A 94,652-nucleotide genomic window follows, 5' to 3' on the forward strand; every position below is an offset into this window, starting at 1 on the left:
CCAGGCCTATGTGAATGAGAACGCCCGCAACCTGCAGGGCACGACGCTGTCGATGGCCTACGACCTCGACCAACAGCGCCAGCTCTTCGATCTCGATCGCGGCGGCTTTCAGGACCTGATGACCGAGCAGGCGCGGGGCCGCTCCCTGCTCGGTGCGCAGATCCTGCGCCTCGACGGCACGCCGATCCTCAAGGCCGACGTCGACGAGGAGAAGCCGCTGCCTGTGCCGCCGAACGACGCGCTGCAGCAGGCGGCGGCCGGCAATCTGGTCTTCATTCCGCCGGGCATCACCAATCTCGTCGGCGCGATCATCCGTCTCAGGCAGATTTCCAACGCCTATCTCTATACCGTGCGCGCCGTCGACCCCCAGGTGATCACGGCGCTGCGGCAGATGGAGGAGCGCTCGGCGGAATATTCGAGCCTTTCGGAGAACCGCTTCGGGCTGCAGGTCGCCTTCGCGCTGCTCTATCTCGGCATCACGCTGATCGTGCTTCTGTCGGCGATCTGGACCGGCATCGGCGTCGCCGACCGGCTGGTGCGGCCGATCCGCCTTCTGATCGGTGCCGCCGACGAGGTGTCGGAGGGCAATCTCTCCGTGACGGTGCCGGTGAGGGTCTCCGACGGCGACGTCGGATCGCTCTCCAACACCTTCAACAACATGATCCTGCAGCTGCGGAGCCAGCGCTCCGAACTGGTCAACGCCAAGGACGTCATCGACGAGCGCCGCCGCTTCATCGAGGCGGTGCTCTCCGGCGTCACCGTCGGCGTCATCGGCATCGAGCGCGACGGCACCATCTCGATGCTGAACCCTTCGGCCGAGCGGATCCTCGACGTCGATGCCGAAGCGGTGACGGGCCGGAAGGTCGACGGAGTGTTCCCCGAGATCGGGCGTATCCGGCAGGCCGCGGCGGCCTCCTGGCGGCCGGAATATCAGGAAGAGGCCAAGCTGAAGATCCGCGAGCGCGAGCGCACCCTGGCGATCCGGATCACTTCCTTCGAGGAGAGCGAGGGCGAACATTCCCTCGTCGTCACCATCGACGACATCACCGATCTCGTCGATGCCCAGCGCACCTCGGCCTGGGCCGACGTCGCGCGGCGCATCGCCCACGAGATCAAGAACCCGCTGACGCCGATCCAGCTTTCCGCCGAGCGCATCCGCCGGCGCTACGGCAAGCGGATCGAGGACGACCGCGAGGTCTTCGACCGCTGCATCGAAACGATCGTGCGACAAGTCTCCGACATCGGCCGGATGGTCGACGAGTTCTCCACCTTCGCCCGCATGCCGAAGCCGACGATGGAGCGCATCGACCTGCGCGACGCGCTGCGCGAGGCGGTGTTCATGCGCGAGATGGGCGATCACGGCATTGCGTTCTCCGCCGAGATTCCCGACACGCCGATGTACGGATCCTATGATACCCGGCTGCTTTCCCAGGCCTTCGGCAATCTGGTGAAGAACGCGGTGGAATCCCTCGAGGCGACCGAGGGCATCGAAGGCCGGATCAAGGTCCGGGCGCGGGCCGATGGCGACGTCTACCGCATCGATATCGTCGACAACGGCCGCGGTTTTCCGAAAGACAATCGCGATCGGCTGCTCGAGCCCTACATGACGACGCGCGAGAAGGGCACGGGCCTCGGCCTCGCCATCGTCCGCAAGATCATCGAAGACCATGGTGGCGTGATTTCGCTGGAGGATGCTCCCGATCAGCCCCAGGGCGCGATGGTGCGGATCGTTCTGCCCGCAGGCAGTGGGCCGGACGGCGCGAGCGCACCGAAAGATCGAGACCAACACAAGGAGTGGTGAGCCATGGCATCGGACATCCTCATCGTCGATGACGAAGCCGACATTCGCGAGCTCGTCGCAGGCATTCTCGAGGACGAGGGGCACGAGACCCGCACGGCCGGCAATTCCGACGCGGCGTTGCAGGCGCTGACCGATCGTGTCCCGCGGCTGGTCTTCCTCGACATCTGGCTGCAGGGGAGCCGGCTCGACGGCCTCGATCTTCTCGACGCCATCAAGGCGCAGCATCCGGAGGTGCCGGTGGTGATGATCTCAGGCCACGGCAACATCGAGACCGCCGTCTCGGCGATCAAGCGCGGCGCCTACGACTATATCGAGAAGCCGTTCAAGGCCGACCGGCTGATCCTCGTCGCCGAGCGGGCGCTGGAGACCTCGAAGCTCAAACGCGAGGTCTCCGAGCTCAGGCGCCGCTCCAGCGACTTCGCCGAACTGATCGGCAAGTCGCAGCCGATGAACCATCTGCGCAGCGTCATTGAGCGGGTGTCGCCGACCAACAGCCGGGTGATGATCCTCGGCGCCTCCGGCTCCGGCAAGGAGATGGTGGCGCGGGCAATCCACGCTGCTTCGCCGCGAGCGTCAGGCCCCTTCGTCGCGCTCAACGCAGCGGCGATCACCCCCGACCGGATGGAACTCGAACTCTTCGGCAACGAGACGCCGCCGGGCGTCGAGCGCAAGATCGGGGCGCTGGAGGAGGCCCATCGCGGCGTCCTCTATCTCGACGAGGTCGCCGACATGCCGCGCGAGACCCAGAACAAGATCCTGCGGGTTCTCACCGAACAGACCTTCGAACGCGTCGGCGGCTCGAAGCGGGTGAAGGTCGATGTCAGGATCATCTCCTCGACCTCGCAGAATCTCGATTCGCTGATTGCCGAGGGGCTGTTCCGCGAGGACCTGTTCCATCGCCTCGCCGTCGTGCCGATCTCGGTGCCGCCGCTCGCCGATCGGCGCCAGGACGTCCCGCTTTTGATCGAGGCCTTCATGAACCAGATCGCCGAGCAGACCGGCATCAAGGCCAAGCCGATCAGCGACGAGGCGATGGCCGTGCTTCAGGCGAGCGACTGGCCGGGCAATGTCCGCCAGCTGCGCAACAATGTCGAGCGGCTGATGATCCTCGCCCGCGACGGCGACGCCGAAAGCCCGATCACCGCCGACATGCTGCCGAACGAGGTCGGCGACATGCTGCCGCGAACGCCGAGCCAGGCCAATGGCCAGATCCTGGCCTTACCACTGCGCGACGCCCGCGAGGTGTTCGAGAAGGAATATCTCGTCGCCCAGATCAACCGCTTCGGCGGCAACATCTCGCGCACCGCCGAATTCGTCGGCATGGAGCGCTCGGCGCTGCACCGGAAACTGAAATCGCTCGGCATCTGATGGCGCGATACGGTATGGCTGCGCGGCGAAACCTATTGGCGAGCACGGAGCGGCCGGAATGAAAGTGGTGATCTGCGGGGCAGGGCAGGTGGGCTACGGCATTGCCGAGCGGCTGGCCTCCGAACGCAACGACGTTTCGGTGATCGATACCTCGCGCAGTCTCGTCCAGGCGATCCGCGACAATCTCGATGCCCGGGGCTTCGTCGGCCACGGCGCCCAGCCCGACGTTCTTGCCGAGGCCGGCGCCGAACAGGCCGACATGATCATTGCCGTCACCCTGCACGACGAGGTGAACATGATCGCCTGCCAGGTCGCGCACTCGCTGTTCAACGTGCCGACCAAGATCGCCCGCATCCGCTCCCAGAGCTATCTGCGGCCGCACTGGCAGGACCTCTTCTCGACCGACAACCTGCCGATCGACGTCATCATCTCGCCGGAAGTCGAGGTCGGCGAGATGGTGCTGCGGCGCATCGCCCTGCCGGGCGCGATGGATGCGGTGCGGTTTGCCGACGATCACATCGCCATGGTGGCGATCGAATGTTCGGAGGACTGCCCGGTCGTCAACACGCCGCTCGACCAGCTGACCGACCTCTTCCCGGATCTTAACGCGACCGTCGTCGGCATCTGGCGCGGCGACCGGCTGTTCATCCCCGGCTCCAACGATCACATGGTGCCCGGCGACGTCGCCTATGTCGTCGCCGAGAAGACCCATGTGCGCCGCGCCCTCGGCCTGTTCGGCCATGAGGAGCCGGAGGCCGGGCGGATCGTCATCGTCGGCGGCGGCAATATCGGCTATTTCGTCGCCAGGCAGATCGAAAAGCGCAATTTCGGTGCCAAGATCCGGGTGATCGAGGACAATCACGATCGCGCGGTCACCATCGCCGACGGGCTGAAGCGGACAATCGTCCTGCACGGCAACGGCCTCGACCAGTCGATCCTCAAGGAAGCCGACGTCGGCTCCAGCGACCTGCTCGTCGCGCTCACCAACGACGACAAGGTGAACATCCTGTCGAGCGTCATGGCCAAGCGCCACGGCTGCAAGGGCAATCTCGCGCTGCTCAACAATGCCGACTACCAGGGTTTCACCCGGATGCTCGGCATCGACGCCTTCATCAATCCGCGGTCGGTGACGATCTCGCGTGTCCTGCAGCATGTCCGGCGTGGCCGCATCCGGGCGGTGCACTCGATCCAGAACGGCGTCGCCGAGGTCATCGAGGCCGAGGCGCTGGAAACCTCGCCGCTGGTCGGAGAGCCGCTGCGCGATCTCGACCTGCCGGACAATCTCAGGATCGGCGCGATCTTCAGGAACGGCGCCTACGTCAAGCCGACCGGCCAGACCAAGATTCGCGCCAAGGACAGGGTGGTGATCTTTGCGGCGGCGGCGGCGGTTCGCCATGTCGAACAGATGTTCAGGGTGTCGCTGGAATTCTTCTGACCCCCGTGACTTTCCCCGCCAGCACGATCACCCTGTTCGCAGACGCAAAAATTGTGTCATGATTCGGCAAGGTCAGGCTTTCGAACTCGCCCGGCCGTGCGGTATCAATGGCTAAGCGTTCGATGCATGGGCGGGCGCGATCGGATTCAACCAGGCTGCAGCACAAATCAAAAAAGGACATCTCTGCATGCCAGAACGGACACAACACCTTCAGGACCTGTTTCTCAATACGGTCCGCAAGCAGAAGATTTCCTTGACGATTTTCCTCGTCAACGGCGTCAAGCTGACCGGGGTCGTCACCTCCTTCGACAATTTCTGCGTTCTCTTGCGCCGGGACGGTCATTCGCAGCTAGTCTACAAGCATGCGATTTCGACCATCATGCCTTCGCAGCCCGTGCAGATGTATGAGGGCGTCGACGAGAGCGGGAAGGCCTGATTGGCTGAATTTCAGGAAAAGGGGCCGCGCGGACCCGTCGAGCATCGGCGGGAGCCGACGCGTGCGGCCGTGCTGGTGCCGGTGTTCCGGCAGCGCAGCGAGGCGGAGAACCGCGCGACGCCGGGGCTCGAGCCGGCGCGCCGCAGCGACGACGCGCGCCTTGCCGAAGCGGTCGGGCTCGCCGCGGCGATCGATCTCGACATCGTCGCGAGCTCGATCGTCACTGGCCAGAAGCCGCAGCCCGCGACGCTGATCGGCAGCGGCAAGGTGGAGGAGCTGAAGGGACTGGTCGCGGCGGAAGCCGTCGGTCTCGTCATCGTCGACCATCCGCTGACGCCGGTGCAGCAGCGCAATCTCGAAAAGGAGCTGGAGACCAAGGTCCTCGACCGCACCGGGCTGATCCTCGAGATCTTCGGCCGGCGAGCGCGCACCAAGGAGGGCCGGCTGCAGGTCGAACTCGCGCATCTGAACTATCAGCGCGGGCGGCTGGTCCGCTCATGGACCCACCTCGAGCGCCAGCGCGGCGGCGCCGGCTTCATGGGCGGTCCGGGCGAGACCCAGATCGAGGCCGACCGCCGGCAGCTGCAGGAAAAGATCAAGCGGCTGGAAAAGGAGCTCGAGCAGGTGCGTCGCACCCGCCAGCTTCACCGCGCCAAGCGGCGCAAGCGCCCGCATCCGATCGTCGCGCTGGTCGGCTATACCAATGCCGGCAAGTCGACGCTGTTCAACCTTCTGACCGGCGCCGACGTGATGGCCCGCGACCTCCTCTTCGCGACCCTCGATCCGACGCTGCGCAAGACCGTCCTGCCGCATGGCACGGAGATCCTGTTTTCCGACACCGTCGGCTTCGTCTCGGATCTGCCGACGCATCTCGTCGCTGCCTTCCGTGCGACGCTGGAGGAGGTCATCGAGGCCGATCTCATCCTCCATGTCCGCGATATCGCCGACCCGGACACGCTGGCCCAGGCGGAGGACGTGCGGCGGATCCTGCGCGATCTCGACGTCGATACGGAGGACACCGATCACGTCGTCGAAGTCTGGAACAAGATCGACCGGCTGGATGAGGACGCGCTGCACCTCGTGGCGGCGTCGCGGGCCTCGCTCGCCCATCCCGACGCGGCGTTTCTCGTCTCGGCGGTGACGGGCGAGGGGACGGAGGCGCTGCTTGCCGACATCGAGCGCCGGATTGCTGGCAACATGACCGACGTCAGCCTCGACGTCAGGCCCGAGGCGATGAGCTTCATCCCCTGGCTCTACGACAACGCCACGGTCCTCGCACGCGAAGACGGCGAGGATGGTGTGGTGCATCTGAAGGCGGAGATGACGGCAAGCGCCCGCGCCGAGCTTCGTCGGCTCGGCGCATCGTCCGACGGGATCACCATCGCAGGCTGAGCCAAGCGGGCGTCAGAGGCGCCCGCCGCGAGGCGTCAGGTGCCGGTGTTGATCAGCATGAAGGCCGGGATGTCGTCGCCGAAGCCGACCGGCTGCTTGCCGTCGTCGTCGCGGCGGCGACCGCCGCCGTGCCCACCATTGCCGTGCCCGCCATCTTGGCTGCGCTGCGAACGCCCGCCCCGGCTGGCGCCGTTGCCGCGCGGATAGCTGGCTGCAGCCGGACGCGAGGTGTTCTCGTTCGCCACCGGCAGGTCGGCGATCTCCTCGACCGGAACGGCGAGCTCTCCCGCCTCGGCCCGCTCGAGCACGGCGCTGTCCGCCGCAATCTCGGTGACATCAGCCTCGGCGCGCGGCTCCGACTTCGCCCGGCGGCTGCGGCGTTCCGGCTTGTCGCCGGAAGTCTTGCCACCTCGGCCGCGGCCCCGCTTCGGACGCTCGTCCTCCTCGGTGTCGGCCGGCAGTTCGGCGACCGTCGGCCCGTGCCACTCGATGGAATTGGCGATCATCTTCTCGATAGCGTCGAGATATTTCCGGTCGGACTTGGTGACCAGCGTGAAGGCCTTGCCGGAGCGGCCGGCGCGGCCGGTACGGCCGATTCGGTGGACATAGTCCTCGGCATGGATCGGCACGTCGAAATTGAAGACGTGGCTGACCTTCGGGATGTCGAGGCCGCGGGCGGCGACGTCGGAGGCGACGAGGAGCTGGATCTTGTCCTCGCGGAAATTGTGCAGCATCGTCATGCGTGCCCGCTGGTCCATGTCACCATGCAGCGCACCGGCCGAGAAGCCGTGCTTTTCCAGCGACCGGAACAGCGTCGAGACGTCCCGCTTGCGGTTGCAGAAGATGATCGCGTTGGTGAGATCTGCCTCTTCTCGCAGCACGCGGCGAAGGGTCTCGCGCTTGTCCCATTCCTTGCCGCCCGTCGCGACGAGCCGCTGGGTGACGGTGAGGGCGGCGGATGCCTGCTTGGCGACTTCGACCCGCACCGGGTTCTGCAGGAACTGCTCGGTCAGCCGGGTGATCTCCGGCGGCATGGTCGCTGAGAAGAACAGCGTCTGCCGGGTGAAGGGCAGCAGCTTGCAGATCCGCTCGATGTCCGGAATGAAGCCCATGTCGAGCATCCGGTCGGCCTCGTCGATGACCAGGATCTCGACGCCTGTCAGCAGCAGCTTGCCGCGCTCGAAATGGTCGAGCAGGCGGCCCGGCGTCGCGATCAGGACGTCGGCGCCGCGATCAATCTTGCGGTCCTGCTCATCGAAGGACATGCCGCCGATGAGCAGCGCGACGTTGATCTTCTGGTCCTTGCCGTATCGGGTAAAGGACTCTTCCACCTGCGCGGCGAGCTCGCGGGTCGGCTCGATGATCAGCGTACGCGGCATGCGCGCCCTGGCGCGGCCTTTTTCCAGAAGCGTCAGCATCGGCAGCACGAAGGACGCAGTCTTGCCGGTGCCGGTCTGGGCGATGCCGAGCACGTCCCGCCGCTCCAAGGCGTGCGGAATCGCCTCCGCCTGGATCGGGGTCGGTTCGGTGTAGCCGGAGGCTTCGACAGCCGCCAGCACCTTGGCGCTGAGACCGAGTTCGGAAAAAAGTGTCAAGCTGGCGTGTCTCTTCGGATCGAGATGTCGGCGCAGGTCGCGCCCTTGGGAGCCCGTCGTGCTCGGGCGATAGGTCGACTGGTCGTCCAAGTCAACCGTTTCTGCGCATATGGGCAGGATTCCGGGGATTTTGAAGAGGTTTTCATCGGAATGTCGTAAATGTCACCCTTCGGCGGCCGACGAGGGTGCGCGCGGGCCGGCAGGGCGGCCACCACGGTCCGGACCTGGTGACCCGAGATGGGCAGACCTGCTCTCGCGGGCGCGTCGGGCACGCCGAGGCGCCCGCCCGCGACTGCCGCAGGGCGAGAGGCTCGGCAGGCGGAACCGGCTCAGTTGGAGGCGGGGCCGAAGAGGTAGGGCTGGCCCGGGGTGAAATGCAGCTCGTAGGTCTCGCTGATCTCGCCGTCCGACGGCACCACCTCGAAGAACAGGCCGAGGCTGTTCGGCTCGGTTTCGCTGGGGTCGTCCGCCCGATAGCCGACGACCTGGCCGTCGATCTTGGCGATCTCGGGGATTTCCGTCGTCGAGCGCAAGGACAATCCGTTGTGCCCGGAGGCATCGAGCTGCTGGATGAAGAAATGCGCCCCTGCGTTATCGCCGGCGGGCTGGACCATCACCGTGCGCCAGACGCCGTGCTCGTCGCCGTCCGACCAGGGCCCGACCACCTGGACGTCCTGGATCAGCGGCGACAGCGCCTCGACGGCCGCCGAGAATTCGCCGGATGCATCCTTGCCTTGAGCCGGCGCTGCCGCGGCGCCCGCCTCCGGCGCGGCGGGGGCTGCTGCATCCTGAGCAGAAGCCGGGGCGGCCAGCAGCAGCGCGGCGGCGACGATGCCGGCGGAACGCAATGGGGTCAGGCTGGGCATGATGATCACCTCGGTTGGGGCGAGACCGGTCCGCGGGGGCCGTCGCCTCGGGATGGATTTTGGTGTGGCGCAAGCGCCACTTGCTGAAAACTCTCGCGGCCCCGGCAATCCGTTTTCAAGCAACGCGATCGCTTGGAAACCGCTTGCGCATCGCTTCGGGCCGATCGCGGACGCACGGAACACTCAAACTCCCGCGGCGACAATTGCTTCAGCGCGCGAATTTGTCGAGAGCCGGCTGTATAGGCGTTTGACCCCGCCTTGCGGCATCCGGTCAAGAGATACCGTTGCGGTATAGATGCGGCCGAAGCTGGTGCGAGACTTGTAAGTAGTGGCGCATCGCAACGGTCATATGAATGAATGATTGCTGTTTGTGAATGAACGTATTGGATTACGGTTATCTAGTGTTGCAAAAGTGTTGTAGCCGACTCGTAGTGACGGTGCGACAAATTGCTCCGTCGACTGATAAACGGGGGATCCCAAAATGATTCGTGCAGTACTTCTGGCGTCCGCAGGCATGTTCGTTGTTGCGACGTCTTCCATGGCAGCCGATGTCATGTACGAAACCGCAGCACCGTCGGGCTATGACTGGAGTGGCTTCTACATCGGTATCAACGGCGGGTACGGCTGGGGCAACAGCGACACCAGCACGTCTGTCCCTACTGGCAGCAATATCAATGCTGTCGCATCGGCACTCGCCGTCGGAACCGGCGACGGAAGCTTCGACAGCGATGGCGGCCTCGCCGGCGTCCAGTTCGGCTACAACTACCAGAGCGGGCCTTACGTCGTCGGCGTCGAGGCGGATATCGACTGGTCGGGCATGGACGGCTCGCGTGACTCCGGCATCTTCTCGCTCGGCGGCTTCAACGCCCGCACGACGGACGATCTGGACATGAACGTGCTGGCCACCCTTCGCGGCCGCCTCGGCTACGCAGCAGACAGGCTGCTGATCTACGGTACGGGCGGCGTCGCCTGGTCGGACGCCGAGATCAGCCGCAATCTCGACTGGAGCTTCGCGGATGGTTGCCCGCCCGTCGGTGGCGGCCTTCAGCGTTGCCATGTCGGCAGCGAGGACTTCGACTTCGGCTACACGATCGGCGCCGGTCTGGAATATGCCTTCCTGGACAACCTCACGGCCAAGGTCGAATACCAGTACACCGACTTCGGCACCGAGAGCTTCCGGACGATCAACGCCAACATTCCGAACCAGCCGCTCGATCACGAGGTCGATCTCGACATGCACACGGTCCGGGTCGGCCTGAACTACAAGTTCAACTGATCAGGAATCCGCGTGGCGGTGACAGTCCGCGCGGCAGACAAAGCCGGCCCGGGTTTTTCCGGGCCGGCTTTTCACTTTGAGTGGGAGACGATGCTCGACGTCGTGCCGATTTTTTGCCGGCATGTGAAACGCAAGGATTTGGAAGCTACGCCACGAATACGCGATACGTTGTGTGTGGTCATCGACGAGGTGGCCAGCGGCGCGTGGCACTCCGTCGTCGCGGATTTCAGGGCTTTCAAGGCGACGCTCTAACGAAGGCCCTCCGGACGACGATCGACGGACCCTGCCGATCCTCAGATGTCAAGGTCGGAGACAAAAGCGGCGCGCTCCTGGATGAAGCGGAAGCGCGATTCCGGCTTGTTGCCCATCAGCGCGTCGACGGCGCCCGAGGTGCCGGCTTCCGGCGTCTCGTCGACGATGACGCGCAGAAGCGTGCGCTTCTTCGGGTCCATCGTCGTTTCCTTCAATTGGGCAGGGAGCATCTCGCCGAGGCCCTTGAAGCGCCCGACCTCGACCTTGCGACCCTTGAACTCGCGCTGGGTGATCTCCTCGCGGTGCCGATCGTCACGGGCATAGAAGGTCTTGCCGCCGCCGGACAGCTTGTAGAGCGGCGGCACGGCGAGGAAGAGATGGCCGCCGCGGATCAGCTCCGGCATCTCGCGATAGAAGAAGGTGATCAGCAGCGAGGCGATGTGGGCACCGTCGACATCGGCGTCGGTCATGATGATCACACGCTCGTAGCGCAGATCCTCCTGCCGGTATTTCGAACGGGTGCCGCAGCCGAGTGCCAAAGTCAGGTCGGCGAGCTGCTGGTTGGCGCCGAGCTTGTCCCGTCCGGCGCTCGCGACATTGAGGATCTTGCCTCTGAGCGGCAGGATGGCCTGGACCTTGCGGTCGCGGGCCTGCTTGGCCGAGCCGCCGGCGGAGTCGCCCTCGACGATGAAGATCTCCGCGCCGGCAGAGCCGGTCTGCGAGCAGTCTGCCAGCTTGCCGGGAAGCCGGAGCTTGCGGGTCGCCGACTTGCGGCTGACCTCCTTTTCCTGGCGGCGGCGCAGCCGCTCGTCGGCGCGCTCGACCACCCAGTCGATCAGACGCGCGGCGTCCTGCGGCGAAGAGGCAAGCCAGATGTCGAAACTGTCGCGCATCGACTGCTCGACGATGCGCTGTGCCTCGGCGGTGGCGAGACGGTCCTTGGTCTGGCCGACGAATTCCGGCTCGCGGATGAAAACCGACAACATCGCCGAGGCGGTCTGCATGATGTCGTCGCCGGTGATGATAGCGGCGCGCTTGTTACCGGAGACTTCCGCGAAAGCCTTGAGGCCGCGGAGCAAGACCGAGCGCAGCCCGGCCTCGTGGGTGCCGCCCTCCGGCGTCGGGATGGTGTTGCAGTAGGAACGGACGAAGCCGTCGTCGGCGGTCCAGCTCACCGCCCATTCGACGGCGCCGTGGCCGGAGATCTTCTCGGTGCGGCCGGCAAAGATCTGCGAGGTCACGCGGTGCTCGGTGCCGAGCGTCGTGTCGAGATAGTCCTTGAGGCCGCCGGGGAAGTGGAAGGTCTCGCGGGTCGGCACGCCGGAATCGGCGCCGATCAGCGAGGGATCGCAGGCCCAGCGGATCTCGACGCCGCCGAAGAGATAGGCCTTCGAACGGGCCATCGCCATCAGCCGCTCGGGACGGAAGCGGCAATTGGTGCCGAAAATCTCCGGGTCGGGGCGGAAGCGCACTTTGGTGCCGCGCCGGTTGTGGACCTCGCCGACCTCCTCAAGCCGCGAGGTGGCGAGACCCCGCGCATAGGTCTGGCGGTAGAGCTTGCGGTTGCGGGCGACCTCGACCTCGAGCTGCTCCGACAAGGCGTTCACCACGGAGACGCCGACGCCGTGGAGGCCGCCAGAGGTCTCGTAGACCTTGGAGTCGAACTTGCCGCCGGCATGCAGCGTCGTCATGATCACTTCGAGGGCGGAGCGGTCCTTGTATTTCGGATGCGGGTCGATCGGAATGCCGCGGCCGTTGTCGGAGACTGCGAGCGAGCCGTCGGCCTCGAGCGAGACCTCGATGAAATTGGCGTGGCCGGCCGTCGCCTCGTCCATCGAGTTGTCGATCACCTCGGCAAAGAGGTGATGGACGGCCTTCTCGTCGGTGCCGCCGATATACATGCCGGGCCGTCGCCGGACGGGCTCCAGCCCTTCCAGCACCTCGATGTCAGCGGCGGTATAGTCGGCGCCGGGGACGAATTCCTGGGCCGGCTGGCGGCGGGGCGCCGCCGGCTTTGGCGGAGAGGGCTTGCGAGCGGCGTTGCCCGAGAACAGGTCGTCGCTCATCGGCCGGGATTTCCTCGCTCGATCCAGGAAGTGTCATGCTGCGCCGCAATCATAGGGCCCTGCCTACACTTTCACGAAATGTTCTTCAAGGTGCGGGTTGGGCGGATTGCCGGTTTCGCGGCCGCTTGCGGCGTTTTCCACGGAAAAATCGGCGGCTGCGAAGGATTTTCGGAGCGGGCGCCCTATGCCCCGACGCGAGGGCGTCCGGCCCGTATCCCGGCACCGACGGTGGCGGACATGAAAAGGGCGCCCGTTGCCGGGCGCCCTTCGTCTCATTCCGCCGATGGCAGATCTCTCGATCAGACCGAGTAGTACATGTCGAACTCGATCGGATGCGGCGTCATTTCGTAGCGCAGCACCTCGGCCATCTTCAGGTCGATGAAGGCGTCGATCTGGTCGTCGTCGAAGACGCCGCCGGCCTTCAGGAAGTCGCGGTCGGCGTCGAGGCTCTCCATGGCTTCGCGCAGCGAGCGGCAGACGGTCGGGATCTCCTTCAGCTCCTCGGCCGGCAGGTCGTAGAGATCCTTGTCCATGGCGGCGCCCGGATGGATCTTGTTCTTGATGCCGTCGAGGCCGGCCATCAGCATGGCGGCGAAGGCGAGATAGGGGTTTGCCGTCGGATCGGGGAAGCGGACCTCGACGCGCTTCGACTTCGGCGACTGGCCGAAGGGGATGCGGCAGGAGGCCGAGCGGTTGCGGGCTGAATAGGCGAGCAGCACCGGAGCCTCGAAGCCCGGGACCAGGCGCTTGTAGGAGTTGGTCGAGGGATTGGTGAAGGCGTTGATCGCCTTGGCGTGCTTGATGATGCCGCCGATGTAGAACAGCGCGCTCTCCGACAGTCCGGCATATTCGTTGCCCGCGAAAGCAGGCTTGTCGCCCTTCCAGATCGACTGGTGGACGTGCATGCCCGAGCCGTTGTCACCATAGACCGGCTTCGGCATGAAGGTTGCCGTCTTACCGTAGGCGTTCGCCACCTGATGGATCACGTATTTGTAGATCTGCATCTTGTCGGCGTTGCGGGTGAGGGTGTCGAACTTGATGCCGAGCTCGTGCTGGGCGGCCGCCACCTCGTGGTGATGCTTCTCGACCGAGACGCCCATCTCGGCCATTACCGTCAGCATCTCCGAGCGCATGTCCTGGCAGCTGTCGACCGGCGGGACGGGGAAGTAGCCGCCCTTGGTGCGCGGCCGGTGGCCGAGATTGCCGGTCTCGTATTCGGTGTCGTCGTTGGACGGCAGCTCGGTCGAATCGAGCTTGAAACCGGTGTTGTACGGGTCGGCCTTGTAGCGAACGTCGTCGAAGACGAAGAACTCGGCCTCGGGGCCGAAATAGCAGCTGTCGCCGATGCCCGACTGGGAAAGATAGGCCTCGGCCTTGCGGGCGGTCGAGCGCGGGTCGCGGTTGTAGCCTTCGCCGGAGATCGGATCGAGGATGTCGCAGGTCACCGCCATCGTCGCCTGGGCGAAGAACGGATCCATATAGGCGGTCTCGGGATCCGGCATCAGCACCATGTCGGACTCGTTGATGGCCTTCCAGCCCTGGATCGACGAACCGTCGAACATCGAGCCTTCCGAGAACATGTCTTCATCGACGATGGAGGCATCCATCGTCACATGCTGCATCTTGCCCTTTGGATCGGTGAAGCGCAGGTCGACGAACTTGATGTCGTTGTCCTTGATCTGCTTCAGAATCTCGTTGGCACTCGTCATGGCCGTCCTTCCCGTTGCGTGTGTTTTGTCCGATCGTGTGCCGGATCGGCGCTTGGCTACCTGAAATCGGCGCGCCGATCCATCCTCGGTTCAGCCGGCTGCGGACGGCATTCTGCGATGTCCTTGATCCACAGGGCTTGATGGGCAGAAATCCGTCAGATCGCGTCGGTGCCGGATTCGCCGGTGCGGATGCGGATGGCCTCCTCGATCGGCGAGACGAAGATCTTGCCGTCGCCTATGCGGCCGGTCTGCGCCGCCTTGCGGATGGCCTCGACCGCCGCCTCGACCGTCTCGTCCGAGAGAACGATCTCGACCTTCACCTTGGGGAGGAAGTCGACGACATATTCGGCGCCGCGATAGAGCTCGGTATGTCCCTTCTGGCGGCCGAATCCCTTTGCCTCGGTCACGGTGATGCCCTGGAGGCCGACTTCCTGAAGCGCCTCTTTCACCTCATCCAGCTTGAACGGCTTGATGATCGCCTCGACCTTTTTCATCGACTGCCCTTTTTCAATCTTTATCGTTGCACCGGGCCTTCTGCCCGTCGGCGCCGACGATGCAGGTGTCATGCCAACAGGCCGGCTGTGCAGGCCAAACGGAAATAGCTTGATTCCGCAAGCCGGCAATGGAGCGATGACGCTACGGCGCCAAGGACCGAGATTTTTTTCCCGAGGCCGCCGGCCAGGCTCGTCGATCCATCGGCGCCGGATGGCCGATCGCGTTAGATTGCATAATTGATAGGCACAAAGATGAAGAAGTCGGCAGTTAGAATGGCGCAAAATCAGGCAATGGATGCTGCGCTACTCACCCTCGCCGAAATGGGTGAGGCAGACCGGCTGACGATCGCTGCGGGGACGCCGGGCATCGTTCTGATGGAGCGGGCGGCCGAGGCGATCGCCGAAACCGTCCTCGCGCGTTATCCTGGCGCCGAACGCGTCGCCTGCCTCGCCGGGCCGGGCAACAATGGCGGCGATGCCTATGCCGCAGCCGCGATCCTGCTGCGCGCCGGGCGCGAGGTGCGGCTGTTCCATCTGGTTCCTCCCGAGAAGCTGCAGGGCGACGCGGCGAATGCGGCGGCGGCCTATGACGGACCGGCCGAGCCCCTCGCGGCGTTCGATGCTCAGAGCTTCGACCTCGTCATCGACGGGCTCTTCGGGGCAGGGCTTGCCCGGCCGCTCGAGGGCGAAGTTGCGGAACTGGTCGAGCGGCTCAACGCGGCGGCAACGCCGGTCGTCGCGATCGACCTGCCGTCCGGCATCTCCGGGGCGAGCGGCGCGGTGCTCGGCACGGCGGTCGAAGCGGAGGCGACGGTGACGTTCTTCCGTCGGAAGCCCGGCCATCTCCTCGAACCCGGTCGGTCCCACTGCGGCGCTGTCGCCGTCAGCGACATCGGAGTCCTGTCGACGGCACTGGAGACGATCGCGCCCAAATGCTTCGAGAACCGGCCGGCGCTCTGGCGCCATCGTCTCGCTGTGCCAAGCGACGCCGGCCACAAATACGACCGCGGCCATGCCGTCGTGTTCTCCGGGCCGGCGAGCCGCACGGGCGCCGCGCGGCTGGCGGCGACGGCGGCGCTGCGGGCGGGCGCCGGGCTGGTGACGATGTTTTCTCCGGCCGGTGCGGTGCTGGTCAATGCCGCCCATCTGACCGCGGTCATGCTGAAGCGTTGCGAGGATACGGACGAACTCGCATCCCATCTCGGCGACACTCGGCTGAACGCCTTCGTCCTCGGGCCGGGTTTCGGCGCCGGCGAGACAGCCCGTGCCTATGCCGAGGCGGTGCTCGCGGCCGGGGGGCGGCTGGTGCTCGACGCCGACGGGATCTCCTCGTTCAAGGACGATCCCGAGGCGCTGTTCGCCGCTGCGAGGGCGGCATCGGAAGCGCGCGGAGATAGCGAGCCGGCGCTGGTGCTGACCCCCCATTCAGGCGAATTCAAGCGGCTGTTTCCCGATATCGCCTCGGCCGAGGGTCTCTCGAAGCTCGACCAGGCCCGGCTGGCCGCGGAGCGCGCCTGTGCCGTCGTGGTGTTGAAGGGACGCGACACGGTGATCGCGGCGCCGGACGGCCGCGCCGCGATCAATGCCACCGGCACGCCGTGGCTTGCCACCGCCGGTTCCGGCGACGTCCTGTCGGGCATCGTCGCGGCACAGCTCGCTCAGGGGACGCCCAGCTTCGAGGCGGCGGCGGCCGCCGTCTGGATGCATGGCAAAGCGGCCGAGGCCTTCGGGGCCGGCCTGATCGCCGAGGATCTCCCGGGCATGCTGCCGAAGGTCTTCGCCGGGTTGGAGGCCACCGGTCCGTAACCTCAGCGGGCGAGCGGCGTCTCGGCCCTCAGCCGCACGAGGCCGAGCACCGTGTCGATCGTCGGGGTCGCAATGCCGGTCAGCCGGCCGAGCTCCTGCACCGAGGCGACGAGCGCGTCGATCTCCATCGGCCGGCCGAGTTCGAGATCCTGCAGCATCGACGTCTTGTGCTCGCCGATCTCGGCGGCGCCTGCGATGCGCTTGTCGACGTCGATCGGGAAGCGGATGCCGAGGGCCTCGGCGATCGCTTCGGCCTCCTCCATCATCTCCCGGGCGACGGCGCGGGTGCCGTCATGGCCGCAGATCGCCGCCAGCGTCGCGCCGGTCAGCGCCGAGATCGGGTTGAAGGAGACGTTGCCCCAGAGCTTCACCCAGATCTCCGAGCGGATATGCGGCCGCACCGGCGCGCGGAAGCCGCCGGCGACCAGGAGCCGCGACAGCGCCTGCGAGCGTTCGGTCTTCTCGCCGGAAGGCTCGCCGAGCGGCAGCCGCTCGCCCTCGGTGTGACGGATCACGCCGGGCGCCTCGATGTCGGCGGCCGGATGGACGACGCAGCCGATGGCGCGCTCGGGGCCGATCGTGTCCCAGATCGCGCCGCCGGGATCGACGGCTTCGATGCGCCGGCCCTCATGCTCGCCGCCGCTCTTGTAGAAATACCACCAGGGCAGGCCGTTCTGGGCGGTGACGACCGCGGTCTCCTCGCCGAGCAGCGGCTTGAGCCCCGGCAGGATCGCCGGCACCGAGTGGGCCTTCAGCGCGATCAGTACGTAGTCCTGCGGGCCGAGCGTCGCCGGGTCGTCGGTGGCGCGGACCTTGACGGTGAATTCGCCCTCCGCGGTGCGCAGGGTCAGGCCCTTCTCCTGCATGGCCGCAAGATGCGGCCCGCGGGCGACGAGGCTGACCTCGGCATCGGTGCGTTCGGCAAGCCGCGCCCCGATCAGTCCACCGATCGCGCCGGCGCCATAGATGCAGATCTTCATGCTCCCCCCTCCTTGCCGAGGCCCAGCTTCTCGGCGAGGCCGATCCGCTGCAGCTTGCCGGTCGCGCCCTTCGGGATCTCGTCGAGAAAGACGAGACGCCGCGGCACCTTGAAATCGGCGAGATGCTCCGCCGCGAAATCGCGGAGCTCCCGCTCGTTCGCCTGCATGCCGTCGCGAAGCACGACCGCCGCGGCGACGTCCTCGCCGAGCTTGTCGTGGGGCATGGCGAAACAGACCACCTGCTGCACGGCCGGATGGTCCATCAGCACCTCGTCGACCTCGCGGGGCGAGATCTTCTCGCCGCCACGATTGATGATCTCCTTCAGCCGACCGGTCAGGAACAGGAAACCGTCCTCGTCGAGCCGGCCCTGGTCGCCGGTATGGAACCAGCCATGGGCGAAGGCCTCGGCGGTGGCCGCCTCGTTGTTCTCGTAGCCGGCGGTGACATTGGGGCCGCGGATGCAGACCTCGCCGATGGCGCCGGTCGGCAGGATCTCGCCGTCATCGGAAAGGATCGCCACCTCGGGGCCGGCGGAAGGGCCGACGCTGCCGGCCTTGCGGGCTCCGGGGGGCAGAAGGTTGCAGGTCATCTGGTGCGCCGCCTCGGTCATGCCGTAGGCCTCGATCACCGGGCAGTCGAAGGTCTCCTCCAGCTGGGTCATCACCTGCGGCGGCAGCGACGAGGAGGAGGAGCGGATGAAGCGCAGCTTCGCCCGCGCGACGCTGTCCTTGTTGCGCGGCGCCCTGGCGAGGATCGCCTGATGCATCGTCGGCACCGCCGTGTACCAGCTGGGGGCGGCGTCATCCATCCAGTGATAGACCTTCAGGCCGTTGAAGCCCGGGGTGCAGATGACCGAGGCGCCGGCCGAAAGCGAAGACAGCACCGCCGCGATCAGCCCGTGGATGTGGAAAAGCGGCATGATGTTGAGGCAGCGGTCTTCGGGCGTCAGCTCCAGCGAGGTGCGGATGTGACGCGCCGAGGCCTTGAGATTGCCGAGGGTGAGGGGCACGATCTTCGGCCGTGAGGTGGTGCCGGATGTGTGGAGGACGAGCGCTTCCTCATTTTCCGCGGAAAGTCCCGGCCGCGCTGCCGTCCCGCGCGCCTCGCCGCTCAGCGAAAAGGCACCGGCGGGGGCGACGGCATCGACGGAAAGCCGCAGCACCGGGATGCCGAGCTTCGCCGCGATACCCTCGGCCGCCTCGTGTCCGGCCTCATCGAGGACGATCGCCTTGGCCCTGAGGTCCGTCAGGTAGAATTCCATCTCCTCGGCCCGGTAGGCCGGGTTGAGCGGCGCCGCGACGGCGCCGGCGGCGATCGAGACGAAGGCCGCGGCCATTTCAGGGCCGTTGGGCAGCACGATCGCCACCCTGTCGCCCCGACCGATGCCGAAGCCGTTCAGCGCCGCGACGGTCTTGTCGACGAGGGCGGAAAGATCCCGATAGGTGAGGGCGGGCCGATCCGGTGCTCCGATCGCCGGATTGTCCGGTCGTCCCGCGCCAAGCAAATCGAGCATCAATCTTTCCCTCATCGTCGGCCAGGCGCCCGCCGCGGACCCACGCGCATGAAAATAGGCGGGAGCCGACGGTCCGCTACGTCAATCCAGTCGGTCCTTGCGCTCTTATCGCGAGGCCCGGGCGTTGTCGATGTCATGCCGGATAGGACAAACCCGCCGATGGTGGCCACCGGCGGGTTCGAACGTCTGCGATCGGGTCGCCCCGGATGAGCGATCGGGTCACCGAGGATGACCGATCGGGTCGCCGGCGAGGAGCGATCGGGTCGATCAGGCGGCCTGCGGCCGCGTCAGCATGTCGGCGATCCCGATCGGAAAGCGGCGGGCGCGAATTCCGGTGGCGTGCCAGACGGCATTGGCGATGGCCCCGACGGTGCCGGTGATGCCGATCTCGCCGACACCCTTGATGCCGAGCGGATTGACGTATGGATCGTCCTCGGGGACGAGGATCACGTCCATCTCCGGCACGTCGGCATTCACCGGCACATGGTACTCGGCGATGTTGGCATTCATGATCCGCCCCGACCGCCGGTCGTGGACCGCCTGTTCCTCGAGGGCGAAGCCGAGGCCCCAGATCATCCCGCCATAGAGCTGGCTCGATGCCAGCCTCGGGTTGATGATGCGGCCAGCCGCGAAGGCGCCGACCAGCCGGCTGACCTTGATCTGGCCGAGATCGGGATCGACCTTCACCTCGGCGAACACCGCGCCGTGGGAGAACATCGCCCGTTCCTCGGCGCTCGCCGGATCGCGGGCGCCCTGGCCGGCGCCGCCGATCTCCGAGAGGCCGGCTCGCGCGAGGATCTCGGCATAGCTTTCCGACCGTTCCGGATCGTCGGCGCGGTAGAGCCTGCCGTCGCGCGCCTCGACACCGACATTGCCGGCGCCGAAGAGCGGCGAGCGCTCGTCGCCCACCGCGAGTTCGGAGAGCTTGGCGATCGCATCGGTCCCGGCGGCGTGCAGCGCGCTGCCTGCCGTCGCGGTGTGGCCCGAGCCGCCGGCGATGCCACCGTCGGGCAGCCCCGAATGGCCGGAGTGGAACTCGACCATCGAGATGGCGAGGCCGAGGCCGTCCGCCGCGATCTGGTGCAGCGCCGTCCAGGCACCCTGGCCCATGTCGGCGCCGGCGGTCTCGACCAGCGCGGTGCCGTCGGCCCGCAGGGTGGCTTTCGCCTCGGCCTGGAACATCGGCGCATGAAACAGCGCCGTCCCCATGCCCCAGCCGACGAGACGCCCGGTCTCGTCGCGCATCTGCCCCGGCGCGAGCGGCCTGCCGGCCCAGCCGAAGCGCTTGGCACCGTCGGCGTAGCATTCGCGCAGCGCCTTGGCGGAGAACCGCTTGCCGGAGGCCGGATCGGTCTCGGCATAGTTGCGCAGCCGGAACTCCAGCGGATCGAGCCCGGCGGCGAAGGCCGCCTCGTCCATCGCCGATTCGAGCACCGCCGAGCCGGAGGCTTCGCCCGGCGCGCGCATCGGACCCGGCGTGCCGATGTCCCACCGCACCGCCTTGTGCCGCGCCAGCAGCGCCGGCGTCGCATAGGTGTTCAGCGAGGCGTTGGAGGCCGGCTCGAGGAACTCCTCGAAGCTCGACGTCGCCGACGTCGTCAGGTGATCGAGGGCGGTGAGCCGTCCCTCGTCGTCGATGCCGAGCCGCATCTCCTGCCGCGTCGCGCCGCGATGGCCGACCGGGCCGTACATCTGGTCCCGCCTGAGGGCGAGCTTGACCGGCCGCTGAAGCATTCTGGCAGCGAGGATGGCGAGGACCTGGCCGCCGAAGATGATCGCCTTCGACCCGAAGCCGCCGCCGAGGAAGGGGCTGCGGATCGTGACGTTCTCGGCCGGGATGCCGAACCATGCGGCGAAGGCGCCGGTCGACATCACGAGCGCCTGGTTCGGCGTGTCGAGGGTGACGCGGTCGCCATCCCATTCGGCGACGATGGCATGGGGCTCCATCGCGTTGTGATACTGCCCCGGCGTCTCGTAGCGGACCTCGACCCGCCGGGTGGCGGCTGCAAGCCCCGCCTCGACGTCGCCCTTGCCGACCTTCGCAGGGGCGCCGACGCCGACGGCCTCGGGCTCGTAGGTGTCGACGGCGTCGAAGCCGTGCCGAGCCGGTTCCTCCTCGTAGCGCGGCGAGAGCAGCCGCGCTCCCTCGGTGGCCGCCTCCAGCGTCTCGGCGACGACGAGGGCGATCGGCTGGCCGGCATAGCGGACCGTGTCGTCCTGCAGCACCTCGGTGCGGAAGGAGAAACGCGTCGGCTTCTCGTCCGGATCCATCGCCAGCGGCGGCCGATTTTCCGGCGTGATCACCGCAACGACGCCGGGATGCGCCTTCGCAGCCTCAACGTCGAGGAAGGTCACCCGGCCGCGCGAGACGGTGGCGCCGGCGGTCACGGCGTGGAGCAGCCGGTCGGGATGGTTGTCGGCGGCGAAGGTGGCGGCGCCCGTCACCTTCAGGACGCCGTCGCGGCGGGTCAAAGGCTGGCCGCTGTTGGAGCCGAAGCGGTTGCGCCCGCCCGGCATGGGGATCGCATCAGACATGACGCTAGACTCCTTTGTCGGAGACGTCGGGCGTGCCGCCGAGAAGATCGGCGAGCCCGATCGGAAAGCGCCGGACGCGGACGCCCGTCGCGTGCCAGATAGCATTGGCGATGGCGCCGACCGTGCCGGTGATGCCGATCTCGCCGACGCCCTTGACCCCGAGCGCGTTGACGTGGGGGTCGTCCTCATGGACGAGGATTGCCTCGAGAGACGGGACGTCGGCATTCACCGGCACCCTGTATTCGGCGAGGTTGGCATTCATAATCCGGCCGGTGCGCTTGTCGTGCACCGCTTCCTCGTGGAGGGCGAAGGAGAGACCCCAGATCATCCCGCCGTAATACTGGCTCTCGACCATCCGCGGATTGATGACCCGGCCGGCGGCAAAGGCGCCGACGAGCCGCGTCACCCGGATCTGGCCGAGATTCGGATCGACCGCCACCTCGGCGAAGACCGCGCCATGGGCGTCCATGGCGTAGCGCTCCTGCGCGGCCGGGTCGGCGGCGCTCTGGCCGCGGCCCTCGATCTCGGCAAGGCCGGCCCGCTTCAGGATGGCGGCATAGGGCTCGCCGCGGCTCTCGTCGTCCTGGCGAACCAGCCGGCCGTTCCTGGCGACGACACCGACATTGCCGGCGCCATAGAGCGGCGACGCCTCGTCATTCACGGCGAGTTCGGTGAGCCTGGCGATGACGTCCTCGCCGGCGCCATGCAGCGCCGTGCCCGCCGTCGCCGTGTGGCCGGAGCCGCCGGCGATGCCGGCATTCGGCAGGTCGGACGAGCCGGAACGGAACTCGACCTCGTCCATCGACAGGCCCAGGCCGTCGGCGGCGATCTGGTGCAGCGCCGTCCAGGCACCCTGGCCCATGTCATGGGCGCCGATCTCCATCAGCCCGCTGCCATCGGCCCGGATCACCGCCCGGGCCTCGGCCTGGAACATGATCGCCGGGAAGGTGGCGGTGCCGACACCCCAGCCGAGGAGCCGGCCTTCGCCGTCGCGCATCGAGCGCGGGGCTTGGGGGCGCTTCGACCAGCCGAACCGCGCGGCGCCCCGCTCGTAGCATTCGCGCAAAGCTTTCGAGGAGAAGGGCTTGCCGGAGATCGGCTCGACCTCGGCATAGTTGAGGAGCCGGAAGTCCAGCGGGTCCATTCCCGCTGCAAAGGCCGCCTCGTCGATGGCGCTCTCAAGCGCCGCCGAGCCTGGCGCCTCGCCCGGCGCCCGCATGAACATCGGCGTGCCGATGTCGATGCGCGAACCGGCGTGGGTGGTGCGGATGGCGGGCGCCGCATAGAGCGAATGGGTGACATTGGAGGCCGGCTCGAGAAAGTCGTCGAAGCGGCTCGTCGAGGTGAGCGTGTGATGCTCGATGGCGGCAAGCCGGCCGTCCTCGCCCATGCCGAGCTTCACCGTCTGCCGCGTCTGACCACGATGACCGACCGGGCCGTACATCTGCTGGCGGGTGAGGACGAGCTTGACCGGCGCGCCGACGAGCTTCGCCGCAAGGATGCCGAGCACCTGCGGTCCCGCCGCGAGGCCCTTGGAGCCGAAGCCACCGCCGAGGAACGGGCTGCGGATGTGGATCTTCTCGGGCGAGATGCCGAAGAGCTCCGCCGTGCGGCCGACCGCCATGGCAAGACCTTGGGTCGGCATGTCGATCGACAGGCTGTCGCCTTCCCATCGCACGACGATGGAATGCGGTTCCATGGCGTTGTGATATTGCGGCGGGGTGTCGTAGGTCGCCTCGATGTGCTTCGCCGCGCTGGCGAAAGCCGCGTCGAAGTCGCCGCTTGCGGCGCGGCCCGGCGCACCGGGCCCGACGATCTCGGCAACGAAGCTCTCGCCTTCGAGATCGACGCGCGCCGCCTCGGTTTCGTAGCTCGGCCGCAAGAGCGCCGCGCCCTCGACGGCGGCCTCGAGCGTCTTTGCGACGACCACCGCGATCGGCTGCCCGGCATAGCGCACGCCGTCGTTCTGCAGGGCATCGAGCCGGAAGGCGAAGGGATTGGTCTTCTCGTCCGGGTCGGTGGCGAGAGGCGGCCGGTTCTCCGGCGTCATCACCTCGACGACGCCGGGATGCGCCCGCGCAGCCTCGACGTCGAGGCGGGTGACCTTGCCGCGGGCGATCGTCGCCGTGGCGAGCACCGCATGCATGAGGCCCTCGGGGTTGTTGTCGGCCGCATAGGTGGCGCTGCCGGTGACTTTCAGGATCCCGTCGCGCCGGGTCATCGGCTGGCCGATGTTCGATCCCTGGCGCTGCCGCGATCCCGTCGGGAGCGAGGCGATATCAGACATTGACGACACCTTCCGGAAGGGGGGCGAAGGCCGAGGCGGGAAGCGCCGGCATGCGCTCCGGGGTGCCGGCCGCGGCCATCGCCAGAACGCGGGCGACGACGCGCTTGCCGAGCTCGATCTTGTAGGCGTTGTCGCCGGAGGGCTTCGCCTCGGCGAAGGCCGCTTCGGCGGCAGCCGCAAAGGCCTCCTTGCCCGGCGCCTTGCCGACGAGGGCGGCTTCCGCCTCGCTCGCCCGCCAGGGCTTCGGTGCGACGCCGCCGAGGGCGAGCCGCGCTTCGGTGATGGCACCGTTCTCGATCGTCAACGCCGCTGCCGCCGAGGCGAGGGCGAAGGCATAGGAGGTGCGCTCGCGGACCTTCAGATAGCGCTGGTTGGCGGCGAGCTTGGCCGCTTCCGCAGGCAGTCTGACGGCGACGATCATCTCGCCGGCCTCAAGCACCGTCTCCTTCTCGGGCGTGTCGCCGGGCAGGAGGAAGAACTCGGTGATCGGCACCTCGCGCCGGCCGGTCGTTCCCTCGATCTCGACGATCGCGCCGAGCGCCGTCAGCGCCACGCAGAAATCCGACGGGTGGACGGCGATGCAGTTTTCGCTCCAGCCGAGAACGGCGTGGGAGCGGTTCTCGCCGCCGATCGCGTCGCAGCCGGAGCCGGGCTGGCGCTTGTTGCAGGCGCTGGCGGTGTCGGTGAAGTACGGGCAGCGGGTGCGCTGCATCAGGTTGCCGCCCACCGTCGCGGCGTTGCGCAGCTGCGCAGAGGCACCCGAAAGGAGCGCCTCGGCCACCACCGGAAACCGCTTCGCGAAGTCGGTGTCATGGGCGAGGGCGGCGTTCTTCACCAGGGCACCGATCCGCGTCGATCCGTCCGGCAGGGTCTCGATGCTGCCGAGATCAGGCAGGTGGGTGAGGTCGACGAGCCGGGCCGGGGTGAGGGCGCCGCCCTTCATCAGGTCGAGGAGGTTGGTGCCGGCGCCGAGATAGGCCGAGTTCGGCTCGCCGGCGGCGGCGATGGCCTCGGCGACGGAGGCCGGGCGAACATATTCGAAGAGGTTCATGCCGCGTCCCTTTCCTTGCCGGCCGAAAGCTTGCCGCTCGCGTCGATCACCGCCTCGGTGATGCCCTTGTAGGCGCCGCAGCGGCAGATGTTGCCGCTCATCGCCTCGCGCACCCGCTCCGGATCGTCGCAGGCCTGGCCCTCGGCGATCAGACCGACGGCGCTCATGATCTGGCCCGGCGTGCAGAAGCCGCATTGGAAGCCGTCATGCTCGATGAAGGCCTGCTGCACCGGATGCAGCTTGTCGCCCTCGGCGAGGCCCTCGATGGTGGTGATCGCCGCGCCGTCGTAGCTGATCGCCAGAGCGAGACAGGAATTGATCCGCTCGCCGTCGACGAGGATCGTGCAGGCGCCGCACTGGCCGCGGTCGCAGCCCTTCTTGGCGCCGGTGAGGTGCAGACGCTCGCGCAGAAGGTCGAGCAGCGTCACGCGAGGATCGTCGAGAACGATTTCGCGTCGCTCCCCGTTGATCGTGAGTGTCAGGGAAAGGTTCATCGGGTTACCTTTCGAGGAATGGGAATGTCGGAACAGGCGATCGTCCAGCCGTCGCGTATCCTTCGGGACAGGGTGTCCAGGCGAGGTGCGAGGGTTTTCCTTGCGATCCGGAGCTGATTGAGGAAGACGATGGGATACGGAGGGGACCGCCTGCCCGCCATATTTATACGGAGGGCTCCTCCGCTTTCAAGAGTGGAAGGATTATAATTTCCGAGATGGAGAGAGAATTGACTACGGCAATCCGCCGCCCCCGCGCCGATTCGTTACGAAACCGTGAGAAGCTGCTCGCCGCGGCGGCCGCGGTGTTTCGCGAGACCGGCGGCCAGGGAACGCTGGAAGCCGTGGCTCGCACTGCCGGCGTCGGCATCGGAACGCTCTACCGGCACTTTCCCACTCGTGAGGCGCTGTTCGAGGCGGTCTATCGCCGCGAGATAGACCAGCTCGACGATTTGTCACGCGAACTCGCCGAGGATGACGATCCGGTTGCGGCGCTGCGCCGCTTCCTGCATGGGATGGTCGGCATGGTCGCGACGAAGAAGGGCATGGTCGCGGCTCTCGCCATCGCCATCGACGGTTCCTGCGACATCGCGGTCTATTCCTTCACGACGCTTTCTGCGGCCATGCAGCGGCTGCACGAGCCGGCAGTGGCGAGCGGCCGGCTGCGCCCCGACGTCTCCGCCGACGACATCCTGCAGACGGTGATCGGCATGTGCCTCGCCCGCCGCGAGGATCGTTGGGAGGGAGCGGTCACCCGGCTTGCGGACGTCTTTCTCGACGGGCTGCTGGTACCCGAGGCGCCGGCCATGGCGCTGCGGCGGGAAAGCGCGAGAGGCTGAGGCGGACGACCGCCGCAGCGTCGCAGGCCGCCGGACGCGTGGCCGGCGATGACTATGTCCTACCGGTCCATAACCCAGTTCAGCTGCCGGTGGACTCGCCGGGCGCCGCTTCGCCGTTTCCCGGCTCGCGGCCGAAATTCGGCTTGGCGGTGTCCTGTCCGGCCTCGATGACGTTGCGCCGGATCGCCCGGGTGCGGGTGAAGAGATCGAACAGCGTGTCGCCGTCGCCCCAGCGGATTGCTCGCTGCAGCGAGGCGAGATCCTCCGAGAAGCGCGCGAGCATCTCCAGCACCGCGTCGCGGTTGGTGAGGAACACGTCGCGCCACATGGTCGGATCGGAGGCGGCGATGCGGGTGAAGTCGCGAAAGCCAGAGGCAGAGAACTTCACCACTTCCGACTGGGTCACCGTCTCGAGGTCAGCGGCGGTCCCGACGATGTTGTAGGCGATGAGATGCGGGACGTGGGAGACGATGGCGAGGACCAGATCATGGTGCTCGGCGGTCATCGTCTCGACATTCGAGCCGCAGCCCCGCCAGAACGCTTCGACCTTTTCGATGGCCGCAGGGTCAGTGCCCTCGGGCGGCGTCAGGATGCACCAGCGGTTGCGGAAGAGTTCGAGAAAGCCGGATTCCGGGCCGGACTGTTCGGTGCCGGCGAGCGGATGGGCCGGCACGAAATCCACCCCTTCCGGCAGGTGCGGGCGCATCTGGTCGATCACCGCGCCCTTCACCGAGCCGACGTCGGAGACGATCGCGCCCTTTTTCAGATGTGGCGCGATCTCGCTCGTGATCGCTCCGCAGACGCCGACCGGCACGCAGAGGATGACGAAGTCGGCATCGGCGACGGCCTCCGTCGCTTCCAGATGATAGCTGTCGCCGAGCCCGAGCGCCTCGGCCTTTTCCAGCGTCTCGCGCCGCCGGGTGGTGACGGCGATATGCCGGGCAAGACCGTTCGCCCTGATGTTGAGGGCGAGGGAGGAGCCGATCAGGCCGATGCCGATCAGGGCGACGCGGTCGAAGAGCGGTTCCGTCATGGGGACGGGCTCTTCAGAAACTCGGCAAGTGCCGCGACGACGCCGCGATTGGCCTCTTCCGATCCGATCGACATCCGCAGCCCGTTCGGGAAGCCGTAGCCGGCGACGCGCCGCAGGATGTAGCCGCGGGCCGTGAGATAGGCGTCCGCCTCGGCGGCGCCCTTGCCGGGCTCGTCCGGGAAGTGGATGAGAATGAAGTTGCAGACGCTCGGCGTCACCGTCAGCCCGAGGGCCTCGATCTCGCGTGTCGTCCATTCGAGCCATTCGGCGTTGAAGCTCGCCGCTTCCTCGACGAAGGCGCGGTCACGGATCGCCGCGGCGCCCGCGGCGATCGCCGCGGCGTTGAGGTTGAACGGACCGCGCACCCGGTCGATCGCCTGGACGATCGCCTCGGGGCCGAACAGCCAGCCGATCCTCAGCCCGGCGAGACCGTAGATCTTCGAGAAAGTGCGGGTCATCACGACGTTTTCGGCCGAGGAGACGAGCTCGATGCCGGCGCCGTAGTCGTTGCGCCGGACATACTCGGCATAGGCCGCGTCGAGGACGAGGATGACGTTGCCCGGCAGCCCCGCCTGCAGCCGCCGGATCTCGTCGAAGGGAAGATAGGTGCCGGTCGGATTGTTCGGATTGGCGAGGAAGACCAGCTTCGTCTTCTCGGTGACGCGCGCGAGGATGGCGTCGACGTCGGCGGTGCGGTCCGTCTCGGGCGCGACCACTGGCGTCGCGCCGGCGGCCTTGATCTGGATCTCGTAGACGAGGAAGCCGTGCTCGGTGTGGATCGCCTCGTCGCCCGGCGCGAGATAGCACTGGCAAAGCAGCCCGAGGAGTTCATCAGAGCCGTTGCCGCAGAGGATGTTCGCCGTGTTGAGGCCGTGCACCTCGGCGATCGCCGCCTTCAGGTCGTTCGCCTGGCCGTCCGGATAGGAGGCGAGGTCGAACAGCGTCCGGCTCGCCGCCTCCAGAGCCGCAGGCGGAGGCCCGAGCGGCGTTTCGTTGGACGACAGCTTGTAGAGCTTGATCCCGTCCGGTGCGCGGCTCTTGCCGGGGACGTAGATCTCGATATCGAGCACGCCGTTCTTGGGCACGGGTTTCATCGTCGAAGAACCTTGATTGAGAGCCTGGCCGGCACGCTCAGGCGGCCGGGAACGCCAAGGGAGCCGCATAGCCGCCAATCCGGCGGATGTCGAGGCCGCCGCCGAGGCGGGCGGAGACTTCTTCCTCGGCAAGCGGCGCTGCGACAAGGGCGCTGGCGCCGGTGGCGGAGCTGACGGAGGCGAGGACGTCGATGCCGTCGCCCGGCGCAGGCAGGGGATTGGCGCCGGCGACCGCATAGCAGGCGATTTCCGGCGGCACCGGGTCCGACAGCGGCGGCGCGATGACGAGGCTCGGCGTTGCCGCGGGGCGAGCGTCGATCGCGTAGAAAGGCAGCCGTGCGACGACATGAGCATTGGAGAGCCGTTCCCACCAAGCCCCACCGTCGCCCTCGATGGCGACGACGCCGAGCCGGTCGTCGCCGCCGGTCTCGATCGCCTCGATCACCGCCGCCGCGGAATCGAGCAGGGTCAGCGGCACGGTGAAGCCGAAATAGAACCGCGCCGTGTCGATGATCGCGGCCGGGTCACCGGAGGCGAAGACGCCGAACGGCGCCTGCAGCGCGGTGAAGGTCGAGATGATCTCCCGCCACAGATGCTCGATCGCCGTCAGCGGCAGATGGCCGGAATGGCGCTCGGCAAGGCGATGCATCATGTCGGCCTCACGGCCCGGACGGAAGGCCGCGCCGTTTCTCGCCGTCCCCTTCACCGCGATCAGCTCGTCGATCACCACGGCGCGCTGCATCAGCAGGCGGTGCACCGACTCGTCGATCGCGTCGATCTTCGCCCGCAGCTCCACAAGCCGCGACGGATCGGACTTTCGAGGCTCGTTCATTGCCCCCTCCGGCCATTGTTGCGGGACGCTTCTAGACCCTCGCATGGCGCTTGGCAAAGCCGGGAGGACCATCGCGGATACTCTGAAAGAAGGGCTGCAGGGTCAGTTGAGGGTGCGGTGGTCGCCGGGCAGATCGAGCGAGAAGGCAGGGATCTCCACCTCGAAGGTTTCGCCGATGTCGTTGCGCATGTGGTAGCTGCCGCGCATGATGCCGGATGGGGTCGGCAGCGGGCATCCGGAAGTGTAGGAGAAGCTGTCGCCCGGCAGGATCACCGGCTGTTCGCCGACGACGCCGGGTCCGCGGACCTCCTCCACGTGACCGGCCGCGTCGGTGATCTGCCAGTAGCGCGACTGCAGCTGCACGGCGACGTCGCCGGCATTCTCGATCTCGACCTGATAGGCCCAGACCCAGCGGCCGCCCGGGGGATCGGACTGCTCCTCCAGATAGGCCGGCTTCACGGTCACGACGATCTGCCGTGTCGTCGCCTGGTACATCACACTTGCAACCTTTTCGTCATGATGACAGTCGCATGCATGGCTATAGCGCGGATCGCGGCGGAATTCATCGGTCCGCGCCTCATAATGACAGGGCAGCCGGCGATCTGCCCGGAAAGCGTGACCAATCGCTGGTTCCGGCAGTGGGAAGCGTCGCCGATGCGTGTCGACGACGGGAAGAGGCGGTCTTCACCAAGGAAGTGATGAGTCCGGCTTTACAAGCACGCTCGCCGAGCCCTGCATGCGGTTTGCAAAGCGGCGCGCGCCCGGCGATCCAGCCCCGTCTCCGCACGGCACCTTGCGGCACCAACCGGAATTTGACCGGCAAACCCCTTGTGACGCTAGGTCATTTCATGGACATTCCGGGAGCGTACGAACTCCGCGCCACGGGATTGATCATGACGCTAAATCGGATCTTCATGGCCGCGCTGGCTGCGATGCTCATGGTGGTTGCCGGTGAGAGTGTCGCCGACGAACGCCGCTTCGGCGCATTCGTGGTGAGCAGCGATCGGCCAGGCGTCATCCGTCTCACCGGGCCGATCGGGGTCCGCGACAGCCTGCAGTTCCGCCGGGCGCTCAGGGCCATTCCGGAGGCGCGGACCCTGTTGCTCGACAGTGAGGGCGGCTCGCTGATCATCGCTCTCGATCTTGCCGAGGACGTGCTGGAGCGGGGGCTGACGACCGAGGTCGCGGAGGGATCCCGATGCCTCTCGGCCTGCGCGCTGGTCTTCTTCGCCGGCAGGGAACGTGTGGTGAAGGGCCGCCTCGGCGTCCACCAGGTGGCCTCGACCAGTTCCGGGGACGTCGGCTTCACCCAGTCGACGCTGTCGGACGTGCTCGATCTTTTCCGCCGCGCCGGGGTCGATCTCGAGATCGCGCAGATCATGCTGGCGACACCGGCCGACCAGATGCACGTCTTCAACGCCGAGGAAATCGAGCGGCTGGCGATCAACCAGGCGGGCGGATCGAGCGGCCGCTCTGCCTCGCCGCCGGACAGTGGCGCCGGGGCGCCGGTCGAGGCACGGCTCTCTGCCGAGGCCCGCGAGGCCATCCGCCTGTGCGACGAACTCGCGGCCTATCCCGCGGACCGCAACCGGCCGGCGGGAATCGTCGGCGTCTCCTTCGACGATCTGAATGCCGATCGTGCCGTGCCCGCCTGCCGGTCGGCTGCGGCAGTACAGCCGGATTCGCCGCGCCTGCAATTTCAGCTCGGCCGGAGCCTCGACAAGCTGAAGCGCTATGACGAGGCGCTCTACTGGTACGAGAAGGCGCTCGCCGCCAACTACGCGCCGGCGCAGTCGAATATCGGCTTCATGTATCAATACGGCCTCGGCGTAACGAAAGACCCGAGCGAAGCGATCAAGCACTACAGGAGCGCCGCCGAGCGCGGATATGCTCCGGCGCAGTTCAACCTTGCCGAGATTTATGCGGAGGGAGAGGGCGTTCCGCGCGACGATGCCGAAGCCTTCCGCCTGTACGGCCTGGCCGCTGCCCAGGGCGATGCCGATGGCCAGCGCAAGCTCGGCTGGATGTACGATCACGGTCTGGGCACGGCCGAAGATGATGCTGCGGCGGTGCGGCTCTACCGGCAGGCGGCCGACCAGGGCGATGCATCCGCGCAACGACTTCTCGGCTGGATGTATGCCAACGGGCAAGGCGTCGAGAGAAACGATGGGGAGGCGCTGAAATGGTATCGCAAGGCGGCGGACCAGAATGAACCGGCGGCGGTGCGCCTGATAGGTTGGATGCACGAGAACGGCTACGGCGTTGCCGAGAGCGCGACGGAGGCCGTGGCGTGGTACCGCAAGGCTGCCGATCTGGGTGACGCCGATGCGCAGCGGGAAGTCGGCTGGGCCTATGCCAACGGCACCGGCGTCAGCAAGAACGAATCCGAAGCGGTCAGGTGGTACCGCAAGGCGGCCGACCAGAACGACGCCGCGGCGGAGCGGCTGCTCGGCTGGATGTATGCCAATGGTCTCGGCCTGCGAAAGAACGAAACCGAGGCGGTCAAATGGTACCGCAAGGCCGCCGAAAAGAACGAAGCCGCTGCCCAGAGGCTGCTAGGCTGGATGTATGCGACAGGGCGGGGCATTCGCGAAGACGATGCCGAGGCGATCAAATGGTACCGGAAGGCGGCCGAACAGGACGAGCCCCAGGCTCTCTACAATCTCGGCGCCATGTATCAGTCGGGTCAAGGTGTTCGGAAGGATCTCGCCGAGGCGGCGAGATGGTATAGCAGGGCCGCAGCCGTCGGCCATGAGGACGCCCGCAAGGCGCTTCAGAGGTTGAAGAAGTCCTGACGATGCGGATGGCGCCCGCAGGGCTGGCGACGAGGCGAGTGGAGTTGCAGTGCTCGACGCGATACTGAGGCGGAGGATCGATCCGCCGGTCGAGAGACTGGCAGCCCGGCTGGTGTCATACGGGCTCGGGGCGAATGCCGTCACGGTGGCAGGCCTTGCCATCGGCATCGGCGCGGCAGCGGCGATCGCGCTCGGCAGCCCGCTTGCCGGGCTCGTCCTCATCCTCGTCTCGCGGCTTTGCGACGGGCTCGACGGGGCGATCGCCAAACAGACCCGGCCGACCGATCTCGGCGGTTATCTCGACATCACGTTCGACTTCGTCTTCTACGGTGCAATCCCGCTCGGCTTTGCGGCGCTCGACCCGGCTGAGAACGCCCTGCCGGCCGCCGTCCTGCTGCTGACCTTCTATGCCAATGGCGCGAGTTTCCTCGCCTACGCGGTCCTCGCCGAAAAGCGGCAGATCACCACCGATGTGAGGGGGAAGAAGTCGTTCTTCTTCTCGACGGGACTGGCAGAGGCCAGCGAGACGATCATCGCCTTCTGCCTTTTCTGCCTGTTTCCGGCGTGGTTTCCGGTGATCGCCTATGTGTTCGCGGCGATGACGGCGTGGACCTTTGTCACCCGCGTCTGGCTGGCGGTGAAGACGTTCGGGTGAGGCCGCAAGCTGCTCGCCACGAGAACGCGACGTTTCCTCCGCGCGCCTGGGTCTTGGCAGTTTCACGCAGCGGCCCGCACCCTCGCCCTTCGAGGCTCGCCCGATCGGAGATCGGTCTCGCACCTCAGGATGAGGGCGCTCGGGCTTCGCCGATGAGTGCGGGCGCTTTTCGCCAGACGAGAGGGCTCGGTTTTCGCAACCGAGAGCGCCGAGTTTTACCTAGCCCCTCATCCTGAAGTGCCGCCGCAGGCGGCCTCGAAGGGCGAGGGGCGCCGGGCGCGAACGGGTCGGATCCCCTCGTGGTTTGACAGGCTCACCATGAGGGAGTGGGAGCACGGATCAGACAGCCGCCAGTGCGCCCTCGATGTCGTCCCACAGATCCTCGACGTCCTCAAGGCCCAGCGACAGCCGCACCAGGCCGTCGTCGATGCCGAGTTCGGCCCGGGCCTCGGGCGTCAGGTTCTTGTGGGTGGTCGTTGCCGGATGGGTGACGAGGCTCTTGGCGTCGCCGAGATTGTTGGAAATCAGGATGATCTCCAGCGCGTTGAGGAAGCGGAAGGCTGCCTCCTTGCCGCCGGCAATATCGAAGGCGACGAGGGTCGAGCCGGCCGCCATCTGCCGCTTGGCGATCGCATGGTCCGGATGGTCCTCGCGATGCGGGTAGAGCACCCGCGAGACTTCCGGCCGCTCGGCCAGCCGGTCGGCAACGGTCGCTGCGGCGGCGGTCTGGTGGGCGACACGCAAAGGCAGGGTCTCGAGACCCTTCAGAAGCGTCCAGGCGTTGAAGGGCGACAGCGCCGGGCCGGTATGGCGGTAGAAGTCGTGGAGGTTCTCGTCGATCCAGTCCTTCGAGGACAGCACGATGCCGCCGAGGCAGCGACCCTGGCCGTCGATGTGCTTGGTCGCCGAATAGACGACCACGTCGGCGCCGAGCGCCAAAGGCTTCTGGTGGATCGGCGTCGCAAAGACGTTGTCGACCACCAGCGTTGCCCCGGCGGCGTGGGCAATTTCGGCGACGGCGGCGATGTCGATCACCTCGAGCGTCGGATTGGTGGGCGTCTCCATGAAGAACACGCGGGTGTTCGGCCGCACCGCCTTCTGCCACTGATCGAGGTCGCGGCCGTCGATCAGCGTGCAGTCGACGCCGCAGCGCGCCATCACCGTCTCGACCACGTAGCGGCAGGAGCCGAACAGCGCCCGCGCCGCGACGACGTGGTCCCCGGCCTTCACCTGGCACTGGATGGCGGATGCGACCGCCGCCATGCCCGAGGCGGTGCCGCGGGCGTCCTCGGCGCCTTCGAGCGCCATCATCCGCTCTTCGAACATCCGGGTGGTGGGATTGGCGTAGCGCGAATAGATGAATCCCGGCTCTTCGCCCTTGAAGCGCGCCTCCGCGGCTTCCGCCGTGTCGTAGACGAAGCCCTGGGTCAGGAACATCGCCTCGGAGGTCTCGCCGAAGCCTGAGCGCGTTGTCCCGCCATGGACCATCATGGTCGCCGGCCTGAGGGGTTTCTTTTCGTCGCTTCGCTTCAGCATCGTCATCTCCGAACAGCAAAAAACCGGCCACTGCGATCCCGCAACGCCGGTCCTCCAGAACGTCCTCGTCTTCGGATCGGCCCTTTAGCGAGTTGTTTTACGTGGCTGCAAGCCGGCCGGCCAAATCACCACGATGGCTTTGCAAATAGCTCCGATGCGGTTAGGCGTCAATCCGCGAAAACTTGGGACATGGCCCGGCAGGCGGGCCGAGAGACGAGAGGACGGCGCGAGGTGAGCGCGAGGCTGGAAGGGATTTTGCCGGATCGGGACATCGCGGCGCTGTTCGATGCGGGCGGGCTCGTCGCCGAGCGCGAGCGCGACGGCGACCAGATCCAGCCGGCCTCGCTGGACCTCAGGCTCGGGCCCGTCGCCTACCGGGTGCGGGCAAGCTTCCTGCCGGGCGGCGCCCATTCGGTCGCCGACAAGCTCACGCGCTTTGCCCTTCACGAATTCAGCCTTGAAGGCGGAGCAGTGCTGGAGACCGGCTGTGTCTACGTCGTGCCGCTGATCGAGCGTCTCGCTCTGCCGGCCGACGTGCGGGCGACGGCGAACCCGAAATCCTCGACCGGCCGTCTCGACATCTTCACCAGGGTGCTTGCCGACAATGCCCAGGAGTTCGACAAGCTGCCGGCGGGCTATCAGGGGCCGCTTTATCTGGAAATCTCGCCGCGCACCTTCCCGATCCTCGTCCGCGAGGGCTCGCGCCTGTCGCAGATCCGCTTCCGCCGCGGCGAGCCGACCCTGTCGGCAGCGGACCTCGCGGCGCTCCATGCCGAGGCGCGGCTGACGTCGGCCGAGACGGTCAACATCTCCGATGCGGGCATAGCCTTGTCGATCGACCTTGCCGGCGAGCCGGGCAGCCTCGTCGGCTATCGCGGCAAGCGCCACACCGGCCTCGTCGACGTCGATAAGCGCGCCGCCTATCCGATCGCCGACTACTGGGAGCCGATCCTTCGGCGCGGCAGCGGCGAGATCGTCCTCGATCCGGACGAATTCTACATCCTCGTCTCGAAGGAAGCTGTGCATGTGCCGCCGGACCACGCGGCCGAGATGACGCCCTTCGATCCGCTGGTCGGCGAGTTCCGCGTCCATTATGCCGGCTTCTTCGATCCGGGTTTCGGCCATTCGGCGGCGGGCGGCACCGGCAGCCGGGCGGTGCTCGAGGTGCGCAGCCACGACGTGCCGTTCATCCTCGAGGACGGCCAGATCGTCGGCCGGTTGATCTACGAGAAGATGGCGGCGATCCCCGAGCGGCTCTATGGCGCCGACCTCGCCTCGAACTACCAGGCCCAGGGCCTGAAGCTGTCGAAGCATTTCGTCTGATCAGCCTGCCACACCGGCGGCCGGCGGGTGGCGGTCCGTGACAGTCCTGCCGCGGAGACGGCGCGATGGCTATCCGGTCGCAGACTCTGCTTGACTGGCCCGTCAAAGGGCCTATCGCCTCGGCACGACTATCAGTGTGGGAACGGTATCGTGCAGGCAGAAACCATCTGTGTCGTCGGGGTCGGCTATGTCGGCCTGATCCAGGCGGTCGGACTCGCAAGCTTCGGGCTGAAGGTGAAGTGCGTCGACCTCGACGCATGCAAGATCGAGATGCTGAAGAAGGGCGTCCCGCCGATCTTCGAGGAGGGGCTCGACGAGGCGCTGAAAGAGACCATTGCCCGCGGCCTCATCACCTTCACCACCGACATTGCCGCGGCGGCCGACGCCGATCTGTTCTTCGTCGCCGTCGGAACCCCGACCAGCGAGCGCACCGGCAATGCCCGGCTCGACTATCTCGACGCGGCGGTATCCGACATTGCGGCGGTTGCGCCGCAAGATGCCGTCATCGTCGTCAAGTCGACCGTGCCGATCGGTACCTGCGCCGGGCTGCAGGCGCGGCTCGACCGCGACCATCCGGCCAAGCGCCTGCAGATCGTCTCCAACCCGGAATTCCTCCGCGAGGGGACGGCGCTCAAGGACTTCTTCAATCCCGAGCGCATCGTCATCGGCGGCGCTGGCGAAAGCGCGCGCGAAAGGGTTCGCCGCAGCTACGCCGCCTTCGAGGAACGCGGCGTGCCGATGATCCTCACCGACACCTCGACCAGCGAGACCATCAAATACGCCGCGAATGCCTTTCTCGCGACGAAGGTCACCTTCATCAACGAGATCTCCGACCTCGTCGAGACCGTCGGCGGCGACATCGACCAGGTCGCCCGCGGCATCGGCCTCGACAGCCGCATCGGCCCGCAGTTCCTGAAGGCCGGCCCCGGTTATGGCGGCTCCTGCTTTCCGAAGGATACGCTGGCGCTCGCGACCATCGGCCGGCGCCATGGCGTCCAGCAACAGATCGTCGAGACGGTCATCAGAATCAATGATTCGCGCCGGTTTCACATCCTCAAGCGGATCGAATCGGCGGTCGGCGACAAGCTCGCCGGCAAGCGGATCGCCGTGCTCGGCCTCGCCTTCAAGGCCAATACCGACGACGTGCGCGACAGCCCGGCGGTCGATCTCGTCCATGCGCTGCTGGAGGAGGGGGCGGACGTCAGGAGTTTTGACCCGGTCGCGAGGCTCGCCGTCGATCACCGCAGCTATCGCCAGTGCGACAGCATCGCGGCGGCCTGCGAAGGCGCCAGCGCCGTCCTCGTCGCGACGGAATGGGCGGAGTTCAAAAGCTTCGACTTTGCCGCCGTCGAGGCGCTGGTCGCGCGCCGCTACATCTTCGACATGCGACGAATCGTCGATGTCACCGCGGACTGGGTGCCGCGCTGGGACATCGAGCGGATCGGCTCGCCGCTGATGCGCGCCAGCCTGTGATGCGATGATCCCGTACCTGCGATGACCCCGTACCGGAGACATGGGTGACAGCATGTCGACACCCCGAACGGTTTGCTCAGGCACCTGAGCCGTCGGGGTCCGAAACCCGATGGACGAGTGCAAGCATATCGGCAGGGGCGCAGGGCCGCTCGTCCCCGTTCCGTCGCCGGCCGCGAGGCCGCCGAAACATCTTGCGTCGACCGCGCCCATTGGATAGGCAGTCTTTCGTCGGAGCGTAGCGCAGCCTGGTAGCGCACCTGAATGGGGTGCTGATGCGCCCGAATCCAAATCGGCAGCATTCTCAATTATTTGTTGGCGGCTTGCGCGGCCTGCGTGGTGGATTGCGTGGGAGTCCCGGTCGCCGGGGTGCTCGCGGCTTCCATAGCGTGGCGCAGGTCACTCTGCGTGACGTGGGCGTATTTCGTCGTCGTCGCTATGTCGGAGTGGCCGAGCAGGATCTGGGCGAGCTTGATGTTGCCGGAGGCGCGGACGAGCCGTGAGGCGGCGGTGTGGCGGGTGTCGTGGAAGCGGAAGTTGGTGACGCCGGTCTTGTCGATCGCGCGGCGCCAGGCTGTCTTGAAGCCCTCAGCCGTCAACGGATAGCGGTGGCCGCGAATTCGGGCGCCGCCGGTCTGGCTCGCTTTCTTTGCCCGGCGCGCCTCATAGGTGAAAACGGCCTCCGGATGATGGTCCTTCAGCGTCCAGAGCAGATCGAAGACGGCGGCCGTCATCGGGATCGCCCGAATGCGGTCTCCCTTCCCGGTGACGGTGAGGGTGCGGTTGAAGAAGTCTACGCGGGACCAGCTGAGGCCGATAATCTCGGCGCGGCGGCAGCCTGTGAGAATGGCGAAGACGACGGCCGGGAGATAGTCCTCGCGCAAGGCAGCGGAGATCTCGCTCTCTTCCTCGCGTGTCGCCTCGCGTACCCTCTCACGCGGCTCCTTCAGCTTGTGGCGGCGCCAGTCGATCGTTTTGACGCATTGCCCCCAGACGGCGCTTGCGCGGCGCAGGATCGCATCGAGCGGCTGAGTGACCGTACGATTGACGGTGGCGGGGCTGATCAGCACGTCGGTCAATTCGCCGTCGCGGCGGCGTGCCACGGTCTCGCCGCGGCGCCGGGCAACGAGACGGGCGACGAGGGCATCGTCGATGTCTGCGATCGGCGTCCTGGCGCCGACATTGGTCTGCAGCCAGGCGAGGGTTCGCTCGGTATCATCGGAATTTCTGTGATGCTGGCCGACTTCCGTCCAATAGAGCGTCGCAGCCTCTCCAAAGGAGAGGGGACGGGCAGTGTTAATCGTCGACTCCCTCAGCTTCGCCTTGAGTTGGCGGAGGTATTCTTCCGCGTCGCGACGACGCGTGCATCCCGTCTGGCCTGAAAATCGATGACCGCGATGGTGGAAGTCGTAGGAATAGGTGTCGGAACCGCGACGCTTGTAGACCGACATTTCCGCGCCTCCTTATAGGCCTCGACGTCGGCCGGATCGTAACGCCGGTGCTCGCGCTTCCGGCCGCGGCCGACATTGACGTAGGGTATCAAGCCGTCATTGGTCAGCTCGCGCAAGTGGTCCTCGCAGATCGCCAGGCGCCGCGCCGCTTCCGACGGCTTGAGAAGATCGCAGTGCGCGTCAGCCATGGCGCTTCATCGTTGTCTCGACGCTTCCATTCGTGGCGAGGGTCAGGAAGGCGAAGCCAAGCAGCGACCACCATCCCCAGTCAGCGAACGCGAGGCCAAGGACAGTCCCTGCGGCGGCGAAGATGGCGGCGATGTTCTGGAGCTTCTGCCAGCGCCAGCAGCTCGCCAGCATGGCGTGGTGATCAGCCATGGTGCGAGACCTCCGTCAGCGAGTGGTCGGGCCCGGTCAGCCGGGAGCCGCCGGAGGCCTGACAGACGGATGGCGCGTAGCCGGCAGTCGTAAGGGCCTCGTCGACGATGCGGGCGATGTCGTCGACCACCGTCTGGTCGTCGCGGTCATCCTCGACCACGATGGCGGCAGCGATCTGAAACAGCTTCACCGGACGCTCCTTTCGCGCGCCGTCGCCTCGCCGACGGCCTTGCGGAACGTCGCCAGATCGACCGGCGGCGTCGTCACCTTTTCGCCATCGGCGCTAGTGAATGAGACCGACACGGTCGCCTCGTCTTCACGGCGGCGCCGTCCGGCTCCTGGCTTCGGTTCGCGACCCTTGCGCTGGATCGGCAACTCGTCGTCGCCGAAGGGAAGGTCGGGGTTCATGCCGAGGGCGGACAGGTAGAGGTCGAGAATCGCCTCCTGCTCCTGGCGCTCGTCGGCGTCCTGCTTGCGCAGCGAGATCACGCGGCGCAGGATCTTGGTGTCGAAGCCGTTGCCCTTGGCCTCGGCGTAGACGTCCTTGATGTCGTCGCCGATGGTCTTCTTCTCTTCCTCGAGCCGTTCGATCCGCTCGACGAAAGAGCGCAGCTGATCCTGCGCAACACCGTTCACATCACTCATGCGGCGTCTCCTTCTGTGAGCCGGTTCGCTCGCGCTGCGGCGTCTGGGCAAAGGCGGGCAAGGGCGGTGGCGAAGCGCTCAGAGGCAATGCCGGGCCCGCGCCACGGGCGGATCATGCCGTCGCGCAGCGGTAGCGGCTTGACGTCCCTTGGGAGGTCCGGCCAGGCGGGTGAGAGCGAGTGGAGGTCGCGCTTCTCGGTGGCGAGCGCGCGCATGTCATAGAGCTTGACGAGAGCCCGCCCGCGATCGTCGATCGGCGGCAGCTGCGCCGCACGGTGGATCTCGGCGTCCAGCCGGTCCTCGATGCAGAGGCGAAGGGCTCGCCATCTTGCGATCTGCGCCTCGACGATGACGTCGGGCGTGCCGTTGGCCTCGGCCCGGCGGATCATCTCCGCCTCGACGGCCCGCCGCGCCGGCGTCGGGGTGTCGCCGAGATAGGCCTCATGCGCATCATGGAGCAGGCAATAGGCGGCGAGCGTCGGGTCGCCGGTCTCGCTCTCGGCAGCCTCGGCCATCAGCACCGAGTGCTGTGCGACGGAATAGGGGGTGGCGGTCTGCCCGGCAAAGCGGGCGAGATGCGACAGGCCGTGCGCGATCTCGGATAGGAGATGCGCCGGCTCGATGCGCGGTGCCATCAGGTCGACGAGACGGCCGATGGCCGTGGGTGCAAAGGGGCCTGTCACGAAGCTCCTCCGTCGCCTGCGGAAGGCGCGTCGTTCATTGCCTCGGCGAGTTCGGCGGCGATCGCCCGACGATCGCCCTCGAGGATGTTGAGAGCCCGTGCGATCTGCGGTGCCCAGTCGGCGCGCGCCGTCAGGCAGACGGTCTCGGTGACGCGGCCGTTCTCGATCAGGGCGACGCCGGGCGTCGCGTGGGGTGGGTGTGCTTCGAATCGGCGGGTCACTGCAGCGGACCTTTCTGCGAAGCCTCGCCGCCCTCGGCGATGGCGCCGGCGATCGCCTTGCGAAGGATGGCAAGCTCGGCGGCTGGCATGCCGGCCTCGGCAAGTCGGAAGAGCACGAGTTCGGTGATCGTGGCGCATCCAGCGACCATGATCGCCGCCCGCTCGCCCGCCGTTTCGCCGGCTTTCGCGCCGGCCAGGACGCTTTCTGCCGCGATGCTCAGGGCGCCCGAAGAGGTCTCGAGGAAACGATCGGCGAGGTCTTCCCGCGAAAGCGTCATGATGCGCCTCCAGCCCTGTCGCGCTTGACCTTGGAAATGACGGAGCCCTTGGGAGCAGCCTTCGCGGCGACCTTGCGGGCGGCCCCCGCCGTGGCGGCGGTGACGGTCTCGACGAGGCCGCCGATGAAATGGACGCGGAAGGTGCCGCCCTTGGTGCTGCGCCGGCTAGAACGGGCGGTCATCGTCGACCTCCTCGTCCTCGCTGGTGATGGCCGGGCGATAGTCGACAGGCCGGACCGGTCGCGGATCAGCGCCGTAGCGCTCGCGGGCCGACCGTCGGGCGATTTCCTCGGTGGTCGGGCGCAGGCTGTAGACCGCGCCACCGCCGTAATATTCGGTGACGTATTCCTCGCCGGCTTCGCCGACAGGAATGTCGACGCGCAGCATCTTTGATGCTGCTATCTCGACTTCCTTGACGAAGCCCGGGCGGACGCGATGGCCCATCAACTCGAGAATGGCCCAGCCCTCGAAGGCCGATGCGGTCGTTTCGGTGGTCATGACGCGGTCCCCCGATAGGCGACGAAGGCCTCCTGGCTGGCGCGGTCGATGGCGCCGGCCCGATCGGCGCCGGCCATGCAGCCGACGGCGAAGAGGCAGGCGGCGGCAAGCAGCGCCGCAGCCTCGGTAAGCTGCCGGGTGCTCATGCGACCCGCCGTTCCGACACGCCATAGGCGAGCTGCCGGGCGATGCGGCCGTCGCGGGTGAGATCGTCGGGCGTGAAGCCGGCCTCGATCAGATCGGCGTCGGTGCAGGCGCCGGTCAGCGCTGCAATGTCGATCATCCTCGCGGCCATGCGCTCGGCGGATTCGGAGACGTCTGGAAAGGCTTTGTCTGCCCCGGCCTTAAGCTTCGCGGCGAGGCCGCTCGCTGGCGGGGACCCCGCATCTGTCGGCAGATTGGAGCGGCGGGCGCGGGCGATCTCGGCCGGTGTGAGAGTACGAAACGCGATCATCGCCTCAGCCTCCGATCACGGGAAGGCTGAGGATGCCGGCGGCAAAGCCGAAGCCGATCAGCACCGCAGCGACGAGCGAGGCAGCGAAGAAGACCGCCATGAGAAATGCGTCGAGACGCCTGCGGGCCTCGCCGGCAGCAATCAGCTCGGTGCGGAGTGCCGCGTCGCCCTCGTCGAAGAAGCCGAAATGACGGCGGCTCACGGCCTGGGGATCGAAGTAGACGCCGCCCGACGCCGCGCGGGGAGGACGCCCGGCGTCGGACGGCGCAGGCGCCGCCGTCTGGGAGGAGGAGGCGACGGCGGGTCTGAAGAGGGTAGTTCGCACGAAAATGCTCCTATCGGAGGTTGATGGGAGGCAAAGCTAATGCGGTCTTTTGTCCGCGTCAAGCTGAAATGCGGTCAAACGTCCGCTTGTCGTCTCCGTTGCTTCGCGCGAGCCTTGCGAGTGCAGATTGTGGAGGCGGCGCATGGATGTGGCGAAGCGGCTTGAGGATGCAATGGGGACGGGGGAGCTCGTCTCCATCCGGTATCATGGCGGTAGTCAGCCGGGCGCGATCCGGGACATTGCTCCGCTGGCCATTGAGGGGACGAAGCTCCGGGCCCGATGTTACGCGTCCCACACCGTCAAGACGTTTTCGCTCGACAAGATCGAGCCGCTGCCGACACCGGCCCGCACGGCCGATCCCGCGCGCTGGCAGGCGGGATGGTTTCCAGACGTCGAGGGCGAGCCGGATGCGGTTGAGGACATTTGCCCGGGTTCTCGCGAGCGATGGGCCGCACTCGGCTGGTCGGTGCGCGAGACGGCTGACGGATCGGGTTTCGCACTCCGCCTTCATCGCCCGAAAAAGCGAGGATCCGGCTTTCTCGCCGCGCCGTGCGTCGAATTGTGTTTCACGCCGATGCGCCGGCGCGTTGTCATGACCGGGGATGTCACCGCGTCCGGGGCCGCCGTCCTCGTCGAGGTCGAGGATGGAGAAAGCGCGCGGCCGTGGCGGCTAAGGACGCGCAGCGACACGCGGACATGGAAGCATTACGATAAGGCTGCGGCGGCTTTTCGAGAGGCGGCCGATCGCGGACCTGGCGCCTGATCAGACGCCGAACAGCTCGTTCAGCGTCAGAACGCGATGCACCGCTTTGAGGTGGCGCGCGGAAAACTCGACCGTTGCGTCGGGGTTGAGCTTGCGGATGAACAGCTTGTCAGAGGTCGCGTGGTCATAGATGCCGACGAACGCCTCTACGCCACTGTGCTCGGCATATTGCGCCTGGACGACGACGGTGTCGCCCTGGCGGGGCGGCTTGTAGGGATGAACGAATCGGAGGTCGCCGGGCATGTGCGCCGGCACCATGGAGTTGCCGGCGACGTAGAAGGCGTAGGCCTCCGGCACCTGCATCAGGGCCGGCGGCCGCCGAACAAACTCGACGACGCGGCTCTCCATCTCGAAAGCGCCCTCGTGACGGACGGCAAGGGACGCAGCGGCAGTGCCATAGACCGGCATGTTCGGCGGCATGGCCTCTCGCATCTGGTCGAGATTAACCGAAGCGATCGGCAAAACCTCTGAGAGCGGGCGTCCGGCTTCAGCCTGTGATCCCCTATCTTCCGACTTCTCAGATGCTTGAACACCAGGCGTCTTCTCGCCGCGACCCCATCGCAGCCATTCGAACGTCGTCTCCAGTCCGTTCGCAAGTTTCTGCAAGTTGTCTGTGTGCGGTACTTGGCCGGGTCGGCGCAGCGTGTTGCGCACAAAGTCCCGCGAGAGTCCGCTCCGAATTGCGGCGGCGTTGGCGCTCAGGCCAAGGTCGGCCAAGCGCTCGCTGATCCGCGCATGCAGCGCCTCGGCGGTGTGATTGTTTGTCGCATCAGCCATGTCGCGGACAATAATCCGCGCGAGCGCCGAAGTCATGCGGACGATCGCCCGTTGACTATGCGGTCAAATGTCCGCATATTGCCCGCATGATGACCCTCCGCGAACAACTCATTCATGTGGCTGACCGCTACTGCCAGGCTGTTGGCCTGTCGCGAGCCCGCGTCTCGACCATTGTCCTTGGCCGAGGTTCGAAGCTCGACGACCTCGCGCGGGGCGGAGATGTGACCACTCGCATTTTCGAGCAGGCGGTCAGCTGGTTCTCCGCCAATTGGCCCGACGGCACCGACTGGCCGAATGGCATCGCACGACCTGCGCCGCAGCCTCAGGCCAGCGCGGGTGTCGTTGGCAGGGATGAGGCGGGCGCGGGTTCTCTGCCAGCGAAGAGCGACGCGAGTGAGCTTAAGGGCGGGGCAGACAACGATCATGGCGGCGAAAATGCGGCAGATCGGCTGACGGCGCATCGGCAATGTGCCGGCGGTTTTGCCGACGAGGCGACACGATGAGGCCGCAGAAGCCTCGTCGTGGTGCGCATGCGGCGCTCGCCGCAGCTGTCGCGGAGATCGGCGAAAGCGCGCGGGGCGAGCCGCAGCTCGGCATGGCGGAGGTTGCCGCCTTCCTGTCCGTCTCCGAGGGCACGCTCTACAAGGCGCTCGATCCCGACCAGGCAGGTGAATTCTCCTATGTGCGCGCGCGGCAGATCACCGAGCGCTACGGCTGCACGGCTCTTGCCGAAGACATGGCCATGGCCGCGGGCGGCATCTTCGTCCGGCTGACCGGCGAGAAGGTCGGGAGTGCCCGCTACATGAAGACGATCGCCGAGATCGGCGAAAGCATCCACGCCGTCGTCCGGAACATCGCCACCGCCGCCGAAGACGGGCGCATCGAAGCGGTTGAGGTGAGGGCGCTGCGCATGCGGGAAAGCATCGCGGCGGCGCTCGTCGTCCTCGTCACCCACGACCTGCACCTCAAGCAGATCCTGGAGGCGGGCGAATGAGCGGCCAAGCTCGTCAGGTTCGGGCTGCGCGGCGTCATGAGCGCTTCGCAACGCTCCAAATGGAGCCGACTTGTCTATCGAGACGGCTCCTGAATAATGAGCAAAGTTTCGTCGCCGTTTGCAGCGAAGTCGATCCAATAGAGGTCGTCAGTATCGCGAAAATCAAAGCGAAGGGTATTTGGAAACTCTCCTGCTACGAATTTCTCTCTGAATGCATTGGATATTGCGGGCATGCTCTCATATCTTGTCGTGGGAATGTCTGTCATGACCTCTATGCAACTGGACCGCAAAGCAAGGGTAGGGAGGCTTTTGCACGCAAGAAAGGATTGAGGGAACGTAACTATCCCCCCTTCAAAAGTTATATGCCAAACCCCGGCGATTGGATGCCATCTAGCATCTGGGTGTGTAGTCCCGAAAGCAAGACTCTTCATGGACGTTCTCCCAATTTTCGCGCCGCTCTCCATAGCCGAATACATGTATTTCATTGCATAAGTATTATCACTGATACCTATCGACTGCATCTTGTCTGCAAGGAGATCCATCGCGATCTGCCAGTATCGAGTTTCGGGGGCTACTATTATTCGCTGCAGAACTCGAATGGCGATTTCGATATCGGTCTTGCTTTCGGAATTGAGAAGATTCGCGCTGATTCGGAGATCTTCAAGATTCTGCTTCTCTTCAGATGCAAGTCTCTGAAGGCGTGTCTCCTTAATCTGGTCGGTCTGCCGATCGATTGCGTCACGCTGAGAATCGGCATGGCGACTAGCAATCGTGCCGCGCCACAAGACGGAGAAGGCGGTCACCAGGGCGCCAAGAAAGACCGAGACACGCCAAACGACGTCAAGGCGAAACCGCTCGTCCCCGTTCACAAGCTTCGGCGAGTCGAAGAGCGGCAGGCCCAGCCACGCCACGACGTAGACCGCGAAACAAAGCGTCACCAACGTAGCCAGCAAGAAGACGCGTTCGAGCGCGCGGCGCCAACGGAGGGACCACAACCAGTCCTTCACGCGCCGAAAAGCACTCCGGTCCTCCCGGTCGAGTCTGTCAGGCATTCCCCACCTCCGCGCGCGATCGTAGCGGCCGCCCTCCGCAACGCAAGGGCGAGGGCGGCATGAGCCCGCGACAGAACACCTCCACACGACGCGATATCACTCGTCGTTCGGCTGTCCTCGACGGCTGCGCCCGCTCAGCGGTCCGGTCCAACCTCCCGACGGACTGGACGGGCCGGGAGATCGCCGAGGCGGCGCGGCTTTGGAGCGAGGGCGTCGGCGCGACGCAGATCGGCGTGGCGCTGGGCCGCTCGAAAGGCTCCGTCCTCGGGATGATGCATCGCAATCGCGCCCGCTTCCCGCTCCGCAAGGGCGGTGGCGTGTCGCTGGCGAAGACGCGTCCGATCTCCCCCCTTGAGGGGGGTCGGGAGCGAGACGCGCGGCTCGCATCCGACCCTGGCAAGGCAGAGGGGGGTGCCTCGACCCCGTCACTACCCCCCTCTGAGCTGCCGCCCATCTCCCCCTCAAGGGGGGAGATCACCGAGCGTCGGGGCCACCGCCCTTCGAAGCCGCCTCTAGCGGCACCGCGGGATGATAACGGCCAGACACCGAGCCAGGTCACGCATCAGCCCGAAGCGCCATCGCTCGCCGCACGCGCTGCGGCCTTCGCGCCGCTTCCCGGCACCAGGCCGGTGCCGCACCTGACGCTCGAGGCAACGACCTTGCGCACCGGCTGCACCTGGCCGGTCGAGGTCGAGGGCCACTCCGGCCCGCAGCTCTTCTGCGACGCGCCGGTCTCTCTCGCCCGCCGCGAAAGCGGCCAGCGCTGCTGGTGCGACACGCACGCCGCCCTCGGCCGCGGCGAATGGACGGGGAGGTCGGCGTGATCGCCCGCAAGCTTCTGGTCTCCGCGTTTGACATCGAAGCCGTCACCTTTTTTAGGCCGCTGGCCGCCTGGCAGGCGACGGCTGCAGTGCGAGTATCAGACAGCGTTGACGAGATGCTCGAAGGCGCGATCACAAAACTCGCTGCAAAAAGCAATCCTGCGTCTGCTGTGGCGGCTCAGTATCTTCTAAGCTACGCCCTTAACTTTGCGGAATATATTGCCCCAGTGAGGCTGATCCTCGCTGACTTTGCCGCCAGGGCAAAGCACAGGTGGCTTATTATCCCGATAAAAATTCCGTCCTGCTCGCAAGTCGATAGAATTAATCTCGTCCAAACCACCGACAATAGCGCACCAAGAAAAATTGCAATCTCCAAATTCGTTTTCGGAAAGCAAATTCGCGGGAATTGCGCGAAAATGACAATTAAGAAATTTGCACCTAATAAACTTATTTCTCATGCCTATAATCACCATATCCGCTTCAGCGAAAATAAAATCGTTATAGAAAGTTGTCTTTTCAAAGATATAATACGTCGCGAGTTCGTGCCTATAGCTGTTTGCGCCTATCTTTCCTCCAGAGTACTCACACTGGAAAACTCCAGATACAAGTGTCCAGACGCATTTTTCATCGTCACTCTGGAAACTGATCGTTCGACCGCTTTTGCGGCTCAACTTCGCACCGGCCGCCAAAGCGGCAATTGCGGATCGGACACTGATCCCCTCGTGCCCACTACGCCCATTGCGCTGAACGAAGTCCGCCAAGAGATCCATTGCTTCGACGGCGTATTTTTCGCTTGGATCAACGACGATCGCCTTCAGAGTGGCGATTGCGGCTTCGACTTTTGCAGGCTCCTCAGCTCCAAGCATCTCGCCGCCTTTCTGCAGCATCAAGGCCAGATTGTTCTCCTGTGTCGCCTGGATCTGACGGGTCATCCGATCAACCTGCTGCCGGCTGGTTTCTGTCTGGCGCACCGAAATCATGCCGCGCCAGAGGACCGTGATTGCAGTCAGAAGACCGCCGAGAATGATCGAGAGGCGCCAGAGGAACTCCATGCCGGCATTGATCTTGCCCGGAGGCATGCTCATGACATTCCAGCCCACCATGGCAATGACACCGACGACAAAGGCGAAGGTCATCATCGTCCAATGGGCGAGTTTGTATTCTCGCCGACGCAGAGCCGCTCCGGCTTCCTGATGCTCGCCGAGCCGGTTTCGCCGAAAGAGCAGACGCATCCAGCGCTGCCACTTGGAAAAGCGTGGTGGTTCGTTTTCCCAGGGGTTGCCTTTCCCGCCCGTCTTGTGCCGCCACCATTCGGGCATGCGTCTTCTGACAGCGTTGCGCATCAGGTGGCGCGGCGAACGCAGCCCCTTGTGTTCCGTCATGTCCCACCTCCAGCTGTCACCGTAGCGCCCGCTTTTCGCAACGCAAGCGGGAGGTTGGCATGATCGACCTGCAGCTCTTCGCCTTCGATGTCGTGGTCGTCGACTTTCCCTGGCCGTGGGCGACGTGGTCGCCGAAGGGCGAGGAAAAGTCGCCGCAGGCGCAATATCAGACCATGACGATGGAGGAGATCGCCGCCACGCGGATCGGCGACCTTCTGGCGCCCTCCGGGCTTCTCGTCATGTGGTGCACCTGGCCGCTGATCGACCGGCAGGCGGCGATCATGCGCGGCTTCGGTATCGAGCCGGTGACCGGCGGCGCCTGGGCCAAGCGAACACCTTCGGGAAAGCTGCGCTGGGGCACCGGCTACGTGCTGCGCTCGGTCTGCGAGCCGTTCCTCGTCGGGCGGCTGAAGGGCGCGGCGATCGCCAAGGGCAAGTGCAAGAACCTCGTCGAGACGCTGGAGGATGCCGCGATCGACGGCGTCGCCCGCGAGCACAGCCGCAAGCCGGACGAGTTCTACGCCCTGATCGAAGCGCTGGTGCCGGACGGGCGGCGGGCGGACATCTTCGCCCGTCAGCGGCGGCCCGGCTGGACCCCTTGGGGCAACGAGATCGAAAAGTTTCCGGAGGCCGCGAAATGACCATTCGGCCCGACTTCCCGACCTTCGATCCGGCGATTGTCGCCTTCACGCGGGCGCGGATCAAGGCCGACCCGGCAGGGCGGCTGGATCTTTCACGCACCTATCGCGACTTTATCGCCTTTGAAGAGAACCGCGGCCGGGCCGCCGTGGCGCCCAGCGACTTTGCCGAGGCGCTCGCCGTGATGGCCGCCTCGGTCGGGGGCGGGCGGTTCGGCGACGCTGTCACCGGGCTCGCCCCGATCTTCCCGAACCCGCTTGCCGACTTCTTCGAAGCGACCTTCGCTGCCCGAATGGGCGCGATGCTGGCGGTCGAGATGGTCAAACAGGCGGCCGACGACGCCGGCTTCACCCATCGCGAGGTCTTGAGCTTTGCCCGGGCGCGCGGCCACGAGCTGCGCCGCAACCCGGCCGGGCCTGATTTCCTCACCGACCTGACGCTGGCGGTGCGGCCATGAACGCGGCGCAGAAGATCCTGCAGCTCGAGGCGGACGTCGCCGAGCGGGATGCGGTGATCCGCAACCTGCGGGCCGAGTTGGCCGGCGGTGTCGCGCTGGTGCCGCCGGCCTGGGGACTGACGCGGGCCGAGACGATCATCGTCCAGGTGCTCGCCCGCAGCGGCTTCGCCGCGCCGGAAACGCTGTTTGCCGCGCTCTGGGGCGCCGAGTGGCGGGCCTCCGACCCACACAACATGCTGCGGGCGCATCTCTCGCGCCTCAGGCCGAAGATCCGCCCCCACGGGCTTTCGATCCGGGCCACCCGCGGCCTCGGCTACCGGCTGACCGGCCGCGAACACCTCAAGGAGGCGCTGTCATGCTGACCGCGATGCAATCGGCGGCGATTGTCGCTCTCTGGCGCACCTCTCATTTCGACACGCTGGACATTGCCCGGCTGCTCGCCGTTCCGGAGCCGGACGTCGTGGTGCTGCTCGATGCGGTGCGCGATGCCGAACGGGGCGAGGCGATCTTCGCCCTCGTCGAGGGAGGCCTGGCGTGAACAGGCCAGACAGAGCCCTGATCGACGCCTTCGTGGAGGAGGCGCGGCAGGTGAGCGTCGGCGAGGCGGCGGACCGGCTCGGCGTTGCCGGCCTCAAGCGGGTTTCGACCGGCGAGGAGGCGGGCCCTTGTTCCGTCTGCGGCGGTACCGACCGGTTTTCGATCAATCGCGGCCGCAACGCCTGGAACTGCCGTGGCGCCGACGGCGGCCATGACGGGATCTCGCTCGCAGCCCATCTTTCCGGTCTCGATGTCTCGCAGCGCGAGGGATTCCTCGCCGCCTGTGCGGCAGCCCTCGGCCGGGACGCGCCCGGGGACGAGGCGGAGAGCGCCGAGGAGCGCGCTCAGCGAGAGGCAAGGCTTGCTAAGCGGCGGCGCGAGGCGGAGGCGAAACGGGCCGAGGCCGAGCGGATGCAGAACGTCTATCGCGAGAAGGAGATCGCCAAGGCGCGCGGCAAGTGGGCCCATGCGGCCCCGATCGCCGGCAGGGCGGGCGCGCCGGTCATCGCCTATCTGACCGCCCGGCTCGGCGGTTTCGCGCCGCCGGCGCTACCCTTCGCCCGGGTGATCGCCGACGAAAACTATTGGCTGCAGCCGCAGAAGGGCAAGGCGATGGCGGTCTGCGTTTCGGCGGATCGGCCAGGGCCTGATGCCGTCTGGCGGCCGGTCTGCGGACGTGGCGAAGTCGAGGCGATCTTTTCCTCCCCGGCGATGGTGCTGCCCTTCGTGATGCCTGATGGCGCCATTGTCGGCTGCCATCTGACATGGATTGCCCGTGCGGGCATGGCGTCACACAAGGGCCGGCCCTCGGTCTGGCTGCGGGAAGAGGCGCTGGACGGCCCTGACGCCGGCTCGGTGACGATCGCGCGGTTGCCGATGAAGAAGATGCGCGGCGTGAAAAAGGGCGGTCTCCTGCCGCTGGTGGGTTCCGTGGCAATCGATGGCCGCATCCTGCCTGACCCGGCGCGGACGCGCTTCGTCTGCGGCGAGGGGAGCGAGAACGTCCTCGCCGTCGCGATCGCCGAGGGGGGCGCAACCGACACCATCTATGTCGCCGCCGGCGACCTCGGCAATCTGGCGGGCCGGGCGGCCGCCCGGTTTCCGCATCCGACCCTGAAGAACAAGGGTGGCAAGGCGCCGCTCCAGGTGGCGGGGCCGATTCCGAAGCCGGACGAACCGGCGGATGCGAGCGCCCAAGTGCCGGATCATGTGACCGAGGTCCTGCTCGTCGCCGACGGCGATTCCGAACTAATCGCGACGGGCGCGGCGATGATGCGCGCCGAAGCGCGGCTGTCTCGGCCCGACCGGTCGATGGTGACGGCCTGGCCGCCGGCGGGGATGGATTTCTGCGACCTGCTCTCGGCACGCGAGGAGGCGGCGTGATGCGACAGCCCACTCTCTTCTCTGGCGAAGCACGACTTGCCTATGACGACGCGATCGAGCTGACGATCCAATCGATGCGGGCTTATGGGCCGGAGCACCCGCATTGGTGCATCGCCTGGTCAGGAGGCAAAGATTCCTCGGCCGTTCTGACGCTGATCGTTCATCTGATCGATGTTGGTCGAATTGCGCCACCAAAATCTCTGACGGTCTTCTACGCTGATACGCGGCAGGAACTGCCGCCGTTGCAGGCATCAGCCTTCGCGCTCATGGAGCAACTTCGCATGCGAGGCGTCCCGTGCGAGGTGGTTCGCGCTCCGCTCGACAAGCGGTTCCTCGTCTACATGCTTGGTCGCGGTGTGCCGCCTCCAAACAACAACACGCTCCGCTGGTGTACGCGGCAGATCAAGGTCGATCCGATGGCGGCGGCAATCTCCGCTCGGCTCGACGCTCTGGACGGCAACGTCCTGATGATCACCGGCGTCAGGCAGGGCGAAAGCGCTATCCGAGATCAGCGCATCGCTATGTCCTGCGGCAAGGACGGCGCCGAATGCGGGCAGGGCTGGTATCAGCAGGTCCTGCCGCAGTCTAAGGGGGTGCGTGGCCGGATCGCGACGCTGGCGCCAATCCTGCACTGGCGTGTCTGCAATGTCTGGGACTGGCTGCGAATCTATGCGCCGATGAAGGACTATGGCGGCTGGGCGACAGCCGCGATCGCCGATGCCTATGGGGGCGACGAGGCGGCCGAGATCGCCGCCAGGACTGGCTGCATCGGCTGTCCTCTCGCGAGCCAGGAACTGGCGCTTGAGACTGTACTGACCAACCCCGATTGGGCTCACCTGGCGCCGCTTCGGAGGCTGAAGCCTCTTTACCGTGAGCTGCGTGAGCCGCGTCATCGCCTGCGGAAGGCGGGAGCCGAGGTTTTGAAAGACGGGTCGACCGCGGCCAATCCTCAGCGCATGGGACCATTGACTTTTGACGCCCGGCTGATGGCGCTGGAGCGGATCGAGGAGATCCAAGCCGAATGCAACGAGGCCGCAGCGAAACGCGATGGGCCCGGCGTCGATATCCTCAATTCCGAAGAAACAACGCGGATCCGCGAATTGGTTGCTGCGGAGACCTGGCCACAGGGATGGGACGGCAACGAGCCACGGGCTGATACACCTCTCGACCTCGTATTTCGGGACGGCTCGGTGCAGCCGCTGATGCTTTAACCGATGGCTTCCAACATCGACCAGCGCGAGATCGTTCTCGCCTATCTGAAGCGGGCGGGGCTGTCGGCCGAAGGCTCGGCGCCATCGCCGAACACGCCGGCGCGCCGAGCCCCATCCCCCTTTGACGGTTTCGGCGCGGCGCCTCACTCTGGCGACCCTGACGAGCCGGCGGGCAGCGGTCCAGTCCTCTCGCCGGAGGAGATGCTCGAGGAATGCCGGCTCGAGCCGGAGACGGACATCGGCAATGCCCGGCGCCTGCTCATCCGCTATGGCGACCGGATCCTGTTCGTCGCCCGGGTCGGCTGGCACGGCTATGACGGGAAGCGCTGGAAGGAAGACGAGGACGGATCGATCGTCCGCCCGCTGGCCCAGAAGACCGCCGAGCTGATCGTTGACGAAGCCTATGGCCTCGACGGTTCTGAAGAGGAGATCGCGGCGATCGTCGCGGGCAAGGCCGCGCGCGAGGATCTGAAGGCGCTCGGCCTTGCGGTCGACAAGCGCCAGGCCAAGGCCGCCCGGCCGGACGAGGAAGAGCGGGCGGCGCTCGATCGCCTCGCCATCGTCGCGGCCCAAGGCGAGGCGGCAAAGACGACGCTGAAGCGGCTGAACCTCGAACGCCGGGCGCGCGGCGCCAAGACATTTGGCGACGACGATGCCGCCGCACAGGCGGGGCTTGCCGACCATGTCGATGCGGGCGCCGCGGCGGCCCGTGAACGCAAGACGATCGATGACGCGATCAAGGCGCGGGGGCGCGGCGGGTGGACAGCTGAGGAAACGGCGAAGGCGGAAGCGTTGAAGGATCGTATCGCCGCGATGGAGGAGGCCAAGGAGGCGATCGCGGGCCGGATGTCCTCGCGCTTCCGCCATGCCAAGTCGGCCGCCGGGACCACCAAGATCAACAACATGCTGACCGAGGCGGCACCGCACTGCTCACGCCTCGTCGAAGGGCTCAATGCCGATCGGCTGGCGCTGAACTGCCTCGGCGGGACGCTGCGCTTCGTGCAGAGAGAGGACGAGGAGAGCGATCCCGACGATCCGCGATATGTCTGGACGCTCGCCTGCGGCCCGCACCGACAGGACGACTACATCACCAAGCTGGTGCCGTTCGAGGCGCCTGGCATCGGCCACAATGGCGGCCCGCCTCTCGACGCCGAGGCGCCGCCGGACTGGCAAGAGATGGCGCCGAATTTCGACCGCTTCCTGAAGACGGTCCAGCCGGATCCTGAGATCCGGGCCTTCCTCAAGCGCTTCTTCGGCTATTGCCTGACCGGCCTGACGAGCGAGCAGTGCCTGGTCTTCTTCTACGGCATCGGGCGCAACGGCAAATCGACGCTGACCGACCTGATGAGCCACGTCTTCGCCGACTATGCGGTGACGCTCTCGATCGACAGCTTCGCCGGCGATTCCCGCCGCGGCGGCGCCGAGGCAACGCCCGACCTTGCGCGGCTTCCCGGCGCCCGCGTCGTCTTCGCGGCAGAGCCGGAAATGGGCGTGAAGCTCAAGGATGCTCTGATCAAGCAGCTGACCGGGGGCGAGAAGATGCCGGTTCGCCGGCTGCATCAGGATTTCTTCGAGGTCGATCCGCAGTTCAAGATCGTCCTGTCGGGCAACCACAAGCCCCGTATCGACGACACGTCGGACGGCATCTGGCGGCGCGTCCACTTCGTGCCCTTCGAGGAGCAGATTCCGAAGGACCAGGTGGATCGGTCCCTGCCGATGAAGCTGAAGCGCGAGGCGCCGGGCGTCTTCCGCTGGCTGATCGAGGGCGCACTCGAGTTTCTCAATTACGGCCTCGCGCCGCCGGCGAAGATCGTCGAGGCGACCCAGGCCTATCGCGAGGAGTCGGACCCGATCGGCGGCTTCATCCGCGCGGCCGTGATCGTCACGGGGCTCGAGGGCGACATGCTGACACCGGCCGAGCTGTTCGACGCCTACGGCCTCTGGGCGCGGCGCGAGGGCGCGGCGGAATTCAAGCAGGCGACCTTCTCCAGGCGGCTGCCGGACTATGCGCTGAAGAGCTGGGAAGGGCCGGACGGCAAGATGAAGAGCTTCTGGAAGGCGAAGGTCGGGACCACTGTCTACAAGGGCCTGGCGCTGCGCGACGCGTTCCGCGCCGGCGGTGGCGACTATCCGCCAGGCTACGGGGGCGACCGGTGATTGTCCGCGAGCATACCCACCCGCCCTCGTTCGAGAATGAGAAAGCTGGCGAGACCGGTGTTTGGCACGCTTATTTGAAAGGAGCAGCGTGATGGCGCGCAAGGGAAATCCAAGCAGCAACGCCGACCAATTCCAGGTCCGTTTGCCCGACGGTCTCCGCGGTCGTCTGAAGGCCGCGGCCGCGGGCAATCACCGCAGCATGAACTCTCACATCGTGGCGGTTCTTCAAGCTTCGATCGAAGGCGCACCAGCGCTTCCGATCGACCTGGCCAAGATCATCGAAAAGCACATCGAAGCCGAAGTCGAGCGCCGCATCAGGCTGGCTCGGGATACACCGGAGGCGCGGTCATGATGCGAAAAGCCTATCCAAGCGAAAACGCTGATGTTTTCACCATCCGCTTTCCAAAATCACACCCCGACGATCCGCAGGCTGAACAAGCGAAATTCATGACGCGGATGCCTGGCGGCCTGCGCGATCGCCTCAAAGACGCGGCCGCCGCCAATCACCGCAGCATGAACAGCGAGATTATCGCTCGCCTTCTGGCGAGCTTCGGCGAGGTTGTGAGCGAACCGGAGGATTTTCAAATGAAACGCGTCGCTACGCAGCGGGGCGACCCGCAGACCAGATTCCGCTTTCCGGCCTGGATGTATGAGGCGGTGAAAGAACGGGCTGACACGAACGGCCGATCGATGAACGCCGAAGTGTCCGCGATCGTCGCGGCGGCGCTGAACGGCGAGGCCGACCGCCTTGCCCGTATCGAGGCAAAACTCGATCGGCTTCTCGGAGATGCCTCATGAGCGCCTTCCCACTCACAGCCAACCGCCGGACACAGGAGTTTGCGGCATGAGGGAAGACGAGACATGCCGAGGCTGCAGGTTCTGGGACCGGCGGCCGGTCGGCAGCGAGGAAACCGCGATCGAGCATTGCGTCTCCGCCGCGGAGGAGACGCTCGTTGTCGGGATCGAATTCGGGATGGGCCATGCCGGTCTCTGTCGACGCGGGCCGCCCATGCCCGTGCCTGAGCGATGGCCGGTGACCTTCGCCGCCGACTGGTGTGGCGAGTTCCGGAACAAGGCTGTGCCGAGATGAGCCGCCCGGCCCGCACCCTTTGTCATCATGGCGTGCCCACGCCCGTCTTGCGCCCTTCCGGCGGCGGGAACAGGGCCGCGAGGGACGCAAGAAGGCCTGCCGTTTCGCTTGCGCCCCTGAAAAAGGGTGTGGGGTTTCAACGGCTTGCGACGCTAGGGACGCTAGGGACGGTAAATTCCGGGTTTGGCGTGCACATGGGTGTGGGCGCGGGCGCGCGATCACTCATGCGCGCCTGAACAAGCGAAAAGAACGATCGCTGCCAGCTCTACACGTAACGCGAAATCTTGCGTCCCTAGCGCCCCTCGCGTCCCTATCATTTTCAACCGTCTTCGAAACCACCAAGGAAAACAGATGGATAGGAAAAGGCGACGGTTTTGATCTGAGGGACGCAAGGCGAAAAATCAGGGACGCAACGGCGGAATTGAGGGACGCAAGGTCGTTCCGGGTTGGAGAGACGACGATGAAACGGATCGATATCGAGATGCTGCTGACCTGGGCTTATCGGCAGGAACTGCCAAAGGCTGGGTCGGGCACGGTTTCGAGCCTGGTGACGCAATCGGGTTGGGGGAAGATGAACGACTTCACCGAGCTTCTGACGCTGGTCGACAGCTGCAATCACTATGGCTGCGTGCCGGACTATTCGGCCGAGAGCGAGCCGCATCCCGACGCCGTGATCGTCGGCCGGGCGGTAAAGGCGATGGCCGACATCTCCTTCGACGCCGGCGAGGACTGGGACGTGCTCGGCGGCGTGATCGTCGACGGCGAGCCCTTGAGCGATGCCGAGCGGACGGACTGCCATCGCCGGGGCGCGGTGCTGGCACTCGATACCCGGCTTGGCCGCATGCCGGGGCTGATCGTGCGCTCGGCGATGCTCGGGCGGGCGCCGGGCTGGGGCGATCATGGCGAGGTGGCGCGGCGGACGGTGACCGGACCGAAGGGAAAGCCGCGCTGGTTCCGCGCTGCGCCGCAATCTGCCGGAGAAGGCCGCGCGGCGCTGGTCGTCGAGATCGACGGTTTCGACCGGGTCAAGCGCCGACCCTTTCCGGGCGCCTATCAGAAGACCGTGCTGTCGCCTGATCCGGCGCGCCTCGTTGCCGACCGGCTGGATTACCAGGCCTATGTCTACGGGCTAGCCGACCTGACGGCGCGGCTGCAGTCGGGCGAGCACGGGGCGCTGGCGGCCCATGAGGTCGAAGGCTCCAGCCTGCCGTTGTTCCCCTGGGAGGCGGCCCAGAGCGCCGGGCTCGAATTCGGCGAAACCGCCCAAGACGCCGGTCTGCGGCGCGCTGCGGGCTGAGGCGCGCAACTGTTTTTCGTGAGCCCACTTGACCTGCGACTGAAATTTGGCGGATACAGAGCACGCAGAAAAAGATCAGAACGCCTCGGGGTCCATGACGGACCGGCCGGGGCGTTTTTTGTTGGAGTGATCGCTGTGGCGCCGACAGCCTTTCTCCGGATTGAAGGCGATGGGCTGCTGCGCTTCTCGAACGTCCTCTCGGCGTTGTCGGAAGGTGAAGTTCAGGTGATCGCCAAGCGGGCGCTGAACCACACCGGCGGCAAGGGCCGGACGCAGGTCAAGCGGATGCTGGCGAAACAGACCGGCCTCAAGCAGAAGCGGGTGGTTCGGGCGCTGAAGGTCTCGAAGGCGACCGGCGGCAATCCGAAGGCCGGCGGTTTCGGCGGGCGCCTTGAATACGTCATCACCGGGACGGGCGGCGATATCCCGCTGAAGGAGTTCTCGCCGGTCGAGGGCGATGGCGGCGTTGTCGCCAAGCCGTGGAACACGCGGACGGTCTATGCAGGCGCCTTCCTGCGCGGCGGCCGCTGGCCCGATGGCCGCTCCGGCTTCGTCGCCGGCGGGCATGTCATGCACCGCGTCGGCGCCTCGCGCAAACCACTGGCGCTCTCGAAGTCCGGTGTCGTCATCCCGAACGAGATGGTTAAGGGCGCCACGGCGCAGGCCTTTCAAAAGATGGGGCCGGTGCTCTCTGAGCGCCTGTCTCACGAGGCGGCGCGGTCCCGCAAGCTGCAGGATCTGACCGGCGGCACCAGCTTCTGACCCCCCGGGGTTAGGGACCGTATCGGCTGTCCGAAGCCGCGCGGGCAGCCCTGCTCCCGGGATTTGGCCAGTAGGTCTGCCGGAAAGCGGTACACGGGTGCACGTGCGATGCACGCAAGCGCACGAACGGATGCACGAACGCGGAATTGGCCGGCGAAGCCGGCGCATCGAAAGGATCAGGCGGCAGCCCTGACGGGCCCGGCGAGAACGGCCATGAGCGAGCGCTGGATGTCGATCACCGAGGCAGCCCGCAGGCTGAGCGAAGCGGGCGACAGCCTCGATCGCTCGACGCTGTCGCGGTATTTGAAGCAACATGGCGAGGCGCTGCCGACCCGGCGCGAAGGCCGCTCGACACTGGTCGAGTATGAGGCGCTCGAGGCGCATCGCGGCGAGAACATCCGGCTGCGGCCGGTGGAGCGTGTCGCTTCTCTCAGTGCCGCGCCGGTGGGACCTGATGGAGCGGCCACCCGCTCGTCGTCGAACGGCAGACGGCGCTTCACCGGGACGCAGTCGGACGGCGCGGCGCGCAAGGCGATGGCCGATGCCGAGCTTCGGGAGATGGAGCTTGCCGAGCGGCGCCGCCTCCTGACGCCGACGGCGGAGGTGCTCGAAGCCGGTCAGGAGGCGATCTCGAAGATGCAGCTGGCCTTCGACCGGGCGGTGGAAGCCGAGGCGGCGCAGGTGTCGGTCAAATACGGCTGGGACGAGCGCCAGGCTCGGCAGGCCTTCAAGGCATTCACCCGCAAGGGCTTCGAGGCCTTCCACGAGGAGATGCTGTCGCGCCTCGACGAGTTGCGCCGGGCAAAGGACGCCCGCGACCTCGATGGCGACGAGGCGGCCGCGGCAAGCTCACAGCTCCAGTAGGACCCGGCCGAATGGACGCGCGCGCTCACTTCGAGAGCTTGCCCGACGGCGGCGCGGTGCTCTTCGGGGCACTTGCCGCTGCCGCCCGGCCGGTCGACGAGCTGACGATCTCGGAATGGGCCGATCGCTACCGCATCGTGTCGGGCGAGAGCGGCTCGCCCTGGCCGGGCCCGTTCCGCACCGACCGGGTGCCGTATCTGAGAGAGCCGCAGGACTGCCTGCATCCCGACCATCCGGCGCGGCGGGTGACGGCACGATGGGCGGCGCAGCTCGGCAAGTCGACGGCGATCGAGAACTGGTTCGGCTACATCGTCGACAAGGCACCGGGCTCGATGATGATCGTGCTGCCGACCCTCGAGGAGGCGACGAAGTTTAACCGGGTCAAGCTGCAGCCGACGATCGATGCGAGCCCGCGCATCAATCATAAGGTCAAGCCGGTGTCCTCGCGCGACGAGCGAGGCTCGACGACGAGCTACAAGCGGTTCGCCGGCGGCTATGCCCAGGTGGTCAATGCAGGCTCGTCGAAGGGGCTGCAGATGGTCTCGATCAAGTATCTCGCAATGGACGAGGTGACGGGCTATCCGGCCGATGTCGATGGCCGCGGCAGTCCGCGCGACCAGGCGCGGGCGCGCCAGAAGATGTATGGCGATCTTGCCAAGGAATGGCAGGGCTCGACCCCGGGCTATGCCGGCGAATGCGCGATCACCGCCGACTTCGAGGCCGGCGACCAGCGCTTCTACTATGTGCCATGTCCGCACTGCCGGACGTTCCAGGTGCTGACCTTCGCGCAGATGCGGGGCGAGAGCGAGGCGGGCCCGGCGCACATCGTCTGCCTTCAATGCGAAGGGAAGATCCTCGACGGTCACAAGGCCGATCTCCTTGCCGGCGGCGTCTGGATTGCCTGCCGTGTCGAGGAGGGCGAAGAAAGCGTTCCCGAGGCGATGAGTGCCGAGGCGATCGAGCGCTGGCGGTGCGACCCCTGCGAAGGGCGGTGCCGCAACTGGCAGCCGAGCTACCATCTCTGGGCGGCCTATGCGCCGCGGGAGAAGTTCGCGGACATCATGGCGCGGCACGCCGACGCTTTGAACGACGCGGCGAAGATGCGGGTGTTCTCGCAGCAGGATCTTGCCGAGCCTTATGACCCGGGCGGGCTGCTGCTCGACTGGGAGAAGGTGGTCGAGGCGGCGACAGCCCGGCCCTTCGAGGCACGGATGGTCCCGCAGGAGGCGGGGCTGCTGGTCGCGGCCGCCGACGTCCAGGGCTATGCGATCAAGATGATCGTCATGGCGATCGGGCCGCGCGGTCAGCGCTGGATCATCGACGCGAAGGTCTTCGAGGGTGAACCGGACCGCAGCGACGAGCCATGGATTGCGCTCGCCGATGCCCTGCAGGAGCGCTATCCGACCTGCGGCGAGGAGACACTCGGCATCGAGTTTGCTGGCGTCGACTCCGGCTTTGCGACAGACCGCGTCTACCGGTTCTGCGCGGGGCGGGCGAATGTCGTGCCGCTCGACGGGCGCCATAAGCCGGGCCTTGCCTGGCTCGGCACGCCGGTGAAGCGCGAGGTCAAGGATCGCTTCGATCGCAAGATCGCCGACGTGATGCTCTATCCGGTCGGCAATTACGACGTGAAGACCGAGGTGGTCGGCGGCATTGCCAATCGGATCGCCGGCCCGTCGGAGGAGACCGGGACCTGGCCGCGCAACACGCTGCATGTGGCGCCCTCGATCTGCAACGAGGACTTCGCCCGGGAGCTGACGGCCGAGCGGCTCGTCGATCCCGAAGAGAGCATCCAGACATCGGTTGGGCGGAAGGCCCGGCTGATCAGCCCGCAGAAGGCACGGGAGTGGAAGAAGCTGCCGGGCCGCAAGAATGACTGGTTCGACTGCGCCGTCTACGCCACCGCCATCGGCTGGCATCTCGAGCGGCGCAAGCGACTGACGCTTGAGCGCTGGGGCGATCTTCTGATCACGGTGCACGGTCGCCTGCCTGGCGCCGAGGATCTGTTCTCGGTGGCCGAGGAAAGCCCGTTCGAGAGAAGCCGGGCTCGCGTCGCCGCTCAATCCGGCGACGCCACGCCATCGCGGTCGGAGCGACCCTCGCGCCGCGGGCGCTGGAACACGTACCAATAGGCAAATGGATGTCTGATTTGAAACCGCGCATTCGCGTGAAGGCGGGGTCGGCTGCTCGCGCTGATACGCCGCCGGTTTCGAAGGCGCCGACGGTGAGCGCGCGCTATCTGCGCGACACCCGCACCGGACTGCTCGGCACGAAGCGGGCGATCACCCGGGACGCAAAGATCGACGTCTATGAATCGGCGATGCGAGCCGCGGCGCTGGCGACCGACTTCATCCACAATTCCGGCTGGCTCGCCGGCGCCGTCAACCAGGTGCTTGCCGACACGATCGGCGTCGAGCTGAAGCTCAACTGCCGGGCTCAGCTGCAGGGCCTCGGTTACTCGCAAGAGGACGAAGACCGCTGGTGCCGCAATGTCGAGGTGATGTGGCGGCAATATGCCTATGCGCCGAAGGAATGCGACCTCGCCGGGCTGATGAGCGTGCCGGAGATGACCGATGCGGTGCTCCGCTCGGACCTTGCGACGGGCGAGGCCTTCGCCATCTTCGACAGCCTTTCCACCGGCCAGCGGCAGCGAGCCGGATGCCGCAGCGGGCTGAAGGTGACGCTCGTCGCCTCGCACCGCTGCCCGCGGGTGACCCGCGAGTTCGAAGGTCTCGATGGCGGCATCTTCCATGACGCCCATGGGCGGCCGACGGTCTATCGCTTCCGGCGCCGCGAGGGTGGGCTCGAGGTCGATTATGACGTTGCTGCCGCCTCGGTGATCCACGTCATGGATCGCGGCCGGTTCCCGGGAACGCCGCGGGGCATCTCGCCGATGGCGCCGATGCTGCGAGCCGCGGCGCAGAGCGACCAGCTCGCTGATGCGACACTTGCCGTGGCGCTGATGCAGTCGGCCTTTGCCGCGGTGATCAACTCGCCGGAGCCGAGCGATACCGCCTTCCAGGCACTGCAGGTGCTGGAGGGCCTGGTTGAAGTCCCGCCGCCGGGTGAGAAGGCGGAGGAGTGGGAAACGTTCATCGGTGGATTGCGGGCGGACTTCGTCGAGGTCTGGAGCCAGCGGATCGAGGCGCTGAAGAACGGATCGCTGGCGCTGAACGACCCGGCGCGGATCGCCCATCTCGGCCCCGGCGAAGACCTGAAGATGGTCACGGCCGACCAGCGGTCGGACAACTATGTCGCGCTTTGGAAGCATCTCGCGCAGGAGATGGCACGGGCGATCGGGATCACCTTCGAGGCGTTCACCGGCGATCATTCGAGCGCGACCTATTCGAGCGTGCGGATGGCCTGGGCGTCGATCTGGCCGATCGTGATGCGGCGGCGCGAGCGGATCGCGGTTCCCTTCGTCCAGGGCATCTATGAGCGCTGGCTCCAGGAGAGCATCCGCGAAGGCAGGATCGCCTTCAAGGGCGGCTACCGCGCCTTTGCGGCAAACCGCGAGGCGGTGTTCCAAGCGGAGTTCCAAGGCCCGGCGCAGCCGACGGCCGACGACTACAAGGCGGCGATGGCGGTCAAGGTGCGGCTCGAGACCTATCAGTCGTCGATCACCGACGAGCTGGCGGCCGCCGGCAAGAACCCGTCCGAGACGCTGGCGCAGATCGAGCGCGAGAAGGACCGGCTCGAAAAGGCCGGACTGCCGACGCCGTTCGGCCGCTCCGTTGGCGGGTCTGGCGGCCCGCAGGGCGGAGCGCTGGATGGCAATCGCGATCCAGCGAAAGACCCGCAGGCCGCCGCTCTGGACGAGCAAGTTGCAAATAGCCTCGACGACACGGAAGTGGAAGCCGCTTGATGGCCGACGAGATCGACTGGTGCGCCCGCGTCAGCCAGCTGCGCGAGATCGAGTTCGCCCGGGTCTCCGGCGGGCAGGTGTCCGAGACCCGGTTCGGGCCGGACATGGTCCGCTTCCTCGAAGTGAGCGACGCCGAGCTGCAGCGGGCGATCCGCTATGCCGAGACGCAATGCACGGCGGCAAAGGGCAAACGCTCGCGATACGCCATGGCGGCGCGGTCGCGGGCCTGGTGACGAGAGCGACATGCGAGCACTGACGGCAGCCCTTGGAACGCCATGGGCCATTCTTCCGCATGCGCTCGAAGAGATCCTGACGATCGCGGCGCGCGAGAACGACATTACGCCGGAGGCTCTCGAGGCCTACCGGTCCGAAGCGGTCAATCGGTCGGAAACGCTGGAGAAGCGTGGCCAGGTCGCGATCCTGAACATCGAAGGACCGCTCTTTCGCCGCGCGAACCTCTTCACCGAGTTCTCCGGCGCAACGTCATACGACATCGCCCGCCGCGATCTTCAAGTCGCCCTCGACGACCGGGACATTGCGGCGATCCTGTTGAATGTGGATTCGCCTGGCGGCGCCGTTGCCGGATGCGGGGAGCTTGCAAGCGCCATCGCCGCTGCGACGAAACCGGTCGCGGCCTATGTCGGCGGCACGGCAGCATCGGCGGCCTATTGGCTTGCAAGCGCGGCCAACGAGATCGTCGTCGATCCGTCGGCCAACCTCGGATCGATCGGCGTCATCGTCGGCCTTTCGGATCATTCCGAGCAGGACAAGGCGATGGGGATCCGCCGGTTCGAGTTCGTCTCCTCGCAGTCGCCGAAGAAGCGGTCCGATCCGGCCACGGAAGAGGGCGCCTCGGAATATCAGCGGGTGGCCGACGATCTGGCCGCCGTCTTTGTCGCCGCAGTCGCAAAGAATCGCGGCGTTGCGGAAGAGACGGTCGTCGCAGAGTTCGGCGGCGGGTCCGTGCTGATCGGTGCAAAGGCGGTTGCCGCGGGCATGGCCGACAGCCTCGGCTCTTTCGAAGAGACCCTTGCAAAGCTCGCCAAGGGCGACGTTCGCCCGCGCGCCATCCCTTCCGGTCCGCGCAGGACAGCGCCTCACAAGCCGAAGGCGCCCGCCTCGGCGCAAACCAGCCCAAAGGAGACCACCATGGCTGACAACGAGCCGGCGGACGCTCTCGCCGCCGAGAATGCCGAGCTGAAGCGTCAGATCAAGGCGCTGGAAGAGGCGCAGACCAGCGCGTCGGCGAAGGCCAATGCCGAGGAGCTGGAGCAGCTTCGCAAGGACAAGGCCGACCGCGAGCGCACCGACGCGATCCTGGCGCTCGACGAAGCCAAGGGCCGTGAGAGTCTGGCAAAGGCTCTCGCTTCCGGCGGTATGGCCGTCGAGGCTGCGAAGTCGGCCCTCGCTGCCGCGCCGAACGGTGTGGCCGACGATGACGACAAGCCGATCCTGGGAGCCGGCATGGGCTTCAACAGCAGGGCCGGGAGTGGCGGCATGAAGAAGGGCGACAGGTCCGTCCTTGCCGCCGCGGTCGACCGCACCAACGCCCGCATGGGCAAGCGCCGCTAAAGGAGGTCTGATCCATGGCGATCCTCACCGAAGACCGCTTCATCGGAGCGGGCCACTACATCGTGTCCGAAGCCCATGGCATGTACCGCTCGCGCGAGCAGGGGGTGATCGCCAGCGGCGCCGGAGTGCTGAAGGCCGGCGCCGTTCTCGGCCAGGTCACGGCGACGGACAAATACGTCCCCTTCGATCCGGATGGGGCCGACGGCTCGGAGAATGCCGCCGCGATCCTCTTCGAGGGCTGCGACGCCACCGACGCCGACGTCCGCCGGACTTTGACGGTCCGCGACACCGAGGTCCATGCCGACGTCCTCGTCTTTGCCGAGGGCACCACGGACGCAGAGAAAACCACAGCGATGGCGTCTCTCGCCTCGGCTGGCATCATCGGCCGATAAGGAGGGCTCAGGAGCCATGGCACTCGTCACCGACATCTTCACCCAGAACGGCTGGGGCGCCGTCGACTTCCACGAGGAGATCGTGGAGCGCGTCGAATTCCGGCCGCAGCTTCTGGGCTCGCTCGGCATCTTCGAGCCGATCTATTCGCGCTCGCGCACTATCGCGATCGCCGACCGGGATCGGACGCTGACGCTGATCCCGACCTCCGAACTCGGCGCGCCGCCGGAAGAGCTGATCCCGGAAGGGGCGCGGCTGCGCACGTTCAACACGGCCCGTCTCGCCAAGGGGTCGACGGTCTATGCGGCGGAACTGGCTGGGGTCCTGGCGCTGCCCTTCGACCTGCAGACGCGGGACGTCACCCAGGAAATTAGCGACCGGACGGCCGAGATCATGAACGATCTCGAATTGACCTGGGAGCACATGCGCTTCGGCGCCATTCAGGGCAAGGTGCTCGATTCCGACGGCTCGACGCTGGTCGACTGGCATTCCGAATGGGGGATCGCCGAGCCCGCCGAGATCAACTTTGCGCTGACGACGGACACCACCGACGTCCGCAAGAAGTGTCGTGACGTGAAGCGGCAGATGGCAGTGAAGTCGAAGGGCCTGTGGTCGCCGAGCACCCGTGTCGGGGCGCTCGTCGGCGACACCTTCTTCGATCTCCTCGTCAACCACCCGCAGATCAAGGAGACCAAGCTCGGCACCGAACGGGCGGCATCTCTCGAGAACCTGGAAGGGTTCTCGACGATCGAGATCGAGGGCATCACCTTCATCAACTACCGGGGCACCGACGATGGCTCGACGATCGCCATCGGCACTGACAAGGCGCGGTTTTTCCCGATCGGGATGCGCGGCGCCTTCAAGGTGGGCTATGCGCCGGCGCAGGAGTTCAAGCCGTATCTCAACCAGCGCGGCCGGGAATATTACGGCCTGATGCTGGAAGACAAGTCGGGCCGCGACGCCTGGGACCGTGTCGAGATCTACAGCTATCCGCTGTTCATCGCGACCCGCCCCGAGATGCTCCTCCGGGCGAAGGCGGCCTGACCATGGGGATGGTGACCAAGCCCGGCTTTTACGCCGGCAAGTTCCGCAAGGCCGGCCAGTTCGATGGCTCCGGCGAAGGCTCGCAGACCGTGACCGGCGACACTCCCCCGGACGTTGCCGGATCGGGAGACGGCGGCGCCGATCTCGACGCGATGACGAAGGACGAGCTGATCGCCGAGGCCGAGCGCCGCGGCGTCACGGTGAAGGCCTCCGACACCAAGGCCGAGATCCTCGCGGCTCTCAAGGCCTGACATGGCTGCCCTCGATGCCCGTTATCGCGCGCTCGCAAGGCGCGGGCGCGCGATGGTCTGGAACGAGGCACTGCGGCTCTTCCCACTGAAGGATGGCCGCGTCGATCTGGAGCGACCACAGCATCCCTTCGCCGGCGCGGTGCGGCACGGCACCGAGAAGGCCAGCAATGCGTCCGGTGGCGGCGCCGAGGCCTGGGCAACGCGGGTGTCCGCCAGCGAGGCGGAAGCCCGCATCACCCGGGCCACCTATACCGGGCCACAGATCCGGGAGGGCGACAAGATCCGCTGCATGGATCGGACGGGGCAGCCCTTCTACGAGGTGGCCGCAGTCAATGATCGCGACGCCGGCGATCTCATTCTCAGGCTCGTGGAGGCGTAAGTGTCGCTTTGCCGTTTTGCCCTTCGCGTCTGTGCGGTCGAGGCGCTGAAGGGTGGCACGATCGCTGGCGAAAATGTCCGCAACTCGCGCATCGGCGCCATCGACATCGCGGCGGACGGAACGCTGCGCATCGACGAGAACCGCGTCTTCCTCGACATCTTCACCGACGACAGCGTCGAGACCGGTGCCGACACCCGCGATCTTCGCCGCAACGGCGAGCTTGCGATCAACTTCGAGAGCGGCATCACATCGGCGATGACCGAGACCAACGAGAACGGCGAAAGCAGCATTGTCGGCGTCGGCATTCCGGCGACCGACGACGCCTTCGAGGCAACCCTCGACGTCCTCGATACGCAGATCCAGCGGCGGCTGTCCGATCCAACTTCCGAATGGGCCGAGTGCTGGCGCAAGCTGATCGACGGCGTCGCAAGGGTCGAGCGCCGGCGGATCGCCTCGCAGGACGACGGCGTCCGACGGGCGGCGCGGCAGCTTCGCCTGATCGTCAAGGCCAGGCCCGATCCGGTCTTTGCGGAAGAGCTGGCCGAGACGTCTGCCTTCGTCCGGTTCCGGCGGCTGGTCGACGCGCAGCTGCCGGACCTCTCTCCCGTTGTCGCCCTGATGATGGGCGAGGCGGCCGAGCAGGTTCCGGCGGATCTCATGCGCGCCGCCTTCGGCCAGACCGAAGCCGAGGCAAGGGCGCTCGGCTATGCCAGGCGCTTTGCCGCTCCGATCGCAGCCTACACCGTCAGGGACGATCGCGATGGCTCTGTCACCTGACGACGTCCTGTCGATGATCCCCTGGCTCGTCCAGGAAAAGGCCGAGCAGGATCGGCGCAACCGCAACCGGCGGCGAAAGGGCAAGATCTTCGACGAGAAGCCGGAGGAGGGCCTTTACCGGGTGCGCTTCCGGGAGAAGGCCGGGGACGAACCGGCCTTCGACAGCCCGTGGCTGCCGACCAAGGCGCTGTCTGCCGGCGGCGTGCGCATCCAGTGCGAGCCGACGATCGGGCAGTGGGTGGAGGTCGTCTCGGAATCCGGTGACATCACCGACGGGTGGATCGAGATGAGCGACTTCCATGAGGGGCGGCCGCGGCCTCACAACGTCAATGGGGAGCTTGCGACCGACATCTCGGACGGACTCTTCAGGTCGGTCCTCGACAAGGGCGGCAACGAGACGGTGAGCCAGCAGTCGCGGCGCGTCACCATCGCCAATCAGGAAAAGACCAGCGCCGGCTCGCGCGAGCACGACACCGACGGCGACGTGATCTTCAACACCGGCGGCGTGGTTCGCTTCAACTGATGCCGACACCGGCCGCAACGCTCGGGGATGGCGCGACCCATCCCGGCAGCATCACGACGTCCTGCGAGCGCCACTACGCCAACAACGGGCGGCTGATCGCACGCAAGGGCGACATGTTCTCCTGCCTTTGGCACGGGCCGAACCCGATCGTCGGGAATGTCTCGCCCAAAGTTCACTTCGAGGGGCCAGAGGCCGCTCGGGACGGTTCGGTCTGCGCATGCGGCGCCGTCATCATCGCATCGGCAACATCACCGGAGGTCTGAAGTCATGGACGCGAAGCAGAGCTATGAGGTCACCGAGGCAGGCTTCCTGTTCGGCGACTATTACAGGAAGGGCGGCTCGATCGAGCTGAACCCCAAGCAGGCGCGCCGCTTCATCGACGAAGGGCGCATTGCCGACCCGACCGCGGCCAGGACGAGCAAGGCTGCTCCGAAGACCGATCCCAAGGCCGGCGGCAAGCAGGGCGCCGAGAGCTGATCCGATGCCGGCATCGACAGGCCTCAGCCGGACGACGGAAGCGATCTCGACCGGCTGGGATCACGTTGTCCAGTCGATCGGCGTCATCCTGACGACGCCGATCGGCTCACGGCTGATGCGCCGGGAGTTCGGCTCCGAGATCCCGGAGCTGATCGACCGGCCGATGACCGATGCCACGATCCTTGCGGTCTATGCGGCGGCGGTGAATGCGCTCCGCCGCTGGGAGCCGCGCTTCCGTCTGACCCGCTGCCAGATCCAGCTGGCCACCGCCACCGGTGAGCTGTCTCTGGAGATCGTCGGCGCCTACATGTCGCGCGGCCATCTCGGCGACTACACCGTCACCAATGACAACGCCGTCGGCATCGTCCAGCTCGGAAACCTTGCCGCATGACCCGCTTCGTCTCGCCCGACCTCTCGGCGCTCGGCGACCTGCCGCTCGTCGCCGTCAGCTACGAGACAACGGAGGCCACCCGCGTCGACTTCTACACCGCGGCGCTGCGTGCTCACGACATCGCCTATGACGTCCAGGGCCTCGAAAGTGATCCCTATCGCATCGCCTATTCGGAGGGCGGCGCCTATCCCGAGATCCTGATCGACCAGCGCATCAACGAGGCGATGCGATCGCTGTCACTCGCCACCGCGCGCGGTGATGCGCTCGATCATATCGGCGCCACCTATTACGGCATCTCTCGCGCCGTCGATGTGGCCGAGGACGGCAGCACGGTCACCGAGGCCGACGACCGCTTCCGCCAGCGGATCGCGCTTGCCCCGGAGGCCTTCTCCACCGCCGGGCCGGAGGGCGGCTACCTCTTTCATGTGCTCGAGCTCGACGGCGAGCCCGATATCGCCGATGCGGCGGTCTATTCCGAAGAGGATGCCGTCACCTATTCCGCCACGCTTCACGCCGACGCCTGGTCCGAGGGCGAGCGGCAGACGGCCTTTGCCGGGCGCAATGACGGCGACCCGGTGCTGGCGCCGGAGGTGCTGATCGCCATCCTCCCCACCGAAGCCTATGGCGCGGCGGATGCTCCGCTCCTGTCGCGGGCCTACAAGGCGGCCACCGCCCGGGACGTCCGCCCGATCGGCGACAATGTCCGGATCGAGGCCGCCGAGGTCGTCGACTATGCGGTCGAGATGGTGGTGACCTATCGCGCCGGCGCCGATCCGACGCCGCTGATTGCCGAGGCAAGGGCCCGGATCGAGCGGTATGTCGCCGCGCGTCGCCGGGTCGGCCTCAAGGCCGAACGCCTTGGCATTGGCGGTGCCGGCTATGTCTCGGGCGTCGAGTCCGTCGCGCTCGCTTCGCCGGTGAGCGATGTCGGCGGGGGCTCCAAACAGGCGCCGAATTGCACCTCGATCACCGTCAGGGCGGTGCAATCGGAGGGCTCATGGCAGAGCTGACGATCGACGCACTGGTCGCGCTGCAAAAGCCGATCGCCGCGCAACTCCTGCCGCCGAATGCGACGCCGATCGAGCGGGCGGTCCTGACGGCGGAACTCGCAAGGCTGGCAAAGTCCGAGCCGGAGATCGTCGCGACGGTCTGGCATCCTCAGACCTGCCCGGCAGCGCTGTTGCCGTGGCTCGCCTGGGCGCTCTCCGTCGACACCTGGGACGATCGCTGGCCGGAGGCCGTCAAGCGCGACGTGATCGCCGCCTCACCTCAGGTTCATCGCCTGAAGGGAACGCGGGCGGCTGTCGAGGAGGCGCTGACCGCCATGCGCCTCGCGATTAAGATCGAGGAATGGTGGGAAGATACGACCGTCGGGCGCCGCGGCACCTTCCGCATCACGGTCTATGTCAACGAGCATATCTATGACGACGAGCTGTCGGTGCTCAATGCGAAGGTCCAGCGTCATGCGATCGCCGCGACGCGGGGCGCCAAGCCCAAGTCCCGGGTCTTCGACTTCCGGCTCGGCGTCAAGATCGACGGCGGCTTCGGCGCTGCGACCGTCGGTGAGGCGGTCGAGGTCCAGCGGCACGACGCAACGCATGAGCATCAGCGGATCCGCGAGGCGGCGCCAGGCGCATTGACGGCCGGGGCTGGCGTCCAGGTGTCGCGTTTGCCGGCAACCGCCGATGCCGAACGCGTCCTAGCCGACGCTCATTCGGCGGCAGTCGCGGGCGCTCCGATCACCGCCAGCCGGCGTTCCGCCGAAACTCAGATCAACCGGATCATCCTGGCGCTGGCGGGTCTATCCGCCCGCGGCGAGAGCGTCGTCGCGCATCGTGGAAACTGGAGCCTTCGATAATGCCCCTCGCTCTCAAATACGAAGTCACCAATGGCGGGCTGGCGGCAGCCGCCGCCCTTGTCGAGGCCGACAAGCCGATCCGCTTTACCAAGCTTGCCATCGGCAAAGGCGCCTCCAACGCCGGCTATACGCCGGTCGGCAACGAGACCGCGCTCGCCGACGAGTTCGCCCGCTTCGGGATCTCCAATCTCTCGCGCGAGGGCAGGGTGCTCTTCCTCGAGGCGATGTATGACGGCAACGCGCAAGGCTGGGTGCGCGAGGTCGGGCTGTTCATCGAAAGCACCAACGGCTCGGAGGTCCTCTTCGCGCTCTGGTCGGATCCGGCCTTCAACATCGGCTACAAGGCAATCGGCGTACCGTTCATCTTCATGGAGACGGTCGAGCTGTCACGCATACCGACCAGTTCGATCAGCGTCACGGCGCAGGCACCCAGCCTGCAGCTCCTCTTCGTCACCCCGATCATCGACCAGAGCGCGGAGATCATCCGCCTGCAGCGCCGCGCCGTCGAGACGGAGGTGATCCGCCTGACGCCGACCATCGAATCCCACTTCTTCTACTGACGGAGCGAACCTCATGGCCCTCGAAGACAGCGTCACCGCACTCACGTCGCAGGCCGGACTGTTGCTCGATCTGCCGCAGCAGATCGCCAACACCGCCAACGCCAAGATGACGGCGTTGCACGGAACCTATGCCGATCTCATCTCGAAGCTCACCTCGACCTGGTATGTCGACCAGGCGAACGGCAACGACGAGAATGCCGGCACGCAGGCGAGCCCCTTCGCCACGATCGCCAAGGCGCTCGCCGTCGCGCCATCTGCCGGGCGCACGACCGTCAGGCTGCTCGGTCCCTATGAGGTGCGCCAGCTGACCAATGTCGACCGGCCGCTCAGGATCGAGAGCGAGGGCTCGCATCTCTATCCGCTGACCTTCCTCGCCGACGGCACCTTCTCAAGCGACAATTCGGTTCGCTACACCCACGGCTTCCGCATCGGCTCGCAGCCCCTTGTCTTCAATCAGGTGGACTTCCAGCTTCCCGCCGTCGGGACGCAGGGCGCCCGCTCGATCGGCTCCGCCGCCCATGTCATCCGCGTCAATCCGAGCGTCGAGGCGGGGCTCGTCAGTGTGGCGATCATCAACTCGCAGATCTACCGGCCCGCTTCGCCGCTGGGCCGGCTGATCTCCCATACCGGGCGGCCGCTGATCCTTGCCACGTCCGGCAACACCCTCGGCGGCGCGGCCATGGAAGGCTACTGGAGCGACCGCCAGACGAACACCGCCGGCGTCGCGCCGTCGAGCCTGCCGTGGCTCCTCACCGGCGACAACGTCACCACCATCTGACCCAAAGAGGCGAGAGACCATGACCGACACCTATACGGGCGGCCGCCTGCAGGACATCTCGATCGACCGGGCGCGTGCCCATGGATTGACCGAGACCGATATTGCGGACGGCGTTCGCATCCACCGCACGCGGGCAGCCAAGGAAGAGTGCTCCCGGCGCATCTACGACGTCGCGTCGACGGAGGCGCAGACCAATGTCGCCATGGAGGCGGCGGCCGCCGCGGCGAAGACCAGTGCTTCGCGAACCGACGACGAGAAGGACCTTCTCGCCAGCCTGCAGAGCTGGGTCGACTGGGTGAATGCGATGCGCGACACCGTCGCGACGATCGCGGCCGAGTTCGAACTCCTCGGCGCAGCGCCGTTCATCTCGGCGACCGATATCGAGGCCGACGCCTCCTGGCCGGACTGCCCGGCCGAGATGGCCGATCTCTTCGACCGGCACTGACCGACCCGCATCGATCGCAACCCCAGACCCTGATGCCACGACGCCCGCCTCGAGCGGGCTTTTTGATGTCCGCAAACCGAGACGCAAAGGAGGGCCGGCATGGCCTCTGTTGAATTCCACCACGGCAGCCGTGTCTTCCAGAGCGGAGACGAGGCGACGGTCGTTCGCCTGCGCAGCACGTCGGTCGGCGGGCTCGTCATTCCGATCGCGACCGGGGACCTTCCCACCGGCTACGCCTTCGACCGGCCCTTCCTCGTCGCCAAGCCCTCCGACGCGGCGGGGCTGCCCGACGCGGTGAAGGAAGAGATCGACTCCTTCTACGACCAGACGATCAATCAGATCGTGGTCGTGATGGTCGACAAGGGCGCGACCGCCGCGACGACAACCGCGAACATGGTCGGCGACTTCGCCACCCGGACCGGCATCCATGCCCTGCTCAAGGCGACCTCGATGGGGCTGCCGCGGCCGAAGCTCATCGCCATGGCCGGCTATGCCACGTCTGGCGCCGCCGACGGCATCGCCTCGGTCGCGGTGACGACGGAAGGCGCGAACTATTCGGCCGACACGACGATCACCGTCTCCGGCACGACCGGGCAGGGCGCCGAGTTCGAGCCGATCATCGGCACCGGCGGCGCCATCACCGGTGTCGTGGTGACGAAGCCCGGCTGGGGCTACACCGGCGCGCTGACCTTCCAGATCGTCGACCCGAATGGCTCCGGTGCCGGCGCGGTGCTTGCCGGCACCATCGGCTCGGTGCTGAACCCGGTGCTCGCCGAAGCGATCGGCGTTGCCGACAAGCTGAGGGCGATGATCTACACCGACGGTCCCGACGGGACCAACCAGCAGGCGGTGCAGGCGCGGCTCCTGATCGGCTCCAAGCGCGTCGCCTTCTGCGACCCGCGGGTGCTGAAGTCGATCGACGGCGTTCCCTATCCCCGCGCGCTCTCGACCATCTATGCCGGCCTGCAGGCGAAGATGGACAAGGAGAAGGGCGCGGTCTTCGCCGGATCCAACGTCATCATCAGCGGCATCCAGGGCGTCAACCGGCCCGTCGAGTATGGCGAGGAGGCGAACTACCTCAACCAGAACCGAGTCAACACGGTGATCAACCGCGGCAATATCGACGGCGCCGGCGGCTTCCGGGCGTGGGGCGTGTGGACCTGCGCCGACGATCCGATCTGGCAGTTCATCCCGGTGGTGCGCGTCACCGACCTCGTCAACGAGTCGATCGAGGAGGCCTTCCTGCAGTTCGTCGGGCGGCCGCAGACGCTGGCGCAGCTCGACAACATGGTGATGACCGGCCGCAACGCGCTGCGGGGTCTCGAATCCGAGCAGTTCCTACTGCCCGGCAGCGACTTCTGGCTGCTCAACGGGCAGTCGGCGAGCGACGGCGTCCAGGGCATCGTCAAGTTCGGCATGAAGTTCGAGGTGCCGGCGCCGATCGTCGACATCCGCATCACCGCCTACCGCAACTTCACCGTCGCCTACGAGCTCCTCTACTCGCAGGTCTCCGGCGAGGTGGAGGTCGGCGCGACCCTCTGACCACCGCAACCCTGATCGAAACACTTGAGGGTGGCCAGGCACGGCCGCCCCGCCACAGAGCGCAAGGAGACAGGCCATGGCCTCCCGCAAGCCCGCATTCATCATGAAGAACTGCTCGCTCTCCATCGAAGGGGACGTGCGCATCGGCCAGTGCAAGCAGATCACCATCCCCGTCCTCGAGCGGAAGATGGAGGAGTTCCGCAACAACGGCATGATCAAGCCGCGCGAGGTGACGATGGGCTACGAAGTGACCCGCACCACCTTCACTGAGACGGCCTTCGATCCCGACGTGATCTCGCTCTTCGGGCTGATCAACGGCCACAACCGCAACATCGTCGCCTATGGCTATCTGGAAAGCGAGGACGGTCGCGAGCACGGCGCCCAGTACGAGATGGTCGCCGACTTCATCAAGCAGGACTTCGGCGACTGGGAGGCCGGCGAACAGGCCGAAGCCGAATATGAGCTGACGGTCCATTCCGGCCGCCTGGTCGTCGATGGCCGCGAACTCTACGCCTATGACGATCTCGACGTCACCATCGGCGGTGTCCGCCAGCAGCCGTTCAAGGCAACCGCGCTGCGCTACGTCTAAGGGACCAAAGACATGAACCAGAAGACCGCCAGCGCGACGACCGTCACCGTGCCGATCGGCGAGCCGTTCGATCATGACGGCAAGACCTATTCCCAGCTGACCTTCCGCAAGATGAAGGTCAAGGACATGATCAAGGCGGATGCCGTGACCGGCGAGTTCCGCAAGTCCTGCGCCATGTATGCCTCGATGGCAGACGTGCCGATCCAGGTGATCGAGAACCTCGACACCGACAACTTCACCGAGATCGCGCTCAAGGTGGCGCCCCTCATGGGGAAGTCTGGGAAGAAGGCGGTCGCAGAAGCGATCGCCGGGCTTCAGGACGGAGCGGACGATCCGGCTTCCGCGTGATGGTGCTGTCGTTCTGCGTGAACGGCCATCAGAGGATCGACGACGTCGAGGAATGGGAGGCCGACCGGTTCTTCGCCTACTTTGACGCGTTGGTGGAACTCAGTCGGAGCGAAGAGGGGTGAGATAACGTTTTCAGAAGATCGTTGCTGAAGATGAAGTCGGAGGATAGTTCCGACGCACGTCGTTGCGATTTAACCAGAAAACTCAACCGTAGATGGGGCGCTTTCCTTATGTGCACTAGATGCATTGGGTATCAACGCAAACGAAACTAGAAGCAGAATTATGAGAAAGGCGTAGGTCATAACTACATTTCGAATGAAGGCGGACTTTAGCACGTCGGCAATGCGATTCCAGAAAGTTCCCTTACCAAAGCTTGTTGCTAATTCTGGAATGCGAAAACGAGGTGCTGTTCGCTGTTCGAAATCAAATTGAAATTGCTCAGAGGCCAAATAGTTTTCAATTTTACGGCTTCGCTGAACAAAAGTTCGTTGAAATGACTTGAACAAAGCATCCATATACCAAAGAAATATAATTGGTACGATTGCCAACAGGCAAGGATATGAATCATTTCCTTGATACGCATAAGCTACTACCGCTGATGCCGTGACGACGGACCAGCCTCTTATAATAAATATTAGCGTATCGAACCGACCGATATTGTCGGAAGCCATCTGCCATTCTTTTAGAAGAATATTGTATTTCTCAGAAAAGAAATCTTCCACAGTGACCTCTGCCGGTTTTAACGGTGAACGTGGTTTACACCACGCGTCATCAGGAGGACGGGTTAAGCACGCGGGCTTAGATCGTCTTTTACGGTGCAAACAATATAAATAGTCGCAGCGTCCTACGTCTACCCGCCGTCAGTCGCAGCTCTCACCAGAGAAATTGATTCCATGGCAACTCTATCCTCCAGGCTAATCCTTTCGTTGGTCGAAAGGGTAACGGCCCCCGCAAGGGGTGTCACGGCCGCGATGAACTCGATGCGCGCATCGATCGAGGCGAACAATGCCAAGATGGCCGCGATGCAGAGCCAGATGGTCGGGGCTGCCGCGGTCGGATACGGGCTCTACAGGGCGATCAAGGCACCGGTGGCCGCGGCGATCGAGTTCGAAAGCGCGATGGCCGATGTAAAGAAGGTCGTCGACTTCCCGACGCCGGATGCTTTCAGCGAGATGTCGGCAGAAATCCGCGAGATGTCGACCCGGATCCCGATCGCCGCGACCGGCATCGCCGACATCGTTGCGGCGGCGGGGCAGGCGAACATCGCGCGCGAGGATCTTCTCGGCTTCACCGAGATCGCTGCCAAGGTGGCCGTCGCCTTCGACATGACGGCGGGTGACGTCGGCGAGGCGCTGGCCAAGATCAAGACGCAGCTCAATATCAGCGTCGCTGATACGGGCGAGCTGGCCGATGCGATCAACCAGCTGTCGAACACCTCGGCATCATCGGCGCCCGATCTCGTCAACTTCATGAAGCGGGTCGCAGCCGCCGGCGAACAGTACGGGTTCACCGCGCAACAGACGGCAGCGATCGGCTCGGCGATGATTGCCTCCGGCGCCGAGGCGGAGGTTGCGGCAACCAGCTTCCGGAATGTCGGGCGCGCGCTCGCCAAGGGCGGGACGGCGACCGAGAACCAGCAGGCGGCATTCCACAGTCTCGGCCTCAGCGCCAGCCAGGTGGCGAAGGATCTGCAGAAGGATGCCGTCGGCACCCTCCGCGACGTGCTGCAGAGGGTGAAGCGGCTCCCCGAACACCTCCAGGCGAACACGATCTCGACCATCTTCGGCGACGAAGCCCGGGCAATCGCGCCGGTGGTCAACAATATCGAGCTTTACGACAAGGCTCTCGCCAGCGTTGCCGATCGGGCAAGCTATCTCGGTTCGGCCCAGAAGGAATACGAGGCGCGAGCCGCCACGACGGCGAACAACCTGCAGCTCTTCGCCAACAAGGTCGAAGCCCTCGGCATCGCCGTCGGTTCGGCGCTTCTGCCTGCGCTCAACGCGACGATGGACGCGATCGGGCCTGTCGTCATGGCGATGGCGCGATTTGCCGACGCTAACCCCGTGGTTACCCGCAGCGTCATCGGCCTGACCGCCGCGCTGATCGGCCTTCGCGTCGCGAGCATTGCCGCCCGCTACAGCTTCCTCTGGCTGAAGGGCGGGCTGCTTTCCGCCGGGCTCCTCGGACTGCAGGGTCTGCAGGCTGTGATGACGGCCGTAAAGGCCGGCGCCCTGGCGCTGGTCAATCCGCTGAAGCTGGTGCGCGGCGCGCTGATCGCCCTGCGCGCGGTGGCGCTCGCTTCCGGCATCGGGCTTGCCATCGGCGCAATCGCGCTGTCCGGTGCCTGGCTCTACAACAACTGGAAGAACGTCGCCGCCGCATTCGATGCCTTCAAGGCGTCGTTCCTCGAGGCGATCAAGCCGATCCGCAAGGTGCTCGCGCCGGCGATCGACCTCTTCGACGAACTCTCGGCCTTCATCACCGGCCTTGTCGCGCCGGTCGAGGATGCCGAAGACGCCTTCGAGCGCTTCGGCGACAATCTCGGCGGCCGGGTGGGCCGAGCAGTCCGGCGGGTCGTCGAGACCTTCCGTGATCTGCCACGCATCCTCAGCGATGCCTTCACCTTCGACAATCTTTCCGGCCTTCCTGCCCGTATCGTCTCCGGTCTCAGAGCTGGCTTCGCGGCTGCGTGGCGGGGACTGACCTTCGCCTTCGACTGGGCGGCCAAACTCGTCGGGCCGATCGACTGGCAGAGTGTCAGTCGTACGATCCTCGACGGGCTGCGCACCGGTCTCGATGCTGGGTGGTCGGCGCTCACCATCGCCTGGGATTGGGCCGGCAAGGTCGCAGCCTCGATCGACTGGGCACGCGTCGCCGGCTCTGTCGCGAGCGGCGTGTCACAGGCCTTGTCGCTGGCATGGGCGGGCGTGACCGTCACCTGGGACTGGACGAGGAAGCTGCTGGCGGGCGTGGACTGGTCGGCCGCCGGCTCCGCCATAGCAGCCGGCATCGGCAGGGCAGTCAGTGCAGCCTGGCAGGGCGTCACCCTCGCGCTCGACTGGGCAAGGGCACTGGTCGACGAGACCAACTGGGGTGCGCTCGGCAAAGCGGCCGCCGCAAGCCTCCACAATGCGGCAAGCGCGGCCCTCTCGGGTCTGCGGCTGTCGGCAAAGTGGGTGGCCGATCTCGCCGTGTCCTTCTCCGAGAGCGATCTCGCCCAGTCCGTGCGCGAGCGGATCGCCGCGATCGACTGGGGCGCGGCGCTGGCAGGGGCGGGCACCGCACTCGGCAATGCCTTCAAGGCGTCGGTCGCAGCGGCTCTCGGTGCGGTGAGCCTGACAGGCGAGCTTCTCGGCTGGATTGCCCGGCAGGTGCAGTCGATCGACGCCGTCCCGCTCGGATCGAGCCTGGCGAGCGTTGTCGCCAAGGGCTTTTCTGCCGGTCTCGAGATGGTCGGCTCGGCGATGGCCGCTCTGACCGACGGTGGTGGTGGCGCGAAGATTGGCGAGAGTCTTCTTGCCGGATTGCGGGGCGTGCTCTCGGCCGGACGCGGCGTCGTTGAATCGCTCATCCGCAGCTGGTTCAAATTCGGGGCGGGCTTCTGGCGCGAACTCCTGCAGCCCTCGGGCGCGGCGATCGCAAAGGGCCTCGGCGATGGCGTGACGGGAGCGGCGGTCGCTGACAGTCTTCGCGCCAAGTTCGCGGCGATCGACTGGGGGGCAACGCTGGCAGGCGCGGGCGCCGCCATCGGCAAGGCCATCATGGCCGGCTGGCAGACCTATTTCCGCACGCTCAATATGGCCGGAGAGCTGTTCTCCTGGCTGTCGACGCAGATTGCCTCGATCGATGCGGCGTCGCTCGGCAAGTCCATCGCCGAGGTGCTCGTGAAGGGCGTCAGTGGCGGTATCCGGCTGATCGGCTCGGCCATCGCGTCGCTCGGCGGAGAGGGCGGCGCCGGCGGCGAGGGTCTCGCTTCCGGCCTCGTCAACGCCATGCGCGGAGCGCTCTCGGGCGGCGGCGAACTCGTCGCCTCGATCGTGCGCAAATGGTTCGAGTTCGGCGCCGGCTTCTGGAGCGAGGCCCTCTCGTCCTCGGTCGAGGAGATCAAGACCGTCTTTGCCAATGTCGACCTGGCACAGGCTGGCCGTGACGCCATCCAGTCGCTGCTCGACGGCATGAAAGCAAAGCTCGAGGAGCTGATCGCGTGGGCCAAGGCGCTACCCGGCAGGATCCGGGATGCGATCGGCAATATCGACCTGTCGAACATCGTCAGTATGCCGTCTTTGCCGACCTGGCTCGGTGGCGGCGAGGCGGAGGAGAGCGCCAGGGCGGCTGCCGAGCCGGCACGTCAGGTGCGAGCCGTGGCGATGGGCGAGCCGGTCGTCCCGCCAGCCGGCTTCGAGCGCATCCTCGAAGTGGCGCGCGAGGTTGCCGCACTTCAGTCGGAAGTCGTCAAGCAGGCCTTCGTCAGCCATGACGACACGGCCGCCACGCAGCTTGCGGCAAGCGCCGAGAAGCTGAAGACGCTGGCGGCCGATCTGCCGGCGTCCGCCAGGGAATCGATCGACGCCTATGTCGCGGCGATCGCGCAAGGGGGCGGGCAGGTCAGCGCCGAAGCCGATGTCATCGCCGCGACGCTGAAGGAACGGCTGAACGTCACCGTCCAGCCAAAGGTCGATCTCTCCTCGATCAAGGCTGCGACGCAGGCGGCAAACGAGGCGGCGGCAGCGGTGAATCGTCTCAATGCCGGCGCGACAGGTGCGGCGAATGCCGCCAGGGCGTCGATGCCGAAGATCCCTGGCCGCGCCTCAGGCGGGCCGGTCGCGGCGGGATCTCTGTATGAGGTCGGCGAGCGCGGCCGCGAGTTGTTCGTCCCGCCGGTGAACGGTCATATCGTCAATGCCCGTGACACGGCGGCGCTGATGAAGGCGCTGACGAGGCCGGCAATGGCGATGTCCTCGATCGTGCCGCCGGCGGTGCCGCAGCCGCGGGCAATCCCGGCATCCTTCCGCGGCGGGGCAGGGGGCGGCGATCGCTCTGCGCCGCCGCCTGCCGCGGCACCGGCGGCCAGTGGTCCGGTCTCCGTTACCTTCGGCGACATCCATGTCCATGGCGGCTCGAATGCCTCGGCGGCCGACCTTCGTGCCGAGTTCGGCCGAGAGGCCTCGGCGCTGATGCGCTCGCGCTTTACCGACGGAGCCTATTGATGGCCGGCCCCTCGATCATGGCGCTCGGGCCGTTTCGCTTCGTCACCCACGGTTTCGGCTTCGACAGGCGACGCAAGTCGCAGTCGACCAGGTGGGCGGAGATCCAGGTCGGCGGATCGCTCAACGCCATCCAGTGGACCGGTGGCGACGACTATACCGAGAAGATCTCCGGCGTACTGTTCCCGGCGGCCTTCGGCGGCGAGGCGACTTTGAACGGGCTTTATGCCGCGGCGGCCAGTGGCGTGATCCTGCCACTCGTCTCGCTGAATGGCTCGGTCTACGACCTGTTCGTCGTCGAGGAGGTCGAGGACGAGCCGGAGTTCATCGACCGCTACGGCAACGTTCACAAGAACGTCTATTCGCTGAAGCTACGGGCCTATCCGAGCGCCGGGCCGATCTCGTTCAACCCGCTCTCCGTCATCAGCTTCTTCTGACCGGGATCCGACCGATGGCCGATGTGACCCGCACCGGACAGCGCGAGGTGCTCGATGTCGTCTGCCGGCGAAGCTATGGCGACGAGAGCGGCTATGTCGAGGCCGTGCTCGAGGCCAATCCCGGCCTGGCCAGGCTCGGGCCTGTGCTGCCCTTCGGAACGCCGATCGTTCTGCCGGCGATCGAGACGGTGTCGGAGCAGCCGGTCGTGACGCTCTGGGACTGACTTCATGACACCCTCATGCCGCATCACCGTCGACGGCCAGCCCGTCAGCGGCGTCTTCCAGTCGCGCATCATCTCCTGTGAGGTGACTGACAAGGAGGGCGTCTCCTCCGATACCTGCTCGATCGTCCTCAATGACTGGCCCTGCGCGGCGATTCCGAGAACCGGCGCGATCATCCGGATCTGGATGGGCTATGGCGTTGCCGGCATGGCCTATATGGGCGCCTACACGGCCGAGGAGATCGAGGTCGAGATCCTGCCCTACCGCATGGCGATCACCGGCAAGGCGGCCGAGATGCGCGGCAAGACCAAGCAGCATCGCGAACGGCACTGGGACGACAAGACGGTCGAGGAGGTGGTTTCCGAGATCGCCGGCGAGCACGGGCTGACGCCGAAGATCGATCCCGAGATCGGCAAGCACAAATACGAGTGGCTCGGGCAGCTGAACGAGTCCGACATCCACTTCGTCGAGCGGATCACCGAGCGCCTCGGCGGCTTCTTCTCGGTGAAGGACGGCAATCTAGTCATCGCCAAAAAGGGCGCCGGCGCCGCACCATCCGGCGCGGCGCTGACGCCGATCGTCATCACCCCCGCGATCCTGACACCCGGCTCGGCCCGGATCCGCTTCTCCGATCGGACGCAATACAAGTCCGTCAAGGCCTCCTACACGGACCGGAAGAAGGGCGAGAAGGTCGATGTCGAGGAGGAGAGCGACGCGAAGGGCGAGGCCGTCTACCGGCTTTCCGAGCAGTATGCCGACGAGACCGAGGCGAAGAAGGCGGCAAAGTCCAAGGCCGGCGACCTGTTGCGGCGCCAGGCGACATTCTCCTGCCAGATCATCGGCAATCCGGCGGCAAGGGCCGGCGCGCCGCTGACCTTCGCCGGCTGCCGCCCGGGTGTCGACGGGCTGCCGTTCCTGATCGGCACGGCGACCCACGCCTATTCCAAGAGCGGCTACACGACATCGCTCGATGGCGACAGCCAGAAGGGCCAGACGGCCGCCTGACGGCCAAGTCCCTGCAACCGTTCAAACCGCCCGCCCGGCATCCGCTCGGCGGGCTTTTTCGTGCCCGCACCCCAAGCGGGCTCTTCCCGTGAGGAGACGAGACATGACCGCACCGATCCCCTTTGCGCAGTGGCTGCAGATGCGGCTGACCGCCCATGGCTTTTCCGTCGGGCCGATCGACGGCATCGTCGGTCCGATCACCACGGCGGCCATCCGAGCCTTCGAGGCCGCCCACGGTCTGCCTGTCGACGGCATGGCCGACGAGAAGGTCGTGACGGCGCTCCGGTCGTCGTCGAGCACGGTTGACGCCGAGACTGCCGCTGCCGTCGAGCATCGTGATCCGCCCGAGGCGGAAGTTCAGAAGATCGCCCTCGTCGGCAACACCTGGCCGCGGCAGAGCGGCGTCTCGGCCTTCTACGGGGCGGTGGGCACCAACCAGACCCGCATCGAGGTTCCCTTCGACTTCTATCTTGCCTGGGCGAAGTCGACGCGAGTGAAGACGATGACGCTCCACAAGAAGGTGGCGCCGTCGGCGGAGCGCGTGCTGCAGCGCGTCGCCCAGACCTATTCTGCCAAGGAGCGGCAGAATCTCGGTCTCCACCTTTTCGGCGGCTCGCTCAACGTGCGCAGGATGCGCGGCGGCTCGAGCTATTCGATGCACTCATGGGGAATCGCAATCGACTTCGACCCGGAGCGCAATCAACTGAAGTGGGGCGCACCGAAGGCGCGGCTTACGCATCCCGACGCGCTGGCGTTCTGGCAGGCCTGGGAGGCCGAGGGCTGGCTCTCGCTCGGCCGAGCCCGGAACTACGACTGGATGCACGTCCAGGCGGCTCGCCTCTGACACCATCCCGCGCCCGTCCGGGACCGCCGGGCATCCTTCCATCCACCTGGAGCAAAGTCATGAACCTCGGCAAAATCGCCAAGGCGGTCGGTGCGACCGTCGCCACCGTCGCCGCCACGGGAACCACCGTCTTCGCCACCGTGCCGGAGGGCGTCGAGATGCCTTGGTATGCTTGGCTCGGCCTCGGCATCTTCAATGCCGCTCTCGGCTTCGCGGTCGTCTATCTCGCGCCGAAGAACAAGACGGTCTGATGCCTCGCTTGCTGTTCTTCTGTGCCATCGGGGCCGTCGCCGCCCTGATGGCGCGATCTACGATCGCGAGGTGAGGACGTGATTATCCTTCGGGTCTACAAGGGCATTGCCGACCACTTCCCCATGCGGTTCACCGAATGGGTGATGATGATGCCGACCTTCGGCATGGCCGCGGCTCTCCATGCGTCACCGGACATGTTCGCCGTGTCTTCGTCCTTCGGCTCGCTCGCACGCTGGGCGGACGAAGGGACATGGGGGCTGATCGTCCTGTTCTGCGGCGTGGTGCGGCTGGCGGCGCTGACGGTGAACGGCACATTCAAGGGCTTCCGCTTCTCGCCGCATCTGCGCTTCGGTGCCTCGTTGGTGGGCATCTTCTTCTGGTCGCAGTGGACGCTGGGCTTTGCTCTCTCCTGGGCGTCCCTTGGAGGCGCCCCGTCGGGCATCGTCGCCTATGGCACGTTCTGCGCAATGGAACTGGCGAACCTGACGCGGTCCGGTTCGGACATCGGCAAAGATATCCGGGGCGTTTAGGGTGGATCTCAGCAATCTCGACCTCGAAAAGGCCGCCAACGCTCTCCTCATTCTCATCACCGGATTGCTGACCTTCTTCGGAATTCGGCGCGGGATGAGAGGCGGGGGACCAGCATCACCGGCAAAGCCCGAACACTCGACCTTCGAGGTTGCCGGCGCGATCGTCGATTCCTCGGCCGTGAGGATGCTGTCCCGGGAGGTGACAGGCCAGGCGATCGCGATCACCGATCAGACGAAGGCGATCCGCGACGACACGGACGTGCGCCGTCAGCAAATCGAGACGGTGAAGGACCAGACGCGTGCGCTGCTCACCCTCGAGGAGGAGATCAAGGAACTGCGGCACGAGTTGAGCCGTCGCCGCGGGTGAGATCATCCCGGAATGAACGCTCGGCGCCCGCTGGCCTTACGGTCGGCGGGCGCCTTTCGTCGTTTCGGCCTGACAGTGCGCGGGCCGTGGTAGCTCAACGCCGAAGGCTTGGCGGCGCCTCATCCGCACCCGTGCGCACCAAACACGACGATCGGACCCTGTCACGGCTTTCTTCCAGCGCCATGCCGGCGAGATAGGCGATCATCTTGAAGTGGTGCTGCTCGGCGAGTTCGGTGACGAGTCTCAAATGATCCGCGAGGATCGGCAACACGTCCGGCTTCTCGACTTCCCTCTGATCTGACATCGCCGCTGCCCCTACGCCGCATCGCGCGTCGCGGGGCCGCCAGACACTAAGCAGCGGCCCGTCAGAACCGACCCATGGCGCCCTGCCGCCGCGAGCGCTGAGAAGAGGGCAGCCTCATCGACCGCGATGCCGGCTGCCAGTGTCGCACGGCCATCGATGACCTCCGGCATGCCAAGCGGTGTCGTGCGCCACCCGATCGCACCGAACACTTCGATGAGCGAGAGATAGCCGACGAAGGTGATCGCCGACATCTCCCGTTCGAGCGCGTATTGCATGATCGCGCAATACATGAGCCGCGAGACGCGCATCCGAGCTGCCGCGGTTTCCCCCCGGGGCAGGACGTAGAGACGCGTCCAGTCGAGTGATGTCTCCATCGGCGGAAGCTGCCAGTTGGCAAGGCGGGCAAACTTCCTGCTGAGGAGGGTCGGGGCGGTGTGGGGGTGCAGGCGGGAGCCAGCGACTACCTCTCCGCCCTCGATGATCAACAGGTGGGTGGCCGTCTCGTCATCGAACTCGTCGATGTCCCGGCCGTCCGGACGCTGCAATTCCGACCAGCCTCTGCGGCCGACGAAGACATCATGTCTGCGTCGGAAATGCTGGTCGAGTTCGTCGGTGTAAAGATGCGCATTTTCGGCGTTCACCACATGCACGTCAGGCATTTGACGTCTCCCTGTTCCCACTCGGCCGCAAGGAGATATTGAGGGGTATTTTTGCCGCGCGCTACTGTAGGTTCCTACAGGGTCAGGGCTGAATCAGCCTGTATTGCAGGGCCATAGCGACCGCCTGCGTTCGTGTCCTAGTCTCGAGCTTTCTTCCGGCATTTTGGAAATGATCAAGGATCGTTCGTTCGGTGATGCCGAGCGTCTCCGAAATGTCTCGATTGGTTTTCCCCACCGCGGCCCAGGTCAGGATTTCCGTCTCGCGCGGCGTTAGAAGCCGACGGGCCGGCGAGGGGTTCTTCAGAAGCCTCGCGCGGAAAAAGCTGTAGATCCCGAGCATGTGCAGGAGCACGCGCGCCTCATGAGGCATCTCGATGCGCTCGGCCCCCATCGAGATGCATCCCTGGGATCCATCCTCCATATGCATCGGGACGCAGAAACCTTCGTTCATGCCGATGTCAGCCGCTTCATTCATCACGCGCGCAGCCGTACGATTCTTCTGTCGATCGAACGACGCTTCGGTCCAGAAGAATGGCTCCGCCGTCCCGAAACAGCGCTGAGCGACGGGATCGACGTGGACGTAATCGGAGAAGACGTAGCGTTCGTACCACTCTGTCGGCCATCCGCTGAGGAGGATGTGCCCCTCGATGCTCTGGCCGCGGTAGGGAAGCCCGGTGATGACGAAGGCCGTGAATCCATATTGGGAGAGCGCCGCGGCGGTCAGATCGAGCACTTTTTGGGGATCGTCGACCGATTGAATTTGATCGATCGCGTCAAGCAGCTCTTGGACATGCACAGCGATTCCTCCCGCTGAGTTTGAAAAATCCTATAAAGCAACCAGAGAAATAAATGACCATAGGTCAAGAGGCTTTTGGAGAGTGCCATGTCCGTGGAAGCGATGAAAACGCTCGATCTCATCATCGCGAAGGTTGCCGAGGCGAAGGAGCTCGTGGCCGACGAGCCTGAACTCGCGGTCCTGCGCCGACGCCTCGACGACATCATCCATGAAGCCGACAGGGAGAAGCAGGCATTGGTGAACGGCTCGCCACCTGAATCGCCAGGTGACTGATCGCTTTTGATCAGACCATCTTGCCGTTCGAATGATTTTTCGCCCAGAACACCTCCGGATCGCCGGTCATCAGCCCACCAAGCTCGTCGATCGCCTTGACCGCACGAATGGCGGCGGCCGCTGTGTCGGACTTTCCGGCAGGATCCGCCGCGCGGACCGCCAACGCGCCCGACCGACCAGCCTTGAGCTGCCGGAGCACGGTGTCTCTATCATACGTCGGAGCCTTCACCCGCCTGCCCATGCAATCACCTGGAATCGACAATCGTTCCTTCTTTGTTCCAGGCCGCTCCCTCAGCGCAAGGAGCAATTCGTTTGCCATCGACACCATGAAGCAGGCAGCCTATCGGGTCTGCAACCAGAATATCAGCGCGGCGAGCGAGACGTAGAAGAGGACAGCCGCGACAACTTCCACCACCGACGCCCATCGGGTCGACTCGCCCTCGCCATAGTCGGGATGCTTGTCATAGCCTGACATGGTCGACCTCGATGGAATTATCTCTCTCTCAGATGCTCCAACTCATCGGCGTCGTCGTCAAGGACGTTTCGTCGCGCACCTCGCCTTGGCCAACGGGTCCGCAGCTGATCGACGATACGCGGCACCGCCAGAATAGCGGTTCCGGGCAAACTCTCATTTACGCTTTCGCAAGCATGAGGATTGCATCCACGAAGATATCGCCACTCGCCGACGCGGCCGTCCGTCTGCGCCGCCAGCAAATCCGTAGGTCGCTACGCGCCATGAAATTTTCCCCCGCACTCAAAGGAAATGCCTCGAAAAGGGGTAGCCCCGCCGGCAATGCTCACAGCGCCCGCTCCCGGACCGTTCTGACTTCACTTCTGTTCCTGTCGGTGTTCAGCACGATCGGTGGTCGGCTGGTCTGGTTCGGATTGTCGGCGCAGAATCAGACGGATGGCATGTTCGTCTCGAGCATTCCGGTGACCGATCGTCCCGACATCGTCGATCGCAATGGCCAGGTCCTCGCGACGGACCTGAAGACCGCGTCGCTCTATGCCGAACCGCGCCGGATCGTCGATGCCGACGAGGCGACCGAGGCGGTGCTGACCGTCCTTCCCCAGCTCGATCCCGGCACCCTCTACAAGAAGCTGGACTCGAAGGCCGGCTTCGCCTGGCTCAGCCGTGGCCTGACGCCGATGCAGCAGCAGGCAATCTTCAATCTCGGCGTTCCCGGTATCGGCTTTCGGACCGAGCGCCGGCGCTTCTACCCCGGAGGCGCTGAAGCGGCGCATATTCTCGGCCTCACCAACATCGACAACCAAGGCATCTCCGGCATGGAGAAATATCTCGACGACAGCGGCTTCAGAGCGTTGCAGACGACGGGGCTTGCCAGCAGTGACGGGCTCAGCGCCTTTAAGCTGTCGATCGACCGCAACGTCCAGCATGTCGTCCATGAGGAACTGGTGCGCGCCCTGAAGGAATATCGTGCGATTGCGGCCGGTGGCGTGGTGCTGGATGTCGATACCGGCGAGGTAATCGCCATGGCCTCGGTGCCCGACTACGATCTGAACGAGCCCGGCAACGCGCCGCTGAAGAAAGAAAATCTCAACCGGATGTCCGCTGGCACCTTCGAGATGGGCTCCACCTTCAAGATCTTCACGACCGCCATGGCGCTGGATTTTGGCGTCGTGTCAATCAATTCGCGAGTCGATACCTCGCCATTCCACGTGGCGGGTCACACATTTAAGGAATTTCACAATGAGGGCAATTCGCTCTCGGTGCCGGACATCTTCAAATACTCGTCCAATGTCGGCTCCGCGCGGGAAGCGGATATGGTCGGCGTCGACCGGCATCAGGAATTCCTGACCCGGCTGGGTCTCCTCTCGAAAATGCAGACGGAGCTTCCTGAGGTCGCTATGCCGACCCAGCCAAAGACGTGGAAGAAGATCAACTCGATGACCATCGCCTTCGGACATGGCGTCTCGACGACACCGCTAAACACGGCGGTGGCGGCCGCCGCGCTGATCAATGGCGGGTACTACATCCCGCCGACATTCTTGCCGAGGTCGGAAGAGGAGGCGAAGGCGGTGCGCCGGAAGGTTGCGGAGCCCCGGACTTCGCTCGACATGCGTGCGATCTTCAAGCTCAACGGCGAAGAGGGCACAGGCCGCCAGGCAGACGTTCCCGGCTACCATGTGGGCGGCAAGACCGGCACCGCCGAAAAGGTGGAGAACGGTCGATACAATCACAACAAGCGCTTTAACGCCTTCGTGGGCGCTTTTCCCATCGACAAGCCGCGCTACATTGTCATGTCAATCATCGACGAACCGCAGGTCGAGAAGGGCAAGCCAAATGCCCAGGCCGGCTGGAATGCCGCGCCGATGGTCGGCAACATGGTCCGGCGGGCAGCATCATTCCTCCATGTCCAGCCTACGTTCGGCGAGGTCGGCCGTGATCTGATGCGAGGATACTGACGGACACAAGCCAGCGCAGCTCATATCCCGAATGGCTGTGCTCGTCAGATTGCCCGCTTGTCGTTCTGCTTCAACTGTTCCGTTGCATCTCGATGTGCTCGGAATGGGGTCACGGACGTCAGGACGGTTCTGCACCGCCATCGTCTGGCTCGGTGTCATAGCCTGACATGGTCGACCTCGAGGGGATTATCGGGTGATCTCTCTCAGATGCTCCAACTCATCGGCGGCGTCGTTAAGGACATTGCGCCGTCTTGAGCCGGTGATGAGACGAAGCCAGTTCGCATAGCGTCGAAGGGCATCAATGTCGGTCATCGGCCGCACCAGATATTTCCTTCGTTTGGCCAGTCCTGGGCCAGCCCCTCGGCCTTGAGCACCGTCCCCGCATCGCGGCGGTCGGCGAGTGTGATCGTTACGACGGCGCAGCCGTAACGTCCAACCTCGCCGGTGTCGTACATCCGGCAACCGCGGGGTGCAAATGGCAGTCAGCCCGAGAGCGCGGCGCGAATTGCACCGCAATTTACGCTGACGCGATTTAAGATTTCGACTTACCTGCCCACTATGTTCCCATGTGGCCAGCTTACAAGCGATTGGTTGACATAGCCCAACCCATGGCGAGCTGCGACTTCTTGGATAGCCCCCACCTCAGGAAAATTTCGGGAAATAGATGACAATCGCTCACGCCAAATATTAATTTCATTACAGTCAACGCGCCCGGCCGTCTTGTAAAAATAAATGGCATTGGCGGCACTCTCCGCCTCTTTGAGGCGGCCCAGGTGGTTCGTCCGAAGAAGATGAACGGACGTCGCCGAAATTAGCCGAGCGCCCCAACGTTCCATGTCCTCCAACCTTCTACTCAAGCCGTACCAAGTCTGGGCGGCATACGCGCCCTTCACCATCTGTAGCCATATCTCGGACGCATCATGAAATGCTGGATCGTTTATCAACGCGATTAGTCGCGCACCCCAGCGTTCCATATCTTCGAAGCGACCAGCCTTGCCATAATCAGACAGCGCGTTCACTGCCGCCTCAGCCTCCATCTGCCTGATCGTAAAATCATGGTTAAAGGCGGGTTCTTCGAACAGCGCGATCAGAATAGTCCCCCACCGCTCGAGATCGACGAAACGCCCGACGTCGCCATACAGGCTCAGCGCGTTTGAGGCGCCTTTTGCTTTGACAAAGCCGATAAGGGGATCGTGCCGGAACTGAGCGTCTTCTGTCAGCGCGATTAGCCGAGCGGCCCAACGTTCTACGTCGCCGAAACACCGTGCTTTGCCGTAGTGAGTTAGCGCGCTGAGCGCCACATTTGCTTCCGTCCACCGAATATCGATATCGTTACGAAGAAATACCAGTTCATCGATCAAGGCGGTGTGGCGCATAGCCCATTGCTCAAGATCCGCGAAACGCTGGGCTCTGCCGTAGGCTTCAATTGCGTTGACCGCGGCTTTCGCTTCTATACGGCGGATTTCAGGATCGCTACGCAAATAAGGGCTTTCAGCGAGCGCGGTCAGAAATGTGGCCCGGCGCTCCAGATCGGCAAAACGACCAGCCGTACCGTAGGCCTCCATCGCATTGAGCGCGCCGGCGGCTTCTAGACGCTTCATCTCGAGGTTGTTCTCGAAGCTCACGTCCTCTGCAATCTTGGCAAGACGCCCATCCCAGCGCTCGATATCGTCCACCCGTTCGGTCGCTCGGTAGGCGAAGAGGGAATTGACCGCTGCGATCGCTGCTGCGTGTCGAATAGCGAAATCGTTTCGTATAATAGGGTTTTCAGCCAAAGCGATAAGGTGAGTGCCCCATCGTTCCAGGTCATCGAAGCGACCCGCAGCGCCATAGCTTGTGACCGCCACTCCCGCTACGTTTGCTTCTGCGCGGCGGGCGATAAGGTCATCTTGGAAGAAGGTGTCTTCAGAGCGTGCAATCAAGAGGTTGGCCCAGTGCTCTAACTCGGCGAACCGTCCAGCTTCGGCATAACATTGGATGGTCCGGGCCGCGCTCTCGATTGCGTGCAATCGAATAGCAGGGTCGAAAGGTCTCATTGCCGCCAATTCGTTGAGGCGCGTCATGTCTCTTCTGAGATCGTCGAATTCCCGAGGGCCATCTTCATCCTCCCTGAACCGTCGAATGCTTTTGCAAAGTCGTTCCGCCTCTTGATGCAAATTCGAGACACGTTCCGCTTGGTTCGCGTCAAGTACGGCCTGCAGTGATCGACGTACCTCCGCGGCTTCTTCCGATAGAACCCTGCGTGTCCAGAGGCTGCCGAGACGACGTTCGACTGCCGCCGGGTTGACCAAGATCGCTACCTCGACCAATGCCCGAAGATCGACCTCGACCTCTTCCACTGCAATTTGCAGAACGATCTCGTCCGCGAACATCTCAGGCGCGAGAACGGGAAGTTGCTGCTTGAGGGTTGTTCGGTCCTCGCCCTCGAAAAGATGTTGCAGCGTCTTGGCGGCCACCCTCGGCCCTCCGAATGCCCGATTTTGCTGATGGCTGATTGGAGCGGCGAGGGCTGCGATGAGCAAAATCCGCTCAGCGCCGTGCTCGGCTGCAAGTCGAACGCGCTTCGCGGCGCGGCGCGCCAACTCGCCCCGAGGATTTTCACCGAGCAAAGCATAGAGCGGGCGGCCGTCGGCCTCGCGGAGGGCCCTGCTAGACAGGTGAGGCGCGAGAATCGAGAGCGATGTTTCCGTCAACTTTTCGAGGCGAAGCGCGCCCCATAGCGCCTTATCGATCCGCTGGATGGCGCTTGGCGACAAGTCGTCGGGACGCTTCGACACGAACTGGTCGGAAAGTAGGATGCAGATGCCCTGCGGCTTCGCGAGAAGGGCGTCGAGAAGTTCCCAGAACCCAACGATGCGGTTTGGCTCGTCGATTAGAATCGCAGTCCGGCGCCGGAATTTAGCGCGGCGAATGTCGAGCGCGGAGACTTGGACTTCTAACCGGCCGACGTCCCAACCCTGCTTCTTCAGATACCGGAGCCATTCGAGCCCAAGCCTAGTCTTGCCGATCCCTTCCTGACCAGTCACCGACATGAAGATCGGACCGCCGTGCTTGTTGGCGCCTGCGAACAGTCGCAGCGTTCTAAGCTCCTCAGACCGCTCGAGGAATGGCGTGCCGCCGGCATCCTCGCGGATATCACGTAAACTGTCGAAATCGAGATTGTTATCAAGAACGTCCGGGGCTGACGGCCACATGAAGTCGACGCCTCGTCGACCGGGAGGATAATAAAGAAATGCGACCGCTGCGGTAAAAGTTATAAGTCCGGCCGCTTCCGCCAAGGCTGGGCCGAATGTCCAGTCGAGAAATCTCTTGAATGTCGCGCCGCCGCCGCCAACGTCGAAGGCAGCCGTCAGCGCATCAATTGGCCAGCCGAGGAATTCCTTCACCCCGTTTGCAATGCTGGCATCGGCATCGCCGAAGAGGACCGAACAAGACACCGCCATTGCTAAGGCAACGCCGCCCACCGAGGCCTTGAGGAAGGTCTCCCTTTTCGATCTCACCCGAACCTCCCGAGAAAGCGCAACGATGATCGATCTCCCCGATTCCATCAACCTCTAACTGCCGTAGGCGCGGTGTCACGGTTGAAAGGCGGGCCGGACGACACACTCAGGGGCTACGGTGGCAGGGTCGACTTATCAGTTTGTGAAACTGTTGATATGTCGCAATCTTGGCCGCCAATCCGAGAAGGTGACTTCAACATCTGAGATCGCACCGTGGGATCGTCGGCATTGTCGCATTCATTTGCCAATGCCGCGTGATCACAAGCGCAGCAAATATTTTGTCAAAACGACGTCCCGGTTGGCGTGATCCTGATTGTAATTTTTCAAAAATCGCCTAGGGTAATAAGAGTCATCATTGCTGCACAAGAAACTCATATTGCGCGGTAACTATGGAAGAAATACACGGAGACCGGCCTAGATGGAATAAAAGGCTACTATCCAGTAGGGCTATTCCAATATATATCTCTATTATAGCGCTTATATCGTCGTTGGGACAACAGTTTTCAGAGGCCATAAAGCGACCAAAAATAAACGTATATCTTCCGCCATATGTAGAAAGTCATATGTCGATAGGAAACACGTTATTTCATGCAGCGATCACTATAGTAAACGATGGAAATTATCCGGGATCCTTTTCCAGGGTTTCCTGTAGTATCTCAGGAAGTGGGGGATTTCGAAAGATAGAAATGTTTGTTCCAACTCAGCACTCAGTTGGCGCGGGCGGTAGCGATATCGTTATACCTTTTGTAGCTGTATCTTTGGCCCCCTCTGAAGAAACGACGACCAAAATTATATGTTTGCCGAAATTCTACATTGAAACATTCAAAGATCGCTATGAAGATCTTGAGTTTCGAGCAAAATGGGAGTTCTTCGAAAAGAAAAAATTGGAATGTAAGAGCATAAGCAGAGATCGTGCCGCGTTGTCTGAAGAATTAACCGCTGGATTAGAAGATTTATTCGACGACATGTTTTTCCTAAAATCCGGAGAATTTGAATTTAGAATTGATGTTTACGGAGCAAAAAACAAATTAATCGCTTCAGCTTCGAGCAAAATGAAGGTATCTTCGAATCAAATATCGAGGCTGGAGGGCGCACGCGCCGATCTTAAGTACGGATTTCGCACGGCTTGCCAAGCATCACCTGCAGCACATGCAACATTTCCTTTAATATCCATCGCTGGATAACGCAGATTGTATATAGATAATTTTATGCTATTATTATATAGAGGCCAACTGAATAAATATTTTGCTTGATCTATATTGGAAGTGAGTGCTTCAGTAACGAGAAAAATACTTCTAATCGGATGTCTATTCTAGGCGAGGATCGGGTGGGAAGCTGCAATTCGCGTGAAGATACCAATTGGGGTGCTGCCGCTTGGCGCCTCCTATGTGTTCGCTCGAGGAAGAGCTTTTTTGCCGCAGTCCTGTTGGCGCTGCCGACCATTGCGCTGGAGCAAGGCCTTCTCTTCGCCGCGCCGGTCGGTCGGCCAGCCGAGGTCCGGATCGAAAGATTGCCCCCGTCATCCGGTCCGCTCCACCCGGGAAAAATCGGTCCAGATATCTTTAGTCCGAAGACAATTAGGGAACTTCGGGAACTCGAACAACGTCGTCGCGAAGAGGCGAAGGCCGATTGGAAGCCTTTCGGACAGGATCACGGCGACTACTCGATTTTCGACGGTCTTAAAAGTCGCGAGGAACGGGAGGTGCTTGGAAAGTACCTCGATGCCGACCCGTTGGCTGTCCGGCTCGGCATTAAGTCCTGGCGAATGACGGCCCCTCCTAAACTGACGGAAATTCATCGGGTTTTAGAACTCGCGCGTAAGCCGCTTCAAGGCCATGTCGAATTGGGCCTGTTCCTCGACGATGCGGTTTTCGGAGAGGCCGCCCAAGGTATCCGGACGGCATGGGGCTTGCGTCCTATCTCGGCCACGCCCAAGCCTGAGTTGTTGGAAGAAGCCCTCAAAGCGCGCACCGGTCAAACCTGGATCGTGGTTGGCCACGTCGAGGGTGACTCCTTCGTCATGCTCGATGCGCTGAAGCGAAAAACTCGGATCTCGATCCCAGATCTGTTGACCAAGGGTTTCAATCATGGAGTGCTGGTCATTCCCATTGGTTGTAGGACTGCAGCTGCGAACGCGCCTCTTGGTTTCATCAAGCCCATCAGTACCGATGCTGTGGCGACTTTCCTCAGCCAGCTTCCGCCAACGCCCATCGTCGCCGACCTCGTCTTCGGTCTGCGGAATATCGGGCAGATGCGCGTCAAGATGGATGATTTGCTGCACCAATTAGAAATCGAAGTGGAGGAGGGCGGAGGCGGTCAAGTCACTCATGTAAGGATTCCGTACAATTGGAGCGGCGGTCAGCCGTCAGGTAGCCTAGTGACATCGAGCCAGTTTCAGGACCTCATCGAAAGCGAGGCGTCAGCGCTGCTGCCGTGGAAACAGCGGTGGTGGCTTGCGATAAAATCAAATCCTTTAACCTATCTCGCCCTGTGGCTGCTGTTCTGGTTCGTGACCTGGACCTACCGAAAAAAGATACTGGCTTCATCCAGCAAGAGAGCCGATTCTTTTCTAGTTATGCTCCTTTCCCTACCCAACAAGCTCAGCCAGGCTGGATGTATTGTCGCCGCCACGATTGCGATACTCGCCCTGTTTTCCGCCGTGCCGCCCCTCTTCTTTATCGTAATCGGAGGTTTTGCACTCTATGGCCTCGCAGAGAAATTCGAAAGGAAATCATAGTGGAAAACGCTCCGTCGCTTATTGAATTGCTGAAGAGAAATGCGTCTGGAGATTTGGAAGCGCTACGAAGGCAGTTCCCTGAGGCTGCTAAACTGTTCTCCACCGAGCGGATGTTAGGACCCGAAGACGAAAGCGCTATTCCAACGGCTGAGAATGTGTCCGGTTCAGGCGGCATCCAACCGGGCCGTCCCACCCCTTTTCCGAACCGGGCAGCTGTTATTGCTCTGATCGAAACAAGTCTCAATACCATCATTGCAGAAATGGATGCGTTGACCCAAACCATCCGCAAGACAATGAAGCAAGTATCTCGAACCCGGTTTGCAGGGGCGATCGTGGCCACAATTGCAGGGGGCCTGACCAGCATACTGGCACTCAAGTTCCCCAACGAAGTGGTGCAGGCGGTTACGGCTTTCGTTGCCATGCTCGGTGGCATTACGACGGTGACTGCCGATCAGTTCGAGCGTGCGCCAAGCGGTGTCCGTATCGCCTCGGCCGAGGAATATGCTAAGCTTGTCGAAGCAAGGTCAAAGGTCGAATTGATTGAACTGAAGATCGCTCGCGACAACATCATCGCAATCAGTAGGCGCGATCTCTATGCCATGCTCGACGAACTCAACGATTACGCCCTGACGGTGAAGCGGCTCCAACTGGCATGATCGAAGTCGCATCGACAGTCTATGAAACGCCCCAGTCAGCGGGTCAAAGGTTCGACTTTTTTAGCGCCGGACTCAAGCTGTTGCCCCGGTCTTTTCTCAGATGTTTCTCGGCGCGCAGCCGCCCGATGAGCATCACGCCCCCTCTACATCGGACTAGCGAAATGTGTCCATGACGCCGCCTAGGCCGTGTAATGAGGACCTCCCCCTACAGCGCCACAGCCCCGCAGAAGATTACTTTCCACCTCGTCGCGTTCTTGAGCTTGCTCAGTTCCTCAATCGACGCTGTGCGGGACATGGCCGGCTTTCTCCGTCGCGAACATTCTTCATTGATCTTCAGTCGAACAATGCAGCAACATTCCGTGGTGATTTCGGTGGGAGTTTCGCCACGGAATATCCAAATGTGCCGCCTTCGTTCCGCTTGGCGAAAACTCACCAAACAACGGGCTTGCGCCGAACGCCCATGTTCTCTAGGAGTTCCGGACGTCGGAGCGTAGCGCAGCCTGGTAGCGCACCTGAATGGGGTTCAGGGGGTCGGAGGTTCGAATCCTCTCGCTCCGACCAGTTTTCCAAAAGCCAGCCCCGATGCCCCGGACCGAGCCG

The 94,652-nt window shown here is 65.1% G+C and carries 102 protein-coding genes, 1 tRNA gene, 2 pseudogenes and 1 riboswitch (1 of these 106 running past the window's edge); of the genes and pseudogenes, 65 read left to right on the forward strand and 40 right to left on the reverse strand.

Annotated features, from left to right (window positions below; all coding sequences use genetic code 11):
• The 5 genes from E3C22_RS17840 to hflX all read left to right on the forward strand — a co-directional run.
• A protein-coding gene (locus E3C22_RS17840; protein WP_134759286.1) for a sensor histidine kinase NtrY-like crosses the window boundary here: on the forward strand, nucleotides 1-1,801 show its 3' portion. 434 nt of this gene lie to the left of the window's left edge; 1,801 of the gene's 2,235 nt are visible here — the last part of the coding sequence; its start codon lies off the left edge, out of view; the stop codon is at nucleotides 1,799-1,801.
• 3 nt (nucleotides 1,802-1,804) lie between these two features.
• Nucleotides 1,805-3,169 (forward strand): nitrogen assimilation response regulator NtrX, encoded by a 1,365-nt coding sequence (gene ntrX / locus E3C22_RS17845; protein WP_134759288.1) that lies wholly within the window; start codon nucleotides 1,805-1,807, stop codon nucleotides 3,167-3,169.
• 58 nt (nucleotides 3,170-3,227) lie between these two features.
• Nucleotides 3,228-4,604 (forward strand): Trk system potassium transporter TrkA, encoded by a 1,377-nt coding sequence (gene trkA, locus E3C22_RS17850; RefSeq protein ID WP_134759290.1) that lies wholly within the window; start codon nucleotides 3,228-3,230, stop codon nucleotides 4,602-4,604.
• A 187-nt stretch (nucleotides 4,605-4,791) separates the two neighbouring features.
• Nucleotides 4,792-5,040, forward strand: a complete 249-nt coding sequence (hfq, locus tag E3C22_RS17855; RefSeq protein ID WP_083589440.1) for an RNA chaperone Hfq — start codon at nucleotides 4,792-4,794, stop codon at nucleotides 5,038-5,040.
• Complete coding sequence (hflX, locus tag E3C22_RS17860) at nucleotides 5,041-6,432, forward strand: GTPase HflX (RefSeq protein WP_134759292.1); 1,392 nt, start codon at nucleotides 5,041-5,043, stop codon at nucleotides 6,430-6,432.
• A gap of 35 nt (nucleotides 6,433-6,467) precedes the next feature.
• Here the strand turns inward: hflX and E3C22_RS17865 are convergent, their stop codons facing one another.
• Nucleotides 6,468-8,027 (reverse strand): DEAD/DEAH box helicase, encoded by a 1,560-nt coding sequence (locus tag E3C22_RS17865; RefSeq protein ID WP_134759294.1) that lies wholly within the window; start codon nucleotides 8,025-8,027, stop codon nucleotides 6,468-6,470.
• Nucleotides 8,028-8,356: 329 nt separating this feature from the next.
• Nucleotides 8,357-8,893 (reverse strand): hypothetical protein, encoded by a 537-nt coding sequence (locus E3C22_RS17870; protein WP_134759296.1) that lies wholly within the window; start codon nucleotides 8,891-8,893, stop codon nucleotides 8,357-8,359.
• Nucleotides 8,894-9,431: 538 nt separating this feature from the next.
• On the opposite strand from E3C22_RS17870, the gene E3C22_RS17875 reads away from it, so the two are divergent.
• The gene (locus E3C22_RS17875; protein WP_167591582.1) at nucleotides 9,432-10,169 is read left to right on the forward strand and encodes an outer membrane protein; all 738 of its coding nucleotides are present in this window, start codon (nucleotides 9,432-9,434) and stop codon (nucleotides 10,167-10,169) included.
• Between the two features lie 12 nt (nucleotides 10,170-10,181).
• A complete protein-coding gene (locus tag E3C22_RS17880; RefSeq protein WP_134759300.1) occupies nucleotides 10,182-10,421 on the forward strand; it encodes a hypothetical protein in 240 nt (79 codons plus the stop codon).
• 41 nt (nucleotides 10,422-10,462) lie between these two features.
• On the opposite strand, the gene parE is transcribed toward E3C22_RS17880, so the two are convergent.
• The 3 genes from parE to E3C22_RS17895 form a co-directional block, all read right to left on the reverse strand.
• Nucleotides 10,463-12,487: a DNA topoisomerase IV subunit B gene (parE, locus tag E3C22_RS17885; protein WP_134759302.1), complete on the reverse strand. Its 2,025-nt coding sequence runs from the start codon at nucleotides 12,485-12,487 to the stop codon at nucleotides 10,463-10,465.
• 299 nt (nucleotides 12,488-12,786) lie between these two features.
• The gene (glnA, locus tag E3C22_RS17890) at nucleotides 12,787-14,196 is read right to left on the reverse strand and encodes a type I glutamate--ammonia ligase (protein WP_134759304.1); all 1,410 of its coding nucleotides are present in this window, start codon (nucleotides 14,194-14,196) and stop codon (nucleotides 12,787-12,789) included.
• Between the two features lie 155 nt (nucleotides 14,197-14,351).
• Complete coding sequence (locus E3C22_RS17895) at nucleotides 14,352-14,690, reverse strand: P-II family nitrogen regulator (protein WP_134759306.1); 339 nt, start codon at nucleotides 14,688-14,690, stop codon at nucleotides 14,352-14,354.
• A 291-nt stretch (nucleotides 14,691-14,981) separates the two neighbouring features.
• On the opposite strand from E3C22_RS17895, the gene E3C22_RS17900 reads away from it, so the two are divergent.
• Nucleotides 14,982-16,496: an NAD(P)H-hydrate dehydratase gene (locus E3C22_RS17900; protein WP_167591583.1), complete on the forward strand. Its 1,515-nt coding sequence runs from the start codon at nucleotides 14,982-14,984 to the stop codon at nucleotides 16,494-16,496.
• Between the two features lie 2 nt (nucleotides 16,497-16,498).
• On the opposite strand, the gene E3C22_RS17905 is transcribed toward E3C22_RS17900, so the two are convergent.
• From E3C22_RS17905 to E3C22_RS17930, 6 genes are all read right to left on the reverse strand, one after another.
• Complete coding sequence (locus tag E3C22_RS17905; protein WP_134759310.1) at nucleotides 16,499-17,476, reverse strand: 2-dehydropantoate 2-reductase; 978 nt, start codon at nucleotides 17,474-17,476, stop codon at nucleotides 16,499-16,501.
• The gene (locus E3C22_RS17910; RefSeq protein ID WP_245514696.1) at nucleotides 17,473-18,990 is read right to left on the reverse strand and encodes an acyl--CoA ligase; all 1,518 of its coding nucleotides are present in this window, start codon (nucleotides 18,988-18,990) and stop codon (nucleotides 17,473-17,475) included. The genes E3C22_RS17905 and E3C22_RS17910 overlap by 4 nt, the downstream gene beginning before the upstream one ends.
• Before the next feature lie 267 nt (nucleotides 18,991-19,257).
• On the reverse strand, nucleotides 19,258-21,525 hold the full coding sequence (locus E3C22_RS17915) for a xanthine dehydrogenase family protein molybdopterin-binding subunit (protein WP_134759314.1): 2,268 nt from the start codon (nucleotides 21,523-21,525) through the stop codon (nucleotides 19,258-19,260).
• A 4-nt stretch (nucleotides 21,526-21,529) separates the two neighbouring features.
• Complete coding sequence (locus E3C22_RS17920; RefSeq protein ID WP_134759316.1) at nucleotides 21,530-23,812, reverse strand: xanthine dehydrogenase family protein molybdopterin-binding subunit; 2,283 nt, start codon at nucleotides 23,810-23,812, stop codon at nucleotides 21,530-21,532.
• Entirely contained in the window at nucleotides 23,805-24,863 is a 1,059-nt protein-coding gene (locus E3C22_RS17925) for an FAD binding domain-containing protein (RefSeq protein ID WP_134759318.1), read from the reverse strand. Before E3C22_RS17925 ends, E3C22_RS17920 begins: the two co-directional genes overlap by 8 nt.
• Nucleotides 24,860-25,357, reverse strand: a complete 498-nt coding sequence (locus E3C22_RS17930; RefSeq protein ID WP_134759320.1) for a (2Fe-2S)-binding protein — start codon at nucleotides 25,355-25,357, stop codon at nucleotides 24,860-24,862. Before E3C22_RS17930 ends, E3C22_RS17925 begins: the two co-directional genes overlap by 4 nt.
• Nucleotides 25,358-25,584: 227 nt before the next feature.
• Between E3C22_RS17930 and E3C22_RS17935 the strand changes: the two genes are divergently transcribed.
• Nucleotides 25,585-26,193 (forward strand): TetR/AcrR family transcriptional regulator, encoded by a 609-nt coding sequence (locus tag E3C22_RS17935; protein WP_342635610.1) that lies wholly within the window; start codon nucleotides 25,585-25,587, stop codon nucleotides 26,191-26,193.
• A 79-nt stretch (nucleotides 26,194-26,272) separates the two neighbouring features.
• Here the strand turns inward: E3C22_RS17935 and E3C22_RS17940 are convergent, their stop codons facing one another.
• The 4 genes from E3C22_RS17940 to apaG all read right to left on the reverse strand — a co-directional run bounded on the left by E3C22_RS17940 (nucleotide 26,273) and on the right by apaG (nucleotide 29,647).
• On the reverse strand, nucleotides 26,273-27,226 hold the full coding sequence (locus tag E3C22_RS17940) for a prephenate/arogenate dehydrogenase family protein (RefSeq protein ID WP_134759324.1): 954 nt from the start codon (nucleotides 27,224-27,226) through the stop codon (nucleotides 26,273-26,275).
• On the reverse strand, nucleotides 27,223-28,320 hold the full coding sequence (hisC, locus tag E3C22_RS17945) for a histidinol-phosphate transaminase (protein WP_134759326.1): 1,098 nt from the start codon (nucleotides 28,318-28,320) through the stop codon (nucleotides 27,223-27,225). The genes E3C22_RS17940 and hisC overlap by 4 nt, the downstream gene beginning before the upstream one ends.
• A 37-nt stretch (nucleotides 28,321-28,357) precedes the next feature.
• Nucleotides 28,358-29,152 (reverse strand): chorismate mutase, encoded by a 795-nt coding sequence (gene pheA / locus E3C22_RS17950; protein ID WP_134759328.1) that lies wholly within the window; start codon nucleotides 29,150-29,152, stop codon nucleotides 28,358-28,360.
• A 102-nt stretch (nucleotides 29,153-29,254) separates the two neighbouring features.
• Nucleotides 29,255-29,647, reverse strand: a complete 393-nt coding sequence (apaG, locus tag E3C22_RS17955; RefSeq protein ID WP_134759330.1) for a Co2+/Mg2+ efflux protein ApaG — start codon at nucleotides 29,645-29,647, stop codon at nucleotides 29,255-29,257.
• Nucleotides 29,648-29,652: 5 nt separating this feature from the next.
• On the opposite strand from apaG, the gene E3C22_RS17960 reads away from it, so the two are divergent.
• Both E3C22_RS17960 and E3C22_RS17965 read left to right on the forward strand, forming a co-directional pair.
• Nucleotides 29,653-31,947, forward strand: coding sequence for an SEL1-like repeat protein (locus E3C22_RS17960; RefSeq protein WP_134759332.1), 2,295 nt, complete (start codon nucleotides 29,653-29,655; stop codon nucleotides 31,945-31,947).
• A gap of 49 nt (nucleotides 31,948-31,996) precedes the next feature.
• Entirely contained in the window at nucleotides 31,997-32,602 is a 606-nt protein-coding gene (locus tag E3C22_RS17965; protein ID WP_134759334.1) for a CDP-alcohol phosphatidyltransferase family protein, read from the forward strand.
• 339 nt (nucleotides 32,603-32,941) lie between these two features.
• Here E3C22_RS17965 and E3C22_RS17970 read toward each other — a convergent pair whose 3' ends face one another.
• Nucleotides 32,942-34,138, reverse strand: a complete 1,197-nt coding sequence (locus E3C22_RS17970) for an O-succinylhomoserine sulfhydrylase (protein ID WP_134759337.1) — start codon at nucleotides 34,136-34,138, stop codon at nucleotides 32,942-32,944.
• Between the two features lie 64 nt (nucleotides 34,139-34,202).
• Nucleotides 34,203-34,280, reverse strand: a riboswitch (SAM riboswitch).
• A 47-nt stretch (nucleotides 34,281-34,327) separates the two neighbouring features.
• On the opposite strand from E3C22_RS17970, the gene E3C22_RS17975 reads away from it, so the two are divergent.
• Both E3C22_RS17975 and E3C22_RS17980 read left to right on the forward strand, forming a co-directional pair.
• Complete coding sequence (locus E3C22_RS17975; protein ID WP_134759339.1) at nucleotides 34,328-35,461, forward strand: 2'-deoxycytidine 5'-triphosphate deaminase; 1,134 nt, start codon at nucleotides 34,328-34,330, stop codon at nucleotides 35,459-35,461.
• Between the two features lie 150 nt (nucleotides 35,462-35,611).
• Nucleotides 35,612-36,934, forward strand: coding sequence for a UDP-glucose dehydrogenase family protein (locus E3C22_RS17980; RefSeq protein WP_167591584.1), 1,323 nt, complete (start codon nucleotides 35,612-35,614; stop codon nucleotides 36,932-36,934).
• A 305-nt stretch (nucleotides 36,935-37,239) separates the two neighbouring features.
• Here E3C22_RS17980 and E3C22_RS17985 read toward each other — a convergent pair whose 3' ends face one another.
• From E3C22_RS17985 to E3C22_RS18040, 13 genes and pseudogenes are all read right to left on the reverse strand, one after another.
• On the reverse strand, nucleotides 37,240-38,382 hold the full coding sequence (locus tag E3C22_RS17985) for a tyrosine-type recombinase/integrase (RefSeq protein WP_134763256.1): 1,143 nt from the start codon (nucleotides 38,380-38,382) through the stop codon (nucleotides 37,240-37,242).
• Nucleotides 38,383-38,396: 14 nt separating this feature from the next.
• Nucleotides 38,397-38,570 (reverse strand): annotated as a pseudogene (locus E3C22_RS24980) (helix-turn-helix domain-containing protein); the annotation flags it as partial.
• A complete protein-coding gene (locus E3C22_RS17995; protein ID WP_134763258.1) occupies nucleotides 38,563-38,760 on the reverse strand; it encodes a hypothetical protein in 198 nt (65 codons plus the stop codon). The gene E3C22_RS17995 and the pseudogene E3C22_RS24980, both read right to left, overlap by 8 nt.
• Complete coding sequence (locus E3C22_RS18000; RefSeq protein WP_134763259.1) at nucleotides 38,753-38,950, reverse strand: hypothetical protein; 198 nt, start codon at nucleotides 38,948-38,950, stop codon at nucleotides 38,753-38,755. The genes E3C22_RS17995 and E3C22_RS18000 overlap by 8 nt, the downstream gene beginning before the upstream one ends.
• Before the next feature lie 209 nt (nucleotides 38,951-39,159).
• A pseudogene (locus E3C22_RS18005) lies at nucleotides 39,160-39,405 on the reverse strand (DUF2312 domain-containing protein); the annotation flags it as partial.
• Complete coding sequence (locus E3C22_RS18010; RefSeq protein ID WP_134763260.1) at nucleotides 39,402-40,088, reverse strand: hypothetical protein; 687 nt, start codon at nucleotides 40,086-40,088, stop codon at nucleotides 39,402-39,404. The pseudogene E3C22_RS18005 and the gene E3C22_RS18010, both read right to left, overlap by 4 nt.
• Entirely contained in the window at nucleotides 40,085-40,309 is a 225-nt protein-coding gene (locus E3C22_RS18015) for a hypothetical protein (RefSeq protein ID WP_134763261.1), read from the reverse strand. Before E3C22_RS18015 ends, E3C22_RS18010 begins: the two co-directional genes overlap by 4 nt.
• Entirely contained in the window at nucleotides 40,306-40,587 is a 282-nt protein-coding gene (locus tag E3C22_RS18020; RefSeq protein WP_134763262.1) for a hypothetical protein, read from the reverse strand. The genes E3C22_RS18015 and E3C22_RS18020 overlap by 4 nt, the downstream gene beginning before the upstream one ends.
• On the reverse strand, nucleotides 40,584-40,769 hold the full coding sequence (locus E3C22_RS18025) for a hypothetical protein (RefSeq protein WP_134763263.1): 186 nt from the start codon (nucleotides 40,767-40,769) through the stop codon (nucleotides 40,584-40,586). The genes E3C22_RS18020 and E3C22_RS18025 overlap by 4 nt, the downstream gene beginning before the upstream one ends.
• The gene (locus tag E3C22_RS18030) at nucleotides 40,753-41,085 is read right to left on the reverse strand and encodes a hypothetical protein (RefSeq protein WP_134763264.1); all 333 of its coding nucleotides are present in this window, start codon (nucleotides 41,083-41,085) and stop codon (nucleotides 40,753-40,755) included. The genes E3C22_RS18025 and E3C22_RS18030 overlap by 17 nt, the downstream gene beginning before the upstream one ends.
• On the reverse strand, nucleotides 41,082-41,231 hold the full coding sequence (locus E3C22_RS24525; protein ID WP_167591809.1) for a hypothetical protein: 150 nt from the start codon (nucleotides 41,229-41,231) through the stop codon (nucleotides 41,082-41,084). Before E3C22_RS24525 ends, E3C22_RS18030 begins: the two co-directional genes overlap by 4 nt.
• A complete protein-coding gene (locus E3C22_RS18035) occupies nucleotides 41,228-41,539 on the reverse strand; it encodes a hypothetical protein (RefSeq protein WP_134763265.1) in 312 nt (103 codons plus the stop codon). Before E3C22_RS18035 ends, E3C22_RS24525 begins: the two co-directional genes overlap by 4 nt.
• A 4-nt stretch (nucleotides 41,540-41,543) precedes the next feature.
• Complete coding sequence (locus E3C22_RS18040; RefSeq protein ID WP_134763266.1) at nucleotides 41,544-41,864, reverse strand: hypothetical protein; 321 nt, start codon at nucleotides 41,862-41,864, stop codon at nucleotides 41,544-41,546.
• Nucleotides 41,865-42,006: 142 nt separating this feature from the next.
• Here E3C22_RS18040 and E3C22_RS18045 point away from each other — a divergent pair, with 142 nt between their 5' ends.
• Nucleotides 42,007-42,627, forward strand: coding sequence for a WYL domain-containing protein (locus E3C22_RS18045; protein WP_134763267.1), 621 nt, complete (start codon nucleotides 42,007-42,009; stop codon nucleotides 42,625-42,627).
• Here the strand turns inward: E3C22_RS18045 and E3C22_RS18050 are convergent, their stop codons facing one another.
• Entirely contained in the window at nucleotides 42,628-43,440 is an 813-nt protein-coding gene (locus E3C22_RS18050) for a LexA family transcriptional regulator (protein ID WP_134763268.1), read from the reverse strand.
• 50 nt (nucleotides 43,441-43,490) lie between these two features.
• Between E3C22_RS18050 and E3C22_RS24825 the strand changes: the two genes are divergently transcribed.
• A complete protein-coding gene (locus E3C22_RS24825) occupies nucleotides 43,491-43,907 on the forward strand; it encodes a hypothetical protein (protein WP_245515051.1) in 417 nt (138 codons plus the stop codon).
• Entirely contained in the window at nucleotides 43,904-44,398 is a 495-nt protein-coding gene (locus tag E3C22_RS18060) for a phage regulatory CII family protein (protein WP_134763269.1), read from the forward strand. The genes E3C22_RS24825 and E3C22_RS18060 overlap by 4 nt, the downstream gene beginning before the upstream one ends.
• Nucleotides 44,399-44,472: 74 nt before the next feature.
• On the opposite strand, the gene E3C22_RS18065 is transcribed toward E3C22_RS18060, so the two are convergent.
• A complete protein-coding gene (locus tag E3C22_RS18065) occupies nucleotides 44,473-45,450 on the reverse strand; it encodes a hypothetical protein (protein ID WP_134763270.1) in 978 nt (325 codons plus the stop codon).
• 629 nt (nucleotides 45,451-46,079) lie between these two features.
• Here E3C22_RS18065 and E3C22_RS18070 point away from each other — a divergent pair.
• Nucleotides 46,080-46,274, forward strand: coding sequence for a hypothetical protein (locus tag E3C22_RS18070; RefSeq protein ID WP_134763271.1), 195 nt, complete (start codon nucleotides 46,080-46,082; stop codon nucleotides 46,272-46,274).
• Between the two features lie 185 nt (nucleotides 46,275-46,459).
• Here the strand turns inward: E3C22_RS18070 and E3C22_RS18075 are convergent, their stop codons facing one another.
• Nucleotides 46,460-47,653, reverse strand: a complete 1,194-nt coding sequence (locus E3C22_RS18075) for a hypothetical protein (RefSeq protein WP_134763272.1) — start codon at nucleotides 47,651-47,653, stop codon at nucleotides 46,460-46,462.
• Nucleotides 47,654-47,712: 59 nt separating this feature from the next.
• Here E3C22_RS18075 and E3C22_RS18080 point away from each other — a divergent pair, with 59 nt between their 5' ends.
• The 34 genes from E3C22_RS18080 to E3C22_RS24910 all read left to right on the forward strand — a co-directional run bounded on the left by E3C22_RS18080 (nucleotide 47,713) and on the right by E3C22_RS24910 (nucleotide 73,961).
• Nucleotides 47,713-48,294 carry an MT-A70 family methyltransferase gene (locus E3C22_RS18080; RefSeq protein ID WP_134763273.1) on the forward strand — a complete coding sequence of 194 codons (582 nt, stop codon included), beginning with the start codon at nucleotides 47,713-47,715 and terminating at the stop codon, nucleotides 48,292-48,294.
• Nucleotides 48,291-48,749, forward strand: coding sequence for a hypothetical protein (locus tag E3C22_RS18085; protein ID WP_134763274.1), 459 nt, complete (start codon nucleotides 48,291-48,293; stop codon nucleotides 48,747-48,749). Before E3C22_RS18080 ends, E3C22_RS18085 begins: the two co-directional genes overlap by 4 nt.
• Nucleotides 48,746-49,111, forward strand: coding sequence for a helix-turn-helix domain-containing protein (locus E3C22_RS18090; protein WP_134763275.1), 366 nt, complete (start codon nucleotides 48,746-48,748; stop codon nucleotides 49,109-49,111). Before E3C22_RS18085 ends, E3C22_RS18090 begins: the two co-directional genes overlap by 4 nt.
• Nucleotides 49,105-49,287 (forward strand): hypothetical protein, encoded by a 183-nt coding sequence (locus E3C22_RS18095; protein ID WP_134763276.1) that lies wholly within the window; start codon nucleotides 49,105-49,107, stop codon nucleotides 49,285-49,287. The genes E3C22_RS18090 and E3C22_RS18095 overlap by 7 nt, the downstream gene beginning before the upstream one ends.
• The gene (locus E3C22_RS18100) at nucleotides 49,284-50,669 is read left to right on the forward strand and encodes a primase/helicase family protein (RefSeq protein WP_245515052.1); all 1,386 of its coding nucleotides are present in this window, start codon (nucleotides 49,284-49,286) and stop codon (nucleotides 50,667-50,669) included. The genes E3C22_RS18095 and E3C22_RS18100 overlap by 4 nt, the downstream gene beginning before the upstream one ends.
• Nucleotides 50,669-51,880 carry a phosphoadenosine phosphosulfate reductase domain-containing protein gene (locus E3C22_RS18105; RefSeq protein ID WP_134763277.1) on the forward strand — a complete coding sequence of 404 codons (1,212 nt, stop codon included), beginning with the start codon at nucleotides 50,669-50,671 and terminating at the stop codon, nucleotides 51,878-51,880. Before E3C22_RS18100 ends, E3C22_RS18105 begins: the two co-directional genes overlap by 1 nt.
• A 3-nt stretch (nucleotides 51,881-51,883) precedes the next feature.
• Nucleotides 51,884-54,037 (forward strand): phage/plasmid primase, P4 family, encoded by a 2,154-nt coding sequence (locus tag E3C22_RS18110; RefSeq protein WP_134763278.1) that lies wholly within the window; start codon nucleotides 51,884-51,886, stop codon nucleotides 54,035-54,037.
• A gap of 91 nt (nucleotides 54,038-54,128) precedes the next feature.
• A complete protein-coding gene (locus E3C22_RS18115; protein WP_134763279.1) occupies nucleotides 54,129-54,389 on the forward strand; it encodes an Arc family DNA-binding protein in 261 nt (86 codons plus the stop codon).
• Nucleotides 54,386-54,835 (forward strand): Arc family DNA-binding protein, encoded by a 450-nt coding sequence (locus tag E3C22_RS24530; RefSeq protein ID WP_167591810.1) that lies wholly within the window; start codon nucleotides 54,386-54,388, stop codon nucleotides 54,833-54,835. The genes E3C22_RS18115 and E3C22_RS24530 overlap by 4 nt, the downstream gene beginning before the upstream one ends.
• A 752-nt stretch (nucleotides 54,836-55,587) precedes the next feature.
• Complete coding sequence (locus E3C22_RS18125; protein WP_134763280.1) at nucleotides 55,588-56,424, forward strand: hypothetical protein; 837 nt, start codon at nucleotides 55,588-55,590, stop codon at nucleotides 56,422-56,424.
• Nucleotides 56,425-56,559: 135 nt separating this feature from the next.
• A complete protein-coding gene (locus tag E3C22_RS18130; protein WP_134763281.1) occupies nucleotides 56,560-57,186 on the forward strand; it encodes a hypothetical protein in 627 nt (208 codons plus the stop codon).
• A 213-nt stretch (nucleotides 57,187-57,399) separates the two neighbouring features.
• Nucleotides 57,400-58,050 carry a hypothetical protein gene (locus tag E3C22_RS18135; RefSeq protein ID WP_134763282.1) on the forward strand — a complete coding sequence of 217 codons (651 nt, stop codon included), beginning with the start codon at nucleotides 57,400-57,402 and terminating at the stop codon, nucleotides 58,048-58,050.
• Nucleotides 58,051-58,061: 11 nt separating this feature from the next.
• A complete protein-coding gene (locus E3C22_RS18140; protein ID WP_134763283.1) occupies nucleotides 58,062-60,182 on the forward strand; it encodes a terminase gpA endonuclease subunit in 2,121 nt (706 codons plus the stop codon).
• A gap of 92 nt (nucleotides 60,183-60,274) precedes the next feature.
• The gene (locus tag E3C22_RS18145) at nucleotides 60,275-61,915 is read left to right on the forward strand and encodes a phage portal protein (RefSeq protein ID WP_245515053.1); all 1,641 of its coding nucleotides are present in this window, start codon (nucleotides 60,275-60,277) and stop codon (nucleotides 61,913-61,915) included.
• Nucleotides 61,915-62,148 carry a hypothetical protein gene (locus E3C22_RS18150; RefSeq protein ID WP_134763285.1) on the forward strand — a complete coding sequence of 78 codons (234 nt, stop codon included), beginning with the start codon at nucleotides 61,915-61,917 and terminating at the stop codon, nucleotides 62,146-62,148. Before E3C22_RS18145 ends, E3C22_RS18150 begins: the two co-directional genes overlap by 1 nt.
• Nucleotides 62,149-62,158: 10 nt before the next feature.
• A complete protein-coding gene (locus E3C22_RS18155) occupies nucleotides 62,159-63,487 on the forward strand; it encodes a S49 family peptidase (protein WP_167591811.1) in 1,329 nt (442 codons plus the stop codon).
• Between the two features lie 14 nt (nucleotides 63,488-63,501).
• On the forward strand, nucleotides 63,502-63,879 hold the full coding sequence (locus E3C22_RS18160) for a head decoration protein (protein WP_134763287.1): 378 nt from the start codon (nucleotides 63,502-63,504) through the stop codon (nucleotides 63,877-63,879).
• 16 nt (nucleotides 63,880-63,895) lie between these two features.
• Nucleotides 63,896-64,921 carry a major capsid protein gene (locus E3C22_RS18165; protein WP_134763288.1) on the forward strand — a complete coding sequence of 342 codons (1,026 nt, stop codon included), beginning with the start codon at nucleotides 63,896-63,898 and terminating at the stop codon, nucleotides 64,919-64,921.
• Nucleotides 64,922-64,923: 2 nt separating this feature from the next.
• A complete protein-coding gene (locus tag E3C22_RS18170; RefSeq protein ID WP_134763289.1) occupies nucleotides 64,924-65,172 on the forward strand; it encodes a hypothetical protein in 249 nt (82 codons plus the stop codon).
• 1 nt (nucleotide 65,173) lies between these two features.
• Complete coding sequence (locus E3C22_RS18175; protein WP_134763290.1) at nucleotides 65,174-65,551, forward strand: hypothetical protein; 378 nt, start codon at nucleotides 65,174-65,176, stop codon at nucleotides 65,549-65,551.
• Nucleotides 65,552-66,328, forward strand: a complete 777-nt coding sequence (locus E3C22_RS18180; RefSeq protein ID WP_134763291.1) for a hypothetical protein — start codon at nucleotides 65,552-65,554, stop codon at nucleotides 66,326-66,328.
• Nucleotides 66,312-66,851, forward strand: coding sequence for a phage baseplate assembly protein V (locus E3C22_RS18185; protein WP_134763292.1), 540 nt, complete (start codon nucleotides 66,312-66,314; stop codon nucleotides 66,849-66,851). Before E3C22_RS18180 ends, E3C22_RS18185 begins: the two co-directional genes overlap by 17 nt.
• Nucleotides 66,851-67,114, forward strand: coding sequence for a PAAR domain-containing protein (locus E3C22_RS18190; protein ID WP_134763293.1), 264 nt, complete (start codon nucleotides 66,851-66,853; stop codon nucleotides 67,112-67,114). Before E3C22_RS18185 ends, E3C22_RS18190 begins: the two co-directional genes overlap by 1 nt.
• A gap of 4 nt (nucleotides 67,115-67,118) precedes the next feature.
• Nucleotides 67,119-67,328: a hypothetical protein gene (locus tag E3C22_RS18195; RefSeq protein WP_134763294.1), complete on the forward strand. Its 210-nt coding sequence runs from the start codon at nucleotides 67,119-67,121 to the stop codon at nucleotides 67,326-67,328.
• Nucleotides 67,329-67,332: 4 nt separating this feature from the next.
• Nucleotides 67,333-67,719 (forward strand): GPW/gp25 family protein, encoded by a 387-nt coding sequence (locus E3C22_RS18200; RefSeq protein WP_134763295.1) that lies wholly within the window; start codon nucleotides 67,333-67,335, stop codon nucleotides 67,717-67,719.
• A complete protein-coding gene (locus E3C22_RS18205; RefSeq protein ID WP_134763296.1) occupies nucleotides 67,716-68,729 on the forward strand; it encodes a baseplate assembly protein in 1,014 nt (337 codons plus the stop codon). The genes E3C22_RS18200 and E3C22_RS18205 overlap by 4 nt, the downstream gene beginning before the upstream one ends.
• Entirely contained in the window at nucleotides 68,717-69,577 is an 861-nt protein-coding gene (locus E3C22_RS18210; protein WP_134763297.1) for a phage tail protein I, read from the forward strand. The genes E3C22_RS18205 and E3C22_RS18210 overlap by 13 nt, the downstream gene beginning before the upstream one ends.
• On the forward strand, nucleotides 69,577-70,137 hold the full coding sequence (locus tag E3C22_RS18215) for a phage tail-collar fiber domain-containing protein (RefSeq protein WP_134763298.1): 561 nt from the start codon (nucleotides 69,577-69,579) through the stop codon (nucleotides 70,135-70,137). Before E3C22_RS18210 ends, E3C22_RS18215 begins: the two co-directional genes overlap by 1 nt.
• Nucleotides 70,138-70,150: 13 nt before the next feature.
• Entirely contained in the window at nucleotides 70,151-70,915 is a 765-nt protein-coding gene (locus E3C22_RS18220; RefSeq protein ID WP_134763299.1) for a hypothetical protein, read from the forward strand.
• 19 nt (nucleotides 70,916-70,934) lie between these two features.
• Complete coding sequence (locus E3C22_RS18225) at nucleotides 70,935-71,360, forward strand: hypothetical protein (protein ID WP_134763300.1); 426 nt, start codon at nucleotides 70,935-70,937, stop codon at nucleotides 71,358-71,360.
• A 99-nt stretch (nucleotides 71,361-71,459) separates the two neighbouring features.
• Complete coding sequence (locus E3C22_RS18230; protein ID WP_134763301.1) at nucleotides 71,460-72,902, forward strand: phage tail sheath family protein; 1,443 nt, start codon at nucleotides 71,460-71,462, stop codon at nucleotides 72,900-72,902.
• A gap of 76 nt (nucleotides 72,903-72,978) precedes the next feature.
• Nucleotides 72,979-73,491: a phage major tail tube protein gene (locus E3C22_RS18235; protein ID WP_134763302.1), complete on the forward strand. Its 513-nt coding sequence runs from the start codon at nucleotides 72,979-72,981 to the stop codon at nucleotides 73,489-73,491.
• Between the two features lie 12 nt (nucleotides 73,492-73,503).
• A complete protein-coding gene (locus tag E3C22_RS18240; RefSeq protein ID WP_134763303.1) occupies nucleotides 73,504-73,839 on the forward strand; it encodes a phage tail assembly protein in 336 nt (111 codons plus the stop codon).
• On the forward strand, nucleotides 73,839-73,961 hold the full coding sequence (locus E3C22_RS24910; protein WP_280987955.1) for a hypothetical protein: 123 nt from the start codon (nucleotides 73,839-73,841) through the stop codon (nucleotides 73,959-73,961). Before E3C22_RS18240 ends, E3C22_RS24910 begins: the two co-directional genes overlap by 1 nt.
• A 69-nt stretch (nucleotides 73,962-74,030) precedes the next feature.
• Here E3C22_RS24910 and E3C22_RS18245 read toward each other — a convergent pair whose 3' ends face one another.
• Entirely contained in the window at nucleotides 74,031-74,561 is a 531-nt protein-coding gene (locus E3C22_RS18245; RefSeq protein WP_134763304.1) for a hypothetical protein, read from the reverse strand.
• 258 nt (nucleotides 74,562-74,819) lie between these two features.
• Here E3C22_RS18245 and E3C22_RS18250 point away from each other — a divergent pair, with 258 nt between their 5' ends.
• The 8 genes from E3C22_RS18250 (at nucleotide 74,820) to E3C22_RS18285 (ending at nucleotide 82,700) form a co-directional block, all read left to right on the forward strand.
• Nucleotides 74,820-79,046, forward strand: a complete 4,227-nt coding sequence (locus E3C22_RS18250; protein ID WP_167591812.1) for a phage tail tape measure protein — start codon at nucleotides 74,820-74,822, stop codon at nucleotides 79,044-79,046.
• Nucleotides 79,046-79,480, forward strand: coding sequence for a phage tail protein (locus E3C22_RS18255; protein WP_134763306.1), 435 nt, complete (start codon nucleotides 79,046-79,048; stop codon nucleotides 79,478-79,480). The genes E3C22_RS18250 and E3C22_RS18255 overlap by 1 nt, the downstream gene beginning before the upstream one ends.
• Before the next feature lie 14 nt (nucleotides 79,481-79,494).
• Nucleotides 79,495-79,704, forward strand: coding sequence for a tail protein X (locus E3C22_RS18260; protein WP_134763307.1), 210 nt, complete (start codon nucleotides 79,495-79,497; stop codon nucleotides 79,702-79,704).
• 4 nt (nucleotides 79,705-79,708) lie between these two features.
• Nucleotides 79,709-80,707, forward strand: a complete 999-nt coding sequence (locus E3C22_RS18265) for a phage late control D family protein (RefSeq protein WP_134763308.1) — start codon at nucleotides 79,709-79,711, stop codon at nucleotides 80,705-80,707.
• 103 nt (nucleotides 80,708-80,810) lie between these two features.
• Entirely contained in the window at nucleotides 80,811-81,551 is a 741-nt protein-coding gene (locus E3C22_RS18270; protein WP_134763309.1) for a M15 family metallopeptidase, read from the forward strand.
• Nucleotides 81,552-81,610: 59 nt separating this feature from the next.
• A complete protein-coding gene (locus E3C22_RS18275) occupies nucleotides 81,611-81,802 on the forward strand; it encodes a hypothetical protein (RefSeq protein WP_134763310.1) in 192 nt (63 codons plus the stop codon).
• Nucleotides 81,803-81,880: 78 nt separating this feature from the next.
• Nucleotides 81,881-82,333 (forward strand): hypothetical protein, encoded by a 453-nt coding sequence (locus E3C22_RS18280; protein WP_134763311.1) that lies wholly within the window; start codon nucleotides 81,881-81,883, stop codon nucleotides 82,331-82,333.
• A 1-nt stretch (nucleotide 82,334) separates the two neighbouring features.
• Complete coding sequence (locus E3C22_RS18285) at nucleotides 82,335-82,700, forward strand: hypothetical protein (RefSeq protein WP_134763312.1); 366 nt, start codon at nucleotides 82,335-82,337, stop codon at nucleotides 82,698-82,700.
• 94 nt (nucleotides 82,701-82,794) lie between these two features.
• Here the strand turns inward: E3C22_RS18285 and E3C22_RS24535 are convergent, their stop codons facing one another.
• The 3 genes from E3C22_RS24535 to E3C22_RS18295 all read right to left on the reverse strand — a co-directional run bounded on the left by E3C22_RS24535 (nucleotide 82,795) and on the right by E3C22_RS18295 (nucleotide 84,459).
• Complete coding sequence (locus tag E3C22_RS24535; protein WP_167591813.1) at nucleotides 82,795-82,971, reverse strand: hypothetical protein; 177 nt, start codon at nucleotides 82,969-82,971, stop codon at nucleotides 82,795-82,797.
• A 44-nt stretch (nucleotides 82,972-83,015) separates the two neighbouring features.
• Nucleotides 83,016-83,663, reverse strand: a complete 648-nt coding sequence (locus E3C22_RS18290) for an acyl-homoserine-lactone synthase (protein ID WP_134763313.1) — start codon at nucleotides 83,661-83,663, stop codon at nucleotides 83,016-83,018.
• Nucleotides 83,664-83,745: 82 nt separating this feature from the next.
• A complete protein-coding gene (locus E3C22_RS18295; RefSeq protein ID WP_134763314.1) occupies nucleotides 83,746-84,459 on the reverse strand; it encodes an autoinducer binding domain-containing protein in 714 nt (237 codons plus the stop codon).
• 87 nt (nucleotides 84,460-84,546) lie between these two features.
• Here E3C22_RS18295 and E3C22_RS18300 point away from each other — a divergent pair, with 87 nt between their 5' ends.
• Entirely contained in the window at nucleotides 84,547-84,732 is a 186-nt protein-coding gene (locus E3C22_RS18300) for a hypothetical protein (protein ID WP_134763315.1), read from the forward strand.
• Nucleotides 84,733-84,742: 10 nt separating this feature from the next.
• Here E3C22_RS18300 and E3C22_RS18305 read toward each other — a convergent pair whose 3' ends face one another.
• Nucleotides 84,743-85,060: a hypothetical protein gene (locus tag E3C22_RS18305; protein ID WP_134763316.1), complete on the reverse strand. Its 318-nt coding sequence runs from the start codon at nucleotides 85,058-85,060 to the stop codon at nucleotides 84,743-84,745.
• Between the two features lie 12 nt (nucleotides 85,061-85,072).
• A complete protein-coding gene (locus E3C22_RS24915; RefSeq protein WP_280987956.1) occupies nucleotides 85,073-85,207 on the reverse strand; it encodes a hypothetical protein in 135 nt (44 codons plus the stop codon).
• Between the two features lie 32 nt (nucleotides 85,208-85,239).
• Between E3C22_RS24915 and E3C22_RS18310 the strand changes: the two genes are divergently transcribed.
• A complete protein-coding gene (locus tag E3C22_RS18310; protein ID WP_245515054.1) occupies nucleotides 85,240-87,159 on the forward strand; it encodes a peptidoglycan D,D-transpeptidase FtsI family protein in 1,920 nt (639 codons plus the stop codon).
• 308 nt (nucleotides 87,160-87,467) lie between these two features.
• On the opposite strand, the gene E3C22_RS24540 is transcribed toward E3C22_RS18310, so the two are convergent.
• Together E3C22_RS24540 and E3C22_RS18315 are read right to left on the reverse strand one after the other, a co-directional pair.
• Entirely contained in the window at nucleotides 87,468-87,614 is a 147-nt protein-coding gene (locus E3C22_RS24540) for a hypothetical protein (protein ID WP_167591814.1), read from the reverse strand.
• A gap of 90 nt (nucleotides 87,615-87,704) precedes the next feature.
• On the reverse strand, nucleotides 87,705-90,659 hold the full coding sequence (locus E3C22_RS18315) for an ATP-binding protein (RefSeq protein ID WP_134763317.1): 2,955 nt from the start codon (nucleotides 90,657-90,659) through the stop codon (nucleotides 87,705-87,707).
• A 686-nt stretch (nucleotides 90,660-91,345) separates the two neighbouring features.
• Here E3C22_RS18315 and E3C22_RS18320 point away from each other — a divergent pair.
• From E3C22_RS18320 to E3C22_RS18335, 4 genes are all read left to right on the forward strand, one after another.
• Nucleotides 91,346-91,843, forward strand: a complete 498-nt coding sequence (locus E3C22_RS18320; protein ID WP_134763318.1) for a hypothetical protein — start codon at nucleotides 91,346-91,348, stop codon at nucleotides 91,841-91,843.
• Nucleotides 91,844-91,908: 65 nt separating this feature from the next.
• Nucleotides 91,909-93,396 (forward strand): hypothetical protein, encoded by a 1,488-nt coding sequence (locus E3C22_RS18325; protein WP_134763319.1) that lies wholly within the window; start codon nucleotides 91,909-91,911, stop codon nucleotides 93,394-93,396.
• A complete protein-coding gene (locus E3C22_RS18330) occupies nucleotides 93,396-94,052 on the forward strand; it encodes a hypothetical protein (protein WP_134763320.1) in 657 nt (218 codons plus the stop codon). The genes E3C22_RS18325 and E3C22_RS18330 overlap by 1 nt, the downstream gene beginning before the upstream one ends.
• Before the next feature lie 484 nt (nucleotides 94,053-94,536).
• A tRNA-Pro gene (locus E3C22_RS18335) sits at nucleotides 94,537-94,613 on the forward strand.
• Nucleotides 94,614-94,652 lie beyond the last annotated feature (39 nt).

The organism is Jiella endophytica, assembly GCF_004519335.1.
Lineage (GTDB): Bacteria > Pseudomonadota > Alphaproteobacteria > Rhizobiales > Rhizobiaceae > Jiella > Jiella endophytica.

Excerpts from the sequence above, each read along its gene's own strand:
- ntrX (WP_134759288.1), top strand. The coding sequence starts at position 1,805 with ATGGCATCGGACATCCTCATCGTCGATGACGAAGCCGACATTCGCGAG.
- trkA (WP_134759290.1), top strand. The coding sequence starts at position 3,228 with ATGAAAGTGGTGATCTGCGGGGCAGGGCAGGTGGGCTACGGCATTGCC.
- hfq (WP_083589440.1), top strand. The coding sequence starts at position 4,792 with ATGCCAGAACGGACACAACACCTTCAGGACCTGTTTCTCAATACGGTC.
- E3C22_RS17870 (WP_134759296.1), bottom strand. The coding sequence starts at position 8,893 with ATGCCCAGCCTGACCCCATTGCGTTCCGCCGGCATCGTCGCCGCCGCG.
- E3C22_RS17875 (WP_167591582.1), top strand. The coding sequence starts at position 9,432 with ATGGCAGCCGATGTCATGTACGAAACCGCAGCACCGTCGGGCTATGAC.
- parE (WP_134759302.1), bottom strand. The coding sequence starts at position 12,487 with ATGAGCGACGACCTGTTCTCGGGCAACGCCGCTCGCAAGCCCTCTCCG.
- glnA (WP_134759304.1), bottom strand. The coding sequence starts at position 14,196 with ATGACGAGTGCCAACGAGATTCTGAAGCAGATCAAGGACAACGACATC.
- E3C22_RS17895 (WP_134759306.1), bottom strand. The coding sequence starts at position 14,690 with ATGAAAAAGGTCGAGGCGATCATCAAGCCGTTCAAGCTGGATGAGGTG.
- E3C22_RS17900 (WP_167591583.1), top strand. The coding sequence starts at position 14,982 with ATGGATGCTGCGCTACTCACCCTCGCCGAAATGGGTGAGGCAGACCGG.
- E3C22_RS17905 (WP_134759310.1), bottom strand. The coding sequence starts at position 17,476 with ATGAAGATCTGCATCTATGGCGCCGGCGCGATCGGTGGACTGATCGGG.
- E3C22_RS17910 (WP_245514696.1), bottom strand. The coding sequence starts at position 18,990 with ATGCTCGATTTGCTTGGCGCGGGACGACCGGACAATCCGGCGATCGGA.
- E3C22_RS17915 (WP_134759314.1), bottom strand. The coding sequence starts at position 21,525 with ATGTCTGATGCGATCCCCATGCCGGGCGGGCGCAACCGCTTCGGCTCC.
- E3C22_RS17920 (WP_134759316.1), bottom strand. The coding sequence starts at position 23,812 with ATGTCTGATATCGCCTCGCTCCCGACGGGATCGCGGCAGCGCCAGGGA.
- E3C22_RS17925 (WP_134759318.1), bottom strand. The coding sequence starts at position 24,863 with ATGAACCTCTTCGAATATGTTCGCCCGGCCTCCGTCGCCGAGGCCATC.
- E3C22_RS17930 (WP_134759320.1), bottom strand. The coding sequence starts at position 25,357 with ATGAACCTTTCCCTGACACTCACGATCAACGGGGAGCGACGCGAAATC.
- E3C22_RS17940 (WP_134759324.1), bottom strand. The coding sequence starts at position 27,226 with ATGACGGAACCGCTCTTCGACCGCGTCGCCCTGATCGGCATCGGCCTG.
- hisC (WP_134759326.1), bottom strand. The coding sequence starts at position 28,320 with ATGAAACCCGTGCCCAAGAACGGCGTGCTCGATATCGAGATCTACGTC.
- pheA (WP_134759328.1), bottom strand. The coding sequence starts at position 29,152 with ATGAACGAGCCTCGAAAGTCCGATCCGTCGCGGCTTGTGGAGCTGCGG.
- apaG (WP_134759330.1), bottom strand. The coding sequence starts at position 29,647 with ATGTACCAGGCGACGACACGGCAGATCGTCGTGACCGTGAAGCCGGCC.
- E3C22_RS17970 (WP_134759337.1), bottom strand. The coding sequence starts at position 34,138 with ATGCTGAAGCGAAGCGACGAAAAGAAACCCCTCAGGCCGGCGACCATG.
- E3C22_RS17975 (WP_134759339.1), top strand. The coding sequence starts at position 34,328 with ATGGCCCGGCAGGCGGGCCGAGAGACGAGAGGACGGCGCGAGGTGAGC.
- E3C22_RS17985 (WP_134763256.1), bottom strand. The coding sequence starts at position 38,382 with ATGTCGGTCTACAAGCGTCGCGGTTCCGACACCTATTCCTACGACTTC.
- E3C22_RS17995 (WP_134763258.1), bottom strand. The coding sequence starts at position 38,760 with ATGGCTGATCACCACGCCATGCTGGCGAGCTGCTGGCGCTGGCAGAAG.
- E3C22_RS18020 (WP_134763262.1), bottom strand. The coding sequence starts at position 40,587 with ATGACGCTTTCGCGGGAAGACCTCGCCGATCGTTTCCTCGAGACCTCT.
- E3C22_RS18025 (WP_134763263.1), bottom strand. The coding sequence starts at position 40,769 with ATGACCGCCCGTTCTAGCCGGCGCAGCACCAAGGGCGGCACCTTCCGC.
- E3C22_RS18030 (WP_134763264.1), bottom strand. The coding sequence starts at position 41,085 with ATGACCACCGAAACGACCGCATCGGCCTTCGAGGGCTGGGCCATTCTC.
- E3C22_RS24525 (WP_167591809.1), bottom strand. The coding sequence starts at position 41,231 with ATGAGCACCCGGCAGCTTACCGAGGCTGCGGCGCTGCTTGCCGCCGCC.
- E3C22_RS18035 (WP_134763265.1), bottom strand. The coding sequence starts at position 41,539 with ATGATCGCGTTTCGTACTCTCACACCGGCCGAGATCGCCCGCGCCCGC.
- E3C22_RS18045 (WP_134763267.1), top strand. The coding sequence starts at position 42,007 with ATGGATGTGGCGAAGCGGCTTGAGGATGCAATGGGGACGGGGGAGCTC.
- E3C22_RS18050 (WP_134763268.1), bottom strand. The coding sequence starts at position 43,440 with ATGACTTCGGCGCTCGCGCGGATTATTGTCCGCGACATGGCTGATGCG.
- E3C22_RS24825 (WP_245515051.1), top strand. The coding sequence starts at position 43,491 with ATGATGACCCTCCGCGAACAACTCATTCATGTGGCTGACCGCTACTGC.
- E3C22_RS18060 (WP_134763269.1), top strand. The coding sequence starts at position 43,904 with ATGAGGCCGCAGAAGCCTCGTCGTGGTGCGCATGCGGCGCTCGCCGCA.
- E3C22_RS18065 (WP_134763270.1), bottom strand. The coding sequence starts at position 45,450 with ATGCCTGACAGACTCGACCGGGAGGACCGGAGTGCTTTTCGGCGCGTG.
- E3C22_RS18075 (WP_134763272.1), bottom strand. The coding sequence starts at position 47,653 with ATGACGGAACACAAGGGGCTGCGTTCGCCGCGCCACCTGATGCGCAAC.
- E3C22_RS18080 (WP_134763273.1), top strand. The coding sequence starts at position 47,713 with ATGATCGACCTGCAGCTCTTCGCCTTCGATGTCGTGGTCGTCGACTTT.
- E3C22_RS18085 (WP_134763274.1), top strand. The coding sequence starts at position 48,291 with ATGACCATTCGGCCCGACTTCCCGACCTTCGATCCGGCGATTGTCGCC.
- E3C22_RS18090 (WP_134763275.1), top strand. The coding sequence starts at position 48,746 with ATGAACGCGGCGCAGAAGATCCTGCAGCTCGAGGCGGACGTCGCCGAG.
- E3C22_RS18095 (WP_134763276.1), top strand. The coding sequence starts at position 49,105 with ATGCTGACCGCGATGCAATCGGCGGCGATTGTCGCTCTCTGGCGCACC.
- E3C22_RS18105 (WP_134763277.1), top strand. The coding sequence starts at position 50,669 with ATGCGACAGCCCACTCTCTTCTCTGGCGAAGCACGACTTGCCTATGAC.
- E3C22_RS18110 (WP_134763278.1), top strand. The coding sequence starts at position 51,884 with ATGGCTTCCAACATCGACCAGCGCGAGATCGTTCTCGCCTATCTGAAG.
- E3C22_RS18115 (WP_134763279.1), top strand. The coding sequence starts at position 54,129 with ATGGCGCGCAAGGGAAATCCAAGCAGCAACGCCGACCAATTCCAGGTC.
- E3C22_RS24530 (WP_167591810.1), top strand. The coding sequence starts at position 54,386 with ATGATGCGAAAAGCCTATCCAAGCGAAAACGCTGATGTTTTCACCATC.
- E3C22_RS18125 (WP_134763280.1), top strand. The coding sequence starts at position 55,588 with ATGAAACGGATCGATATCGAGATGCTGCTGACCTGGGCTTATCGGCAG.
- E3C22_RS18135 (WP_134763282.1), top strand. The coding sequence starts at position 57,400 with ATGAGCGAGCGCTGGATGTCGATCACCGAGGCAGCCCGCAGGCTGAGC.
- E3C22_RS18140 (WP_134763283.1), top strand. The coding sequence starts at position 58,062 with ATGGACGCGCGCGCTCACTTCGAGAGCTTGCCCGACGGCGGCGCGGTG.
- E3C22_RS18150 (WP_134763285.1), top strand. The coding sequence starts at position 61,915 with ATGGCCGACGAGATCGACTGGTGCGCCCGCGTCAGCCAGCTGCGCGAG.
- E3C22_RS18155 (WP_167591811.1), top strand. The coding sequence starts at position 62,159 with ATGCGAGCACTGACGGCAGCCCTTGGAACGCCATGGGCCATTCTTCCG.
- E3C22_RS18160 (WP_134763287.1), top strand. The coding sequence starts at position 63,502 with ATGGCGATCCTCACCGAAGACCGCTTCATCGGAGCGGGCCACTACATC.
- E3C22_RS18165 (WP_134763288.1), top strand. The coding sequence starts at position 63,896 with ATGGCACTCGTCACCGACATCTTCACCCAGAACGGCTGGGGCGCCGTC.
- E3C22_RS18170 (WP_134763289.1), top strand. The coding sequence starts at position 64,924 with ATGGGGATGGTGACCAAGCCCGGCTTTTACGCCGGCAAGTTCCGCAAG.
- E3C22_RS18175 (WP_134763290.1), top strand. The coding sequence starts at position 65,174 with ATGGCTGCCCTCGATGCCCGTTATCGCGCGCTCGCAAGGCGCGGGCGC.
- E3C22_RS18185 (WP_134763292.1), top strand. The coding sequence starts at position 66,312 with ATGGCTCTGTCACCTGACGACGTCCTGTCGATGATCCCCTGGCTCGTC.
- E3C22_RS18190 (WP_134763293.1), top strand. The coding sequence starts at position 66,851 with ATGCCGACACCGGCCGCAACGCTCGGGGATGGCGCGACCCATCCCGGC.
- E3C22_RS18195 (WP_134763294.1), top strand. The coding sequence starts at position 67,119 with ATGGACGCGAAGCAGAGCTATGAGGTCACCGAGGCAGGCTTCCTGTTC.
- E3C22_RS18200 (WP_134763295.1), top strand. The coding sequence starts at position 67,333 with ATGCCGGCATCGACAGGCCTCAGCCGGACGACGGAAGCGATCTCGACC.
- E3C22_RS18205 (WP_134763296.1), top strand. The coding sequence starts at position 67,716 with ATGACCCGCTTCGTCTCGCCCGACCTCTCGGCGCTCGGCGACCTGCCG.
- E3C22_RS18210 (WP_134763297.1), top strand. The coding sequence starts at position 68,717 with ATGGCAGAGCTGACGATCGACGCACTGGTCGCGCTGCAAAAGCCGATC.
- E3C22_RS18215 (WP_134763298.1), top strand. The coding sequence starts at position 69,577 with ATGCCCCTCGCTCTCAAATACGAAGTCACCAATGGCGGGCTGGCGGCA.
- E3C22_RS18220 (WP_134763299.1), top strand. The coding sequence starts at position 70,151 with ATGGCCCTCGAAGACAGCGTCACCGCACTCACGTCGCAGGCCGGACTG.
- E3C22_RS18225 (WP_134763300.1), top strand. The coding sequence starts at position 70,935 with ATGACCGACACCTATACGGGCGGCCGCCTGCAGGACATCTCGATCGAC.
- E3C22_RS18230 (WP_134763301.1), top strand. The coding sequence starts at position 71,460 with ATGGCCTCTGTTGAATTCCACCACGGCAGCCGTGTCTTCCAGAGCGGA.
- E3C22_RS18235 (WP_134763302.1), top strand. The coding sequence starts at position 72,979 with ATGGCCTCCCGCAAGCCCGCATTCATCATGAAGAACTGCTCGCTCTCC.
- E3C22_RS18240 (WP_134763303.1), top strand. The coding sequence starts at position 73,504 with ATGAACCAGAAGACCGCCAGCGCGACGACCGTCACCGTGCCGATCGGC.
- E3C22_RS24910 (WP_280987955.1), top strand. The coding sequence starts at position 73,839 with ATGGTGCTGTCGTTCTGCGTGAACGGCCATCAGAGGATCGACGACGTC.
- E3C22_RS18250 (WP_167591812.1), top strand. The coding sequence starts at position 74,820 with ATGCGCGCATCGATCGAGGCGAACAATGCCAAGATGGCCGCGATGCAG.
- E3C22_RS18255 (WP_134763306.1), top strand. The coding sequence starts at position 79,046 with ATGGCCGGCCCCTCGATCATGGCGCTCGGGCCGTTTCGCTTCGTCACC.
- E3C22_RS18260 (WP_134763307.1), top strand. The coding sequence starts at position 79,495 with ATGGCCGATGTGACCCGCACCGGACAGCGCGAGGTGCTCGATGTCGTC.
- E3C22_RS18265 (WP_134763308.1), top strand. The coding sequence starts at position 79,709 with ATGACACCCTCATGCCGCATCACCGTCGACGGCCAGCCCGTCAGCGGC.
- E3C22_RS18270 (WP_134763309.1), top strand. The coding sequence starts at position 80,811 with ATGACCGCACCGATCCCCTTTGCGCAGTGGCTGCAGATGCGGCTGACC.
- E3C22_RS18275 (WP_134763310.1), top strand. The coding sequence starts at position 81,611 with ATGAACCTCGGCAAAATCGCCAAGGCGGTCGGTGCGACCGTCGCCACC.
- E3C22_RS18290 (WP_134763313.1), bottom strand. The coding sequence starts at position 83,663 with ATGCCTGACGTGCATGTGGTGAACGCCGAAAATGCGCATCTTTACACC.
- E3C22_RS18300 (WP_134763315.1), top strand. The coding sequence starts at position 84,547 with ATGTCCGTGGAAGCGATGAAAACGCTCGATCTCATCATCGCGAAGGTT.
- E3C22_RS18305 (WP_134763316.1), bottom strand. The coding sequence starts at position 85,060 with ATGGTGTCGATGGCAAACGAATTGCTCCTTGCGCTGAGGGAGCGGCCT.
- E3C22_RS24915 (WP_280987956.1), bottom strand. The coding sequence starts at position 85,207 with ATGTCAGGCTATGACAAGCATCCCGACTATGGCGAGGGCGAGTCGACC.
- E3C22_RS18310 (WP_245515054.1), top strand. The coding sequence starts at position 85,240 with ATGCTCCAACTCATCGGCGTCGTCGTCAAGGACGTTTCGTCGCGCACC.
- E3C22_RS24540 (WP_167591814.1), bottom strand. The coding sequence starts at position 87,614 with ATGTACGACACCGGCGAGGTTGGACGTTACGGCTGCGCCGTCGTAACG.
- E3C22_RS18320 (WP_134763318.1), top strand. The coding sequence starts at position 91,346 with ATGTTTGTTCCAACTCAGCACTCAGTTGGCGCGGGCGGTAGCGATATC.